113 protein-coding genes, 1 tRNA gene, 1 other RNA gene and 1 pseudogene (2 of these 116 running past the window's edge) are annotated in these 115,343 nt (G+C 41.9%); 24 read left to right on the forward strand and 92 right to left on the reverse strand.

The annotated features are described in order from the left end of the window. A protein-coding gene (locus tag NSQ11_RS15590) for a MarR family transcriptional regulator (protein ID WP_007500254.1) crosses the window boundary here: on the reverse strand, positions 1–66 show its start. It extends 363 nt beyond the left edge of the window; 66 of the gene's 429 nt are visible here — the first part of the coding sequence; it begins with the start codon at positions 64–66; the stop codon falls past the left edge of the window. Positions 67–237: 171 nt separating this feature from the next. On the opposite strand from NSQ11_RS15590, the gene NSQ11_RS15595 reads away from it, so the two are divergent. The 4 genes from NSQ11_RS15595 to modB all read left to right on the forward strand — a co-directional run bounded on the left by NSQ11_RS15595 (position 238) and on the right by modB (position 4,260). Further along, complete coding sequence (locus NSQ11_RS15595; RefSeq protein WP_341042087.1) at positions 238–729, forward strand: metal-dependent hydrolase; 492 nt, start codon at positions 238–240, stop codon at positions 727–729. Between the two features lie 123 nt (positions 730–852). Continuing rightward, the gene (locus tag NSQ11_RS15600; protein ID WP_116306210.1) at positions 853–2,703 is read left to right on the forward strand and encodes an LTA synthase family protein; all 1,851 of its coding nucleotides are present in this window, start codon (positions 853–855) and stop codon (positions 2,701–2,703) included. Between the two features lie 115 nt (positions 2,704–2,818). Further along, positions 2,819–3,595, forward strand: a complete 777-nt coding sequence (gene modA / locus NSQ11_RS15605) for a molybdate ABC transporter substrate-binding protein (RefSeq protein WP_342501152.1) — start codon at positions 2,819–2,821, stop codon at positions 3,593–3,595. Beyond that, positions 3,595–4,260: a molybdate ABC transporter permease subunit gene (modB, locus tag NSQ11_RS15610; RefSeq protein WP_342501153.1), complete on the forward strand. Its 666-nt coding sequence runs from the start codon at positions 3,595–3,597 to the stop codon at positions 4,258–4,260. The genes modA and modB overlap by 1 nt, the downstream gene beginning before the upstream one ends. A gap of 182 nt (positions 4,261–4,442) precedes the next feature. Here modB and NSQ11_RS15615 read toward each other — a convergent pair whose 3' ends face one another. The 7 genes from NSQ11_RS15615 to NSQ11_RS15645 all read right to left on the reverse strand — a co-directional run bounded on the left by NSQ11_RS15615 (position 4,443) and on the right by NSQ11_RS15645 (position 12,928). Next, positions 4,443–5,288, reverse strand: coding sequence for an aldo/keto reductase (locus NSQ11_RS15615; RefSeq protein WP_008347122.1), 846 nt, complete (start codon positions 5,286–5,288; stop codon positions 4,443–4,445). Between the two features lie 68 nt (positions 5,289–5,356). Continuing rightward, positions 5,357–6,226: an ROK family protein gene (locus NSQ11_RS15620; protein WP_335357898.1), complete on the reverse strand. Its 870-nt coding sequence runs from the start codon at positions 6,224–6,226 to the stop codon at positions 5,357–5,359. A gap of 63 nt (positions 6,227–6,289) precedes the next feature. Further along, positions 6,290–8,305 (reverse strand): Na+/H+ antiporter, encoded by a 2,016-nt coding sequence (locus NSQ11_RS15625; RefSeq protein WP_039963778.1) that lies wholly within the window; start codon positions 8,303–8,305, stop codon positions 6,290–6,292. A 324-nt stretch (positions 8,306–8,629) separates the two neighbouring features. After that, positions 8,630–9,241, reverse strand: a complete 612-nt coding sequence (locus NSQ11_RS15630) for a trimeric intracellular cation channel family protein (protein ID WP_007500242.1) — start codon at positions 9,239–9,241, stop codon at positions 8,630–8,632. A 344-nt stretch (positions 9,242–9,585) separates the two neighbouring features. Beyond that, a complete protein-coding gene (locus NSQ11_RS15635) occupies positions 9,586–9,999 on the reverse strand; it encodes a disulfide oxidoreductase (RefSeq protein WP_007500241.1) in 414 nt (137 codons plus the stop codon). Then, a complete protein-coding gene (locus tag NSQ11_RS15640) occupies positions 9,996–10,712 on the reverse strand; it encodes a DsbA family protein (protein WP_007500240.1) in 717 nt (238 codons plus the stop codon). Before NSQ11_RS15640 ends, NSQ11_RS15635 begins: the two co-directional genes overlap by 4 nt. Before the next feature lie 116 nt (positions 10,713–10,828). Further along, positions 10,829–12,928 (reverse strand): heavy metal translocating P-type ATPase, encoded by a 2,100-nt coding sequence (locus NSQ11_RS15645; protein ID WP_182488923.1) that lies wholly within the window; start codon positions 12,926–12,928, stop codon positions 10,829–10,831. A 422-nt stretch (positions 12,929–13,350) separates the two neighbouring features. On the opposite strand from NSQ11_RS15645, the gene NSQ11_RS15650 reads away from it, so the two are divergent. Genes NSQ11_RS15650 through NSQ11_RS15660 form a run of 3 tightly spaced genes read left to right on the forward strand, consistent with a single transcriptional unit; the run spans position 13,351 to position 15,918 of the window. Then, on the forward strand, positions 13,351–14,094 hold the full coding sequence (locus NSQ11_RS15650; protein ID WP_008347622.1) for a metal ABC transporter ATP-binding protein: 744 nt from the start codon (positions 13,351–13,353) through the stop codon (positions 14,092–14,094). After that, positions 14,094–14,966, forward strand: a complete 873-nt coding sequence (locus NSQ11_RS15655) for a metal ABC transporter permease (RefSeq protein WP_007500236.1) — start codon at positions 14,094–14,096, stop codon at positions 14,964–14,966. The genes NSQ11_RS15650 and NSQ11_RS15655 overlap by 1 nt, the downstream gene beginning before the upstream one ends. A gap of 13 nt (positions 14,967–14,979) precedes the next feature. Beyond that, the gene (locus NSQ11_RS15660) at positions 14,980–15,918 is read left to right on the forward strand and encodes a metal ABC transporter substrate-binding protein (RefSeq protein WP_206115752.1); all 939 of its coding nucleotides are present in this window, start codon (positions 14,980–14,982) and stop codon (positions 15,916–15,918) included. Between the two features lie 37 nt (positions 15,919–15,955). On the opposite strand, the gene NSQ11_RS15665 is transcribed toward NSQ11_RS15660, so the two are convergent. Then, positions 15,956–16,504 carry a hypothetical protein gene (locus NSQ11_RS15665; protein ID WP_047945414.1) on the reverse strand — a complete coding sequence of 183 codons (549 nt, stop codon included), beginning with the start codon at positions 16,502–16,504 and terminating at the stop codon, positions 15,956–15,958. A gap of 89 nt (positions 16,505–16,593) precedes the next feature. Here NSQ11_RS15665 and NSQ11_RS15670 point away from each other — a divergent pair, with 89 nt between their 5' ends. Further along, positions 16,594–17,202, forward strand: a complete 609-nt coding sequence (locus NSQ11_RS15670) for a TetR/AcrR family transcriptional regulator (RefSeq protein WP_182488925.1) — start codon at positions 16,594–16,596, stop codon at positions 17,200–17,202. A 13-nt stretch (positions 17,203–17,215) separates the two neighbouring features. Here NSQ11_RS15670 and NSQ11_RS15675 read toward each other — a convergent pair whose 3' ends face one another. From NSQ11_RS15675 to NSQ11_RS15720, 10 genes are all read right to left on the reverse strand, one after another. Then, the gene (locus NSQ11_RS15675; protein WP_039168273.1) at positions 17,216–18,148 is read right to left on the reverse strand and encodes a response regulator; all 933 of its coding nucleotides are present in this window, start codon (positions 18,146–18,148) and stop codon (positions 17,216–17,218) included. Continuing rightward, positions 18,145–19,461: a sensor histidine kinase gene (locus tag NSQ11_RS15680; RefSeq protein WP_017368058.1), complete on the reverse strand. Its 1,317-nt coding sequence runs from the start codon at positions 19,459–19,461 to the stop codon at positions 18,145–18,147. Before NSQ11_RS15680 ends, NSQ11_RS15675 begins: the two co-directional genes overlap by 4 nt. A gap of 117 nt (positions 19,462–19,578) precedes the next feature. Further along, on the reverse strand, positions 19,579–21,024 hold the full coding sequence (gene aspA, locus NSQ11_RS15685) for an aspartate ammonia-lyase (protein WP_035701391.1): 1,446 nt from the start codon (positions 21,022–21,024) through the stop codon (positions 19,579–19,581). 16 nt (positions 21,025–21,040) lie between these two features. Continuing rightward, positions 21,041–22,318, reverse strand: a complete 1,278-nt coding sequence (locus NSQ11_RS15690; protein ID WP_007500222.1) for a cation:dicarboxylase symporter family transporter — start codon at positions 22,316–22,318, stop codon at positions 21,041–21,043. 439 nt (positions 22,319–22,757) lie between these two features. Beyond that, positions 22,758–22,955, reverse strand: coding sequence for a hypothetical protein (locus NSQ11_RS15695; RefSeq protein WP_099496755.1), 198 nt, complete (start codon positions 22,953–22,955; stop codon positions 22,758–22,760). After that, a complete protein-coding gene (locus tag NSQ11_RS15700; protein ID WP_079920187.1) occupies positions 22,952–25,387 on the reverse strand; it encodes a heavy metal translocating P-type ATPase in 2,436 nt (811 codons plus the stop codon). The genes NSQ11_RS15695 and NSQ11_RS15700 overlap by 4 nt, the downstream gene beginning before the upstream one ends. Positions 25,388–25,471: 84 nt before the next feature. Further along, positions 25,472–25,678 carry a copper chaperone CopZ gene (copZ, locus tag NSQ11_RS15705; protein ID WP_017368060.1) on the reverse strand — a complete coding sequence of 69 codons (207 nt, stop codon included), beginning with the start codon at positions 25,676–25,678 and terminating at the stop codon, positions 25,472–25,474. Between the two features lie 83 nt (positions 25,679–25,761). Further along, positions 25,762–26,067: a metal-sensing transcriptional repressor gene (locus NSQ11_RS15710; protein ID WP_008347647.1), complete on the reverse strand. Its 306-nt coding sequence runs from the start codon at positions 26,065–26,067 to the stop codon at positions 25,762–25,764. Between the two features lie 97 nt (positions 26,068–26,164). Continuing rightward, positions 26,165–26,620, reverse strand: coding sequence for a DUF6376 family protein (locus NSQ11_RS15715; protein WP_024719824.1), 456 nt, complete (start codon positions 26,618–26,620; stop codon positions 26,165–26,167). A 279-nt stretch (positions 26,621–26,899) separates the two neighbouring features. Further along, on the reverse strand, positions 26,900–28,474 hold the full coding sequence (locus NSQ11_RS15720) for a histidine kinase N-terminal 7TM domain-containing protein (RefSeq protein WP_342501154.1): 1,575 nt from the start codon (positions 28,472–28,474) through the stop codon (positions 26,900–26,902). A 239-nt stretch (positions 28,475–28,713) separates the two neighbouring features. On the opposite strand from NSQ11_RS15720, the gene NSQ11_RS15725 reads away from it, so the two are divergent. Then, positions 28,714–28,950 (forward strand): hypothetical protein, encoded by a 237-nt coding sequence (locus NSQ11_RS15725; RefSeq protein WP_212338603.1) that lies wholly within the window; start codon positions 28,714–28,716, stop codon positions 28,948–28,950. A 52-nt stretch (positions 28,951–29,002) separates the two neighbouring features. Here NSQ11_RS15725 and NSQ11_RS15730 read toward each other — a convergent pair whose 3' ends face one another. From NSQ11_RS15730 to NSQ11_RS15765, 8 genes are all read right to left on the reverse strand, one after another. Further along, positions 29,003–31,276 (reverse strand): CDP-glycerol:glycerophosphate glycerophosphotransferase, encoded by a 2,274-nt coding sequence (locus tag NSQ11_RS15730; RefSeq protein ID WP_216099150.1) that lies wholly within the window; start codon positions 31,274–31,276, stop codon positions 29,003–29,005. Between the two features lie 431 nt (positions 31,277–31,707). Then, positions 31,708–32,071, reverse strand: a transfer-messenger RNA (tmRNA) gene (gene ssrA, locus NSQ11_RS15735). Between the two features lie 181 nt (positions 32,072–32,252). Continuing rightward, positions 32,253–32,723: an SsrA-binding protein SmpB gene (gene smpB / locus NSQ11_RS15740; RefSeq protein ID WP_008347658.1), complete on the reverse strand. Its 471-nt coding sequence runs from the start codon at positions 32,721–32,723 to the stop codon at positions 32,253–32,255. Between the two features lie 139 nt (positions 32,724–32,862). Next, a complete protein-coding gene (gene rnr, locus NSQ11_RS15745) occupies positions 32,863–35,202 on the reverse strand; it encodes a ribonuclease R (protein ID WP_335357917.1) in 2,340 nt (779 codons plus the stop codon). 19 nt (positions 35,203–35,221) lie between these two features. After that, entirely contained in the window at positions 35,222–35,968 is a 747-nt protein-coding gene (locus NSQ11_RS15750) for a carboxylesterase (RefSeq protein ID WP_008347663.1), read from the reverse strand. Positions 35,969–36,091: 123 nt separating this feature from the next. After that, entirely contained in the window at positions 36,092–36,325 is a 234-nt protein-coding gene (gene secG, locus NSQ11_RS15755; RefSeq protein ID WP_003212746.1) for a preprotein translocase subunit SecG, read from the reverse strand. Positions 36,326–36,512: 187 nt separating this feature from the next. Further along, a complete protein-coding gene (locus NSQ11_RS15760; RefSeq protein WP_008347666.1) occupies positions 36,513–36,803 on the reverse strand; it encodes an AbrB/MazE/SpoVT family DNA-binding domain-containing protein in 291 nt (96 codons plus the stop codon). Positions 36,804–36,840: 37 nt separating this feature from the next. Next, complete coding sequence (locus NSQ11_RS15765; protein ID WP_008347669.1) at positions 36,841–37,074, reverse strand: helix-turn-helix transcriptional regulator; 234 nt, start codon at positions 37,072–37,074, stop codon at positions 36,841–36,843. A gap of 154 nt (positions 37,075–37,228) precedes the next feature. Here NSQ11_RS15765 and NSQ11_RS15770 point away from each other — a divergent pair, with 154 nt between their 5' ends. The 3 genes from NSQ11_RS15770 to NSQ11_RS15780 all read left to right on the forward strand — a co-directional run bounded on the left by NSQ11_RS15770 (position 37,229) and on the right by NSQ11_RS15780 (position 38,568). Then, entirely contained in the window at positions 37,229–37,633 is a 405-nt protein-coding gene (locus NSQ11_RS15770; protein ID WP_007500204.1) for a helix-turn-helix transcriptional regulator, read from the forward strand. Between the two features lie 130 nt (positions 37,634–37,763). Next, positions 37,764–38,165, forward strand: coding sequence for a transcriptional regulator (locus NSQ11_RS15775; RefSeq protein ID WP_008347673.1), 402 nt, complete (start codon positions 37,764–37,766; stop codon positions 38,163–38,165). Between the two features lie 82 nt (positions 38,166–38,247). Next, positions 38,248–38,568, forward strand: a complete 321-nt coding sequence (locus NSQ11_RS15780; protein ID WP_007500199.1) for a helix-turn-helix domain-containing protein — start codon at positions 38,248–38,250, stop codon at positions 38,566–38,568. An 81-nt stretch (positions 38,569–38,649) separates the two neighbouring features. Here NSQ11_RS15780 and NSQ11_RS15785 read toward each other — a convergent pair whose 3' ends face one another. From NSQ11_RS15785 to NSQ11_RS15800, 4 genes are read right to left on the reverse strand one after another with little or no spacing between them, the layout of a single operon-like run. Beyond that, positions 38,650–39,339 (reverse strand): ABC transporter permease, encoded by a 690-nt coding sequence (locus NSQ11_RS15785; RefSeq protein WP_008347676.1) that lies wholly within the window; start codon positions 39,337–39,339, stop codon positions 38,650–38,652. 21 nt (positions 39,340–39,360) lie between these two features. Continuing rightward, a complete protein-coding gene (locus NSQ11_RS15790; RefSeq protein ID WP_008347678.1) occupies positions 39,361–40,278 on the reverse strand; it encodes an osmoprotectant ABC transporter substrate-binding protein in 918 nt (305 codons plus the stop codon). Between the two features lie 13 nt (positions 40,279–40,291). Continuing rightward, positions 40,292–40,945 (reverse strand): ABC transporter permease, encoded by a 654-nt coding sequence (locus NSQ11_RS15795; RefSeq protein ID WP_008347681.1) that lies wholly within the window; start codon positions 40,943–40,945, stop codon positions 40,292–40,294. Between the two features lie 13 nt (positions 40,946–40,958). Then, positions 40,959–42,107 (reverse strand): betaine/proline/choline family ABC transporter ATP-binding protein, encoded by a 1,149-nt coding sequence (locus NSQ11_RS15800; RefSeq protein ID WP_017359222.1) that lies wholly within the window; start codon positions 42,105–42,107, stop codon positions 40,959–40,961. A 269-nt stretch (positions 42,108–42,376) separates the two neighbouring features. On the opposite strand from NSQ11_RS15800, the gene NSQ11_RS15805 reads away from it, so the two are divergent. After that, positions 42,377–42,913 (forward strand): GbsR/MarR family transcriptional regulator, encoded by a 537-nt coding sequence (locus tag NSQ11_RS15805; RefSeq protein ID WP_017359221.1) that lies wholly within the window; start codon positions 42,377–42,379, stop codon positions 42,911–42,913. 54 nt (positions 42,914–42,967) lie between these two features. Here NSQ11_RS15805 and NSQ11_RS15810 read toward each other — a convergent pair whose 3' ends face one another. Continuing rightward, the gene (locus NSQ11_RS15810) at positions 42,968–43,603 is read right to left on the reverse strand and encodes an NAAT family transporter (RefSeq protein ID WP_035389414.1); all 636 of its coding nucleotides are present in this window, start codon (positions 43,601–43,603) and stop codon (positions 42,968–42,970) included. A gap of 118 nt (positions 43,604–43,721) precedes the next feature. Here NSQ11_RS15810 and NSQ11_RS15815 point away from each other — a divergent pair, with 118 nt between their 5' ends. Together NSQ11_RS15815 and NSQ11_RS15820 are read left to right on the forward strand one after the other, a co-directional pair. After that, a complete protein-coding gene (locus NSQ11_RS15815; protein WP_035389416.1) occupies positions 43,722–44,186 on the forward strand; it encodes a hypothetical protein in 465 nt (154 codons plus the stop codon). A 15-nt stretch (positions 44,187–44,201) separates the two neighbouring features. Then, the gene (locus NSQ11_RS15820) at positions 44,202–44,666 is read left to right on the forward strand and encodes a GNAT family N-acetyltransferase (RefSeq protein ID WP_342501155.1); all 465 of its coding nucleotides are present in this window, start codon (positions 44,202–44,204) and stop codon (positions 44,664–44,666) included. Between the two features lie 20 nt (positions 44,667–44,686). Here the strand turns inward: NSQ11_RS15820 and NSQ11_RS15825 are convergent, their stop codons facing one another. From NSQ11_RS15825 to NSQ11_RS15885, 13 genes are all read right to left on the reverse strand, one after another. Next, a complete protein-coding gene (locus NSQ11_RS15825) occupies positions 44,687–44,968 on the reverse strand; it encodes a hypothetical protein (RefSeq protein ID WP_065461090.1) in 282 nt (93 codons plus the stop codon). Next, a complete protein-coding gene (locus NSQ11_RS15830) occupies positions 44,969–45,334 on the reverse strand; it encodes a hypothetical protein (RefSeq protein ID WP_019743631.1) in 366 nt (121 codons plus the stop codon). Then, positions 45,331–46,728 carry a hypothetical protein gene (locus NSQ11_RS15835; RefSeq protein WP_342501156.1) on the reverse strand — a complete coding sequence of 466 codons (1,398 nt, stop codon included), beginning with the start codon at positions 46,726–46,728 and terminating at the stop codon, positions 45,331–45,333. The genes NSQ11_RS15830 and NSQ11_RS15835 overlap by 4 nt, the downstream gene beginning before the upstream one ends. After that, positions 46,700–47,467, reverse strand: coding sequence for an ABC transporter ATP-binding protein (locus NSQ11_RS15840; protein ID WP_008347699.1), 768 nt, complete (start codon positions 47,465–47,467; stop codon positions 46,700–46,702). Before NSQ11_RS15840 ends, NSQ11_RS15835 begins: the two co-directional genes overlap by 29 nt. A gap of 59 nt (positions 47,468–47,526) precedes the next feature. Beyond that, positions 47,527–47,796, reverse strand: coding sequence for a hypothetical protein (locus NSQ11_RS15845; RefSeq protein WP_342501157.1), 270 nt, complete (start codon positions 47,794–47,796; stop codon positions 47,527–47,529). A 280-nt stretch (positions 47,797–48,076) separates the two neighbouring features. After that, on the reverse strand, positions 48,077–49,369 hold the full coding sequence (gene eno, locus NSQ11_RS15850) for a phosphopyruvate hydratase (RefSeq protein WP_003212752.1): 1,293 nt from the start codon (positions 49,367–49,369) through the stop codon (positions 48,077–48,079). Between the two features lie 29 nt (positions 49,370–49,398). After that, on the reverse strand, positions 49,399–50,934 hold the full coding sequence (gene gpmI / locus NSQ11_RS15855) for a 2,3-bisphosphoglycerate-independent phosphoglycerate mutase (protein ID WP_017359214.1): 1,536 nt from the start codon (positions 50,932–50,934) through the stop codon (positions 49,399–49,401). After that, a complete protein-coding gene (gene tpiA / locus NSQ11_RS15860) occupies positions 50,927–51,688 on the reverse strand; it encodes a triose-phosphate isomerase (RefSeq protein ID WP_035389424.1) in 762 nt (253 codons plus the stop codon). Before tpiA ends, gpmI begins: the two co-directional genes overlap by 8 nt. Positions 51,689–51,718: 30 nt before the next feature. Then, entirely contained in the window at positions 51,719–52,903 is a 1,185-nt protein-coding gene (locus NSQ11_RS15865) for a phosphoglycerate kinase (RefSeq protein WP_017359212.1), read from the reverse strand. Between the two features lie 213 nt (positions 52,904–53,116). Continuing rightward, positions 53,117–54,124: a type I glyceraldehyde-3-phosphate dehydrogenase gene (gene gap, locus NSQ11_RS15870; RefSeq protein WP_012011304.1), complete on the reverse strand. Its 1,008-nt coding sequence runs from the start codon at positions 54,122–54,124 to the stop codon at positions 53,117–53,119. Positions 54,125–54,155: 31 nt separating this feature from the next. Beyond that, the gene (locus NSQ11_RS15875) at positions 54,156–55,193 is read right to left on the reverse strand and encodes a sugar-binding transcriptional regulator (RefSeq protein WP_008347711.1); all 1,038 of its coding nucleotides are present in this window, start codon (positions 55,191–55,193) and stop codon (positions 54,156–54,158) included. Between the two features lie 288 nt (positions 55,194–55,481). Then, positions 55,482–56,903, reverse strand: coding sequence for an amino acid permease (locus NSQ11_RS15880; RefSeq protein WP_035389427.1), 1,422 nt, complete (start codon positions 56,901–56,903; stop codon positions 55,482–55,484). 101 nt (positions 56,904–57,004) lie between these two features. Then, a complete protein-coding gene (locus NSQ11_RS15885; protein WP_035389429.1) occupies positions 57,005–58,198 on the reverse strand; it encodes an ornithine--oxo-acid transaminase in 1,194 nt (397 codons plus the stop codon). A 209-nt stretch (positions 58,199–58,407) separates the two neighbouring features. Here NSQ11_RS15885 and NSQ11_RS15890 point away from each other — a divergent pair, with 209 nt between their 5' ends. After that, a complete protein-coding gene (locus NSQ11_RS15890) occupies positions 58,408–59,850 on the forward strand; it encodes a sigma 54-interacting transcriptional regulator (protein ID WP_035389431.1) in 1,443 nt (480 codons plus the stop codon). 27 nt (positions 59,851–59,877) lie between these two features. On the opposite strand, the gene NSQ11_RS15895 is transcribed toward NSQ11_RS15890, so the two are convergent. Then, the gene (locus NSQ11_RS15895) at positions 59,878–60,615 is read right to left on the reverse strand and encodes a FadR/GntR family transcriptional regulator (protein ID WP_035389433.1); all 738 of its coding nucleotides are present in this window, start codon (positions 60,613–60,615) and stop codon (positions 59,878–59,880) included. A 173-nt stretch (positions 60,616–60,788) separates the two neighbouring features. Beyond that, complete coding sequence (rpoN, locus tag NSQ11_RS15900) at positions 60,789–62,087, reverse strand: RNA polymerase factor sigma-54 (RefSeq protein ID WP_335357908.1); 1,299 nt, start codon at positions 62,085–62,087, stop codon at positions 60,789–60,791. Between the two features lie 70 nt (positions 62,088–62,157). On the opposite strand from rpoN, the gene yvfG reads away from it, so the two are divergent. Beyond that, on the forward strand, positions 62,158–62,373 hold the full coding sequence (gene yvfG, locus NSQ11_RS15905; protein WP_017359206.1) for a protein YvfG: 216 nt from the start codon (positions 62,158–62,160) through the stop codon (positions 62,371–62,373). Positions 62,374–62,397: 24 nt separating this feature from the next. Here yvfG and NSQ11_RS15910 read toward each other — a convergent pair whose 3' ends face one another. The 19 genes from NSQ11_RS15910 to NSQ11_RS16000 form a co-directional block, all read right to left on the reverse strand. Then, positions 62,398–63,723 (reverse strand): MATE family efflux transporter, encoded by a 1,326-nt coding sequence (locus tag NSQ11_RS15910; RefSeq protein ID WP_079920536.1) that lies wholly within the window; start codon positions 63,721–63,723, stop codon positions 62,398–62,400. 63 nt (positions 63,724–63,786) lie between these two features. After that, positions 63,787–64,602, reverse strand: a complete 816-nt coding sequence (locus NSQ11_RS15915) for a dipeptide/oligopeptide/nickel ABC transporter ATP-binding protein (protein WP_342501158.1) — start codon at positions 64,600–64,602, stop codon at positions 63,787–63,789. A gap of 13 nt (positions 64,603–64,615) precedes the next feature. Continuing rightward, positions 64,616–65,422 carry a nickel import ATP-binding protein NikD gene (gene nikD, locus NSQ11_RS15920; protein WP_076821132.1) on the reverse strand — a complete coding sequence of 269 codons (807 nt, stop codon included), beginning with the start codon at positions 65,420–65,422 and terminating at the stop codon, positions 64,616–64,618. 13 nt (positions 65,423–65,435) lie between these two features. Then, entirely contained in the window at positions 65,436–66,269 is an 834-nt protein-coding gene (gene nikC, locus NSQ11_RS15925) for a nickel ABC transporter permease subunit NikC (protein WP_212338584.1), read from the reverse strand. Continuing rightward, a complete protein-coding gene (nikB, locus tag NSQ11_RS15930) occupies positions 66,266–67,210 on the reverse strand; it encodes a nickel ABC transporter permease subunit NikB (protein ID WP_025208001.1) in 945 nt (314 codons plus the stop codon). Before nikB ends, nikC begins: the two co-directional genes overlap by 4 nt. An 18-nt stretch (positions 67,211–67,228) precedes the next feature. Next, positions 67,229–68,848 carry a nickel ABC transporter substrate-binding protein gene (gene nikA / locus NSQ11_RS15935; RefSeq protein WP_008347738.1) on the reverse strand — a complete coding sequence of 540 codons (1,620 nt, stop codon included), beginning with the start codon at positions 68,846–68,848 and terminating at the stop codon, positions 67,229–67,231. A gap of 168 nt (positions 68,849–69,016) precedes the next feature. Then, on the reverse strand, positions 69,017–70,180 hold the full coding sequence (locus NSQ11_RS15940) for a DegT/DnrJ/EryC1/StrS family aminotransferase (protein WP_008347739.1): 1,164 nt from the start codon (positions 70,178–70,180) through the stop codon (positions 69,017–69,019). Beyond that, on the reverse strand, positions 70,177–70,866 hold the full coding sequence (locus NSQ11_RS15945) for an acetyltransferase (protein ID WP_046344511.1): 690 nt from the start codon (positions 70,864–70,866) through the stop codon (positions 70,177–70,179). Before NSQ11_RS15945 ends, NSQ11_RS15940 begins: the two co-directional genes overlap by 4 nt. Beyond that, on the reverse strand, positions 70,829–71,422 hold the full coding sequence (locus NSQ11_RS15950) for a sugar transferase (RefSeq protein WP_017359198.1): 594 nt from the start codon (positions 71,420–71,422) through the stop codon (positions 70,829–70,831). Before NSQ11_RS15950 ends, NSQ11_RS15945 begins: the two co-directional genes overlap by 38 nt. 20 nt (positions 71,423–71,442) lie before the next feature. After that, positions 71,443–72,972, reverse strand: coding sequence for an MATE family efflux transporter (locus NSQ11_RS15955; protein ID WP_035389448.1), 1,530 nt, complete (start codon positions 72,970–72,972; stop codon positions 71,443–71,445). 28 nt (positions 72,973–73,000) lie between these two features. Further along, positions 73,001–74,029 (reverse strand): polysaccharide pyruvyl transferase family protein, encoded by a 1,029-nt coding sequence (locus NSQ11_RS15960; protein ID WP_017359196.1) that lies wholly within the window; start codon positions 74,027–74,029, stop codon positions 73,001–73,003. Beyond that, a complete protein-coding gene (locus tag NSQ11_RS15965) occupies positions 74,029–75,057 on the reverse strand; it encodes a glycosyltransferase (RefSeq protein ID WP_342501159.1) in 1,029 nt (342 codons plus the stop codon). Before NSQ11_RS15965 ends, NSQ11_RS15960 begins: the two co-directional genes overlap by 1 nt. 27 nt (positions 75,058–75,084) lie before the next feature. Beyond that, entirely contained in the window at positions 75,085–76,188 is a 1,104-nt protein-coding gene (locus NSQ11_RS15970; protein WP_342501160.1) for an EpsG family protein, read from the reverse strand. A 14-nt stretch (positions 76,189–76,202) separates the two neighbouring features. Further along, complete coding sequence (locus NSQ11_RS15975; RefSeq protein WP_035389450.1) at positions 76,203–77,333, reverse strand: glycosyltransferase family 1 protein; 1,131 nt, start codon at positions 77,331–77,333, stop codon at positions 76,203–76,205. After that, complete coding sequence (locus NSQ11_RS15980; protein WP_058213583.1) at positions 77,326–78,165, reverse strand: glycosyltransferase; 840 nt, start codon at positions 78,163–78,165, stop codon at positions 77,326–77,328. Before NSQ11_RS15980 ends, NSQ11_RS15975 begins: the two co-directional genes overlap by 8 nt. 2 nt (positions 78,166–78,167) lie before the next feature. After that, positions 78,168–79,307, reverse strand: coding sequence for a glycosyltransferase family 4 protein (locus NSQ11_RS15985; RefSeq protein WP_017368089.1), 1,140 nt, complete (start codon positions 79,305–79,307; stop codon positions 78,168–78,170). Next, positions 79,273–81,147, reverse strand: coding sequence for a nucleoside-diphosphate sugar epimerase/dehydratase (locus NSQ11_RS15990; RefSeq protein ID WP_144610035.1), 1,875 nt, complete (start codon positions 81,145–81,147; stop codon positions 79,273–79,275). The genes NSQ11_RS15985 and NSQ11_RS15990 overlap by 35 nt, the downstream gene beginning before the upstream one ends. Before the next feature lie 165 nt (positions 81,148–81,312). Continuing rightward, positions 81,313–81,996: a CpsD/CapB family tyrosine-protein kinase gene (locus NSQ11_RS15995; RefSeq protein WP_008347761.1), complete on the reverse strand. Its 684-nt coding sequence runs from the start codon at positions 81,994–81,996 to the stop codon at positions 81,313–81,315. Beyond that, a complete protein-coding gene (locus tag NSQ11_RS16000; RefSeq protein ID WP_025208009.1) occupies positions 81,986–82,717 on the reverse strand; it encodes a Wzz/FepE/Etk N-terminal domain-containing protein in 732 nt (243 codons plus the stop codon). Before NSQ11_RS16000 ends, NSQ11_RS15995 begins: the two co-directional genes overlap by 11 nt. Positions 82,718–82,974: 257 nt before the next feature. Between NSQ11_RS16000 and NSQ11_RS16005 the strand changes: the two genes are divergently transcribed. Further along, positions 82,975–83,445, forward strand: a complete 471-nt coding sequence (locus NSQ11_RS16005) for a helix-turn-helix domain-containing protein (protein WP_007500131.1) — start codon at positions 82,975–82,977, stop codon at positions 83,443–83,445. A gap of 259 nt (positions 83,446–83,704) precedes the next feature. Here the strand turns inward: NSQ11_RS16005 and NSQ11_RS16010 are convergent, their stop codons facing one another. The 4 genes from NSQ11_RS16010 to NSQ11_RS16025 all read right to left on the reverse strand — a co-directional run bounded on the left by NSQ11_RS16010 (position 83,705) and on the right by NSQ11_RS16025 (position 87,014). Then, positions 83,705–83,929 carry a phage holin gene (locus NSQ11_RS16010; RefSeq protein ID WP_008347764.1) on the reverse strand — a complete coding sequence of 75 codons (225 nt, stop codon included), beginning with the start codon at positions 83,927–83,929 and terminating at the stop codon, positions 83,705–83,707. Between the two features lie 145 nt (positions 83,930–84,074). After that, positions 84,075–84,971 carry an iron-hydroxamate ABC transporter substrate-binding protein gene (locus NSQ11_RS16015; protein WP_007500130.1) on the reverse strand — a complete coding sequence of 299 codons (897 nt, stop codon included), beginning with the start codon at positions 84,969–84,971 and terminating at the stop codon, positions 84,075–84,077. Positions 84,972–84,987: 16 nt separating this feature from the next. After that, positions 84,988–85,989 carry an iron ABC transporter permease gene (locus NSQ11_RS16020; protein ID WP_017368092.1) on the reverse strand — a complete coding sequence of 334 codons (1,002 nt, stop codon included), beginning with the start codon at positions 85,987–85,989 and terminating at the stop codon, positions 84,988–84,990. Next, positions 85,986–87,014, reverse strand: a complete 1,029-nt coding sequence (locus NSQ11_RS16025) for an iron ABC transporter permease (protein WP_017368093.1) — start codon at positions 87,012–87,014, stop codon at positions 85,986–85,988. Before NSQ11_RS16025 ends, NSQ11_RS16020 begins: the two co-directional genes overlap by 4 nt. 333 nt (positions 87,015–87,347) lie before the next feature. Here NSQ11_RS16025 and NSQ11_RS16030 point away from each other — a divergent pair, with 333 nt between their 5' ends. Further along, positions 87,348–88,757, forward strand: a complete 1,410-nt coding sequence (locus NSQ11_RS16030) for a polysaccharide deacetylase family protein (RefSeq protein ID WP_129547831.1) — start codon at positions 87,348–87,350, stop codon at positions 88,755–88,757. A gap of 16 nt (positions 88,758–88,773) precedes the next feature. Here NSQ11_RS16030 and abc-f read toward each other — a convergent pair whose 3' ends face one another. The 8 genes from abc-f to NSQ11_RS16070 all read right to left on the reverse strand — a co-directional run bounded on the left by abc-f (position 88,774) and on the right by NSQ11_RS16070 (position 97,848). Then, positions 88,774–90,333 carry an ABC-F type ribosomal protection protein gene (gene abc-f / locus NSQ11_RS16035; protein WP_203085403.1) on the reverse strand — a complete coding sequence of 520 codons (1,560 nt, stop codon included), beginning with the start codon at positions 90,331–90,333 and terminating at the stop codon, positions 88,774–88,776. 334 nt (positions 90,334–90,667) lie between these two features. Beyond that, positions 90,668–91,438, reverse strand: a complete 771-nt coding sequence (locus tag NSQ11_RS16040; RefSeq protein ID WP_008347777.1) for an ABC transporter ATP-binding protein — start codon at positions 91,436–91,438, stop codon at positions 90,668–90,670. Then, the gene (locus NSQ11_RS16045; RefSeq protein ID WP_046527392.1) at positions 91,432–92,250 is read right to left on the reverse strand and encodes an ABC transporter ATP-binding protein; all 819 of its coding nucleotides are present in this window, start codon (positions 92,248–92,250) and stop codon (positions 91,432–91,434) included. The genes NSQ11_RS16040 and NSQ11_RS16045 overlap by 7 nt, the downstream gene beginning before the upstream one ends. After that, positions 92,213–93,100 carry a nickel/cobalt ABC transporter permease gene (opp1C, locus tag NSQ11_RS16050; RefSeq protein ID WP_046527393.1) on the reverse strand — a complete coding sequence of 296 codons (888 nt, stop codon included), beginning with the start codon at positions 93,098–93,100 and terminating at the stop codon, positions 92,213–92,215. The genes NSQ11_RS16045 and opp1C overlap by 38 nt, the downstream gene beginning before the upstream one ends. A 5-nt stretch (positions 93,101–93,105) precedes the next feature. Next, positions 93,106–94,035 carry a nickel/cobalt ABC transporter permease gene (gene opp1B, locus NSQ11_RS16055; protein WP_048002924.1) on the reverse strand — a complete coding sequence of 310 codons (930 nt, stop codon included), beginning with the start codon at positions 94,033–94,035 and terminating at the stop codon, positions 93,106–93,108. 15 nt (positions 94,036–94,050) lie between these two features. Continuing rightward, the gene (gene nikA / locus NSQ11_RS16060; RefSeq protein WP_113746955.1) at positions 94,051–95,694 is read right to left on the reverse strand and encodes a nickel ABC transporter substrate-binding protein; all 1,644 of its coding nucleotides are present in this window, start codon (positions 95,692–95,694) and stop codon (positions 94,051–94,053) included. A gap of 124 nt (positions 95,695–95,818) precedes the next feature. Continuing rightward, positions 95,819–96,988, reverse strand: a complete 1,170-nt coding sequence (locus tag NSQ11_RS16065) for a macrolide family glycosyltransferase (protein ID WP_129547833.1) — start codon at positions 96,986–96,988, stop codon at positions 95,819–95,821. A 167-nt stretch (positions 96,989–97,155) separates the two neighbouring features. Then, the gene (locus tag NSQ11_RS16070) at positions 97,156–97,848 is read right to left on the reverse strand and encodes an ABC transporter substrate-binding protein (RefSeq protein ID WP_342501161.1); all 693 of its coding nucleotides are present in this window, start codon (positions 97,846–97,848) and stop codon (positions 97,156–97,158) included. Between the two features lie 350 nt (positions 97,849–98,198). On the opposite strand from NSQ11_RS16070, the gene NSQ11_RS16075 reads away from it, so the two are divergent. Then, positions 98,199–99,101 (forward strand): hypothetical protein, encoded by a 903-nt coding sequence (locus NSQ11_RS16075; protein WP_342501162.1) that lies wholly within the window; start codon positions 98,199–98,201, stop codon positions 99,099–99,101. Between the two features lie 74 nt (positions 99,102–99,175). On the opposite strand, the gene NSQ11_RS16080 is transcribed toward NSQ11_RS16075, so the two are convergent. Then, a complete protein-coding gene (locus NSQ11_RS16080; protein WP_125589577.1) occupies positions 99,176–99,757 on the reverse strand; it encodes an MmcB family DNA repair protein in 582 nt (193 codons plus the stop codon). A gap of 150 nt (positions 99,758–99,907) precedes the next feature. Continuing rightward, a tRNA-Arg gene (locus NSQ11_RS16085) sits at positions 99,908–99,983 on the reverse strand. Positions 99,984–100,236: 253 nt separating this feature from the next. Between NSQ11_RS16085 and clpP the strand changes: the two genes are divergently transcribed. Next, entirely contained in the window at positions 100,237–100,833 is a 597-nt protein-coding gene (gene clpP / locus NSQ11_RS16090) for an ATP-dependent Clp endopeptidase proteolytic subunit ClpP (RefSeq protein ID WP_007500118.1), read from the forward strand. A 55-nt stretch (positions 100,834–100,888) separates the two neighbouring features. Here the strand turns inward: clpP and NSQ11_RS16095 are convergent, their stop codons facing one another. After that, positions 100,889–101,467 carry a TIGR00730 family Rossman fold protein gene (locus NSQ11_RS16095; protein ID WP_272755621.1) on the reverse strand — a complete coding sequence of 193 codons (579 nt, stop codon included), beginning with the start codon at positions 101,465–101,467 and terminating at the stop codon, positions 100,889–100,891. A gap of 136 nt (positions 101,468–101,603) precedes the next feature. Here NSQ11_RS16095 and NSQ11_RS16100 point away from each other — a divergent pair, with 136 nt between their 5' ends. Beyond that, a complete protein-coding gene (locus tag NSQ11_RS16100; protein ID WP_008347798.1) occupies positions 101,604–101,945 on the forward strand; it encodes a MazG-like family protein in 342 nt (113 codons plus the stop codon). A gap of 28 nt (positions 101,946–101,973) precedes the next feature. Here NSQ11_RS16100 and NSQ11_RS16105 read toward each other — a convergent pair whose 3' ends face one another. Further along, the gene (locus NSQ11_RS16105; RefSeq protein ID WP_241511502.1) at positions 101,974–103,596 is read right to left on the reverse strand and encodes a SulP family inorganic anion transporter; all 1,623 of its coding nucleotides are present in this window, start codon (positions 103,594–103,596) and stop codon (positions 101,974–101,976) included. A 37-nt stretch (positions 103,597–103,633) separates the two neighbouring features. Further along, on the reverse strand, positions 103,634–104,215 hold the full coding sequence (locus tag NSQ11_RS16110; protein WP_017357909.1) for a carbonic anhydrase: 582 nt from the start codon (positions 104,213–104,215) through the stop codon (positions 103,634–103,636). Positions 104,216–104,778: 563 nt separating this feature from the next. On the opposite strand from NSQ11_RS16110, the gene NSQ11_RS16115 reads away from it, so the two are divergent. Both NSQ11_RS16115 and NSQ11_RS16120 read left to right on the forward strand, forming a co-directional pair. Then, on the forward strand, positions 104,779–105,756 hold the full coding sequence (locus NSQ11_RS16115) for a D-glycerate dehydrogenase (RefSeq protein WP_026050151.1): 978 nt from the start codon (positions 104,779–104,781) through the stop codon (positions 105,754–105,756). Positions 105,757–106,098: 342 nt separating this feature from the next. Beyond that, positions 106,099–106,425, forward strand: a pseudogene (locus tag NSQ11_RS16120) (ribonuclease); the annotation flags it as partial. Positions 106,426–106,477: 52 nt separating this feature from the next. Here the strand turns inward: NSQ11_RS16120 and NSQ11_RS16125 are convergent. The 9 genes from NSQ11_RS16125 to NSQ11_RS16165 form a co-directional block, all read right to left on the reverse strand. Then, complete coding sequence (locus tag NSQ11_RS16125) at positions 106,478–107,221, reverse strand: arylamine N-acetyltransferase (RefSeq protein ID WP_017368107.1); 744 nt, start codon at positions 107,219–107,221, stop codon at positions 106,478–106,480. A 38-nt stretch (positions 107,222–107,259) separates the two neighbouring features. Further along, complete coding sequence (locus NSQ11_RS16130) at positions 107,260–107,517, reverse strand: HPr family phosphocarrier protein (RefSeq protein ID WP_008348124.1); 258 nt, start codon at positions 107,515–107,517, stop codon at positions 107,260–107,262. 26 nt (positions 107,518–107,543) lie between these two features. After that, the gene (gene whiA, locus NSQ11_RS16135) at positions 107,544–108,494 is read right to left on the reverse strand and encodes a DNA-binding protein WhiA (RefSeq protein ID WP_008348125.1); all 951 of its coding nucleotides are present in this window, start codon (positions 108,492–108,494) and stop codon (positions 107,544–107,546) included. A 17-nt stretch (positions 108,495–108,511) separates the two neighbouring features. Next, complete coding sequence (locus NSQ11_RS16140) at positions 108,512–109,471, reverse strand: YvcK family protein (RefSeq protein WP_008348128.1); 960 nt, start codon at positions 109,469–109,471, stop codon at positions 108,512–108,514. Then, the gene (rapZ, locus tag NSQ11_RS16145; protein ID WP_025208027.1) at positions 109,472–110,359 is read right to left on the reverse strand and encodes an RNase adapter RapZ; all 888 of its coding nucleotides are present in this window, start codon (positions 110,357–110,359) and stop codon (positions 109,472–109,474) included. Between the two features lie 39 nt (positions 110,360–110,398). Next, a complete protein-coding gene (locus tag NSQ11_RS16150; protein WP_008348133.1) occupies positions 110,399–110,863 on the reverse strand; it encodes an 8-oxo-dGTP diphosphatase in 465 nt (154 codons plus the stop codon). A gap of 358 nt (positions 110,864–111,221) precedes the next feature. Next, the gene (gene trxB, locus NSQ11_RS16155; RefSeq protein ID WP_029575420.1) at positions 111,222–112,172 is read right to left on the reverse strand and encodes a thioredoxin-disulfide reductase; all 951 of its coding nucleotides are present in this window, start codon (positions 112,170–112,172) and stop codon (positions 111,222–111,224) included. 234 nt (positions 112,173–112,406) lie between these two features. Next, positions 112,407–113,783, reverse strand: coding sequence for a C40 family peptidase (locus NSQ11_RS16160; protein WP_017357905.1), 1,377 nt, complete (start codon positions 113,781–113,783; stop codon positions 112,407–112,409). Positions 113,784–114,147: 364 nt separating this feature from the next. Then, positions 114,148–115,343, reverse strand: partial view of a tetratricopeptide repeat protein gene (locus NSQ11_RS16165; RefSeq protein ID WP_017357904.1) — the 3' portion only. 265 nt of this gene lie beyond the right edge of the window; 1,196 of the gene's 1,461 nt are visible here — the last part of the coding sequence; its start codon lies off the right edge, out of view — the gene reads right to left on this strand; its stop codon occupies positions 114,148–114,150.

Consider the following 115,343-nt stretch of genomic DNA (forward strand, 5'->3'; position numbering starts at 1 on the left):
GTTTAATTTACGGCTGACTTCATAATGTACAAGAACAATTTCTTTTAAAATGTCTGCATTACTCATCCGAATCGCATCCTTATCGTTAGTGTCAACATGACTTCCTTCTTATTATAGAATGTTTTTCCAAACAGCCAACTATTTTATCCCATTTTTCTTTAGAAATAAGCCTTGCTGAATGGATTCACCCTTGATATAGTGAGTACTTGAACAAAAAACAGAACAGGAGTACGCATCATGACAGGAAAAACACATATTATGGGCGGAATTGCCGCCTCCACAGCCGTCGCCTATTATTACGGATTCGAACCAGTGACGATGGCTGCTGCAGGATCAGTAGGTGCCCTCATCCCAGATCTATGTCATACGAAAAGCAAAATCGGCAGGAAATTCCCGCTCCTTTCCACACTGATCAGTAGTGTGTTCGGGCACCGCACCTTTACACATAGTTTATTATTTCTGCTGATCATTTATTTTATTGCGACAACATACATTCCAAATGACAGCCTCAGTACCGGGTTACTAGTTGGGATGGCAAGCCACCTCATCCTTGATGCAGGCACAGTGAACGGTATTAAATTTTTGTTCCCTGCAACCATGAAAGTACGTCTCCCCTTTTATGTCAAAACAGGCAGCACAGGAGAACAAGTCGTACTAGCTGCTCTGACCATTGTCACCTGCTATCACATGGCTGTCATTTGCGGAATATCCATCCCATTGCCGTTTTAGAAAAAGAAAAAAGAGTTTTGCAAAAAAGCAGGATATGAATTGATCATTCCTCATTTTTTTAGTAGTTTTAAGATAAGTGTTTTTGCCTTGCAGCTGAATACAGAATGGTGAGGAGTTACATAAATGAAAGCGTTTTTCAAAAATCACTGGTTTTTAGTGTACTCCATCCTCTTTATGTGGATGAAAACATATATCATTTATCAATTCGGATTTCATATACGAACGGCCAATCTGTTTCACGAATGGCTGCTTTTGATTAATCCACTTAGCTTTTTGCTCCCTTTGTTTGGGATTGCTCTTTTCTTAAATGAAACGAAACAAAAGGTCTTTTTATTGACCACAAATTTTATTTTGACAGCCATTTTGATATCGAATACGATCTTTTACGGTTTTTATATTGATTTCATTACCATTCCTGTCTTATTTCAAGCAAAGAACATGGGAGATATGGGCAGCAGTATGACTGAATTGTTTCATCCGCTATTTATACTCATGCTGATTGATTTTGTGGTGCTGGCATGGCTCTTAAAACGGAAACCGCTATCACCAAAAGCGTCTTTTAAGACGATCAAAACATACTATGTGGTTTGCTGCAGCTTGCTATTGTTCCATGTCAGCTCAGCTTTGATGGACCACCCTCGATTTTTGACAAGCTCGTATGATCGAGAAGTCATTGTACGCAACCTTGGGCTGTTTCAATTCCATTTGTATGACGGTGCCGCTCAAACAGCACGTATTGGTCAAAAAGCCTTTGCTGACGAAGATACACTTTCAACAGTGGCAAACTACACAAAAGCTGATTACAGTGCACCAAATGAAGACTACTTTGGACTTGCTAAAGGCAAAAATGTCGTGTTCATTTCACTTGAATCAACGCAGCAATTTGTCATGAATCAAAAGGTGAATGGACAATACATCACACCATTTTTAAATCAACTTGCCAAAAAAAGCTTCTATTTCGATGAATTTTATCAGCAGACAGAGCAAGGCAAAACGTCGGACTCAGAGTTTATCGTCGCAAACTCCCTCTATCCATCTAGCAGTGGCGCTGTCTTTTTCACAGCGAGTGACAACGAATATGACACACTGTACAAGCAATTGAAAAAAGAGAATTATCAATCCGTCCAATTTCATGCGAATAATAAAACGTTCTGGAATCGTGATGTGATGTATGAATCTCTTGGGATTGACCGCTTTTATGATGTCGATTCATTTGATGTCAATGAACAGAATTCGACTGGCTGGGGCTTAAAGGATATCGACTTTTTTGACCAATCCATCGATTATTTAAAAAAGCTGAAAACGCCTTATTACAGCACGTTTATTACCTTAACCAATCACTTCCCATTTGAAATTGATCCAAAGGATCAGTTCATTGATGAATACGATTCGACTAGCACCATTTTAAACCGCTATGTGACCACCGTTCGCTATCAAGATGAAGCCATCAAAAGGTTCTTTGAACGAATGAAAGAAGAAGGACTATATGAAAATACAATGTTTGTCCTGATGGGAGACCACTATGGCATTTCAGAAGCACATCATGAGGCAATGGCAGAGCTGCTGAAGCAGGATGAAATCACACCGTTTGATGCGGTTAAACTGCAGCGGGTCCCTTTTTTGATTTACATTCCTGGGGTGACAGACGAGGCCCCTCAAACCATTTCTGAAACAGCCGGTCAAATGGATGTCAAACCGACACTTCTTCATTTACTCGGCATTGAATCAAAAGATTCTATTCAATTTGGAAATGACCTTTTCTCCAATGAGCGTACACCGTTCGCTGTGCTGAGAAATGGAAACTTTATTACGGATGATTATCTTTATACAAAGAACACGTGCTATGATCAAAAAACAAAACAACCTGTTGAAGAAGATGAAGTATGCCAGCCCTATATAGAAAAAACCAATAAAGAGCTGTCTCTATCAGATAAAGTGATCAACGGGAACTTACTACGTTTTTATCAGCATTAAAAGCTGCCCTCTGGCGGCTTTTTCTTTTCTCTTTTCCTGAAAGCCTATGAATGGTCAAATAAGTTTGATTATAATAAAGGATACACATGATGTTGAATGATAAAGAGGTGTGATCATGAAATATTTATTCTTAACCTTCGTCGCCATCTGTTTGCTCCTGACTGGGTGTCAAACGGAGTCGACGTCACCAGATCAAAGCAAAAAGACAGAACTTGTGATTTCAGCGGCGGCAAGCCTGCAGGATGCTTTGAAAGAGATTGAATCTGCCTATGAAGATGCTCATCCAAACGTGACACTCACGAATAATTTCGGGTCATCCGGCGCATTGAAGCAGCAAATCGCTCAAGGAGCAAAAGCGGATCTCTTCTTCTCAGCAGCTGTAGAGCCTTTTGATGATCTTGTTCAATCTGGCGACATCGATCAGGACCATACAAAAGATGCCATACAAAATGAGCTTGTCCTCATCGTGCCAAAAGAAGGTTCCTCTTCTATCAAAACCTTTCGCGATGTTGATCACATAAAAGGAAAGATAGCGCTTGGTACACCTGAAACTGTTCCTGCTGGTACATATGCAAAAGAGATTTTCACAAAACTGAATATATGGGACCAGGTGAAACAGAACGCTGTCTATGGCAAGGATGTTCGTCAAGTATTAAACTATGTCGAAACAGGAAATGTGGAAGCTGGTGTCGTGTATAAGACGGACGCGCTCGTTTCTCGCAAAGTAAAGATAGTAGATGAGGCAAATCAAGACATGCATTCCCCCATCATTTATCCAGTTGGCATTGTCAAACAGACCGAACATATGAAGGAAGCGAAAGCATTTTTTCAATATCTCCAATCAGATCCAGCCGCAGCGATTTTTAAAAAGTACGGCTTTCAAGTGAAATAATGCCGATGCTGACCGAAGATTTTCTTTCACCTATCTGGCTGTCCGTACAAGTGGCTGCTTTCAGCGGGTTATTGGCTGTCGTTTTAGGAACGTCCATTGGTTTTTGGATGGCCCGTACATCTTTCAAAGGAAAAATGATCGTGGAAACGCTCCTCATGATGCCGCTTGTCCTTCCGCCAACGGTCGTAGGATTTCTGCTGCTCGTCGTGTTCGGGAAGCACAGTGTGATTGGACAAGCCATTGAATGGATCTTCCATCAGCCTGTCATCTTCACTTATTGGGCAGCGGTCATTGCATCGACGGTTGTCGCATTGCCGCTCATGTATCAATCAGCGAAAGCTGGTTTTTCTACGATTGAGTCAGACATTGAAGGTGCTGCAAAAGTTGATGGTGCGCATTCTTTCCAGGTCTTTGCCTATATTACCGTCCCACTCGCACTGCCATCTCTTCTCTCTGGTGCGGTTCTAAGTTTTGCAAGGGCCTTAGGAGAATTTGGAGCGACTTTAATGTTCGCTGGCAACATTCCTGGGAAAACGCAAACCCTCCCAACAGCCATCTATGTGGCGATTGATTCTGGACGAATGGAACTTGCGTGGGCTTGGACGATTTGTATTGTGATCTTGTCTTTTCTCATGCTGTTGGCTGTGCGCCGAAGCAGGACTTAAAAAATCCCCTTCTCAAAAAGAGAAAGGGGATTCAGATTGTTGACAAAGGGCTAAAATGAACTTGATTTTAGCCCTTTGTCTTCTTTTCAGCGTGATAGAAAACCTTTGCTAGTCTAGGAAGCACCAGTACTCACTGACAAAATATGCGAGGGTTTGTCTACACGCTAAGGGGATAATTTTATTTATTCAAACCCAACCGTCATCGTTTCTGGATTAGACCCGACACGTTCGTTATTATTAAGTGCATTGATTTTTTCCATGTCTTCTTGTGAAAGCTCGAAGTCAAAAATGTCGGCATTTTGTTTAATGCGATCTTCATTGATTGATTTTGGAATAGTGACAACGCCGCTTTGCAAATCCCAACGCAAGATCACTTGAGCCACAGATTTGTTGTATTGTGCTGCAATTTCCTTTAATACGTCATGATCCAAAAGCTTTCCTTGCATCAGCGGAGACCATGCTTCAATTTGAATGCCTTTTTCTTTCGCATATTGTCGTAATTCGACAAGTGTCAGTTTTGGATGAAACTCCACTTGGTTCACCGCTGGAACAACCTCCGCATCTTTTAACAGCTCTTCTAAATGCTGCACGTAGAAGTTGCTGACACCAATCGCTCTTACTTTTCCATCTTTATAAAGCTTCTCAAGCGCACGCCATGTCTCTTTAAATGTATCTGCATTTGGTCCAGGCCAATGAATCAAATAGAGGTCTAAGTAATCAAGACCGAGCCGGTTTAAACTTGCATCGAATGCAGCAAGTGCTTTGTCATATCCTTGATCTGTGTTCCATACTTTTGACGTAATGAACAATTCTTCTCTTTTGACGCCAGATTCTTTAATGGCTTTCCCTACGCCTGTCTCGTTTTTATAAACGGCAGCCGTATCAATGCTGCGATAACCGTTTCGTATGGCTGCTTTGACGGCATCAACCACTTGGTTGCCGTCCTCCACTTTGAATACACCTAAACCAAACCATGGCATTTCTACTCCGTTATTTAGTGTTACGGTATCATTCAAGCTTTTGACCATGTTAACAACCACCTTTTCATAGATTCCATCTTTTTCATTATCTCATGTTGCGTTTGAAAACTCTATTATCAGGCGTTTCTCTTCGCTTCAATCGCTAACAGCAAAGCACCTGTCATACCTGCCTTGTCCTCAAGTCCAGGAGAGACAATGTATGTATCAAGCGGCGGCATGTCGACATAATCATTGACATACGCAACCAGCTTCTCTCGAATGAGCGGAAATAGCTGTTTTTGCTTCATGACGCCTCCACCCATTATGATTCGCTCTGGGCTTAATATCAGCGTGTATTGCATTAATGCCTGTGCTAAATAATCTGCTTCAAGAGACCAAACTTCTTCTTCTTCGGTAAGCTCTTTAGCCGGCTTTCCCCACCTTGCCTCAATAGCTGGTCCTGCCGCCAGTCCTTCTAAGCAAGTACCATGCGCCGGGCAGACACCCTCAAACTGATCTGATTCATGCTGCCTGACCAGGATGTGTCCCATTTCTGGATGTGAGTGACCGTGGAGAAGCTCATGTTTCACAACAGCCCCGGCACCAATCCCCGTACCGACCGTGATATACAGACAGCTGCTTAGCCCTTTGGCGGCACCTTTTGTCAGTTCACCTAATGCTGCGGCATTGACATCTGTCGTAAAGGACACAGGTACGCCTAATTGTTTCTCCAGCTCAGGTATCAACGGGTAATGCTTCCATTCCACTTTCGGCGTATTCATGATGTAACCGTAAGAAGGATCGTCATTCTGGACACAAATCGGTCCAAAGGAACCGACCCCTAATGCTGCAATTTCATGTTGCTGAAAAAATGGAATAAGTGATTGGATCGTTTTTTCCGGGTGCTCTGTTGGAATGGTTAATTCCTCTATGATATCACCATGTTCATTGCCAATGGCACAGCAGAACTTTGTCCCCCCAGCTTCAATCGCTCCGTAATATGTCATCCTGCCTCTCCCCCTGCTCGTCTCTTTTTTTCATCATAAAACATAGGGGAGAAGATGACAACATCATGTATTGGTCAGTAAGACTGCTTCCATGTCATTGATATATTCCCTTAAATGATGGGCAATATCACGATTGATTTCGCCATTTTCATATAAGGTTTGGATTTCATTACGAATCGTCTGTACAGCTTGGAAGTTAAGTTCTTTCTTCTTCCGGTCAAACGTACGATCCTTTTGCTGGAAGAAAGAAGGACCATGTTCACAGCGGAAAATCACTTGATTGTAAAACCCAATGACTTGATGACACGTTTGTTGATTGTCTTCAGTCATATGGTGCTTAATAGAATCCACCGCAGCTTCAGCCGTTTTCTTACGGATTTGTTTATACGATTCCTCGTTTTCTAATATGCCGCTCGAAATACGCTGATGCGGACGCCACAATTGAAGCCATTGTAGTAAGCGCAGAAACTTCACTTTTGAGAAACGAATTTTAAAGGAGTTGGAATAGAGCATTTCCAGCTCATGAAATCTCTCTTGCAGCTCATATGCTTCTTCTTTGTCGATTTTCTCTTCCTCAATCAACTGCTGAAGTTTCATCTGTTCTGCTTTAATGCCGTGCAGTCTGATTTTTCTCTCTTGTTTTCTCATACCAAACTGGTACGGTTCCCGCTGAATATTTCTCAGCTTCATTCGGTAATCATTGATGAGTGCAAGGGAGACTTCTCGATTGTCTTCATTCATTCCTTCTTTTAAGGTTTTAATGGCACTTCTCAGCAGCTTCCGTTTTGCGTGCTGAATCTTTGTATCTAAGTCCACATCCACTTGCTTATCTTTTTTCTCCGATAAAATAGGCAGCAAGACACTCGCTAAAATGAGTGTACATAAAATGACGCCTGCTGCGAGGAAAATAATTAAATGACGCTCAGGAAATGGTGATCCGTCTGCAAGCGTAAAGGGGATGGAGAAAGCACCTGCTAATGTAACAGCACCACGAACACCAGAGAATGTCATCAGCATGGAAGCACGCAGCTTCGGTTTTTTCGCGTTCTTCTTTTTCGATACACTCCAGTTTCCTGCCCAGAATAGCCATACCCATAGGAATCTGAGAATCATTAGACAGAATGTAATGATTAAAATGTAACTGATGACCTGCATATTATTAAAGGCTTCATCTTGGAAAATGACGGTCGATACATCAGGAATTTGTAACCCAAGTAAAACGAAAACAAGGCCATTTAAAATAAATAAAATAATATTCCACGTGTTTGAAGAAGCAATTTGCAGTTTTGCTAAATTCGCTTCCATTCGGTCTTGCTCGATGGCATGTGTCACACCACCGGCAACAACGGCTAAAATGCCGGATACGCCAATTTCTTCCGCTGCTAAATAAATCACAAACGGCGTGAGGATTTGCAGGATGATGTGCATTGTGACATCGTCCATGCCTAAACGGCGGAGAAAATAGCGAAAACGAATGATAAAAAACGACAGAATAAATCCGGTCAATAATCCGCCAGCAGCAATCAGAACAAAGCTAAAGGATGCCTCTGCAATGGAAAATGCCCCTGTAACCGTTGCAGCAATAGCAAATTTAAAAGCAACAAGTCCTGACGCATCGTTCATCAGCCCTTCGCCTTCCAGCAGTCTCATGATCCCCTTCGGCATATTCACACGGCTGGAAAGTGCACTTACAGCCACTACATCTGTCGGTGATAAAATCGCTGCAAGCGCAAATGCAGCTGGAAGTGGTATGCTTGGAATCATCCAATGGATGGTATATCCTGCGACAATGACCGTCGCAAATACGAGCCCTAAAGCTAATAGAAGAATGGGCGCTCTTAATTTCCACAGCTCGTCCCTTGGGGTACGCTTCCCATCATTAAATAACAGCGGTGCAATGAATAAAACGAAGAATAGCTCAGGATTTAAAGAAATATGTAAACCTGAAGGAAAAGCTGCGACCAATATCCCTAAACCCACTTGGATTAATGGAACTGGAATAAAGGGCAGAAAACGATTGATAATATTAGATGATGCAATGAGTGCTAGTAGTACGAGCACTGCCAAAAAAATCTCCACTAGTACATGTCCCTCCCATTTCATTTTTTCCGTCATGTTTTGCTTACATGCAAAGATGTGTTCATTTCTTTCAGATCCATCCGTTCGGTCATGAGCGTTTCTTTAGTATCCCGCAAAAAGCGAAACCAACACATAACAATCCATCTAGGCAAAAAAAGACTGAATCTACATATTCAGTCAAATGACAACATTTTCATCTCGTGTATTGTTCCAATGATGAATAAAGAACCTACTTTTATTTTACACGAAAACAGCTTGACCTGCTGACATCAAGCTCGAATAACACATAAAAAAAAAAGAGCGACACATCGCCCTCTTTTCGTTTTACCCTTTATTTAAAAAATAAGACCTAGCGGGAAGCCGCCATTTGAATAAGTAGGAACAAACCCTGCATATGACGAGGATGACAAACAGCAGATATAAAGCAAGCTCTCCTTGCGCTAAGCCGAGTCCGACGAGTAAACCGCCTAGGGCTGCCCATACTGCGTAAATCTCTGCTTTTAGCACAAGTGGCTTTCGTCCTGCTAATAAATCTCGCACAATGCCGCCGCCGCTTCCAGTCAAAATGGCTGCCACAATGACCGCACTGAGCGGGAGCTCTCTTTGTACAGCAAATAATGCACCTTGAATTGCAAAGGCTGCTAAACCGATCGCATCCGAGAAATTCCCCCACGTGCTCCAGTGCTTGAGCAAAAGCTTTGGAAATAGAAACACGATCGTAATGGATACAAGGGCAATGGTAAACATTTTGCCCTGCGACCATAAAGCAGACACCGGAAGACCAATTAATAGATTCCGAATCGCTCCACCGCCAAATGCTGTGACAATCCCTAAAATGTACACACCAAGAATATCGTACTCTTCCTCCATTGCGACAATCGCACCACTAATGGCGAATGCCACAATGCCTATAATACTTAAGACTTCCCATGCCATTTTCCGCTTATCTCCTTACCATTGTCTGATCATCTAACACTCTCCCCTTAATGTATATCTGACACAAATGAAAAGCAATACAAATTTTCTTTAAATTTTATCTTTTTGCAAAAATAAAAAATAGCCTGCTTAAAAGCAGGCTCAGATTGTTGACAAAGGGCTAAAATGAACTTGATTTTATCCCTTTGTCTTCTTTTCAGCGTGATAGAAAACCTTTGCAGTCTAGGAAGGACGAGTACTGGAGCGGAGCGAATTTGACATTCGTGAGCACCAGCACGCAGGACTGACACCGAATGCGAGGGTTTGTCTACACGCTGCAGCCTGCTTAAAAGCAGGCTATCTCCTCAATCTTCTTTTGCATTTAAAAGTAGCATACTAATGATGATCAGAATAAATGCAATGAGAGCTAAGAGTGGAATGGTGATAAAACCAAACCAGTTCAGATAATCAACGGAACAAGGAATACCGCTTAGACAAGGACGAATCGATGCAAAGCCTGGAATCTTTTGTTCCATATAATGATAGATGGAAAAGCAAGCACCAATCCCGGCCAAAGGGAGAACGTAGTACTTCACTTTGACATCGCCACGGAATGTAGCAATTCCAAGTAAAAGCACAAGCGGATACATGAAAATGCGCTGAAACCAGCACATATCACATGGTATAAACTTCTTTACTTCACTTAAATACAGGCTGCTCATCGTCGCCACAATCGAGACGATCCAAGCGCTGTATAAGTAAATCAGTTTATTCTTCATGATTTTTTCCCTTTCAGCTCTTGATCAATTAATTCTTTGATTTCATCATAGTCATAAAAGTTTTGGACTTGTTTATTGTTAATGAAAATAGTTGGTGTTGCATTTACTTTGTATTGATTCACCAGCTGATCATCTGTGTTCAACTGTGGCTGATATGTTTTCTTTGATAGGTTATCTTTCAGCTTGTCCGTATCAATTTTCGTTGTCTTCTTCGCCAATTCGGTGAGCTTTGCTGGCGTTACCCATTCTGCTTCACTATCTGGTTGTGCGTTGTAGACCGCTTCATGAAATGCCCAGAAGTTTTTCGGATCTTCTTTCCACACTTCTTCAGAAGCCAGTGCTGCTAATACCGCACCGTCCCCATGAACAGGCAGTGGTAAGTTAATAAATGAGAAGGATACATCGCCTTTATCTATGTAGTCTGCTTTCAATTTTGGGAAAATGTCTGTCTCAAATGATTTACATGATGGACATTTGTAGTCCCCAAACTCGACAACTTGCACTTTTGCCTTTTGATCTCCCATGACAGGCTGTCCTTTAATAGACGGCTTACTGTCGACTGTTTGTGCTTCTTGGCTGTTGTTGTTACCGATCACAACGAAAATACCGATGAGAAGAGCTGCAATGATGGTTAATATAACTGCAAACTTGATGGATGAAGATTGATTATTTTTTTTACTCACAAAAGCACCTACCTTATCTTTTTCATTCATTCCTTTACAAAGAAAAAGGATAACAGCTCAGGAAAATGCCATTATCCAACTTCTTCTATTTTAACAAGAGGGGGTCTATTATGAAAGACGCTATTCATGAATTTTTCCTTACAATTTTATTTCATGACCCTCATCGCATTTAAAACAGCCAGAACAGTAACACCAACATCCGAGAAGACGGCTTCCCACATCGTTGCAATACCGAATGCACCAAGTATGAGGAAGACGGCCTTCACCCCAAGAGCAAACGCAATATTCTGCCATACGATGGCTCTCGTTCTTTTAGCGACAGCAATAGCTTCCGCTACCTTCGATGGCTGATCTGTCATAATCACAATATCAGCCGCTTCAACTGCTGCATCTGAACCAAGTCCACCCATGGCAATACCTATATCCGCTCTTGCCAAAACCGGCGTATCGTTTATGCCGTCACCAACAAACAATAATTTGTCTTGAGATGCTTTTTTCTCATACATGTCTTCGATTTTGGCGACTTTATCCTGTGGCAATAATTCAGTGTGAACTTCGTCAATGCCGATCTGTTGTGCGACTGCATTTCCTACTTGCGCAGCATCCCCTGTAAGCATCACGGTTTGAATGCCCGCAGCTTTTAGAGAAGATATCGCTTCAACTGCATCGTCTTTTACTTCATCTGCAATCAAGATCGATCCCGCAAACTCACCGTCTATTGCTAAATACACAACCGTTCCGCTTCGTTTTTCTTTTTCAAAAGCAATGCCCTCTCGTTCCATCAGGCGATGGTTACCTGCCAATACATGAGCTCCGCGAATTGTCGCTTTGATCCCATGACCCGCAATATCCTCGTAAGATTCGATCTGGCTCTCATCAAGAGACGCCCCGTAAGCCGCCTTAATCGATTCCGCAATCGGATGCGAAGAATGCGCTTCTGCCAGTGCCGCAAAAGAAAGCAATTCCTCTTCTGACCATTTCTCATTCGCTGCTTCGATATGAGTGACTGTAAAGTTCCCTTTTGTCAAAGTACCTGTTTTATCAAACACCGCATAGCGCACAGAGTTCAAGGCTTCTAAGTAGTTACTGCCTTTCACTAAAATACCTCGTTTTGATGCGGCACCAATCCCGCCAAAGAAACCTAATGGAATGGATACAACGAGAGCACATGGACACGAAATGACAAGAAAGACAAGTGCCCGGTACACCCAATCAGACAATTGAGCTGATGGGATGAGAAGCGGTGGTACAAAGGCTAGCAATAAAGCTAGCACGACCACAGCAGGTGTATAATATTTAGCGAACTTTGTGATAAAGTTTTCTGTCTGCGCTTTACGGCTGCTTGCATTTTCGACTAAATCCAAAATCTTCGTAACCGCTGACTCACTGAGCTCTTTTTGCACTTCAATTTCAAGAATGCCGTTTTGGTTCACAAATCCAGCAAGCACTTCTTTTCCTGCTTCCACATCTCTTGGAACAGACTCCCCAGTTAGTGCAGAGGTATCCACAAGAGAATAACCGTCTATCACGCGTCCATCTAAAGGAATTTTTTCACCTGGTTTGACGACAATACGGTCACCCGCTTTGACTTCTTCCGGCTTTACCTTTTTTGTTTCTTGCCCCACTTTGAGGTTTGCGTATTCTGGACGGATATTCATTAATTCGCTAATTGATTTTCTAGAGCGGTTCACAGCTGCCCCTTGGAACAGTTCTCCAATTTGGTAAAACAGCATGACTGCCAGTGCCTCAGGATACTGCTGAATCACAAAAGCACCAACTGTAGCTATTGTCATTAAGAAGTTCTCATCAAATAATTGACCGCGCACAATATTTTTCAGCGCTTTCAAGACAACATCTCCACCAACTAGTAAATACGCGGCGAAAAACATGATGAACTTCAGTAAGCCATTATCAGGTATAAAATAAGCCGCCGTTCCAATGACTGCACCACCAATTAATTTCAGTACAATCGTTTTTAAATTCTTTGTTCCATGATCGTGATCGTGGTGATGTCCTTCTTCTTTTGGTGATACACTCACATGAGGTTCAATGGACTGAACGGTTTTTTCAATACGCTTTGACATCGTTTCTTGTGCATCAGCATGTGTCACAGTTAATGTACCCGTCGCAAAATTAATTGAGCAGGCTTCAACCCCTTCGAGTTTGCTGACACCTGTTTCAATTTTACGTGCACAGTTTCCACAATCGAGACCGCTTAATACGTATTCATCCTTCATCTTTTTCATGTTCTCACCTTTTTCTATATAAGTAGCCTTCCCTGATTCAATCAAACCTATCAGCTGCTGTAGATATTATATATGAGCACATATTCATATATTGAATTACCCTTATTATATGAGGAGTTCTTACAAACTGTCAATCATTTATAAGCAAATGTTTGAGATTTTTCGTATTCAAGGATGTCACGTGAATTTTCAATAATCCATGCTCATGTCCCCTCTTCGTTGCATAACATAAAAACGATCGCTTGATGGGAATATTCAGCATTTCTCTTTACAAAAGAAGGACATACGATTAGAATAAGATAAAAGTTTCCTTAAGGAAACAAATTAGCGTTAGAGAATCATTTCATCCTTTAGTCAAAATTATTAAATGTATGCATATATTTTTAGGAAACGCAATTGATGATCGAAAGGGGCCGCAAGAGATGTCAAACGCTTTAACAATCGACCGCCTGTATGTCTCATACCACGGACAGGATGCACTAGAAAACGTCTCTCTTTCCATACAGGAAGGAACGATGACTGGAATCATTGGTCCAAATGGTGCTGGTAAATCGACTTTATTGAAAGCATGTTTAGATTTAATTGAAAAGGATCAAGGGGATATTCGTTTTTTTGAACAACCCTTTAAACAAGTGAGAAAACAGATCGCCTATGTACCGCAAAGAAATGATCTAGACTGGACGTTTCCTATCCATGTGCTGGATACCGTACTGCTTGGCACATACCCAAAGCTCGGATTGATCAAACGACCGAAAAAAGAAGACCGTGCCTATGCGTACCATTGCTTAGAAAAAGTCGGAATGCAGGACTTTGCCAAAAGACAGATTGGGGAATTATCTGGCGGTCAGCAGCAGCGTGTCTTCCTTGCACGAGCACTCGCTCAAAACGCACAGCTCTTTTGTTTAGATGAACCATTTGTCGGAATTGATATGGCAAGTGAAGAAACGATGATCGGCATTTTGAAGGAATTACGAGATGAAGGAAAAACCATTCTGGTCGTCCACCATGACTTAAGTAAAGCTGATGATTACTTCAGCCATCTCGTTCTTCTAAATAAGAAGCTGGTCAAAGCAGGGCCTGTCCATGATATTCTTCGTCCTGAGGTCATGCTCCAAGCATACGAAACACAGCTGCCATTTTTAAAATCAGCAGGAGGAGACGCGTAATGGAATTCTTAACCGGACTTTTTGAATATGCGTTTTTACAAAAAGCGTTATTTACATCCGTTATGGTAGGGATCATCTGCGGCGTCATTGGCTGCTTTATCATATTACGGGGAATGGCTTTGATGGGAGATGCGATTTCACACGCTGTACTTCCAGGTGTCGCCATCTCTTATATGCTCGGCATTAACTTTTTCTTTGGTGCGGTTCTAACCGGTGTACTGACAGCCATCGGCATCGGATATGTCAGTCAAAACAGCCGCATTAAAAATGATTCTGCCATCGGGATCGTATTCACTGCTTTTTTTTCCATTGGGATCATTTTGATTACATTTTTGAAAAGTTCCAGCGATTTATATCATATCTTATTCGGAAACGTACTAGCCGTTCGTTCATCTGATATGTGGATCACGCTTGGCATCGGAATTTTCATTTTGCTGGCTGTCATTGTTTTCTACAAAGAACTGCTCATTAGTTCATTTGATCCAGTGATTTCTTCCGTTTACGGTTTACCGAATCGCATGATCCATTATTTCCTCATGACCTTATTGACCTTAGTGACCGTGGCATCCCTGCAAACTGTAGGTATTATTCTTGTTGTTGCAATGCTTATTACACCAGCTGCCACCGCTTATTTATTGACAGACCGGCTATGGATCATGATTTATTTATCTGCTTTTTTTGGAGCAGTTTCAGCCGTCGTAGGACTTGGGCTCAGCTTTACGTATAACTTGTCGTCTGGTGCTTCCATTGTACTGGTCGCGACCATATTATTCGGCAGTGCCTTTATCTTTTCACCGAAACAAGGGATATTGTGGAGATCCTTAAAATCGAAGCGAAAACGAACACAGTTAAAAAAGGAAGCGTCTATGTAAAAGGAGGACATATATGAAGAAGGTATTAGCAATCCGTTTGACCGCAGTATGTATTGCCCTTTTGGTCATCACAGGCTGTTCTACTCAGCAAAAAAGTTCCGGAAAAGATGACGGTACATTAAAAGTTGTCACGACCTACTCCATTCTTTATGACATTGTGAAGGAAGTAGGAGGACAGCATGTCTCTATTCACAGCATTGTTCCCATTGGTACAGACCCACATGAATTTGACCCACTGCCAAAGGATGTTCAGTATACGACGGATGCAGACCTTGTTCTATCTAATGGCTTGAACCTTGAAACAGGGAATGGCTGGTTTCAAAAACTGCTTGAATCGAGCGGCAAGGACGGGGATGATGCACCTGTAGCCGAACTGAGTAAAGGTGTCAAAGTGAAGCATTTGTCTTCAAAAGGGCTTGAAAGCCAGCAGGACCCACACGCATGGCTGAATGTCGAGAATGGGATTCTTTATGCGCAAAATGCCAGAGATGCGCTCATTCAAGCAGATCCTGAGCATAAAGAGGATTACGAGAAAAATGCTGAAACCTATATCAAAAAGCTTCAAACGCTTCACGATGAAGCAAAAGACAAGTTTGATCAACTACCAAAAGACAAAAAACTCCTTGTCACAAGCGAAGGGGCATTCAAATATTTTGCGGATGCGTATGGACTGAAAGCCGGCTACATTTGGGAGATCAACACAGAAAGTGAAGGAACACCTGGACAAATGAAGCGCATCATTCATTTTGTCAAAGACCATCAAGTTCCTGCCCTTTTTCTTGAAACAAGTGTAGATAAGCGCAGCCTTGAAAGCCTATCTGAGGAAACCGGAGTTCCGATTAAGGGGAAAGTATTTACGGATTCTATTGGCAAAGAAGGTGAAGATGGGGACAGCTACTATAAGATGATGAAATGGAATATTGACACCATTTATAAAGGACTGTCATCATAAGAAAAGACAGGTGGAGTAAATCCGCCTGTCTTTTTTGTCATCCTGCTATATTCTCCGGGTGTTTTTTCGGCCAAATGACGTAGCTGATGCTAATGATGAAATCAATGGTTAAGACCATCCCCCACACACTGACAAGCTGCATCAGAGATTCCGTTCGTTCTGGTGCTTGGATGAGATAGGTCAATCCATATAATAGCCCCGCTCCGATGACATAAGAGATGAAATGACGCGTCCAGCCCACCATTTCATACAAAGACCGCTCCTTCCCGTACTTTGGTTTCCCCTTTGGCTTAGGGCCTCCTGCAAAACGATAAGCAAACTTAGCATCCGCCCATTTCACCATTTGATGTCCAAAGGCCAGACTCACACCAATATAAACAGCCGCAAGCCCGTGAATGACGCTCGCCACAGCCCCTTGCTTTAAATCTATATAAGTAGCCGCAAGAAGGATGAGATCTAAAACCGGCGTACAGACAAGAAAGAAAGCACCCCATTTTTTCTGTTTAAACACATAACGCAGTGTTAAGCCCATAAGAATAAACAGCCAAAAACCAATTTCACATGCCACAATCAATAAACCGACCAATTTCCCCCACATCCTTTTTAACACAATTGTATTAAATAAAAAATAACACAACTGTGTTAAAAAAACAATAGCTGTGCTAAAATCAACGTATGCCAAAAATCGTCGATCACCATAAACAAAAACAAAAGGTCGCTCATGCTGCTATGAGAGTGATTAAACAAGAGGGATTGGAAAGCGCTTCTGTACGAAAAATAGCCGTAGAAGCTGGCATTTCAGCCGGCTCTATGCGTCATTATTTTTCCACACAGCAAGAATTGTTTCTATTCTCCATGAATTTAATTCAGGAAAGAGTGAAGGAGCGAATTGCTAAGCTTCCATTAAACGGTTCAACAGAGGAAAATGTATTCACTTTATTGGAGCAGGTTCTTCCACTAGACGAAGAACGAATATTTGAAATGGAGGTGTGGCAGGCTTTTACAGTCAAGGCACTGACTGAACCAGATTTACAGCCGCTCAATGCAAAGATGTATGACGAGCTTTTTCAAACCGTTCAATTTTGCTTAATGAAATTGAAAGAGGATGAGCTACTGCTAGATCATATTGATCTTTTATTAGAAACTGAGCGGCTTTATGCGGTCATCAATGGGCTTGCATTGAATGGAATCGTACAGCCCCATCGTTTACCGCCTCAGCTTATGCGCTCCGTGCTGCAGATGCATCTTCAATCCATCACAAAAAAAGACATGCCCTCCTTATAGAGAGCATGTCTTTTTAATCTTCCATAAAAATACGTTTCGCCTCGTAATAGAGCACCTGTACAAATTTCTTCACATTGATACGTGTGTGCTCTTCTCTTCCACTTGTCTCTTTTGTGAGTTCACTCATTTTCTTACGCACAATGGTAAAATCGAAAAATTTTGATGCATAGTTTTCAAAGGTTGGGTGAGAAAAATCGGTTAACCCGAGCGAGGCGATGTGTTTCAATGATTGGTTGATCGCACGTCTTACCCGCTGTTCCGCTGCTTTTGCTTCTCTTGCGATGTCTGCTGATGTAAAAGGTTCGTTTAATTTATCCTCTGTGATGCCAGTGAAAATTACTTTTAATGAAGGAAAAGAGTCGTGCTGATCGGCATGTAACGCTAAATACTGATCTGTGAAAAGAATCATATCTAGTAAATCCTTAGACCCCTTTTCACCGACAATCCCAAGCTCCGCGAGCAAAAACTGACCTGCCTCTGCAAGACTTTTCCCGCGCTGCTTCGTTTTTGTCTGTCCGCGCTGCTGGAACTGCATGACCGATTTGAGCGAATGCTGAATATTTTCAATTGAGTGCTCTAAATGTAGTCGTTCAATCATGAGATGGAGCACACTTAAGACCTCTACCCTGTTGATCGGCTTTGTCACATAATACTCGACACCGAGTGTATATGCCTGGCCGATGAGTTCCTTTGTTTCTACTTGTGACAGCATTAAATATTTCCCATGAAATTCATCCTTGATCGCTCGAATCGTCTCAAGACCGTCCCTTTCCGGCATCAGAAGATCAATACACAAGATATCAATATGCAAATCATTTAAGTAGCTCGCTGTTACTTCAGCACCATCCTCTGCTTCCCCTGCCACAATGCCAAGCTCTTCATCTTCAATGAGCTGTGCCAGTGAAGAACGAACGGCTTCATCATCATCAACAATAAAAAATCTCATCTCCCATTCCCCTCTTTTCTGCTGACTTGATCAATTGGTATCGTTAAAGTGAACATCGTTTGTTGATTTGGGATACTCTTCATTTCAACACTTCCGCCAAGCTTCTCGGCTGTGTCTTTCACATAGGAAAGACCGATGCCGCTTGATGGGTTCCCGGCTTGGTCGTATTTTAAAGTGAAGCCCGGTTTAAAGATCACATGATGGTTACGCTCTTTAATGCCTGGACCGTTGTCACTGATTTGAAAAATTACATCATTCTCTTTCCGCGAAATGGATAGTGATACCTCTCCATTTACTGGAATCGCTTCAACGGCATTGGATACAATGTTATTTAATAAAGATAGAATGGTATACACATGATAAGCAGGGTGCTGTCCTTCTTCATCATAATGAAAAACGATGTGTTTTTTAAGAGATTCCGCGTAATTTTCATGGATACGAATCACAAGTCCAGCGATATGAGCAGGACTTGCATACTCCTGAAAGTTTTCCTCATGAATCAGTTTTGATAAGGCAGAAAAAATCCGCTGATTATCCTTTTTGATTTCGTGTACCTCACCTGCAATTTGCAGGGCTGTTTTTCCGAGTTTTTTCAAATCTAATGATTCCGTATCCTTTGCATGATGCAGAGATTGATACAATTGATATGAAGTAGCTGTAATGTGCTCAGCATGTGCAAGGGTTTTATAAAAATATGTAGATTCCGTATAAAGATTCGACAGCAGCATCAACAGGTGTTCCTTTTCCTTCTTCATTTGGCGCTCTCTCGCCTGTTCTTCGTATAATCGAATCATCGTATAACAAGCCAATACGAAAAAGCTTCTGAAAATCGCCAATACAAATAGTTGAAACAGCGTTCTCACTGTTAAAATTTCATCAATGGCTCCCCTGAGTGCAATCATTTCGACTACACTTGCACATAGTTCCATGATAATCCCTGTCGCCCCAATGAGCCAAGGCTTATCACGGAAACGTCTGACCTGTAATACATAAAAAAGCGTACCATAGACGACGTAATACAGCAGGGAAGGAAATCTTAAAGAAACGGCCTCTTCCAGCGCTAAGTGGCCTGACACAGCGGTATCAAGAAGCACCCGGAATGCAAACACGGATCCCCCCGCAATGATGCCGCTTGCCCATGCCGGGAATTTTTTCATTTGAAGCAGAATAAAGAAAAAGACAACGGTTCCAAAGCTGACCCGAAAGCTATCCTCAAATGGATAAAATTTCAGCTCTCCCCCAATCGGAGTCAGAACAATGAGCATGATAATTAAATAAGGCTCTGTATTCAACCATTTTTTCAGTAGATTCAAACGCAGTCACATCCCTAATAATTGACGATAGTATACTATGTGAGCTTCAGAAAAACAAACAGTCCATGAAAAAACGCACACCGGACATTTGTCGGTGTGCGCTTCTCATGATGCTGCTTAATCTTCTAAACGATCCTTTTCTAAAAGTGATGCACCAGCAATACCTGGTTTCGTCATTTCAAAAGGATTTAAGATGACATCAAGCTCTTCCTCTGATAACACATCATTTTGCAGACAAAGCTCACGTACAGATACGCCTGTAAGAATCGCTTCTCTCGCAATTCGTGCAGCAGCTTCATAACCAATATGCGGATTGACCGCCGTCATGACACCAGCACTCTTTTCTACATATTCTTTTAATCTAGATTCATCTGCTTTTAGGTCACGCAAGCAGTTATCGACAAAGGATTCAAATACATTTTTCATCATGCTGAGAGACTGTAGTAAGTTGAATATTAAAACTGGCTCCATGACGTTCAGTTCAAGCTGACCAGCCTCTGATGCAAGGCAGATCGTGTGGTCATTTCCAATGACTTGGAATGCCACTTGGTTCATGACCTCAGGCATCACTGGGTTGACTTTCCCTGGCATGATAGATGAACCTGGCTGTCTCGGCGGCAAGTGCAGCTCACCAAAGCCTGCTCTAGGACCTGAAGCCATCAAACGAATATCGTTTGCCATTTTGGACATATTCATCATACATACTTTCAGTGCAGCTGATACTTCTGTATAAGCATCTGTATTTTGCGTAGCATCGACCAAATCTTCTGCTCCAACTAACGGCAATCCGCTAATGTCAGCTAGATAACCAACTACCTGGCGAATATATTTAGGATCAGCATTCAGTCCTGTTCCAACTGCTGTTGCGCCCATATTGACTTCATATAAATGCTGTCTAGACTGCTTGATTCGTTTAATATCACGAGCAAGAACCTTTGCATATGCACTAAACTCTTGACCAAGTCTGATTGGAACAGCGTCCTGAAGATGCGTACGTCCCATTTTGATGACATGATCGAATTCTTGCGCTTTTTCTGTCATGACTTGATGCATGTTTTCCATCGTATAAAGTAGTTTTTCAATCATATTCAATGTTGAAATATGAATCGCTGTTGGGAAAACGTCGTTTGTTGACTGCGACATGTTCACATGCGTGTTTGGACTTAGCTCAGTATAAGCGCCTTTTTCCTTTCCTAGTAGTTCAAGCGCTCTGTTTGCAATGACTTCATTGGCATTCATATTCATTGAAGTGCCAGCCCCGCCTTGAATTGGATCGACAATAAATTGATTGTTCCATTTTCCTTCAATCACTTCATCTGCGGCTTGAACAATTTTTTCTCCAAGACCAGCATATAGTCGCTTTGTATCCATATTTGCAAGTGCGGCTGCCTTTTTGACAATCCCTAGTGCTTTGATGAGTTCCTCATGAACATGGTAGCCTGTAATTGGAAAGTTCTCTACTGCACGTAATGTCTGAATTCCATAATACGCTTGAGTGTCTACTTCCTTTTCACCTAGAAAGTCTCGTTCGATACGAACTTGCTTGTCCTGTAGCTTCGTCATTTGAAAAGATCTCCTTTTACGCTGCTTTTGTTTGTTGTTTTAATTCCTCAATATACTTCTTCGATTTCTCTTGATCAAACACTTTTTCCCACTTAGACATGACAATGGCTGCAAGTGAGTTACCAAATACGTTAACAGTTGTACGAACCATGTCAAGGATACGGTCGATCCCAACGATGAAGGCAAGTCCTTCAAGCGGAAGTCCCATTGCTCCAAGTGTTGTGATGACAACAACGATCGATGCACCTGGTACACCAGCCATTCCTTTTGATGTGAGCATTAAGATTAATAGTAACGTAATTTGCTCATAGATGGAAAGAGGCATGCCGTACATTTGTGCAACAAATATGGCGGCAATGGATTGATAAATGGCACTTCCATCTAAGTTAAAGGTATAGCCTGTTGGGATAACGAACGACGTGATCGCTTTCGGGCATCCGAACTTCTCCATTTTGTCCATTAATCTAGGCAATACAGCTTCTGAACTTGCTGTTGAGAAGGCAAGAATGATTTCTTCTTTTAACACTCTAAATAGTGTAAAGACGCTTGTTCCAGCTAATTTTGCGATAATGCCAAGTACGACAATCACGAAGAATGCCATTGTGCCGTAAACGACAAGTACCAGTTTACCTAGCGGGAGAAGCGCTCCGACCCCGAATTTGATCACCGTCACACTGATGAGCGCGAATACACCAAATGGTGCAAACTTCATCACTTTATTGGTCACCCAGAACATCGCTTCGAGGATGCCCTCAAAAAATCCTAACACTGGTTTTCCTTTGTCTCCAACTGCTGCAATTCCTAATCCGAATAACACTGTAAAGAAGATTGTTGGTAATAGATCACCTTCTGCAATGGATTGGAACACGTTTGTTGGCACAAGATGCACAATCGTTTCAGAGAAACTAGCTTTTTCGGCAGAAGACTTAGATGTCTCTTCATATTTAGAGATATCGCCTTTCTCCATGTTACTCATATCAATTCCTGTACCAGGATGGAAAACGTTTGCTGCAAGCAGTCCAACTGCTAATGCAATCGTTGTCACAATTTCGAAGTAAAGAATCGTTTTCCCACCGAGTCTTCCGATGGTTTTCATATCGCCTACACCTGCAACGGCTACAATCAATGCAGCAATAACAATTGGAAGAACGATCATTTTAATTAAGTGGATGAATATATCGCCAATCGGCGTTAACACATTAATAACGGTTTCATTTTGATAAAATAGTGCTCCTACGACAACACCCAAAACAAGTGCGATGAGTATTTGAGAAGCTAACCCTAACTTTTTCATACGTGGACCCCCTTTTTTTGATAACGCTTTCTTTGTTGCCTAATCGCATCTTAACGATGAACCTACAAAAAACGACAAAAAGGAACAAAAAGAAGTGAATTTTTTATGAAAAATCTTTTAAAAGGTGGGTTTTTCCACAAAATTGTTAAAAAAAGACTTCGCTTTTAGCGAAGTCTCAGATTATTGACAAAGGGCTAAAATGAACTTGATTTTAGCCCTTTGTCTTCTTTTCAGCGTGATAGAAAACCTTTGCAGTCTAGGAAGGACGAGCACCGGAGCAGAGCGAATTTGACATTCGTGAGCACCGGAGCGCAGGACTGACAAAGAATGCGAGGGTTTGTCTACACGCTGAGACTTCGCTTTTGGCGAAGTCTCAGGTTGTTGAGAAGAGCTAAAATGAACTTTATTTTAGCTCTTTGTGATAGAAATCCATTGAAGTCTAGAAAGGACGAGCACCGACGTGCAGGACTGACACCGAATGCGAGGACTTCGCTTCTGATGAAGTCTCATGTTGCATATGATCAGCTGGCGGCTCTTGAAGAGGAGAAAGTTCGACATAAACCGCATAGCCTATCAGTACAATGGCTACATAAATCACAGCACTAAACGTCCACACCCATTTGACATTCAGCTTCATTTTGCTACACCCTCTCTGACAGGTTTCAATCGCTGTAATCTTAGTGCGTTCAGCACAACCGATACAGAACTAAAGGCCATTGCCGCTCCTGCAAGCCATGGTGCCAGGAACCCAAATGCGGCGACTGGTATACCAATACAATTGTAAGCAAGCGCCCAAAATAGATTCTGTTTAATGTTTCTCATCGTTTTTCTGCTAAATTCAAGTGCATCTGCAATGGCATGGAGATCTCCTGTCATGAGCGTAATATCTGCCGCTTCCATGGCAACATCTGTACCTGTTCCGACGGCCATCCCGATATTTGCTGTTGCAAGGGCAGGGGCATCATTGATGCCGTCTCCAACCATCGCCACTTTTTTTCCTTGTTTCTGAAGCGCTACAATATGAGCCGCTTTTTCCTCTGGAAGAACTTCAGCGATGACATGATCTATGCCTGCCTCACTCGCAATCGCTTCTGCTGTGCGTTTGTTATCTCCTGTCATCATCACGACGTGAATCCCTTGCTCTTTGAGACGAGCGACCGCTTGAGAAGAAGACGATTTGATTGTATCAGCAACGGCGACAATACCTGCAGGCTCGCCGTCAATGGCAATGAGCATCGCCGTTTTCCCTTGTTCTTCAAGCTCAGTCACAACTGTTTCTAGTGCTTCGCAGCTGATATGATGTTTCTTTAGGAGTTTCCGTGTGCCAATCAAAAGCTCATGTCCTGCAGCCCTTGCTTCAATTCCATGACCAGGATCTGCTTGAAAAGCTTCTACCTCGACCGATTGGAGACCCCGATTCTTCATGCCTTCTGTAATCGCTCTGGCAAGTGGATGCTCTGACTGCTGTTCTGCCGATCCTGCTAACTGAAGCAGCTTATCTTCTGTCCAATTGGCAGATCCAATCACATCTGTAAGACTCGGCTCCCCTTTTGTCACAGTCCCTGTTTTATCTAGCACTACTGTATCTAGTGATTGGGTTACCTCTAAGTGTTCTCCGCCTTTAAACAGAATCCCTGATTCAGCTGCCCGGCCGCTGCCTGCCATAATAGAGGTCGGTGTAGCAAGGCCAAGAGCACAAGGACATGCAATCACGATCACAGCAATAAACGTCTCAAGTGCCGATGTCACATTTCCTGGATCAACAAAGATATACCAAGTCAGAAAAGTGAGCACAGCCAATCCTACAACAATGGGGACAAATATCCCTGAAATTTGATCTGCCATTCTTTGAATTGGTGCTTTTGAGCCTTGCGCTTGTTCGACGACTCGAATGATTTGTGAAAGAGCCGTTTCTTTTCCTACTTTTGTTGCTTTCACTTTCACAAATCCATTTTTATTGATGGTTGCCCCGATGACTGTATCTCCTGTGGTTTTATCAACTGGCAGACTTTCTCCTGTAATCATCGATTCGTCGATCGCTGTTGTTCCTTCGATGATGTCTCCGTCTACCGGGACTTTTTCACCCGGCTTGACGAACACAAGATCATTCACTTTCACTTCAGAAATAGAAACGGTCATTTCTTTCCCATCTCGCTCTATCACAGCTTCTTTCGCTTGTAAGCCCATCAGTTTTTGAATCGCTTCTGATGATCTCCCTTTCGCTCTTGCTTCCATTAACTTTCCGAGCACAATCAACGTAATCAGCACAGCACTCGTTTCATAATAGAGGGACGCTTCATGTGTGCCTTGAACCGCTGATTGAATACTTTCATATAAACTATAGAAAAAAGCAGCCGATGTCCCTAGTGCCACAAGGACATCCATATTGGCACTTTTATTTTTCAACGCTTTATAAGCACCTACATAAAAAGGCCAGCCGACAATGAACTGGACGGGCGCTGCTAATGCGAGCTGAACCCATGGATTCATAAACGCTTCTGGCAACCAAATAAACGATGTGAAAGAAAAATGACTGACCATTGCCCAAAGAAGAGGCAATGACAAGATCATTGAGAACAAAAAGCGTGCCGTTTGTTTCTCAATCGCTGCTTGACGATGGTCTTTTTTCCCTTCCTCCGCATGCTCTTCGGCTGGTTCGGTTAGTGAATATCCAATGGATTTCACAGCCTCTTTTATGTCACTTGGAGATATTTTCCCTGGATGATATGTCACCTGAAGTGACTCAAGCGCAAAGTTCACTGATCCTTGATCAATACCATCCATCCGGTTGACTTTTTTCTCAATTCGGTTTGCACAAGCCGCACATGTCATTCCCTCTATATCAAATTCAGCTTGCTCCATCACCACATCATAGCCAAGAGATTGAATTTTTTGTTTTAGATCCTCTGCTGTGAGTTGTTCTGTTTCATACACAATGTGGGATGTTTCAAGCGCAAAGTTCACACTGGCGTCGTCCACACCTTCCAACCTGTTCAAGCCCTTTTCAATGCGGCCTGCACAGGCGGCGCAAGTCATTCCCGTAATTTGAAAATCAATTTCTTTTTTCATTTATCTCACCTCTCCACATACTCCATGGGGGTATTGTTATTTTTAAAAAAATACGTGCTGTCTGATGCAGCACGTATGCTCATTTTATACGACATCATATCCCTGTTCTTCAATGACATCAGAGATCTGGTGTAACGTGATTTGATCTGGGTGAAAGGAAACCTCCACCTGACCCTTATCTAAATGGACTTTTACAGATTCAACACCTGCTAATTCTCCTACATTTCCTTCGACTGCTTTCACACAATGTCCGCAAGACATGCCTTGCACTTGTAGTGTTGCTTGTTCCACTTCTCATCGCCTCCATCAATCATTTTCTATTTTTACTATACCCTAGTAGGGTATCATTGTAAACATAAATGATCCTCTGTTTGCTACGATTTTGTCAGCTTCGTGAAGACATTCATTAACTCCTCAATGGCTTCATCCCCATTACCGCTCTTAATGGCATCCGCTACGCAGTGGTGTGTATGCTTTTCCATTAATTGAAGACTCACTTTTTTTAAAGCTGCATTGACAGCAGAAATTTGATTCACGACATCTATGCAGTAACGATCGTTTTCAATCATTTGCTGAATCCCTCGCACTTGACCTTCCACTCGTTTTAAGCGATTGATTAATTGCTCTTTTTCCTTCTCAGCTCTAGGCGAAGCGATATGTCTTTCTTCTTGTTCTGTCATCTGATCACCTTTTTTCTATCATACTTGTGTTACATTCAATTAAAGCATATCTTCACCTGAAAAGGCAAAGATATGCTGTGATCACCATTTGCTTATCCTAGTTTGTTAGTTGTTCAATATCTTGCAAAAGGCTGACCGATTGCTGAAGCTGCTTCATGAGCCCTTGTTGATCCTCTAAAATAGCTGCAGCATCGAAGTTGTCCATTTTCAATTGCTGTAAATAGGTTTGAATCTCCTCTGACAGCACTTTATTTTTCTCTATGATTTGTGCATGCAGGTCTTCTGCTATTGATGGGGCTGTGAGTTCATTAAATTCTTGAATGTCTGCTTTCAATGATTCAAGTTGCTGCGTCAAATCTGCTCTTTTGGCAGCATCTTGTACAGCTTCTTCCGCAAGCTGTGGAAAATCCTCTGTGAATTGCTGAATATCCGTCACATACTCATTCGCCTCTGTGACATATGTCGTTGTATCGTTTACTTGGTCTAACAGTCCTGAACATCCACTTAACAAAAACGTACCGGTAAATAGAAACGCCATCACATATTGTTTCAAGATCCATCATCCTTTCATCTGCTATGTTGAAACCCCTCATTTGTCCAGCTCCCAACCACACAGATGCAAAAAGATCTTAAAAAAAGCCAGACCTTTGCCTCATGTGTGATAGGCAAAGGTCTGGCTAACATGTTCATGCCGGAATGGCCGAGAAACAACGGATGTTTCTGTAATGACGACCAAACCGTAAAAGCTACTCCCCTTTAGGATACCGTTCAAATGTTATGTTTATCATATCTAAATGAAGGACAACAGTCAATGAGAAGCAGGCGGAAGATCCTACTTTTGGTATAGCATATAGTCGGAACCAGTTGATGCATAAATCCGATTACGTCCTTGGCGTTTTGACATATACAAGGCTTGATCTGCCTCAAATAGAAGCGTTTCTAATATAGAGGGATCATTCGCTGTATGGGCGACGCCAAAGCTTGCTGTCACTCTTACTTTTTTCTCATCTGTCTGAAAGAAACTCACTTCAAATGAATGTCTCATCTGTTCCGCAATATGACATGCCTCTTCAAATGAATGATGCGGGAGACAAATGGCGAACTCTTCTCCACCATATCGGCCGAATAAATCATCCATCTTCAAATGCTGCTGACAAATGGACACAACATGACGCAACGCCTCGTCTCCAATATGATGTCCGTGCGTATCATTGATTTGTTTAAAGAAATCAATATCAAATAGCAATATCGCAGTATCCTGCGCATCCTCTTCCAATAACATCTGCGTTCGTTCAATAAAGGAAGACCGATTGAAGATATTCGTCAAACCATCAATATATGCTCGGCGCTCCAGCTCTTCCTGCAATAGTCGCTGCTCCGTAACATCGCTGATCACAATTTGCCTGCCCTCGACTTCGCCTCTTCTATTAAAAAGAGAAGAAGCAGTGAGATGATAATAGAAGGGCTGCTCTTTTTCCCACATTAAATCATACTGTGAATGATCCTGCGGAGAACGCAGCCACTGTATAAACGCTGGTTCTTTGATGATTCCTGAGAATATATCATCGATTTTATAGCCGATTCCCTTTTTAGCGAGCACAGGAATGATCAATGCAGCCGCAGGGTTATAATCAATCAGTGTTCGGTATCGATCCAATAGAAGAACACCTTCTGACATATGTTCAAACACACGCTCCATGGCAATGGGAGAGAGCTTAAAGAGATGAAAAGACATAATCGCCCATAAGTAGAGTGCGTTGGTTAAAAACATCACCACTGGTACTGGGTCAATGTGAAAAGGCGTGACACCTAATAAATAGATAAAAGAGGTCGTGATCGGCAATAATATTCCAACGAGCAAGATCAGAACCTGTTTCAAATATTCTCTCTTCACACGTAAAAACCAAAGCAGCATAAAAATAGCGAGCATAGAACAGCCAAATGTATAGACCCCATGAATGATATACCAATAACCAATGGTAAAATCAACTAATAAAAACCCGTCTACTGTATTCATCGTGATGCTTCGGTAAAAGAGTGAATGAAAAGAGTTGGTGAACACCAGAATGGTGGTTAAAATTGGAATCAACAAGAAGAGAAGCACGCGGCGCTTTGTTACATATTGATGGAAACCAGTAAACTGCAGCACAATCATTAGGCTGAACGGTGCAATGAACGGAAGACCTATGTATTGAAAACTAACCCAGAATGTAATTTCTTGAGGGGTGCGCGCCAATAATTCAAATGTATGTCCAAAAATATAAATCGCAGTTGCTCCAGACATATACATAAACAATTGACAGCCAATATACCGATGGCGATTTGCATGAGCAATGATTGATAATATTACGGACAGAATGCCAGAAACACTCATGATCACAATAAAATGTAAAACAATCGAATCCATGTAAACGCCCCAATTTCAGTTATTTAGAACTAGTCTAATCTTACTATATATGAGGACGTCTCAAATGGGAAGATGTGATTTTGAATTGGTTGGCGGTTTTTTGGAAAGCGTTCGTCATTTTACTAGTCGTGGCGCCCCATCTATTCATTACTTCTTACTTAATTTAAGGATAAAGCATATTGTAGCAAGTGAAATATCTGTACAATGTGGAGATGAATGAAAAGGAGGCTTGATAGGAGATGACTTTTTTGATCATCATGGCAGGTTTGTTTATGCTGATTCTTTTAGAAAAGCCATTTCAGAAGAAACGATCTGGGCTGTTATTTTTAATGGGTTATTTGCTGCTGATTGCGGTTTATGTGATTCAGACAACATTTGTGGAGATTATGCCTGATGGGCTTTTGTTGATGATGGCGGTGATTGTGGTTTGTCCTTTGTTTGTTCGAATGATGCAGTCTTTTCAGAGGAACGCTTGACTTAGTAACAGAAAAAACCTCTACTTGTACCATCGCAAGTAGAGGTTTAACTTTAATGATTACGAGTAAATACTTCCTTCACCACTCGTTCACTTGCTTTTCCATCTTCTAGTGAACAGAATCTATCATGGAATACATCGTATTTTTCCTTGTAAGCATCTTTTACGCTTTCAATGTTCTGAATGCTATGAAGCACTTCTTCAGACGTATACAATAACGGACCTGGCAGATCTTTTTCGACATCAATATAAAAACCTCTCAGCACATCTTTGTATTTATCAATATCATACGTAAAGAAAAGAATCGGCTGCCTTAGGTTTGCAAAATCAAAGAATACAGACGAGTAATCCGTGATAAGGATGTCACTTGAAATATATAAGTCATTGATATCATTATATTTAGAATAGTCAAAGGCAAACCCTTCAAACCCTGTTAAATCAATATTATCTGAAATGAAATAATGCATTCGTAAAATGATGACATATTCTTCGCCTAACTTTTCTTTTAACAAATTTAAATCTAAAGTGAGATTAAATTTGTATTGCCCCGCTTTATGAAATTCATCATCTCTCCATGTTGGAGCATATAAAATGACTTTTTTATCAGCAGGTATACCAAGCTTCGATTTAATCTTCACTTTATCTGCATCTGTAAAGTTTTTCAGAATATCATTTCTTGGATAGCCATATGTTAATATTTTTTCTTTCGGATACATAAATGCACTTTCGAAGATTTTTTCAGAATATGGGTTTGCTGCAATTAGGTAATCCCATTTTCGAGATTGTAAATAAAATTCTTTTTTGTAATCTGGATTTGCAGATACTACATTATCCATATCAAATACTAATTTCTTAAGTGGTGTACCATGCCATGTAGATAAGATAATTTGTTCATCTTTTTTATAAAGTGACTTGGGCTGTCTCATGTTTAAAACAAAATATTTTGCCACTGTGACATAGTAAAAATAGCTCCAGCTAAATCGCTTAATTACTTTAACGTTCTTGTGCTGAAATTCTTCTTCATTTGCCACCATTTCTTTATCATTCAGAATCCAAACATGCTTCCATTGATTTGGCTCATGCTCAAGAAGATATTTAAATATAGCCTTAGGGCTATCCGAATAGTTTCTTCCTAAAAAGCTTTCATAGACAATGGTGTTAGGTTTAATAGGCAATCTTGAGAAGAACAATTGTTGAACGATTCTTTGTCTTGCTCTCTTCTTTTTCGGTTTTATGCCCTGATACAGATTATAATAGAGAACTCTCTTTTTACTTAGACGATATGCCTTACGATAATTCCCGACCTTAATTGCATTAATTTCTTTTAAATGTCTTTTCTTCAATTTGATTGGATTTGACTCTGCATTCAAAATGGTTTGACAGGACTGATAAATAGGCGTTAAACGTTGAATGCCCTCTTTAAACACTGGGCTTTTTACAACCTTATATAAATATTGGCTGATCGCTTCAAGCTTCACTTGTTTCACTAAAGCCAAATCGTCACATTGTTCGATTGATTTGCTTAATGTTCGGAACATTTCTTCAAATCGATGATCCTGTTCTTCCTGGGAAAGTGAAGGGAAATTGATAGGATCGTTATGGATCAGCTTATAGTATAGACAAATTGATGTTTCCAAAATAGAGAATGCATCTTGATAAATTTTCATTAAGAACGGAATATCACTATACAATGGTGCGCTTTCATCAAACTGTATTTGATTGTTCAACAAATATTTCTTTTGAACAACGAACCCATGTGATTTTAATTGATAAGAAATCTTCTTAAAGAACTTTTCCTTTGCAATTTCATGATAATGAGCTGATACAACGTTCTCCTCAAAAAGCATCTGCATGACTTCGTTTTCATTTGCATCAACATTTAATTTTTTCAAAACATGACTTAAGTTATCCAACGTATCATGCTGATACAAAGCCTGCTTCTTTTCCTTTAATGTTGTGTTTCTGTCTACAATTGTCTTTTTCACTTTCAGCTTAAACACATTCAATTGTTCTTGATCAATGATCTGCTTCGCATATATCAGCGCATTTGGATGTAAGAAATCATCAGCATCTAAAAATAAGATGTACTCTCCTCGAGCTTCTTCTATGCCTTTATTTCTACTAATGCCTGCATTTGTATGAGGTCCCATATTGATTGTTCTATAATTAAAAGTATAAGGCGCTAAAATTTCTTCTAGGTGTTGACTATCTTGATGGACCAAAAGGACTTCGAAATCTTTAAAAATTTGATCATCTAAACTTTTCATGCAGTTATCAGTATACTTTTTATTGGTATCCTTATAAGGAATAACAATAGTAAATAACATAAGATCCCTCTTCCAAATTTTATATAAACAACAATGTTTGATCTTTTCATCACTTAATATGATTTAAAAAACAATAAATATTATAACAAAAACGTGTTTTTATTCAAAAAAAAGATTCGTCTAAAAAGACGACTCACTAGAAATTCGTTTATCCAAAATGTTTTCCATCTATACTTCTATGATACAACAATTTATCATACTTAACATAAAAAAACCACTGTTCTAGCCGACTTGAAATAAAAATAATAAGAACGTATTTTGTCTGTATGATAACATCCAGTTTTGTTTAAAATTCAGATTGTTTAAGTTTCTAATAGCAAAGAAAAATGACGCTGTGATAGCGTCATTTCATATAACCATTCATTTTTTAAAGATGCCAGCCCCGCATCAAGGGCTTTCAAACCCTTGATACGACTGCGTTCTAAAAGTTTTGATGGAGACGGTGGGAGTCGAACCCACGTCCAGAGACATCGATTACTTAAGCGTCTACGAGCGTAGTCAACATATTTACGTGTTCGCTCATCCTCATGCCTGCTGACGGGCGCTTGGAGAGCTAGTCTGATGGATCTCTTCTTACGTCCTCAGACAAAAACGTAAGCGTAGCCTACTTCATTGGGCTCCTCACAGACACATAGGCGATGTCAGGAAGAGCTCGCTGCGCTTATTAGGCAGCTAGTGCTAAGTTTTGGTTAAAACTTTTAGTTTTGCCAGTTACATTTAGGTGCGTGTTAACGAGATCGCCTCTCGGCTCGCAGCCTAAGCTCGAACCATCCCTGTCGAATCCGTAACGTCCCCTTGTAAAAGGGATATACGGGATGGAAACGTTCTTTAGCTTAACTGCTTCCGTATATGACTATTATAACAATCTCATCGCTCGAAACAACTGGTGGTTTCTGTAAAAAAACGACGATGATTGTTTACTGCATAACATATTGTAGCATAATGCTTCCGCTCTCAGCAAGCCATCTGCATGCGTCTAGAATTGCTTTTGCCGGTCACGGAAAGCTCGCTCGATTTCACGTTTCGCATCTTTTTTCTTCAGATCTTCACGTTTATCATATTTCTTCTTCCCTTTACCGACTCCAATTAGCACTTTGGCAAAGCCATTTTTCAAATAGAGTTTAATGGGAACAAGTGAGTAGCCCTCTTCCTTTGTCGCACCAATCAACTTACTGATTTGTTTGCGGTGAAGCAGCAGCTTTCTCGTTCTGAGCGGATCATGGTTATAACGGTTCCCCTGCTCGTATGGGCTCACGTGCATATTGTGAAGAAACACTTCTCCTCGTTCGATTTTGGCAAAGGAATCTTTTAAATTCACTTTTCCTGCTCGAATGGATTTGATTTCAGTTCCTTGTAATACAAGGCCGGCTTCGTATGTTTCTTCTATAAAATAATCATGGTTGGCTTTTTTGTTTTGGGAAACAACCTTTCCCTCTCCCTTTGGCATTGGCGTACACCCTCCTTTTGACACAGACACGGTCCAAATCGTACGGATTATTTTATCAAACAATCCAGCTTTCGACAATGCTGCTGCCACTTGGTCAAAAAGCAAATAGAGCGTGATGCCCTATTTGCTTTTTGTCACGTTACTTTTTCTTTTTGCGCTTTTGTTTCGGTGCGTTATCAAATACGCGTTTTTTCTTTTTCTTCTTTTTACGACCTGTAAACCAGTCGCCGCCTTTATCCTCTTTGCCTTTTTCCCCAGAGGCCTTTTGACCTCCGCGTCCTTTTTTGGCTGGTGGATCTGTCCGTTTTTTGAACTTGAAGTCTTTTGGTGATTTACGGCGAGTGCCTTTCATCCCGACGATTTCAAAATCAATGGAATGCTCATCTTTATTTACACTCACCACTTTGACAGTAATTTCGTCACCTATGCGATATACATTCCCTGTCCGCTCACCGATCATGGCAAAGTGCTGTTCATCAAAACGATAGTAATCGTCTGTCATGTAGCTCACATGGACAAGGCCTTCTATCGTATTCGGCAGTTCAACGAATAGTCCGAAATTCGTGACGGAACTAATCATACCATCAAACTCTTCACCGATTTTATCCAGCATAAACTCTGCCTTTTTCAGGTCATCTGTTTCGCGCTCAGCATCAACAGAGCGGCGCTCCATTGTAGATGCATGATCTGCGATTTCTGGCAGCAGTTGACCCCACTTTTCAAGGGTCGCTTCGTCTGTCTTTTTCTCTATTAAATAGGTTCTGATCAGCCTATGCACGATTAAATCCGGGTAACGGCGGATCGGCGATGTGAAGTGTGTATAAAATTCGGTAGATAATCCAAAATGTCCAATGCTTTCTGGATCATACTTCGCCTGTTTCATTGAGCGAAGCATCACAGTTTGAATGACGACTTCTTCCGGCTGATCACGGACGGCATCAAGTACACTTTGAAGAGCACGCGGGTGAATATTCGTTGACGTCCCTTTCACAATGTAACCAAATGTCGTCACGAACTCTAAAAAGCGCTGAAGTTTCTCAGGATTTGGTTCTTCGTGAATTCGGTAAATGAACGGAACATTCATCCAGTGGAAATGCTCGGCAACTGTTTCGTTTGCCACCAGCATGAATTCTTCAATTAATTTTTCGGCAACAGAACGCTCACGAATAACTACGTCTTTCGCTGCGCCTTCATCATCTACAAGCACTTTTGCTTCCTTGAAGTCAAAGTCGACTGCTCCACGCTCCATTCGCTTGTCACGCAGAATTTCTGCAAGCTTCTCCATCTCTTGGAACATTGGTACTAACGGCTCGTATTTGTCTAAAAGCTCTTCATCTTGGTCAACTAAAATCTTATTCACATCGGAATAGGTCATTCTTTCCGTCGTTTTGATCACACTTTGGAAAATTTCGTGTTTGACGACTTTCCCACTTCGATCAATGATCATTTCACAAGAGAGTGTGAGACGATCTACCTTCGAATTCAACGAGCAAATGCCATTTGACAGGCGATGAGGAATCATTGGAATGACGCGGTCGACAAGATACACACTCGTTCCACGCTCATAGGCTTCCTGATCAATCGGAGAGTTTTCCGTTACATAATGAGAGACATCCGCAATATGCACACCCAGTTTGTATTTACCATCATCCAACTTTTGCACAGTAACCGCATCGTCCAAGTCCTTTGCATCTGCACCGTCAATCGTCACGATCGTTTCATTGCGCAGATCACGTCTACCTTCAAGGTCCTTTTCATCGATCGTTTCAGGTGTGTCTGCTGCCTGCTGGAGCGCTTCTTCCGGAAACTCACCTGGTAGACCGTGTTTATGAATAATCGACAAAATATCGATGCCAGGGTCATTTTTGTGACCAAGGATTTCAGTCACTTCACCCTCTGCACTCATTCTTCCTTCAGGGTAGCTTGTCAGCGTGACAACGACTTTATGACCTTCAACCGCTCCGTTTTTAGCGGATTTTGGAATGAAGATATCGTTTGTGATTTTTTTATCATCAGGAATGACAAAACCAAAACTTTTCGTTTCTGTATAGGTACCGACAACCGTCTGAGTATTACGCTCCAGAATACGGATGACCGTTCCTTCTTTTTTGGTGCCATTTGATTTGTGGCTGACACGAACCATGACGGTGTCGCCATTCATTGCTGTGCCTAGCTCATTTGGCGGAATGAAAATATCATCCTGTCCAAACTCTTCTGGTGTCACAAATGCAAATCCTTTTGCATGCGCAGACAGCTTCCCTTTTACCAAGTTCATTTTTTCCGGTACACCATAGCGGTCGCTGCGGGTACGGACGATAAGTCCCTGATCCTCTAATATCACAAGTGCTTTGACGAGCTCTTTATAATCATCTGGATTGGTAATTTCCATCATGACTTCTAATTCCTGCACCGTTAATGGTTTGTACGCCTCTTCTTGCATAAACGCAAGTAATTCATCCATAAATTCTTCTTTTTGCACACTCTAACCCCCTATATATTTAAATTGACCAATCGAGTGATTCTAAGAATGCATATACATCCTGATGAACCTTCTCTCGCTCTTTATCAAGCGTGATAACATGGCCCGATTCTTCATACCACTTTAAATGTTTTTCATCTGTCTCTACTTCGTTATAAATAATGTTTGCACTGTCTGTATTAATCATATGATCATGACGTGCCTGAACAACAAAAGTAGGTGAATAAATCATGTCAACATTGTTTCTGACATCTGCAATGAGTTCTTGAAGAGCCTTGAGTGTACCCATTGGTGTTTTCTTGAACTCTTCCATCTCTTGCTCAATTTGATCCTCTGACTTACCCTCGAATTTTTTATAGTTACGGGCATAATCTAGTACACCCTGGTACATGACTTCTTCACTTTTTATGTACATAGGTGCACACATAGGTACAATTCCCTTTACAGGTACAGTGTAACCTAATTTTAATGAAAAAACTCCTCCGAGGGATAGTCCGCAGACCGCAATTTCCTCATAACCTTCGTCTTTTAAAAATTGATAGCCTTCTTCTACATCTTTCCACCAATCTGTAGGACCTGTATGAACAAGCTCCTCTGGCGGTACACCGTGTCCTTTGTATTGAGGTGCATGGCATGTATAGCCTCTTTCATTCAAATAACGCCCAAGCATACGAACATCGGCTGTATTCCCAGTAAAACCGTGAAGAAGAAGCACCGCCTTTTCTCCACCTTTAAACGTAAATGGTTTTGGTGTAACAACTTTCATGATGTGACTTCCTTTCCTTCTGATATGGTTTATATTTTCCACTTGTATGTATGAAACAAACACAAAAGAGTGCTGATAATAAAAAAAGGTCTGAAAAAAGATCAGACCTTCTGTTACTCGCGCCTACACGCCTAAATATGCCAATGCAAGTGTTAAGATGAAGAAAAGCACTGACAAAATGACAGTTAATCGGTGAAGAATCAAGTCAAGACCTCTCGCTTTTTGCTTACCGAAAAGCTGCTCGGCTCCACCTGAAATAGCGCCTGACAGTCCTGCACTTTTACTTGATTGTAATAATACAACGATGATAAGTGCGATACTGACAATTACGAGTAATGTGATAACAAATGCGTGCATGAAAACACCTCCAGACAAACTGGTACACATAACTTTATTTTACATGAAAACAAGGTGCATGTCACGAAACATCAAAATAAAGATTTCCTATATATTGTCGACTTTATTTGTCATTTTGATTCAATTTCGCTCCAATGGATTGTATGCAGCATTTTTTATATGCAATTTTTGAGGTTAAAAAACGTTTTTAGCGAGTTGCTTCTTCTTTTAAGAGCTGTTTTAATTCTACTAACAACCGTTCAGCTCCTTCAGGACTCAGCACGACGTTACCGTTTCCATAGCTTTTGTTGTATTTCGTTATTTGGCCAGTTAATAAGCAGCTCTTATCTGCATCATATTTTTTCAGCATAATGGTTTGATCTTCGATGAAAATTTCTAACAGCTGCTCTTCTTTTATATTGAGTACCTTTCGCATTTCTGAAGGCAGAACAATTCTGCCAAGCGAATCAATGTGTCTTACCATTCCAGTTCTTTTCAATGAAGCCGCCTCCTTAATGATCATACGATGATTTCATTTATTGACTTTTGTCAACATCTTCATAGTAAAATAAATCTTCAAATTTTTTATCAAAGTAATGAATCATTTTGCCAATGACAAGCTGTCCTGGCTTCCGGTGACCATTCAATACCCTGCTGAGTGTGGCAGGAGAGATACCAATTTCATCTGCGAGCTGATTTAAAGACATATCGTTTTCGATCATATACTGCATCACAAATGCCCGCCTGATCTGAATCTTTTCGACCATCATTACAACCTCCTATAGGATCAATATGTACAACATGTAGGACTCTCATATCTCCCGGATTCATTAACTTATGTCAACACTTTTACGCCCTTTCTATTTCCTTTGGTCAATGATCATACTAAAATAAGTCATATACTGAAATGTGAGGTTCGATGACATGAATCACTTTGGTGAACAATTACGCATTTTAAGAGAGAATAGAAAGATGTCTGTCAATCAACTCGCCATGTATTCAGGCGTAAGCGCTGCCGGTATTTCTCGGATTGAGAATGGAAAGCGTGGTGTGCCAAAGCCTTTAACCATAAAAAAATTAGCACGCGCTTTGAAGGTGCCTTATGAGGATTTAATGCTGCTTGCCGGTTATATTGAACAGGAAAAAGTGCATGAAATGAAACCGAAATATGAATCCATATTAAAAATCTATCAAACGGCGCTTCAAAAGGATGTAGAACATCTCCCTATTTTCGATGGAGACCAATGGGAAACACTCACCGCACAAGACATCAGCCAGCTGAATCAATACTTTCTCACGCTCATTAACCAAAAAAAGGCGAACAAATAGCGGGGCATAAACATAAGATACATCCACTATTAACTAATGTCAATATTTTCATGGTGCACTTATTGCCAATAGTCAACAAATCGAGTACACTAGAGATAACTAATCTTTAACCATGTGAGGTTTTGAGTTGATGAACTTCGGTGCATATTTAAGAGCATTACGTGAGAAAAGGAAACTATCGGTGAACCAATTAGCGATGTATTCAGAGGTCAGCGCTGCTGGTATTTCTCGGATTGAAAACGGGAAACGCGGCATTCCGAAACCTCCTACAATTAAAAAACTAGCAGGTGCATTAAAAGTACCTTATGAGGACATGATGCAGGCTGCAGGGTATATTGAAGAAGCGTCTTCTGCCTATGTCATAAAGGAAGAAGAAACGGCTTTTACCCAAATAAAAGAAGCGGCAGAGCAATATGAACTTGATGATCTTGAAATATTTAATGGGGACATATGGTCCACTCTTTCTAAACATGAGATAGAGGATTTAAACCGCTATTTGTTATTTCTACTAAACAGCCGTTCGTCATCGTAAAATGTTTTGATCATTGACAAGCTTTTTGCGCCGATTTTTGACAGAATTACGGTATAATGGGTTCAGATTGGAGTGAAGAAAGATGAATCAATCTGATATGTGCCCGCGGTTTGAAAAAGCAGTTGAGTTATTAAGTAAACGCTGGGTGGCACTGATTGTTTTTCAGCTTCTCTCAGGTTCACAGCGCTTTAGTGAAATCGAAGCAGCTCTGACCAATTTAAGCGGAAGGGTTTTATCTGAGAGATTAAAAGAGCTGGAAGCAGCAGGCATTGTAAAACGGGAGGTTTTTGCTGAAACACCCGTGCGTATTGAGTATTCATTAACTGATATGGGGCGCTCACTTGCACCCGTTTTTGAGGAAATTGCGAAGTGGTCCTCTGAATGGATCACACTTGAATCATAAATGTCTCCTGATGTGAGCCGCCTAATCATGATAAAAAAACCTCCCCTACAGATGTAGAGGAGGTTTTGTCTTTTCAAGCATTTATGCGGATGTCATGTTTTTTTCAGCTAACGCCTTGCTTTCTTTTTTCTTGTTGGTTGGGCTTAAATAGCGTTCAAGCCAGCCCATGACAAGGTCGGCAATAATGGCCATGAGCGCAGTTGGAATAGCACCTGCTAAAATAATGGCTGTTCCGTTTGTCGCGTTTGATCCTCTGATGATGATATCACCAAGTCCTCCAGCACCAACAAATGTCCCAATCGCTGTAATACCGATTGCGATCACAAGTGCGGTTCTTAAACCAGCCATAATGACAGATAAAGCAAGCGGTAATTCAACCATTCTCAGCACTTGCCATTTCGTCATGCCCATCGCTTTCCCCGATTCTAAATAGGCATGCTCAATGCTGACAATACCTGTGTACGTGTTACGGATAATCGGCAGAAGCGAATACAAAAAGAGTGATAAGATGACTGTATTTGCGCCAAGTCCTAATACAAGCATCAACACAGAAAGCATCGCTAACGCTGGAATGGTTTGAATGACATTGGTTATTGCGAACACCCAATTGCTCAGTTTGCGGTAATGCGCCACAAAGATGCCGACTGGTATTCCGACAATTGCCGCAAATAATACCCCATACGCTGACATGAGGAAATGCCGGTAAAATTCTTCTAACACATATGAACCGTTCTGTTGATAATACGCCCATAATTGCTGCAGTGTGTCCATCAGCTCTGACACCTCCCAATCTTACTCAAAGTAATTGTGTTTCTTTAGAAAATCTCTCGCAACAGTCGCTGGTTCTTTTAGTTCTCCATCGACTTGATAATTGAGCTCTTGCATTTGTTCGGTATCGATTTTTCCAATCAACCTGTTGATCACCTTGTCCAGTCCTGGATTTTCTTTTAATACCTTCTCAGGGACAACTGGTGATGCATCGTATGGTGGGAAGAATCGTTTATCATCTTTTAAGATTTTGAGATTATACGCTTTGATCCGGCCATCTGTTGAATAGGCAAGCACAATATCCATTTTTTCATTTTTCAATGCGTCATAGACTAGACCGATCTGCATCGGAAAGGTGCTTCCAAATTCAATTCCGTATGTTTTCACAAATCCTTCGTAACCGTCACCTTTCTTTTTCAGCCAAATATTATCCACACCGAAGCGATAATTTTTGGCATTCTTTTTTAAATCAGAGACTGTTTCTAGGTTGTTTTCCTTCGCCATCTTCTGCGTCACAGCAAAGGCATACGTATTATCAAACCCATAGGAATCAAACCATTTGTAATCATAGCGTTTTTTGAATTCTTTCTGGACGATTTCCATTGCACGCTTTGGATCTTTTTCTGCATCCATTCCTAGCGTACTTGTTAAATCCGTGCCTGTATATCGTGTTGCCGAAATGTCGACATCACCGTTTTCCATTGCTTTCTGCTGCACCGTATTTGAGCCTAAATTCTTCACAATGGTTGTCTTTTTATCTGTGTAATGCTCAATGATGTCTCCCACCATATAGGCCATAATTTCTGATTCTGTAAAGTTTTGTGCACCGATTCGCAGCGTGCTCCCTGAAGAGCCGGCTAGTCCAGGAAGTGAACAGCCACTTATGAATAGCAAGCATCCGGCAAGCAGTGCACTGATCCATTTTGTTTTTCGATTCTTCACATGAGCCAACTCCTTATGAAACTTCCTTCAATCCTTTTAAGCCTTCTGGTGTTACTTTTTTCTCAAGCTTCATCAATGTAAGGTCAATGATGACGGCTAAAATAGTGACAGGGATCGCACCCGCAATAATGTATTCCGGCTGGTAAAGCTGAAGCCCAATTAAAATGTAGTCACCAAGACCGCCTCCACCGATAAAAGCAGCAAGTGTTGTCCACCCAATTAAATAAATCGTTGAGGTTCTGACCCCTGCCATAATGACCGGAACAGCAAGCGGCAGTTCCACAAGACGAATTTGTTCCCATGTCGTCATGCCAATCCCTTTACCAGATTCAAGCAAGTTTTTGTTCACACCTTGAACACCGGCATACGTATTTCTTAAAATAGGCAAAACGGAATAGAAAAATAGCGCAACGATCGCAGGTATTTTTCCAACTCCCAAAATAGGAATAAAAAATGCAAGAATCGCTAAACTAGGGAGTGTTTGAAAGATATTCACGACGCCGATGACAAAACCGGCGCCTCTTTTCATTCGTGTAAGAATGACGCCTAAAGGAACGGCCACGATAATGCCTAACACAACGGCAATTAAAGAAATGTATAAATGCTCCCACATTTTTGTGAGGAGTTCCCCACCATTTTTCTCAAGAAAATCGATGATTTGATCCATGTGTACACCTCCCTTAGTTCATTTCAGTGACAGCCTCCGGGGTATCTTCTCCCCAAATAGAGTCATATACGACATCTACAAGACTTGCACGTGTGACGATGCCTTTTAAGTGCCCTTTTGCATCGACAACCGGTACATATTTAATGCCGCGTATTAAGATCTTTCGGACAGTATCTCTAAGAAGCGCACCTTCTTGTACTGTATAAAATTCTGTATTTAAAATATCGCCAACGAAGGCTGCTTTTCTGCGGTTTGCATCGATGGTTTCAATATCGATATAGCCTTTCAGCACATGATTTTCATCAACGACAAGCAGGGAATCAACCCGCTTTTCTCTCATAATAAAGATGGCATCTGTCAATGTTTTTTCGACGGTAATTGTGACTGGAGACGTGTTCATCATTTGTTCCACACGTTCCATATTCGGGTTTGATTGAAGCAGACGTTCTTTCCCGATGAATTCTTCTACGAATTCGTTCACAGGGTTACGTAAAATATCATCTGGCGTGCCCACTTGGACAATCTCTCCATCTTTTAAAATGACAATGCGGTCTGCAAGTTTAATCGCTTCATCCATGTCATGTGTGACGAATACGATTGTTTTATTTAACGTTTTTTGCAGTTTCTTAAATTCTTCCTGCAATGAATCTCTTGTGATCGGGTCAAGTGCTCCAAATGGTTCATCCATCAGGATTAAAGGGGGTTCTGCTGCGAGTGCGCGAAGAACGCCGATACGCTGCTGCTGTCCTCCACTGAGTTCATGCGGGTAACGCTCTAAGTATTCCGGCCCCATATCGACGAGTTTGAGCAATTCACGCGCTCGTTCTTTTCGTTTTTCTTCCGGCCATTTCAGCAGCTTCGGCACAAGGGAAATGTTTTGTGCGATGGTCATATGAGGGAAAAGTCCAATTTGCTGAATCACATAACCAATTTCTCTTCTTAATTGGACTGGATCTTTTTTCATAATGTTTTCTCCCTCGATCAATATGTTTCCTGAGGAAGGTTCAATCAGTCGGTTAATCATCTTCATGGTTGTTGTTTTTCCACAGCCACTCGGTCCAATAAAACAAATAAATTCTCCTTTTGCTATTTCTAAATCAATATTTTTGACAGCTTTTTTTCCGCCTTTATACGTCTTAGATACATTCTCTAGTTTCAGCAAATGAGACACCTCCAATTAGTCGGATATATATTTTCAGAAAATTTACACCTTATTTATTATAGTGCAAACTTTATAAAATAAAAAGTTTACGATGTGTTTGTATTGCATAAGATTTATTTAAAATTTTCAGTTAACGGCCTGATATGTACCGATCCCTCCTTTTTCCTCCAACTTACGAGCAAATACTCAATATTTATTGTTTTCATGAACAAACAGGTATATGATATATTGTGTTACAAATTGTCAGTCGTGAAGGGATGAAGCGGGGAATGGACAAGCAAGCGTTAGGCGCCATTCAAAAAGCACAGGATCATTATATTGAAAAAGCTGCCGAGAACATGAATGCCTTTGGTCTTTCTGCCACAGTGGGTAGAGTGCTTGGTATCATTCATATGAACCGTAAACCAATGACGCTCGGTGAGCTCTCAGAGGCGACCGGCATGAGCAAAACAAGAATGAGTCAAGTCGTTCGAGAAATGCTTGATCTGAATATTGCTGAAAAGGTTTATGAAAAAGGAATACGCAAAGATTTATATGACGTTGAGCAAGATCAATATCAAACCTTTATTTCATTGTTTGCAGCCAATTGGTCACGTGTTGTCAGCAAAAATCGCAAGGCACATAAAAAGACATGCAAAGAATTGCTGGAGCTGCTTGAACAAGATGACCTGCCAGAAGAAACAGTAGATAAAATCAATCTTCTTCTTTCAGAAATCAAGGAAAGTCTCGATTATTATGACTGGATTAGCCGTTTAATTGAGTTCTTTGAAAGTGAAGAAGTATTTCAACATGTGCCAAAACCTTAAAAAAGCTGTTTTATTTTACAATTTTGTAGAAAAAAACAGCTTTTTTATATACACTTATGACATCAGCATTGGGAACATCCCTTTGATCCCTGCGCCAATCATCTCTACTGCCACAACAGCTAGAATCAATCCCATTAATCGTGTCACGACATTCATCTCTGTTTTCCCCATTTTTCGCATAATGAAACTTGAATAATGAAATGCATAATAGGTCATGGCAAGTACAACCACAATGCCAATAAGAATCGCAAGCAGATGAAGCGTTACTTGGTGGCTTCCTGGCGTTAAGCTCATGACAGTCGCAATTGTACCAGGTCCGGCAATGATCGGAATGGCGAGCGGGGTCACCGAAACATCGGCCTTCTCTTTGCTCTCTGCCTTTTCATCCGAATGAGGGTTTTGAACATGTGATTCTTTTGCATTCAGCAAATTGTAAGCGATACCAAAAATAAAAATACCTCCGGCGATACGGAGTGCATGGATATCAATGCCAAACAATTTGAAAATGAGCCTGCCTGCCAAAAGAAAGGCAATCAAAATCATAAAAGACACAACAATCGCTTTTTTGGCCGTCTGGGCGCGTTCTTTTTCTGAGTAGCCTTCTGTTAAAGTGATGAAAAGAGGCACGTTTCCAATGGGATTTGAGACAGCAAATAATGACACAATGACATGAATCATAAAGGAAATCAACAGACACCCTCCTTTTTTCATAGTGTCTGCTAATCTGATGCGAATATTCCCTTGTTCTGTTAAAACCTGGTTTGTTTTAACCGATGATAATAGAGGTTTAACGAAAGGGGAATAGAACATGAAAAAAAACATCACGATCATTGTCTTGTCTGTGATCATCCTAGGTGCAACTGGCTGGATTGTGTGGCAGCAGCAGTCGCTCACCGCGGCAGAGAAAAAACACCAGCAAGAAATGAGAAAGAATGATGAGCAGCTGACACAATTAAAGTCAGAAGGAACGGATATGAAAGATGAAATGGATGGTCAAAAAAAGGAATTGTCCACCGTCACAAACAAGCTGAAGAAAGAAAAGAAGGCGCATCAAAAAGAAACCAAACAGCGTAAAGCGCTTGAGTTAAAAATAGATCAGCTTCAAAAAGAACTGGCATCAGCGAAAGCAACGGCTCAAGCGAATAAGCAGGCAGCACAAACGACTAGGAAAACAACTGTTAAGAAAGACCCAAATGTCACCCATCATCCTCCTTCTCAATGGGTGCAGGATCAATATGATTGGGGTGTTAAACAAGGGTATATCAAAGAATAGAGAGGATGAAATGATTTGATACAGATTCGGCCATTGTCTCATGATCAATCTGTTCCTATGGATCTTTTACTATTAGCTGACCCTTCAACTGAAAAAGTCATTGCCTATGTACAATCTGGTTCTTGTTATGTTGCTTTTCATAAACAGGACATGATTGGTGTGTATGTTCTGACGCCTCTGTCTCAGCAGACAGTGGAAATCATGAATGTCGCCGTGAAAGAGTCATGGCAAGGTAGAGGAATTGGGAAGCAGCTGATCCGCCATGCTATTTCAGAAGCCCAGGCAGCTGGCTTTCATACAATTGAAATTGGCACAGGCAACTCTAGTATTCAGCAGCTCGCCCTTTATCAAAAATGCGGTTTTCGCATGGCGTCTATCGATCACGATTTCTTTCTGAAGCACTATCATGAACCGATTTATGAGAACGGTATTCAGTGTATGGATATGGTGCGGTTGTCACTCGTTCTTCAAGCAGACTGACTTCATTCAGCCTGCTTTTTTTATGTTCTGCTCTTTTTCACTGCATGAATCATATATTGAATCAAGAAGTAGAGAGCGGCACCCGCTAAAAAACAGACCACGCACCCAAAGAGCGTTGCCTCTGAGCTGAATTGATACTGTTCAATTTTCATGATATAAAATGGCATACCAAATAGAGTTGGACTTGATTCAACATGATGAACCTCTAGCAGCATTAAAAATACTGGCGTCATAAACACAGCAAACACATAAAGCATCGCAAGCGTTAAACCGCTAGAAAACGAATGAAATACTTTAACCATTTAGTTCTCTCCTTTCATCTCTTTTAAACTGGCGATGATATTTTTCCCGTCTGGGCAAGCTGGATGCAGCATCACTGTATTTAATAAAGAAAATAGCAGCAATGGATGCGTCAATGGATGCCTCCACATGAAGAAAAGCACACCCGAGCAGATCACTGGAAACACAGGACCTGCAAGTGCCACCATCACATTAAAACCCGGCCGTGAAAATTTCTCATGGACAATCGACACGTGCTTCCAATCGATCATCACCACATAATCAAAGATGGGTCTTTTTTCGATTTTGTTGCACACCATCACCATCAGGATATGTCCGAGTTCATGAATGAGCACAACGGCTATTAAGCAAAATAAAAGCGTCATCATCGCACAATCGGCCTCTTTAGCATGGCAGCATATATGAAGATGAAGAATGCGGCTGAACAAGCCATATAGGCAGTTGAGAGCAGCTGAGTATTTGCTGAAAGCCACTGGACTAAAAGCATATCCAACATACTGAACACAGCAATCATCATCACGATCACAAACAGTTTATTAAAATCACTAATCTTCACGACAAACCCGACACATGCTGCCATGACAGTAATCAATAAAATGGACAAGCTTGCCAAACCGTGCCCTTCACTTTCAACCCCAATCATGAAATAAGCAAGCCCGATATAGACAAAATAAATCAATATATTCATTGTGTAATAAAATAAAATTCTTGATAATAAATAGGCACCCTTTGATGTATTTAACATAAAAATGGCTCGCTGATGGAGATGATATTCCCTGCCAATCATGAGCGGTAGCATAATAAGGATCTCCTTTAAGGCAAACTGCACAATAAAAGTAAACAGCCAGCCAGTCTCTGCCGGAGTAAAGATGAATGGGAGACCTATCGTGAAACAGACAAGAAACAGGAACAAAATACCTTGTTCTTTAAACACAGCTGATCGGCTAAAATAAACAAGCTCCTGCCGCAGATGTGTGAAAAATGAAGAATCCGATCTGACTTTTTGGTAAGAAAACGACTTCACCTCTACCTTTAGCTGCAAAAACATCCGATTGACATAACAAGCCGCCAAGCCTTTCAGCCAAAACCACCCTGCACTTAGAAAGATCATCAGAAATACAAGATAGATAGACGGCCATACGTAAATCATCTCAACCGCTTTTTGAAAAAGGAGAAATACGAAAGCACCGAGCGTCACAAATCCAATCGTTTGCAGCAGTAAATGCTCTTTTGTTTTTGATATAAAATGGCTCACACCAATGCGTATCAGCATCCAAGAAGCAAGCGTATACAGCGCCAATCCACAGCAAGTGATCCCTACCACAATGATCCAATACAAAGATAGTGTAACGCCGCTAATGATCAGTCCTAATAGGATGGGTAAAAAAAGAAGACCAAGCATGATGAAACAAAACAGCACTGGAAAGAAATACACACAAAGGACAAATGAGACACTTTGCATCGCACTATTCAAAAAGAAGAACTGATACTCTTGACGCTTCATTTTATGACGGGAAAAGACAATACCTGCTCCCAAAAGCAGCAGGGTCATTTTCACAAATTGAAGGTATAAAGCAACTGGTTCGCTCTCCCCTACTTGCATAAAAAAACGCAGGCTCATGACAACGTATATGGCGTAGATCAGCAATAAAAAAACGGCTGCGGCGAGAAGCTGCAAAGGATATTTTTTGCCGAGCTGCTTGATTTTCGTTGTGAGCATGCCCCATTCTATTTTATGAAGAACGTGTCGTGTCCAAGTCATTGAGCAACCTCTCCACCTGCATATAGTAATCTTGATTCACTTCTTTATAAATATCCTCAAGTGCTTGATGAGGAAATGTTTTGTTTGTTTCTTGACGTGACATATCCAGCTTGATATCACCGTTTCTTAAGATCATAAGGTGGTCATACAATGTCTCACCAAAGCCCAAATGATGGGTAGAAATGAGAATGCCTGCACCTTGATTTCTCAGCTTCATGAGCACCTTTTTTAAGATGATCATCATATCTGGATCAAGTCCATTTGTAGGCTCGTCGAATACATAATAATCACAAGACCTAAGGAGCTGTGAAATGATTTGGGTTTTCTTTTGATTGCCATGAGACAGCTGGGCAATTGGCTGATCCATATAAGGTCTCAGCTCAAACAGATCGACGAAGGCCTCTTCTCGAGGTCCATTTCGTTTGTCTGGAAGCTGGAGTAAATGAAAATATTCTCTCGGCGTTAAATAATCAAACAAAGCATGATCATCAGGAATATAGGAAACATGTTCTTTCAAAAAGGAGATATGTGCTGAGGATTGAAAATTCAGCTGTTTACCATCTAAAGAGACAACACCCGTAAATGGTGTCAGGCCAAACATAGACTGAATCATCGTGGTTTTTCCTGCCCCATTATGCCCCAAAAGCAGAAGCATACGTCCTTTCTCTACATTTAACTGAATATCGCGGAGAGAAAAGGTGCGGCTATACGTTTTTTCTGTTAAGTGTAATGTCAGCATCATGTCCCTCCATTTATTTCAGATAGAACAGATGACCTCGCATCTGTTCTCACCATTTGTTAGAAGCCGCATTTGATTTTAATATACAGGCCTAAAAACTTGAACTCTCCTAAAAATTTCGAGCCTTTTCCAAATGATTTGCATGCCCAAATCAAAGCTGCAGCTGTCACAATGCCTAAGATAGCGGCAAGGACATAAATCCAAAATGCATTTTTCTGTACGTTCTTAGAAGTTAGAATTCGTTGCTTCCTTTCATCATATGCCGCCAGTAGGTGAAGGACATACATGTACACGCCTACTGGAAAACGAAGGCTAAAAGGATTCAGCATCTCATCACCCCCTAATATATGTAAAATGATACCACCCCCATGCAAATAGCATAAGTTCAATTCAGATCATATTTTTAGAAGAGTTTTCATGATTTATTGCTTATAAATCGTCAAGCTCATCGTTTCACCTCTGACTGAAGGATGATTTTTTACAAAAATAGGATATGACAAAGGAAGCAGAGCCTATTCGCTTGAGCCAGCTTTGCGTCTTTATTTCAACATAAAAAAAGCGCTGCGATACGCTCTTTTCAAAAGAGCGCACGCAGCGCGTTGCTTTACATTACTTATTCAAGTTGTAGAATGTAGCAATGCCGTGGTATTGAGCTGTTTCAGCCAATTGATCTTCGATGCGAAGTAATTGGTTGTATTTCGCCACACGGTCCGTACGAGATGGAGCACCTGTTTTGATTTGTCCAGCGTTAGTTGCAACTGCAATGTCTGCAATTGTGCTGTCTTCTGTTTCACCAGAACGGTGAGAGATAACAGCTGTATAGCCTGCACGTTTCGCCATTTCGATTGCATCAAATGTTTCAGTTAATGTACCGATTTGGTTTACTTTGATGAGGATTGAGTTACCAACGCCGTTTTTGATTCCTTCAGAAAGCTTCTTCGTATTTGTTACGAACAAGTCGTCTCCTACTAGCTGAACCTTGCTGCCAAGACGCTCAGTTAATAGTTTGTGACCTTCCCAGTCGTTTTCATCAAGGCCGTCTTCGATTGAGATGATTGGGTATTTCGATACCATATCTTCATACCAGTCAACCATTTCAGCAGATGTTTTCACAACACCTTCGCCTGATAAATGATATTTACCGTCTTCTTTGTTATAGAACTCAGAAGATGCAGCATCCATCGCAAGTTTCACTTCTTCACCTGGTTTGAAACCAGCTTTTTCAATCGCTTCTACGATTGTTTGAAGTGCTTCTTCGTTAGAACCAAGGTTTGGAGCGAATCCACCTTCGTCACCTACAGCTGTGTTTAAGCCTTTTGCGCTTAATACAGATTTCAGGCTATGGAAGATTTGAGCGCCCATGCGAAGTGCTTCACGGAAGTTTGGAGCACCTACAGGCATAATCATGAATTCTTGAATGTCTACGTTGTTATCCGCATGCTCTCCACCGTTGACGATGTTCATCATCGGCACTGGAAGCGTTTTGGAGTTGAATCCACCAAGGTATTGATAAAGTGGAATTTGTAAGAAATCAGCAGCCGCACGTGCTACAGCGATAGATACGCCAAGGATTGCGTTTGCACCTAATTTCCCTTTGTTTTCTGTTCCGTCAAGTTCGATTAACATTTTGTCAATTGCTACTTGTTCAGTGACATCAAAGCCTAAAAGCTCTGGTGCAATGATTTCGTTTACGTTGTTTACAGCTGTCAAAACACCTTTTCCAAGGTAACGGTCTTTGTCTCCGTCACGTAGTTCTACTGCTTCATATTCACCAGTAGAAGCACCACTTGGTACTAGTGCACGGCCAAAGCCGCCAGATTCTGTGTAAACTTCTACTTCAACTGTTGGGTTACCGCGAGAGTCTAATACTTCGCGTGCATATACGTCAACAATGTATGGCATCGTTATTTCTCTCCTTTTGAATCAATTTGTTATTTCTGAATCAATGATGTTCCTGTCATCTCTTTTGGTTTTTCAAGTCCAAGTAAGTCTAAAAGCGTTGGAGATAGATCAGCTAAAATGCCGCCTTCTCTAAGCGTCGCACCTTTTTTCGTTACGATGACTGGCACAGGATTCGTTGTATGTGCAGTATGCGGCTTTCCTTCTTCGGTAATGAGCACGTCTGCGTTACCGTGGTCTGCCGTGATGATGGCGTGTCCGCCTTTTGCAAGGATTGCGTCGACTACAGCTCCTAAGCACTCATCTACTGCTTCAATGGCTTTGATTGTTGGCTCAAGCATACCTGAATGCCCCACCATATCTGGGTTAGCAAAGTTCAGAATGATCGCATCATGCTTATCAGCATTGATGTCTGCAACAAGTGCATCCTTTACCTCATAAGCGCTCATTTCTGGCTTGAGGTCATAGGTTGCGACATCTGGTGAATTGATTAAGATGCGGTCTTCTCCAGGAAATTCTTCTTCACGTCCACCGCTCATAAAGAACGTCACGTGAGGATATTTCTCTGTTTCAGCAATCCGCAGCTGCTTCAATCCATTTTGAGAAAGTACTTCTCCTACTGTGTTATCCAAATTCACTGGTTTGAAAGCCACATAGCCATCTACCGTTTCACTGAAGTGTGTGAAGCAGACGAAGTGTAAATCCTTCGGATGTGCTTCCCCGCGGTCAAACGAGCGGAAATCTTCATTTGTGAATGTGTTTGAAATTTGAATCGCACGGTCTGGACGGAAGTTATAGAAAATCACAGAGTCGCCGTCGTTTACTTTTGCAACCGGCTCACCATTTTCTCTCGTAATGACAGATGGAATAACGAACTCATCGTAGATTCCATTTTCATAGGAGTCATCAACGACATCATAGATGTTTTGATAACTTGGGCCTTCACCATACGCCATCGCGCGATATGCTTTCTCCACACGATCCCAGCGCTTGTCACGGTCCATTGAGTAATAGCGTCCAGAAAGTGTTGCGACTTCTCCGACACCGATTTCTTTGATTTGTTCTTCAAGCTGTTTTAAGTACACTTTCGCTGTCTTCTGACCAACATCGCGTCCGTCTAAGAAGCCGTGAATGTATACTTTTGTTAAGCCTTCTTTTTTCGCTAGTTTCAGCAAGGCAAAAAGATGCTGGATGTGGCTATGCACACCGCCGTCTGACAAGAGACCGAATAAATGAAGCGCCTTGTCATTTTCTTTTGCATAAGTCATTGCATCTAGGAACGTTTCGTTTTTCTCAAATTCCCCATCACGAATGGCAACATTCACTCTTGTTAAGCTTTGGTACACGATGCGTCCTGCACCGATGTTCAAATGCCCAACTTCAGAGTTCCCCATTTGACCTTCTGGGAGGCCCACTGCCTCACCTGAAGCCGTTAAGGTTTGATGCGGGAATTCGTTCCAGTAGCGGTCGAAGTTCGGTTTCTTTGCTTGGGCAACAGCGTTACCGACTGTTTCGCCTCTTAAACCGAATCCATCTAAGATGATTAATGCAGCTGGTTTCTTACTCATATTGACCTTCCTCCAATAATTGAACGAAAGACTGAGGTTCTAAGCTTGCGCCGCCTACCAAAGCACCGTCAATATCGGATTCTGCCATATATTCTTTAATATTCGCAGGTTTCACGCTTCCGCCATATTGAATGCGAAGGCTGTCTGCCGCTTCTTGACCAAATTCACTTGCAACCGTTTGGCGAATGTGCGTACAAACATCGTTTGCATCTTTCGCTGTAGAAGATTTACCTGTACCGATCGCCCAGATTGGCTCATAGGCAATCACAGATTCAGCGACTTGCTGCTTCGTTAAACCAGCTAGTGCTTTCTTCACTTGATCAGCGACAAGTTCGTTTGTTTTGCCTGCTTCACGCTCTTCAAGCGTTTCACCTACACAGATGATTGGAACGATGCCATACTTGAATGCAGCATGTGCTTTTTTGTTCACTGTTTCATCTGTTTCAGCGAAGAATTCGCGGCGCTCTGAATGACCGATCACTGAGTAGCCGATGCCAAGATCTTTAAGCGCAGCAGGGCTGATTTCACCAGTGAATGCACCATTTTCTTCAAAGTGCATGTTTTGCGCACCAATTTTAAGGTCTGTTCCGTTAGAAAGGCTGTTCAGCTTTTCAAGGAAAAGGGCTGGTGCACAGACAATAGATTCCACTTTGTCAGGAGATGGAATAGATGACTTGACTTCTTCAACGAAGCTTACAGCTTCACCAAGTGTTTTGTTCATCTTCCAGTTCCCAGCTATAATTGGTTTTCTCATGATTGACACTTCCTTATAGCAGTTTTGGTCTTATTTATCGTTTAATGCAGTCACACCTGGAAGTTCTTTGCCTTCCATAAATTCAAGTGAAGCGCCGCCACCTGTAGAAATATGGCTCATCTGATCGGCAAGACCAAATTTCTCAACAGCTGCTGCTGAATCTCCACCACCAATGACAGAATATGTATCTTTTGCTTCTGCCAGTGCTTCTGCGATTGCTTTTGTTCCTTTAGCGAATGCATCGATTTCAAATACACCCATTGGTCCGTTCCAGACAACAAGTTTGCTGTTTTTAATGACATCAGCATACTTCTCTCTTGTCTCTGTTCCAATATCAAGTGCTTCTAGATCACTTGGAATTTCAGAGATTGGCACAATGCTTGTATTCGCATCATTTGAAAAGTCGTCGGCTACCAGAACATCTGTTGGAATCAGGAAGTTCACGCCTTTTTCTTTTGCACGGTCCATAAAGGATTTCGCTAAATCTACTTTGTCTTCTTCTAATAGAGATTTTCCTACTTCGTGGCCAAGTGCTTTGACAAATGTATAAGCAAGTCCGCCGCCGATGATCAGGTTGTCCACTTTATCAAGAAGACTTTCAATTACACCGATTTTATCCTTTACTTTTGCGCCACCGATAATCGCTGTAAATGGGCGATCAGGGTTTGAAATGGCTTTCCCTAGAACCTCAAGCTCTTTTTGCATGAGGAAGCCTGAAACAGCCGGAAGATACGCTGCAATACCAGCTGTGGATGCATGTGCACGGTGTGCAGCACCGAACGCATCATTGACATACACATCGGCTAAATCAGCAAACGCTTTTGATAATTCAGGATCGTTCTTTTCTTCACCAGGATAGAAACGAACGTTTTCAAGCACTAGCACATCTCCTTCTTTTAAGTCAGAGATTTGCTTTTTCACGTTGTCGCCGTAAGCTTCATCTGCTTTTTTCACTTCTTGTCCAAGAAGCTCTTGCAGACGTTTTGCTACAGGTGTCAGACGCAGTTCTTCAGTAACTTGACCTTTCGGACGACCCAAATGACTAGCTAGTAGTACCTTTGCGCCTTGTCCTGTTAAATACTCAATCGTTGGTAATGCTGCGCGAATACGAGTATCATCCGTCACTTTTCCGTCCTTCATTGGAACGTTAAAATCTACGCGGCAGAACACAACTTTACCTTTTACGTCAATGTCTTTTACTGATTTCTTATTCATGCTCGTCAGGAGATCCTCCTTTATTCTGGTTTCCTTACGCATTGGACAAGTCTCTCTTTATCCTTTTCCCATTTTGCCCTCATCAAAACGAGAAATCGTGCAGAACGGATAAATACAGAGAAAAAGGGAAAGGGATGCTTCCCCTTCCCTTGTCCGTCTTCATTATATCGTGTCTCTAGGAAAGAACCAAGTGAGTTCCTTCAGTGTGAGAAATTAAAGACCCTGTTTTGCAATGTAAGCTGCAAGGTCAACAACGCGGTGAGAATATCCACTCTCGTTATCGTACCAAGAAATGACTTTCACCATGCTGCCTTCCATTACCATTGTAGAAAGAGCATCGATTGTTGAAGAGTTTGCATTACCATTGTAGTCACCAGATACTAATGGCTCTTCGCTGTAGCCAAGGATTCCATTAAGTTCTCCTTCAGCTGCTTCTTTAAGTGCTGCATTTACATCTTCAGCCGTTACATCTTGATTTAATTCAGCAACAAGATCAACTAAAGAAACGTTAGGTGTTGGAACACGCATAGCGCCACCGTTTAATTTACCTTTAAGTTCAGGCAATACAAGTGAAACAGCTTTCGCAGCACCTGTAGAAGTTGGGATGATGTTTTCCGCAGCTGCACGAGCACGACGGTAGTCTTTGTGCGGAAGATCAAGAATTTGTTGGTCATTTGTGTATGAGTGAACAGTTGTCATCATACCGCGTTTGATACCAAATTTATCGTTAAGTACTTTTGCAAATGGAGCTAAGCAGTTTGTTGTACAAGATGCATTAGAGATGACATCGTGGCTAGCTGCATCGTATTTGTCTTCGTTTACACCCATAACGATTGTGATATCTTCTTCGTTAGCAGGAGCAGAGATGATGACTTTTTTAGCGCCAGCTTCTAAGTGTTTAGCAGCGTCTGCACGTTTTGTGAAGAATCCAGTAGATTCAACAACGATTTCTACGCCTTGTTTACCCCAGCTTAATTTCGCAGGGTCACGCTCAGCTGATACTTCGATTGTTTTACCGTTCACTACTAAGTTCGTACCGTCTACAGAAACCTCTGCATCTAGTTTTCCGTGAACAGAGTCATATTGTAAAAGATGTGCAAGCATGTTAGCGTCTGTTAGATCGTTAACCGCTACTACCTCAACTTCAGGATTGTTTAATGCTGCACGAAATACGTTACGTCCAATACGTCCAAATCCGTTAATACCGACTTTTACTGCCATGATGTTTCCTCCTTTTATAGGTCACAATGTTTTATATTGAGGGATCTATTGACTCCCTTAATAACTCTTTTGCGGCTCCTTCGTCTGTGACGAGAACCGTTCGGCGGGGTTTTTTGAAATAAGCTTCAATGGCCCCAGCCTTTGATGATCCACCTGCAACAGCAATGATGTGTGGAATGCTTTCTAAATCATCTAGCTGCATGCCGACGGAGTGCACTTTGTGGACGACCTCACCATCACGATTAAAGTAATAGCCAAAGGCCTCTGTCACTGCGTCATGCTCATCAATCTTTTTTAAATCTTCAGCGGGTGTGTTTCGTCTCATCGCCATTGTTTTTGCTTCACCGATTCCATGAATAAGCATCGTGGATGATTTAATTGTTTGAAGCACTTCTTTGACAGACGGCTCTTCAATAATGGAAGAGTAAGCACCTTCTGACAGCTGTCCTGGAACAAACAGCAGTTTGTAAGTACCGGAAGCTTTTTCAGCCATGTGGGCACAAATGGTGTTTGCCTGATTTTTTACATTCTCCCCAAGACCGCCTCTCGCAGGGACAAACATCATGTCGCGATTTTTGGCATCAGGGGTCATCATTTCGGCAACAGCTTCCATCGTCGTTCCGCCAGTGACGGCGACGATATTATTTCCAGTAAACCTTTTTTTCATACATTGGACAGCAGCTCTTCCCATTTCTTGCTTCACCCACGGGGATTCATCGCTGTCACCAGAAACAATGATGACTTCTTCCAGGCCTAATTTCCTCTTTAATGTATTTTCCAAAAAGGTTAAACCTAAAACGTCCTTCATCATTCCTTCAAGCATTTCAAGCAAAGCATGACCTTCAGTCGTCAGCATCATACCGCTCGTTTTGACATCCAGCAGATTTTGTTCCTTTAAGAACTGAACTTCAGCTCTTAAAATACGTTCACTCAGACCAAGACTTGTCGCAAGACTTCTGCGACCAATTGGTTCAGCTAATCTGATGTACTGCAAAATGTCGTAGCGTTTTTGCATAACTGTGAGAAGATCTGGTAATAATTTTTTTTGAGCTTCCAATAAACGATTCATGGCTAACGACCCTTTCTTTTCACGTTGGACTAAAAACGTCCCACTGTGACAAAAAACGTCCCGCCACAGCCAAAAAAAATCAATCCCTGCTTTCTTTAATTATTTTAACAGGATAATCTTGCATTTTCAACTCTTACAAACACATTTAGACAAAAAATAGACACATTTTGACCGATAACCTGCTTGTCATCTAGCTTTCCGCCATTTTATTTTTTTAAAACTATTTATTTTCTTCTATATTGAATGCATTTGTCTTTGAAAAGGTGCAGGCGGTCAAAAGCCGCCTGCTTATGTTTTCGGTATCGTTTCTTTCTCTTCATTAAATCGTTTCGCATCTTCCTTCGGTTTAATCTTGAGGTAGTAAATGATGTAGCAGGCGGCCATAAATGGAACTCCGCAATAAAGACCAATCCGCTGATCCTCAATAAAGAATAAACTGATAAGAACAATGCCAAATGCGATAAAGCCTGCTAATGGCACAAATGGATAAAAAGGCGTTCGGAAGACAAGATTCTTTACATCTCCGCCCTCTTTTATGAATTGCCTCCTAAAGAAGTATTGGGATAAACAAATCGACATCCAAACCACGACAAGCACCATACCCGAAATGGATATGAGCCAGACATATACCGTTTTTGGTGCTACAACACTCGTGAGCAGTGATAGAGCGGATACACCCATTGTCACCAATAAGGCATTGATCGGGATTTTACGCTTGGATAATTTTTTCGTGAAAACAGGTCCTTTCCCGTCTTTTGAAAGCGCCCAAAGCATACGTGATGATGCATATAATCCAGAGTTCGCTACAGATAAAACGGCTGTAATGATAATAAAATTCATGATATCTGCAGCGTATGGTATGCCGACCTTGTCCAACACCACAACAAACGGACTATCCACTGCGCCGGCGGTCTGCCATGGAAGAAGTGCTGCAAGAACCGCAATCGATAAAACAAAAAAGACCATCGTCCGCCAAATAATATTCCGAATAGAGCGCGGGAGTGTTTTTTCTGGACTTTCACTCTCCCCTGCTGCAATCCCTACAAGCTCTGTTCCTTGAAAGGAGAAATTGACTGTGACCATGGTTAATAAAATCGCAAAAACACCATTAGGAAAAAGTCCACCATGATCCGTCAAATGACGAAATAGAGGGGCTGGTTCCCCACCTTTCAAGTGAATCATTCCGAAAATTGCGCCAATTCCAATGATAATAAACAATAAGATCGCAGCAACCTTGATGGCTGAAAACCAAAACTCTGTTTCAGCGAAACTGCGTGCCGAGATGGCATTGATGGAAAATAAGATGACGCTAAAGGCAAGACACCAAAGCCAAACAGGGATATCTGGGAACCACCTTTGGAGTAGAATACCTGCTGATGTAAACTCAAGTCCAATTGTACATGCCCAGCTAAACCAATAAAGCCAGCCGATCATAAAGCCTGTGGACGGACCTATATATTTGGTTGCATACTCCTGAAAGGAACCAGCTGTCGGCATCGCCACTGCTAATTCACCAAGACAGAGCATCACCAAATACATGAGCAATCCGCCAATGATAAACGAAAGAATGGCTCCCCCTGGGCCTGCCTGATGAATAATGAGTCCTGACCCAAGGAAAAGGCCTGTTCCGATGACCCCACCTAAGGCAATCATAAAGAGATGTCTGCTTTTCATGGAACGCTCTAATTCATTATGCTGTTCTGGCTTCAAATCCGCTTCCCCACTTTCACTCTTCTATTCATCAACCTTTGACAAAATTCGCCGTTCATTGAAAGAGAAAGGGAGAATTTGAAGTCTTCTCCCTTGATCATTTATGCTTGAAATAACGCTTCGATATGAGCGATTGCCCAATCCAAGTCTTCTTTTGAAATGGTGAGCGGCGGTGCAAATCGAATTACTGTCTCATGGGTTTCTTTGCATAACAGCCCGGCTTGCTTGAGCTTCTCGCAATAGGGTCTAGCTGCCTCAGTCAGTTCCATTCCAATAAATAGTCCACGCCCGCGCACTTCCTTAATGACAGGACTTTGAATGCGTGACAGTTTGTCTTTGAAATATTCCCCAAGCTCCAATGAGCGCTCGGCAAGCTTCTCGTCGATTAAAACATCTAGTGCAGCTAGCGATACTGCGCACGCAAGAGGATTCCCGCCAAAGGTAGACCCGTGAGATCCTGGGTTAAACACACCTAAAATATCACGATTTGCTACAACACATGAGATCGGGAATACCCCACCGCCAAGTGCTTTACCAAGAATCAGCATATCCGGCTCAATATCTTCCCAGTCGCATGCAAACATCTTGCCGGTCCGAGCTAATCCCACTTGAATTTCATCTGCGATCAATAACACATGTTCCTTCTCACAGATCGCTTTTGCCTCTTTTATAAAGCCCTCAGGCGGCATGACAATGCCCGCTTCTCCTTGAATCGGTTCAAAGAGAAAAGCTGCTGTTTGCGGAGTGATTGCTTCGCGTAACGCCTCAATATCTCCATAAGGGATGAGCTTTATGCCTGGGAGCATCGGACCGAAACCTCTTTGATATTCTGCTTCCGAAGAAAGTGACACAGCCGTCATTGTACGACCATGAAAATTCCCGGTACATGCAATGATTTCTGCTCGATTCTCTTCGATTCCCTTGACATCATAGCCCCATCGTCTCGCTGCCTTTATCGCCGTTTCCACAGCCTCGGCACCCGTATTCATCGGCAATGCCATCTCTTTATTCGTTAATTTGCAGATCTTCTCATACCATGGGCCAAGCTGATCATTATGGAAGGCCCTTGATGTGAGTGTCACGCGGTCAGCTTGTGTTTTAAGCGCTTCAATAATGCGGGGATGGCGATGTCCTTGGTTCACTGCAGAATATGCACTGAGCATATCCATGTAGCGGTTGCCTTCAGGATCAGTCACCCACACTCCCTCAGCCTCTGAAATCACAATTGGCAACGGATGATAATTCGCCGCACCGTATTGTTCTGTTTGATGAATCAATGCTTTTGTCTGTGTCATCGTGTATTCCTCCTTCTATAAGCTTGCCTCTTTTGATTGGGTTCATCTTCACTCTTATGTTATGCAAGGATCATGCCAACTTAGTGATCGCTCTGTGTCTAGGATTGTGCTCATCTTTACCGCAAAAATATTTTGCATATGCAAATTTTTTTAGAGGAAACCGCAAAATTTTTCATGTAAAATAGAGGTAATGTCTGGAGGTGGCGCAAGTGAAAAAAGATCAGCATACCGCAAAGCTCGAAAATGAGATTGATCTATATAAACAAATGCTCGATTTAATTGATGTTGGGGTTCACGCCATTGACGAAAATGGCAATACCATTGTTTATAACAAAAAAATGATGGAGATCGAATCTTTAAAACGTTCTGATGTCCTTTATAAAAATGTCTTAGACCTCTTTGTGTTTCAGGATGAGATGCACAGTACACTTGTCCAAGCGCTGCGAACCGGGAAACAGACGGTTCATGCAAAGCAGACGTATCACAACTACAATGGAAAAGAAATCACAACGATTAACCATACATACCCGCTCGTTCGAGACGGTTTGATTCAAGGGGCAGTTGAAATTTCGAATGATGTCACGAAACTGGAACGGCTCATTCATCACAATATGAAGAAAAAAGGAAACACACGCTTTACATTTGATTCAATCATTGGGGAGAGTCCTGCCTTTTTAGAAGTGATTGAACATGCGAAACGAGCCACACGTACCTCTTCTTATGTGCTGATTGTTGGTGAGACAGGGACGGGGAAAGAACTATTTGCACAAAGCATTCATAATGGCAGCAGCCGTTCATCTGGACCATTTATTACGCAGAATTGTGCAGCACTGCCTGATAACCTGATTGAAAGTCTGCTTTTTGGAACACAAAAAGGGGCTTTTACAGGGGCAACAGATCAGCCGGGTCTATTCGAACAAGCACAAGGAGGTACACTGCTTTTAGATGAGATCAACTCATTACACCCAGCTCTTCAAGCAAAACTATTGCGCGTCTTGCAAGAGAAACGTGTAAGAAGGTTAGGCAGTACAAAGGAAATCGCCATTGATGTGAGAGTGATTGCTAATATGAATGAGGACCCTGTAGATGCGATCGCAGGTGGACGGATGCGAAAGGATTTATTTTACCGGCTTGGCATTGTCACCTTGTTTATCCCGCCACTCTCTGAGCGAAAAGAAGACATCCCCACATTTGTCATGCATTTTATTCAAAAATATAATGAACTGTTTCAAATGAATGTGAAGGCGGCTGATGAAGAGGTACTTGCCCTGTTCCAAACGTATCATTGGCCGGGCAATGTAAGAGAACTGGAGCATGTGATTGAAGCTGGGATGAATATGATGATGGACGAAACATACTTAAGCATGCATCACCTTCCTTACCATTTCCGTTTCAAGCAAGGAGAAGGACGTCCTAGTGAACACATGCAGATGAGTCCGCTTAATCTAGCAGCTGCAGCTGATACGTTTGTCTACACGAGCTCAGATCATACAACTGATTTCCAAACCCAAATGGAACGATTTGAAAAACAATACATCGTCCATTACTTAAATAAAATGGACGACAATATTTCACAGACTGCAAAGATATTGGGCATGAGCAGGCAAAGTCTGCAATATCGAATGAAAAAGCTGCATATTTCTCTTCAATAATAGAGCTGTGCCCTTATGTGGCACAGCTTATTGAATATCTGGCTTTCCTTCCTGTTCTTGCAGCACATCACCAAGAAGTTGTTCTACTGTTTCCAAATGTGTAAGCATCGCCCTCTCCGCTTCTTCTGGCTGCTTGTCCATGACAGCTTGATAAATACGTTCATGGTCTTTGTAAAGCTGACGTATGGACGCTTTTCTTGAGAATAACACGATTTTTCTTGTTTCTCGCATCGTTTCCATTAACAAGGTTGAGACCTGATTCATTAACGCCGCTAGTAAATGATTCTTTGAGGCTTTAGCGATGGCAAGATGAAATGTGAGGTCTGCCTCCTCACCAATTTCTTTATGCGCCTCTGCACGCTTCATTTGTTCTAGTGCCTCATGCAGTCGATGGAGGTCATCGTCTGTCCGCAGCAATGCTGCCTTTTTGACAGCACCTGATTCAATGATTGATCTCACTTCAAGAAGCTGCACGATATCCTGCTGCTTCATCAAAAAAGCAGGAGATAAACAAAATGTGAGCTGCTCAGGATCGAACTGCTTCACATATGTGCCTTCTCCTTGCTTCATCTCTATTAATCCGATCGCTTTCAGAGCGGACAGCGCCTCTCTCACAGCGGAACGGCTGACTTGAAAGTTTTCAGAAAGTGCTTGAACCGAGTCTAATTTTTCGCCCGGAAGAAGCTCCCCCGTTCGAATGGATTCGATTAATGCATCCGCAATTTCTTCATATATTTTTTTCGTTTTGATTTGTTTATATTTCAATTGGTCTCACCTCATCACTGTTGTCTACCCTATCGGCTCATGCCCTATCTTATACTTTACCCCAAAATTCAGATCACACCTCTCCCCTTTTCTCAATTCTCAAGAAATCTTCAATCGCTCTTCCACTCATCAAAAAAGAAGCACGTGCCATTGTTTCTGGCATGTGCTTCTTTTTAATCATAGCGTTTCCGCAGCGTGGAAGACGGAAGGTTCATTTGCTCACGATATTTGGCAATAGTCCTGCGAGAGACACGGATACCAAAGGTTTGCTGAAGTTGCGTCATGATTTGCTGATCCGAATACGGTTTTTTCTTATTTTCTGATTGAATCAGCTCTGAAATGTGCGTCTTCACTGTGTAGCTGGATGCTTCTTCTAGCGAATGCCCTTCTAGTTTCGCTTGAAAAAACTGTTTCATTTCCATTAACCCATAAGGGGTCTGCACCATTTTTCCTTTGACTGTTCGGCTCACTGTCGACTCATGCACTTGTAATATATCTGCAATCCGCTTCATCGTAAGCGGTTTCATTTTATGCTTCCCTGTCAGGAAAAAATCAGTCTGTTGTAAGATAATCTCACGAATGACATTTGTCATCGTTTGTTTTCTCTGCTTCAGCGCTTGAACAAGCCAATTGTACTGCTGCTGCTTTTCCTTTAAATACGTGTATGCTTCATGCCGCTTTTGATCTTGAATCATGGCGAAATACCCTTCATTCATTTCAATGTCCGGAAAAGCACGCTGGTTCAGCTCGAATGTGATGTGACCTCCCGTAGCTGTAATCAACACATCTGGTTCTATATACACATCCTGGTCTTCATAAGAGAAATGAAGGCCTGGTCTTGGTTCGAGAAGCGACACCTCATCTTGTATGGCCTGCAAGGTTTTCAAAGGTATACCTGTTTTTGCCGCGATTTCCTTCCAAGCCTTCCTTGCGAAAAGAAAGAAATGCCCTTCGATGATCAGCTCTGCTTCATACCAGCGATCCTTTTTTCGTCTAAGCTGGAGCAGGATACATTCTTGCAATGATCTAGCGCCAATACCAGCAGGCTCTAATGATTGAAGCTGATGAAGAACAGCTTCTACTTCTTCTGCCGAAGCCCCTAGAGCAGCGGCCATTTGGTCAATCGGTTCATTTAAATAGCCATTGGAATCAATGGACTCAATCATAAATTGAAAAATCCTTTGATTCTTTTCACTTAAATTCAAATCAATGGCCTGTCTCTTTAAATACATTTGCAGGCTTTCTTTTTGATGCGTACGATACGGCTCTGTCATTCGATCTTGCGTTCTTTTATGATAAACTGGTTGATAGCTGTCCGTGTCTTTCCGCTCAATCAGAGGGTTCTCAAGCGCTAACTGATCCAGATACTCACCCAGCTCTGCACAATTCAATTGTAGCAGCGTAATCGCCTGCCTGAGTTCTTGCGTGAGTACCTGCTTTAATACTAGTTCTTGTTGCAGTTTAAGGCTCATTGTCTCCCCTCCCTCTCATCATTTTACATGAAGATTGACGGACCGTATATACGAAATAGGAGTGATTTCCATGTCTGAACTTTTTTCCGTTCCATACTTTATCGACAATTTAAAACAGCACATTGCCATGAATCAACATGAAGACAAGATTCATGCCATGAACGCTTATTATCGTTCGGTGGTTTCTACACTTGTGCAGGACCAATTGACGAAAAATGCTGTTGTCTTGAAGCGAATTCAGCATCTCGATGAAGCGTACCAAAAGGTGAAAAAAGAAAGCGAATAAATGGACGACAAACAACACCCTTTCTCATGATTGCAAAGGGTGTTTTTCATGCAGGAAAAGCTTTTGATCCAGCTTTGATTTGTACATCATCAAAAAGCCTGACCGTCCTAAAGTATAAATGATAAAGGCAAACCATAGTCCGTGATTGTGCCATATCGGAATGACTGCCGCCTGAACAGCCACAAACAAAATCATCGCAAACAGCATTGAATTCCTAACAGGAGCAATTTCTGTCGCACCTGTGAATACACCATAAATCACCAAACCAAAACAAGCAGCAAACGGATAAAGAACGAGCCAATCGGCATATTGCAGTGTCACATCAAGAAGCTGAGGCAAATTTGTAAACAGGCTCAAAATCGGTACTTTAAAGAAAAAGTAACCTGTCGCAATGACACATGCCATCACAACTGCCCATTGTCTCGAAAGGGTTAATGTTTTATCATAAAGCGCTCGGTCGTTCGCACCTACTGATCTACCGACAAGGATGCTGGATGCATTGGCAAATCCATCGAACAAATAGGCCATGATGTAGTGAATTTGAAATAAAATGGCATTCGCCGCCAATTGCTCCGTTCCGAAAGACGCTCCCTTCGCTGTAAACATGTTGATCACAACAAGCAGACAGATCGTTCGGATAAACAAGTCTTTATTCACATGAAACATTTTCTTTACTGCACGTGTGTCCATCATCTGCTGGATAGACGGCATCCGATAACCGTTTGACGTATGCTTCAAGATAATCCAGACCCCTAACACAAAAGCAGTGAGTTCAGAGATCAATGTCGCCGCTGCCACACCTTTGACGGCAAAAGAAAACGCATGAACTAAGATCAATGCCAAGATCATATTCATGACATTGATCAAAATTTGTAAAGAAAGGGCTTCTTTCATTTTTGCCATCCCCATCAGCCAGCCGAGTATGACGTAATTCATTAAGGTAAATGGCGCTCCCCAGATCCGAATGTGAAAATAGGCCGCTGCATGTTGGCGCACATCAGCAGCAGGAGAGATGATCCATAATGCGGATTGAATAATGGGCCATTGAAGAGCAATAAAACAAAGCCCGACGATTATAGCCAGCAAAAAAGGCCTTAGAAAAGCAAGAACACCCTGCTCCTCGTTCTGCGCTCCGTTTGCTTGGGCGGCAAAAGCAGATGTACTTACCCGTAAAAAGCCAAACAGCCAGTACAATGTACTAAAAATGAGACTGCCGACTGCGACGCCTCCTATATAAGCGGGGTTGGCAAGCTGGCCAACAACTGCTGTATCGACAGCTCCAAGTAATGGCGTGGTCATCGTTGAAATGGTTAAAGGGATCGCCAAAGCTAAATATGCTCGATGGTTCACGATGCCACCTGCCTTTCATGAAAAATAGCCTCTCCTAAAAGAGGCATTGAAGGGATGAAAAAGTTAACGAACCGGCCTGCCAATCGTTCGAGACAAAGGGTGACTGGCGAGCGTTGCCTCCTTCATTTTCAGCACAGCTTCGTGCTCTGATATAAAGAAATCATCCTTCGATTGAAACTGAGCCACAAGTTCACCTTGATCAAGAATCGCTAATTGATCACTTAAATGATAGGCCGCTGTCAAATCATGTGTAATAAATAAGTATGCAAGCTTCAGCTCTTTCTTTAATTCGACTAACAAATCTAAAATGACAGCCTGCGTAACCATATCTAAGCTACTGACTGATTCATCCAGCACAATGAGCTTTGGCTGAAGCACCAGTGCTCTGGCGATGTTGATCCGCTGTAGCTGGCCGCCGCTAAATTGGTATGGGTACTTGGACAAATCCTGCTCACTGAGCCCTACTCTTTCTAACCAGTGAATGAGTATATGCTGACGATTTTTACGGGTCATTGGTTCATAATTTTCAAGTGGCTCAGATAGAATTTGTTCCACTGTCCACCTTGGATTCACCGCCGAATATGAATCTTGAAATACCGCTTGTACATGTCGGCGGAAATGCTGATGTGTCCGCTGATCTGCACGAATGATATCCTGACCTTCAAACAGAACTTGTCCGCTACTCGGCTTCTCTAGTCCAAGGATGATGCGGCCGAGTGTACTTTTCCCTGCACCACTTTGACCTAATAGCCCAAGACAAGTGCCTTCTTCAATGGTCAAATGGACGTTTTTCAGGACAGGGGCTCTCCCTTTTGTCCTCATCAGAAACGATCGGTTGCCATATGAATGACTCACTGCTTTCACTTCTATTAAATGCAACGGTCTTCTCACCTCAAATCGTGCAAACAGCTGGCATGGATGGACGAGCTGCTAAAAGTTTCTTTGTATAATCATGCTTCGGGTGTTCAAAAAGCTCAAGAACTTCAGCCTTTTCAACGATTTTTCCTTGTTTCATCACCACAACCTCGTCTGCCATTTCCGCAATCACACTAAGATCGTGGGTAATGAGCAAAATCGCCGTTCCGTATTCATGACGAATTTGATTCAAGTGCTCAAGCACCAGCTTCTGATTGTGTACATCTAATGCGGTTGTCGGTTCATCTGCGATGATCAGAGGCGGATGCATACAGGCAGCCATAGCAATCATGACACGCTGGAGCATCCCCCCGCTTAATTCAAAAGGGTACTTACTCAGTAATTGATCTGGATGCGGCAGGTTCATTTTCTCTAAGGCTTTCATTGCCTGGACCCGTGCCTGCCTTTTACTGACAGCTGTATGCCGGCGGATTGTTTCAATCAATTGATGTCCAATTGTCCATACAGGCGTAAAGCTATTCATTGGATTTTGCATGATATATGAGAGATCTTTGCCACGAATAGACCGCATATGCTGTTCACTCAAACCGATCAATTCTCGACCTTGTAGAGTGATACTGCCAGTCACTTCCGTTGTTTTTCGATCAAGCATGTTTAAGATCGACATACTTGTCACCGTTTTTCCGCATCCGCTCTCACCAATTAATCCAACAATTTGACCGTGCTTTACCTCAAATGCTATTTCCTGAACGAGAGAAATGGTTCCTTGCGGCGTTTTCGTATGCACATGCAGGTTCTCTATGTTTAAAATAGACTCTTCCATCTGACTCATTCCTTTACACACGACGTTTGATGCCATATTTCTCTGAAAGGGCTTCTCCCAGTAAGTTGAATAGAATGACCACAGCCATAATCACAAGACCCGGATAAAGCATCAGCTGAGGATTTGTTTGAATATAAGATTTTCCTTCATGGATCATCGCTCCCCATTCAGGCGTAGGGGGCTGAACCCCTAAGCCTAGAAAAGACATGGCGGAAATGTCCATAATCGCCCAGCCCATTTCAAGTGTGCCCACAACTGCGAGTGGCGGCAGTACATTCGGAATCATATGCTTTCTCATGATATTCCAATGGGAAGTACCACTAATCTTCGCAGCTGCAATAAAGTTTTGTTCCTTTAAACTAAGCACCATCCCTCGAAAGACGCGGGCGTAATACACCCACTGCACAAGCATCAAAGCCAGCACCACTTGAGAAAGCCCTGGTCCAAAAATACCGACTAATCCGAGGATCAGCACCAAATTTGGAAATGCCATGACCCCGTCGCACAATCTCATCAATACGTGATCGATCCAGCCACCTTTATATCCAGAAATCAGCCCTACGATTAAACCGATAGATAGAGAGGAAACAAAGATTAACAACGCACAGCCTAGTGAAATACGAGCACCATATAGAATACGAGATAAATTGCATCTTCCCAATTGGTCGGTGCCTAGAGGATACTCCCATGAAGAACCCTTTAGCTTCATTGCAAGATTGACAGCCGCTGGGTCATGCGGAGCGATCCATGGTGCACATATCGTCACAATGAGCAGGAGACTGAGCAGCAGCACACAGATCGAGATCATCTTTTGATGATAGAAAAGATGTTTTACTTTTGTCATCATGGCTGGCGGCCTTCCTTTCTAGAAATACGGGGGTCAATGAGCAGCTGAAGGAGATCAACTATCAAGCTGCTTAAGATAAAGATACACGCCGCCATCAACACATAAAATTGAATGACCGGCAGATCCCGGTTAAAGATCGCTTCAATAAAAAATCGTCCAAATCCAGGCCATGAAAAAACAGCCTCTACAATAATAGTCCCTGTGAGCAGCTTGCCAAGATTCACGCCAAGTCCTGTCAGCATCGGTGATATCGCCATTCTGAAGACATGTTTGAACATAATCGATTGTTCCTTTAACCCTCTCATTCTCGCATATTGAACAAAAGGCTCGTGAAGCGTCTCACTCACACTCGCTCGCAATAATCTCGTATACATCGCAATTAACGGCACAGCCAGTGTAATGGATGGCAGTACAAGATGTTCCCATGTACCAACACCTTCAACAGGTAAAAGATCGAGTTTCACTGAAAAAAAGAAGATGAGCAAATATCCCAAAACAAAGGTCGGGATAGATGCTCCTAGGAAGGAAATCATCCGGCTCACATGATCTACAACGCCATTTTTTCTCAACCCGCTGAAAAAGCCCAGTGGAATACTGACACAAATTGCGATCAGCAGACTAGTGAACGCCAATTGAATCGTCGCAGGTATTCGATAGATCACCTCATCAAGCACAGGCTGATTGGTCATATACGACCGCCCAAAATCAAGACGGACGACTTTTCCAATCGTATGAAGGTACTGCATGTAAAAAGGTTCATCTAAACCAAATTCACTTCGTTTTTGGGCTAATACCTCATCAGTAGGCTGAATATGAGCCGCTGCTAAATATGCCTCCGCTGGATCAACTGGTGACAGATGAATCATGCCAGTTGTGAACAGTGTCGCTAGTAGAAAAACAGGAATGATGGATAACATTCGTTTGATGATATAGCGGCTCATTTGCTTACCTTCCTTCTGTTACTTCAGCTTGATGCCTGTGAAAGGATGTTCATCTCGATTCGCAGGGAAATCAAAGTCCTTCACATCTTTTTGATAAACAGCTGTCTTTTTAAAATAAGAGATTGGCACAATCGCCCCTTGATCTTGCAAGGATGATAAGACGGACGAATAAAGTGCTTTACGTTTGTTTTCATTAGTTGTTGATGGAATCTCCGTCATTTCTTTGATCAGCTTATCTTTATTCGGATACGCTGAGATCGCCTCTTTGAATCCAAAACCATCTGATGAGACAACGTTCATAAATGTATGCGGATCATACGGCGCTCCATAATTGCTAAAGAAGTTCATATCAAATTTGTTCGCTTTAAATCGCTGAACCTGCGTCGCCAGCTCGACACCTTCAAGTTTGACGCCGACCCCAATGGCTGCCCATTCTGCCTGCAGTGTTTCAGCCATTGTTTTTTGAATCGATTCTGCTGAGTCATACATCATACTAAACTCAAGCGTTTTTCCGTCTTTTTCCCGTATGGTTTTTCCTTTTGGAAGCGTCCAGCCCGCTTCATCCAGTAAAGCCTTCGCTTTGTCCACATCATACTGGAAAGATTTCACCCGGATGCCTGACGTATATGGCATGTTTGTCGGCAAGATGTGATCTGCTACATCCTCTAAGCCAGAGGTCACACCTTCCACCAATGATGTTTTATTGATCGCATACTGAAGGGCGTGACGCACTTTCTGATCTGACAGCTGATCGACTTTTGTGTTCATGACAAGCTGTCTTGTGGCTACAGGCTCTGACATCTTCGTTTCATACTTGCCGCTCGCCTCTAGTTGTTTAAAAGCATCAAGGCTAATCGTTCCTTCTCCATAAAGTAAATCTACATCGCCTTTTTCAAATGCCATCACTCTTGTTTCAGCATCTGGAATGACCTTCACTTTGATTTCTTTGACCTTTGGTTTCTCTCCCCAGTAGTGGTCATTTCGTTCAAAAATCGCGTAATCATCTTTTTTGTACGTCTTTAATACCCAAGGACCTGTCCCCACTGGTTTTTCGATTCCTTTTGATGTATCTCCGTTTTTCGGAAAACCTGCTTCTCCTAGGAAACGAACAGGGCGCACAACAGCTAACTCCTGAACAGTTGGATAATAAGGCTCAGTTAATGTGAGTTTAAACGTTTGCTTGTCCACTGCTTCTGTCTTTTTGATTTTCTTTATGACACCTAACCAGCTATGTACTTCTTTGTTTTTTAAAATCGTATCAAAATTCTTTTTCACAATATTCGCATTAAATTTAGATCCATCTGAGAACGTGACATTGTCTCTAAGATGGAACGTATACACCTTGCCATCCTTGGAAACATCCCATGATTTTGCTAATTCAGGTTTAAGCTTTCCATTTTTTTGATAGCTCACCAATGGTTCGTAAATCATGGATTGGGCAAACAATTGTGATGGATTGTATATGTGCGGATTCATTTCGCCAATATCTCTTGGCCATGCCATGGTGATCATATCGGGATGATCCTTGTCTCCACCTGCTCCATTATTTGCTTGAGAACAGCCTACTAGTAAGAAGATCAGTAGGATAGGTAATATTGTATTTATTTTAATTTTCGGAAAATTACTCCAAATCGACATAAGTTGGTTGCTCCTCCTAATTGATGCTGATAATCATTTTCATTTTAAGGAGGAAGGACTCTGTTGTCAATATCATATTTGAAACGAAATGACAATATATATTCCTTATTATTCCACAAATTAAGGGATTTGTTAAAAAGAGAGGCAGGCTGCTGATGAACGAGCAGCCTATGAGGAGGGTAATGCTTTCTTTTGCAGGGCGTTGTACAGTGTATCAATGACAAGCTCCTGTTCCGCGTCTGTCATGCTTGTACCAGATGGCAGGCAAAGACCTGTCTCAAATAACAACTCAGATGCAGGGACTTCATCGGCTGTTGTATAAAAAGGATAACCATGAAAGAGCGGCTGCTGGTGCAGCGGCTTCCATACACGCCTTGCTTCGATCTGCTTTTGTTCTAAAGCATCTATCATCTCTACTGGAGACATCTGTGCATGATGATCAATGGTGAATGTGGTCAGCCAGCGGTTTGATGTGGTGTCTTGATATTCTGGCATAAATTGAAGGCCTTCAATATCGGCTAAAGCATCTTGATAACGCTCGAAAATGCGGCGTTTTTGCTGAACACGCTCCTCTAACACTTCCATTTGTGCAATTCCTACACCTGCGAGCAGGTTGCTCATTCGATAGTTATATCCCTCCTCTTGATGCTCATAGTGTAGGGCATGTTCTCTCGCCTGTGACGCGAGAAATCGGCAGCGGTCGATCGCTGCTTCATCATCACTGACAAGCATTCCGCCTCCTGATGTTGTAATGATTTTATTTCCGTTAAAAGAGTAAACACCGAACCTGCCCATTGAACCGCTTTTTCTTCCTTTATATATACTGCCTAACGATTCAGCCGCATCTTCAATGATTGGCACATCATATGCCTCACACACTGCTATGATTTCATCCATTTTCGCACTTTGTCCGTATAAATGAACGACAATGACCGCTCGGGGTCTTTTCCCAAGTCGTTTTGTTTCAGCAAAGGCTTTCTCTAACGCCAGCGGACACATATTCCAAGTCTCTTTTTCTGAATCAATAAAAACAGGCGTCGCTTGTTCATATAAAATAGGATTTGCACTGGCAACAAATGTGAGAGTGGAACAAAAGACCATATCTCCCTTTTGAACGCCAAGGAGTTTTAAGGCAAGGTGAATGGCTGCTGTTCCTGAAGATAATGCTGCTCCTCTCTTCACCCCTGCATAATCCGCGACCACTTGCTCAAATTCATTTACAAGCGGTCCTAATGGTGCAATCCAATTGCTTTTAAATGCCTCCTCTATTTTCATCTGTTCTTTTCCACTCATATGAGGAGGAGATAAGTAGATTCGTTTCCTGTCTCTCATGATTTCCCACCTTCTCTTCGATCTTTGATCTCAATTGCAGGAACGCCTACAGCGACTTTCTGATCATGTATATCTCGGGTCACTGCCGCTCCTGCGCCGATTACTGCCCAGCTTCCAATGGTTCTGCCAGGTATGACAGCAGCCCCAGCTCCAATATGAGCACCCTCTCGCACAGAGACACAGCCGGTGAGCACAGCTCCCGGGGATAGGTGCGTAAAGGATTCGAGAAAGCAGTCATGCTCCACGATAGAACCGGTGTTGATAATGGCATGCTCACCGATCACTGCATCTGCTTGCACAACAGCCCTTGCCATCACAACCGTTCCCCCGCCAACCTTCGTTGACGAGCTCACAACTGCCTCTGGATGAATCAGTGTGGCAAATGCCCTCTCTTCAAATTCGAGACGTTCTTTGATCCTCTGTCTGATTTCGTTTTGCCCAATGGCAATAAGCCATTGCATATCAGGTATTTCATCTCTTACCTTTTGACTCATAGAAATCGGACCATACAGAATGCCGGTTTGAGGGTCAGCTTCCTCAAATCGATCGTCTAATACAGCACACAATGAGTACTCAGGATGCAAAAAAATCAACTCCTGAATGACCTTACTGTGTCCGCCAGCCCCTATTAAGCCAATGGGCTGCTCTTTACGTATCAGTTCCTTTGAATTTTTCAGCTGTTGCATGATTTGGCTGCTGCACCCCTTCTGTTTTGATGACTTTCAGTAAGGTCATCCATAAGATTTTCATATCGAGCCAAAACGATTGGTGCTCTACATACCAGAGGTCATAGGTGAATTTCTCCTCCCAAGAGAGAGTATTTCTTCCATTCACCTGGGCCCATCCAGTGATACCAGGCTTTACAAGATGACGCTTCGCTTGCTCCTCTGTGTACATTTGTAAATACTCCATTAAAAGCGGTCTTGGTCCAACGAGACTGATTTCCCCTTTGAGTACATTGACAAGCTGCGGCAATTCATCAAGACTGAGCTTACGAATAAAGGCGCCGGTTTTTGTTAATCGAAGATGGTCTGGAAGCAGTACGCCATGTTCATCGCGTTCCTCGGTCATCGTCCGAAATTTATAAAGCATAAACGGCTGTCCGTACAGACCAGGCCGTTCTTGTCGAAACACCACAGGCGCTCCGATTTTCCACCGAATGAGTCCATAGATGAGAAGGAAAAGAGGACTCCCTGCGATGAGCAGTGTCAGTGCCACGACCACATCTATTATTCTTTTCATCATTGCTTCTCCTTTCCACACTAGCGGGAGACAGCTCGTTCAATAGCAGCTTGTTTCACCTTACGCATGAGCTGTATCCGCTCTTGTTTTGTTCCTGCAAATTGATACAAATAGCCTAAGTAGAGAACGAAACATATTCCGCCAATACAAAATAGCTCCCACCATCTCGTCACATCATACACAGCCTGAATGCCGGCACAGATCCCCCATATGAACAGAGCCCCAAACAGCGGAACGACTGTATGTTTATAAAAGATGGTACTTTTCTGTTTCGTGATCTTGGCTGTATACAATGGGAGAAAGACGATATTTTTCATCAATAAAACAACGGCTCCTGCTGATGCAATGCCATATAACCCGAGCTGAAGTAGGTGAGTCAGTCCATAGGCGAACAGGACATTGGAACCGCCTAATATGAGTGTCACAACCGCCGGCACTTTAAATCGGTTAAAGGCAGTCGGTACATAGGTCAGCGGTAAAAACATCAACGTGAAACACAAATAAGCCGCATGAATCATCAGCAGCCATTTCAGCTCCTCAAAGGCTGGTCCAAGCCATAACAGCATGAGCGGACCGGCAAGACCTCCTAACAGAGCCGCGGGGAATGCCACAAATAAACCACTCCATTTCATGGCTTTGGCAGCGTATTGAATGAGCCCCTGCTCGTCTTGATTTGAATATAATTTTGTGATCGTTGGCGCAAACACAACCGCAAGTGTCCCTGCAAGGGTGCGCAATAATAATGGAAATTGTAAAATGGCGGCATACTGTCCAGTCGCTTCTGCCCCAATCAGTAAGTTGGTCATCAATAAATCGATTTGTAAAAACAACAAAATGCCCATTTGTTCAAATGAATGCCACACCCCTGATCGAACCAGCGTGAGACTTGAAGATAAAGAAACGTACCGCCACTTAAACGAAAACCAAGGAATGAGTTTCTTAAAATAATAGAGACCCATTCCCAAAGCGGCGAGACTCCCTATAACGGCTGCAAGCGGAATATGCCAAATGGCTGGTGTTGTCACGGTAAATAACAGAACAATCACAAGCGCCCTGCCAAACATCTGAATGGCCTGTCCAACACTCGATACATATAATTTGTTCGCATAAAATGGTGCCGCCCCAATACCAGACATGACGAAATTGAGCATAAATAAAAGACCCCCTAACACAAAGGCGATCTGTGTATCTTTTGCAAGATGAGCAGGCACATGGAGCCAGTCAACCAGCTGCTGAGACATGAATAGACAAAGTAAAAAAAGACAGATGGATAAAAAAAGAGAACTGACAAAATAGGAAGCGAGATAGCGCTGCGCTTGTTCCATCTCTCCTTTATGAGCGGCAACAGAAAAAAAACGCACCACCACAGCACTTAATGAAGCCGTAATGACCGATAAATAATTGATCATATTTTGCGTCAGATGAATCAGACCAAACGCTTCCACTCCAAGTGTATGAACAATGTAAGGCGTTAAACAAACAGACATCAGCATCATCAAGATAAACGTCATCACATTTGCACTGACATTGTAAAGAAACGCACGGTTCATGGTGATTTCACGCAGTGTTTAAGGGCCTTCATCCAGCTTCCTCTCCCTTTTGTCCGCTTGTTTTCATATGCTGATGAATGGCCTTTTTCACCGCTTCCTCCGTTGGTTCCTTCAAAAGGGTCATAAATGGCAAGTGCGCTACCCATTCATATCCTTCCATGACTTTATGATCAAACGACCTGATGACAACACACGGTGTATGTGTGATCGCACAAAAGATCATGCCATGCAGTCGATCTGTCACGACGACTTGTGCCTGTCTTAACTGCGTCCATAACGTGGATAATTCCTCTAAACGAGTCGTTCGATTCACTCGCTTCCCAATGGTTGTTGTGATAAAACCAACTTGATCATACGTTTCTTTGATATGCTCCTGCAGTTGTTCTCGTTTCTCTTTCGTGAGATATGCCTCCTTATCCTCACGCAGACAAAGCAGCACTCCTTTACGGGTTTGACTCTTTGATGTTTCGTCTAATGTCAGGACCATATCAGGCTGTTTCCACACCTCTTTATTAGGAAAATGCTGCTTCATCCATTGATAGGTGGTTTGATCTCTTGCCATCAAAAGAAGCCTCGGGTGTTGCTGATATGCTTGAATGGCGCGGCGTTCTTCTCTTTTCCCTCTCTTTGTTTCTGTAAAATGAGCAGTAGCGGGCAGCTGAATGACGGGATAGGACTTAAAGGCGTTCATGATAAATTGTCTTGTCCATTCTTCATATCGGTATAAATCGCCCATGTTGCCCCCGCCGATGATACAGACAATGTCCTCTGGGTGCCGCGCGTGCTTCAGCGGACGTGCTAGACGATACATCTCCTGCATGTCTACTTCTATGATTTGATAGTCTGGAAAATGCTTTTGTAAAAAACAGCAGCTCGCATAGGCAATCGCATGATCACCTAAGTTGTCATGTGCCGGTAGCAGCGTGAGAATGATCTTCTTCTGATGACGCAGCTCTGGCAGTCTTTGGCGGCTCAACCTATATTGAAGTGGATACTTGACCTTTAAGAGCAGCCACTCTGCGGCATGTGCTTTTAATTGCTGGAATGTCACACTCATCACCCCGATTTTCTCGTTTGATATTCAATCCATTTTTGATAGCTTGAAGCTGCGGCAGAGAGCGGATACACCCACTGCAGCCTAGCAAGGAATAAGATCATTCGCTTTCGCACAGTCAGCTTCGATGGTTCCACTTGTTTCACAGCCTTCTGAAAAGCTTCATGTGTCACCATTTCACGCATATGACCAAGCTTTTTTTGAAAGGACAGGGAATTTTGGCTCTTCCATTCATTGAGCATACAATGCAGCGTATGATTCACGATAAAAAAACAAAAAGCCTTCTCATATGGTGTCAGCTCATCATGCTCTTTTAAAAACAAACGCTGCGCGTCATAAAACGCCAGTCCATGCTGAAAATACTGCTTTTGATATCGCTGGACAATGGATGACAAATGAACCCGGTAATAATAAAGCGGCTCATGAACAAAGGCAATGACACGTGATAAAGAAAAACAGCGCAGCGTGACATATTGATCTTCAATATTCTCAAGCTCACCTCTCAACGGAAAACGGATATGATGCTTTTCGATAAATGCCCGCCGATACAGCTTATTCCATGAGAATCCCGTGATCTCACCATGTAATAACGATTCTATTAAACTTGTCTTATCGGCTTTCTGCTGAGCTAACAGCGTCGTCGGTATGATCCGTTTTGACTGTTCAAACTGAATCCAATATTCACTAACAACAAGATCGGCACCAGTGTTTTCGGCTTCTTGATATAAAGCCTCACAGTATTGAGGAGCGAGAACATCGTCTGAATCAACAAAGGCAAGATACGTTCCTGTTGCTTCTTCTATGCCCCTGTTCCTCACCGCTCCCAGCCCTTGATTGGTTTGGTGAATCACCCGAAATCGCTCATCACGCGCAGCAAACGCTTCAAGGATGTCTCCACTGTGATCGGTAGATCCATCGTTAATGAGGATGACCTCTATATCTGAAAAGCTTTGGTCTGCAATCGATTGAAGACACTGCTCCACATATTGACTAGTGTTATAGATTGCGACCAATAGACTGATAGCTGGCATGACAGCAAGCCCCACCTTTCTTCAAATCTACTTTGTAAAAATCGTTCGGTACGGTAAAACAGAAGAATCAAACGGCATCAGCATGATGCTGTACAAAATATAGCAAACCCCAATTCCGATATACATAAAAAAATTGGTTCGCTGATCAAAAATCCGTGTGAAATAAGGCAGTAAAATGAGCTGATACAGACCAAAGTAAATATGAAATCTTGCATAAATGACATCCTTCGTTGCAAGGATGCCAAACAAAAATCCAAGCAAGCAAAAATTCACAATATAATCACTCTCTGGCGTCAGCTCACGAAGTCGTTTTCGACAAAAGAACGCAAGCAATAACGGCAAAATCAAGACACCAATTTTCGTCACATTCATTCCATTCGTATTCGTTGTCAGCCACTCCTCGTAATGACCATAAGAACTCCCTTGCAGCATCACCACAAACACGGAGACAAAGCGGTCATACAGAGCGGTTAAGCCTAGAAAAATCATACATAACACAAGCATCATCCAAGACCATGCCTTTGTTCTGACGATGAAATAGACTGGAATCATAATGAGTGCCGAGGAATGAAACAGCGCGCATACAAGCACGAGCGGAAAATACCATTTCCACTGACCTTTGATGACAAATCGGATGGCATAAAAAAGAATCGCCGCCACCATATACTGCCGCATGCCATTAAACGAAGCGTAATAATGAAATGTGCCGAGAAATAGCAGCATACTAAGCTCAAATGGCCGTCCATATCGCACAAGTGTTTTGATAATAAAAAAATAGGTGATGATCCCAACTGTGATATACATGATTTGCGGCTCATGTGACAGTTGATTGAGCATCCACAAGATCAATGTAAAGCCCGGATCAGTGGCGGCCTTGTCTACACCGAATCCGAAAATATGCCAAGGCTTGTCATAGTTGACGGAGAACTCATACATTTGTCCATAGGTGACGAAATCAGTTCCTACTTTGTAGCGTATGCCCGCCACAATACAAAGAAATAAAAATGGAAAAAACACCAGAAGCTTGTTCGGCCGCCAGCCGCTTTGTATGGTATCATCACGTCTGCCATAAAATGCAGCAAAGCTCGACCATAAATAGACCATGATCATGTTCACCAAATAAACCGCCATCTGCCAATCCTTCCTTATAATCCATACACATTCATCACACGGGTGATGTTCTGTTTCACATCAAATCCTCTAATGCCAAGCTGAGAAATAATCGTCTCCTGAAGAGGAGGGTCTGCATGGTAGGCTTCTAGTATGGCTTTCATCCACTCATGTGCTGAATCTTGCAAGGACTTCCGTTTCACAAGCCCACAACCTAAATCGACTTCCTTTGTGATATGATCTGAAATCACACATGGGAGTCCAGATGCCTGCGCTTCCACTAATACGAGCGGAAGACCTTCAAACAAAGACGGCATCACAAACACATCAAATGCTTTCATATACTGCGGAACCTCTGAGACAACGCCCGTAAACACAATGTCTTCCATTAATCCTGCTTTCACTGCATACGATTCAACCACTGGCCGGAGCGGCCCATCTCCTATGAGAACTAGCTGAAAGGAGACCCCTTGTTTTTTCAGTGTCTGCGCTAATTCGATGAAAAAAACATGGTTTTTCTGCTCATGAAATCGGCCAATATGTCCAATGATCAGTTTTCTCTCGTGAAGATGGAGGTCTTTTTTCATCTTCACCTTCGCTTCTGGCTCCAACTGAAAAAAAAGGTTCAAATCAATCCCATTTGGCAAAATGTCCACTCGTCCATCGTGCATTCTTTTTTGTCCAAATAAAAAGACACCGGCATCTTCACCGCATGCAACAAGCTTCGTAGAAAAGGCAAAGATCAGCTGACGAAATCCTTTGAGCATCAAATGATCCACCCGGCTAGGAGACTGTTTCCAAGCCGTATTATGTGAATGGCAAATGCGTATCTTCACACCTGCCAGTTTCGCAGCAAGGGCAGAAAAGCCCGTTTGAAAATCTGTATGTGCATGCACCGCCTGATAAGGTCCCGTTTGCTTAATCGTCTTCGTCAACGTTTTGACAAACGTCCATGGAGAGGACGCTCCAATACTTGGGACATAAAAAATCCGCCCGCCAAGCTGACGAATTTCCTCATCGTAATCACAGACATCCTCTCGGTGGGTAATGAAATCAAATTGAAGAACATTTCGGTCGATTGCACGATAGATGTTCATGATCATCGTTTCTGCACCGCCTCTGTTCATTCCGCCCACAACATGAAGTACACGCTTTGGCTCACTCATCCCGAATCGTCCTCCTTTTCACCATAGATCCTCCAAGTTTCCGCTGATGATAAAACCTCATGATCTTTGGTGACATACAGGCACGGATGACCGGCTTAAGCGCAAAGAGATAATCAAACGGCGACAATTTTAATTGCTTGCATGCTTTTAACACAAGCCAGGCATTGTCCATTGAGTATCGGAATTTCCGGCGCTGAAAGGCCGCTTCATCCTCCCTTACAAGGTATAAGGGCTCTTGCAGATTAAAGCCTTTTCTCCCCGCAGCAAAAAAACGAATCCAAAGATCGATATCTTCCATCCGTCTGGTTGTTTTGACAGAACGATAGCCATTTAAAGCCTTGTAGGCAGACGCTCTCATCATAATCGTCCCATGACAAAAAGGCGTTCCTCTTGCTAGCACCCTTCGATCAGGCTCTGAGACAAGTGCTCGAACGCCCTTCGTCCCTGACTCATCAAACACCGTCATCGCCGTACCAACTACATCATATTCCGGATGTGCATCAAGGAAACGAACCTGTTTTTCTAATCGTGTAGACACCGATATATCGTCGCCATCCTGTCTTGCAATCAGTTCTCCATTCGTTTCAGTGAGACAACGATTTAAACTGGCGGCAAGTCTTTGATTGTGTTCATTTCGGATGAGGCGAATTCTATCGGGTTCACGCATGGTATAGTGCAGCACTTTTTCATAGGTGCCATCTGTTGATGCATCATCACATATGATGAGCTCCCAGTTTTCATAGGTTTGATGGAGAATCGATTCAATGCTTTCTTCTACTGTCTCTTGGCAATTGTAAACACCCATGATAATCGATACTTTCGGCTGACGCATGCTCACATCACCTTCTCTGTTTGATCCATATACGTTGTGTAAATTTCCTCCATTGCACTCACCGTTTGCTCCTGTGCAAATGCGTGAGCCATAGACCGTCCCGCTTTCCCCATCAGATGGAGCTGGTCCTTTTTATGATAGAGCTGCTGTAAATAAACGGCTAAACCATTCACATCATGCGGTTTGACTAAAAAGCCGTTCACTCCATGTTTGACGAGCTCACAATGCCCTCTATTTTCTGTTGCAATCACCGGCTTTTCAGCAGACATCGCTTCAAGAAGATTCATCCCAAGTCCTTCTCTCAAGCTGGTTGATACACATACATCGCTCATATGCATCCAATCTTCGATGTGTTTGCAAAATCCCGCAAACTGTACATGTTCCTCAAGATTCAGCTGACAGACCAGCTTTTCATAGGACGACCGACTTGTCCCTTCTCCAGCAAATACAATTTTCACTTGTGGTATATTCCGATACACCTGCGCGCAAGCTTTGATGAGCATTCCTTGATTTTTATTGTCATTTAATTCACCAGCACACAGCACGATAAAATCTTGCGTGGTAAAACCATATGCTTTGCGAAGGCGGTCTTTTTCTGTGTCATCAACTGGTGCAAACCGCTTCATATCGACACCCATACCGGGAACATAATGCACAGCTGCCTTCTCTTTTGACAGACGATCGGCTCTTTCATAGTCTTCTCCATTAATGGTGATGAGTGCATCTGTATATTGAACGAGCCATCTCTCAACTGGATAATAAAGCAGCCAATTTTGAAGCGGTGCCCCCTTCCAAAAGTGAAAGCCATGCGCTGTGTAAAGAACTTTCGTCCCTTTTTTGCGTGTTGTTTTCGCCGCTAGCCTGCCAATGACACTCCCCATCGGTGTGTGACAATGGATGAACTGATAATGCTCTTTTTCTAACAGCTTTTTCAGCTCCACATAAGCAAGCCGGTTGTGCAAATGAAAAGGGGAACGCTGAATCGGAATGGAATGCGCTTGATCCACATACGGCAGCTCCAGCTGGCCATTTGCCGCTGTATGCACTTCCCATCCTTGTTCCTGAAACCACCTGAAATACGGGAGATGGAACGCCTTAAAATGATAATCAACCGTTGCGCAAAACAAGACTTTTTTCTTCATTAGCAAGTGGCTCCTCCTCTCGTTGCATCGGTTCAGGCAATACATCATGCGACTCAATGGCGGCAAACAAGGCCTGTCTTAATTGATCGTCACTCATCATGTTAAATTCGTGAATAAAGCGGTTCAGCACATACGGATCACCATCCAAGGCATGGCCGATATGGATTTTCGGGAAAATTTGCTCCTGTGCTTTTTCATGCTGGTTGAGTAACTCCTCGTACATTTTCTCTCCGGGACGAATACCCGTAAATGTGATTGGAATCTGGTCTGTGGTGTAGCCTGAGAGGTGAATGAGGTTTTCTGCGAGGTCGACAATTTTGACTGGCTCCCCCATATCTAAAACAAAAATCTGCCTTCCTTCTGCTAGTGCACCAGCTTGAATAACAAGCCTTGATGCTTCTGGTATCGTCATAAAATATCTTGTCATGGCTGGGTGCGTGACGGTCACTGGCCCGCCTTTTTCAATTTGTTTTTTAAAGATTGGAATGACACTCCCCCTGCTCCCGAGTACATTCCCAAACCGAACGGCGACAAATTTCGTTTCACTGCTTGCCCCCATTTGCATAATCACCATTTCAGCAAACCGCTTTGTGGCTCCCATCACATTGGCAGGGTTGACCGCTTTGTCAGATGAGATGAGGACAAATGTTTCAACTCCGTGCTCATGTGCAGCTTCTGCCACATTTTTTGTCCCGATAATATTGTTTTTCACCGCTTCTTTCGGGCTAATTTCCATGAGCGGGACATGTTTATGAGCGGCGGCATGATAAATCATATCCGGCTGAAAATGACCAACGATTTCACTCATTTTTTGTTTATCTTGAATATCCGCAATTTGTGGATATAGGCTAATGCTATCTCCATACAATTCTTTCAGCTCTAGTAAAATAGAATGAATGCTAAATTCTCCATGTCCCACAAGCACGATCGCCCGAGGGGCAAATACACAAATTTGACGACAGATTTCTGACCCGATAGACCCGCCAGCTCCTGTCACCATAATCGTTTTTCCTTTTAGGTGAACGGATAGACGGCTTGTATCTAATTGAATCGGCTCTCTTCCAAGCAAATCCTCTGGCTGTACATCCCGCAATTGATTCAGCGCATGGGTTCCTTTTAAAATCTGTTCCATTTCCGGCATAATCTGTGTTTTGATTCCAGTCGCTACACATTCCTTATACAGTCCTTTTAATGTGTGACTGCTTTTGGATGGAATGGCGATAATGATTTTTTGAATATCCATCATCACAACAGCCGTTTGAATATGTTCTTTTCCCCCAAGAACAGGCAGCCCCATAATTTCAAGCTTATGCTTTGTTTTGTCATCATCAATGAAAGCGACCGGCTCAATATGTACATCACTCGACTGCTGAAGCTGACGAACGATAATGGTCCCGGCTGATCCAGCGCCAATGATTAGTGCCCGCTCCTTTTCAACTTGATACCGCTTCGCACCATCATGAAACAGCCTGGATGCCATACGAGATGCACCGATGAATAACACATGGAAAAGCCAGACAATAAATAAAAAGCGAAATGGCCATGTCTGCACAAAAATGTACAGCATCGTCATGGAAAATAAAAATGAACACGCAAAGGTCTTCATTAAAGAAAATAGCTCTCTAACCCCTGTATAGGCCCATACTTGCTTGTACACGTGAAAAATATACGAAAACAAATGGTGCCCGATCAGTAGACTGAGCGAAGAAATGACGAGCATTTCAAATGTATATACGGTTAACGCTGCCTCTTGAACAAATTGAAAGCCAAAAAAGACGGCTAATAAAATGAGATATGAATCTAGTGCCACGATGATTGATAATCTTTGGGCGTAAGTCAACGCTCCTCCCCCTTTTTAATGCATCACTATTCTTACATAAAATGGGCATCAAACCCGTCCTCACATCCCACTACCGATGACGAGCATCTAAGGCATATGTCATGCCCACAGCAGGATCGAGTGCCTCCGTTGTTAAAGATTAGGAGACATCACCTATCAATCTCTTTAATACATATAGTGCCTTCCCTTTTTCACTTTCTTGCCATTTAGCATCGCCCCAAGCAGTTTCCCTGTCGTCCCCTCTAATACTTCTTTTGATTTCTTCACAGCGGCAATCTTCGTTTTACCGCTTAAAACCACAAGAATGCTTCCATCCGTCCGGTTCGCTAATATTTTTGCATCGGCTACAGGCAGAAGCGGTGTGGAATCAACAATCACCATGTCATACTGCTGTTCAATCTCGTAAAATAGCTGCTTCATCACAGAGGAGGAAAGCAGCTCAGCGGGATTTGGCGGAATGGTCCCACTCGGAAGCAGCTCTAAATGCTCAATCGGAGTAGGCAAAATAGCTTCCTCCAAACTGCAATTATTTAATAGCACATTGGTCAAACCGGTGTGCGGACTCAGATCAAAATATTCATGAATGGCTGGTTTACGTAAATCAGCATCCATGAGCAAAACCCGTTTTTTCTGCTGTGCAAAAACAGCTGCCAAGTTTGCAGCCGTAAATGATTTTCCTTCCTTCGGCAAGGAGGATGTGACCAATATCGACTTCAGCCTCGTTTGAATCGACGTGAATTCGATGTTCGTTCGGATCGTTCGGAATTGTTCCGCAATGACAGAGTGAGGATTTAATACAGAAATACAGGATAAATCTCTTTTTTCTCGTTTTTTCCTCTTAAAAATCAATGTTCTGTCCTCCCGTTATGACGGACTGCTTGTCTTTTTTTGCCCTCCTGTCTGCATGCATCTGATAGACACTACCGAGCGACGGCAATCCGATCTCTTCTCTTATTTGATGTGTTCGTTTCACCGTATCATCGAGTAAATTCATTAAGAAAATGAGTGTCATTCCCCCTAATACAGAGGCGCCTAGTGCCAGAACGATGTGAACGAATTTACGTGAGTTCATTAGTATCGTGTTGGACAGCTTGGCTTCAGACAAAACATTAATGCGATCCATATTCATGGTTTTTTTGATTTCTTCTTGCAGCACCTCTGTGGCTGTATTCGCAATGGCTACTGCCTTCGCTCGGTCCTCATCTTGTACAGAAATATTTATGACCTCTGACTCATTTTCTGTACTTGTGGCAATTTTGTGTTTTAATCCTTCCGCCGATTCTGTAAGATTGAGTGTTTCTTTTACTTTTTCAATAACGATTGGACTTTTTAATAGGACTTGAAAGGTACGTGTATATTGAAGGTTCATCTGAATATCGTTTAAATTCGCTTGTGCATCATTGCTTCGTTTATGAACAAGAATTTGAGTGGTTGCCTGATATACAGGAGTCGAGACATAGAACTGATAGTAGGCTGAAATGCCCGTTACGATCAGGACAATCAGGATCAGAAGGGCCATTTTCTCTTTTATGACAGAAAACAGCTGCTTAAAACCTATATTCTCATTCATAGATACCTCCCGATTTCATCATAAAAAGGTTATATATGGTTTCTTTTTGTTAATGATTGGATTATAAAAGATAATACCCGCAAAGAAAAATGTCATAATAGGTCTTATAGTTCTTTTTAAAGAACGAAATCGTTCGTTTTCTTTTGTTTACTTCCTGTTTCTTACGTTTTTGAATTTTATAAAGAACAATTTATTTCTTATAATGAACGAAAAGGTCGCAGAACGATTCGCCGGGGAGAAGGGAGATCATATATCGAATGATAGGAAAGGTGATACGCATTTACCGAAAGAGGAAAGGATACTCAATCCAGCAGCTGGCTGAAGATGCCCATGTCTCTAAATCGTATTTGAGTAAAATTGAGCGTGGTGTCCATCGTAATCCATCTGTCCAGTTTTTAAAAAAGGTATCCTCATCACTAGACATTGATTTACAAGAGCTGTTTGATGCAGAAACGATGATGTTTCATTACGCTGAGGGCGGTGAACAGGAGTGGCGGGATCATATCGTTCATGCCGTCCAATCTGGCATGCCTAAAGAAGAACTGTATCAGCTGCTCCAAACCTACAGAAAGGAGCAGGAAGGAAAGACGTTACATGTCCATCATAGAAAGCTGACCGACTCAAATATGTCAGAATGGAAGCGTCTCATGAGTGAAGCAAAGGCCATTGGCTTAACCATCGAGGAAGTGAAAGCGTTTCTTACCAATATGGGAGAACACCGGGCGTAAGCCACTGAGATCAAACCAATTTGCGGGGAGAGGCGCTTGTCGCTTCGATGAAATAGAGCCTTTTTATATGAAAAGGCTCTTTTCAGTTTATGGACAAAGGGCTAAAATGAACTTATTTTAGCCCTTTGTCTTCTTTTCAGCGTGATAGAAAACCTTTGCAGTCTAGTAAGGACGAGCACCAGCGCGCAGGACTGACACCGAATGCGAGGGTTTGTCTACATGCTGAGAGCCTTTTTGCATGAAAAGGCTCTGTTTTCTGTTATTCTTCTTTTTTGGTTCGTGCTTTTTTCGTAATATCATTGTTCTTCCAATAGGCCCATAGTGATGTGATGCCAAGAAAGGCTAACGTAATGAATTGCTGCACACCTTCTTCATCAATTGGAATTGGGCTTTTTCCTGCAGCAGTGAGAGCGCTGTTCACAAGTGCCAATAAAAGCAGCACAAGCCTCGCAATAGTGCCTGCACTAATTTTTTGAACCTTCAACTGTAACCCCTCCCCTTATCCTTTCATACGGGCGATACTGCTCGTTCCCTCTCATATGTATGCAAAAAGCGAATGAATAGAAGAACGAATCAAAAAAAGAGACATCATTCCTAGATGCGGAATGATGCCTTGATTTATCTGCTGTTTATTTAGAGAACATCTTTTTTGCTTCATCCATTGCCATTTTGTTTCCTAGAGCTGAATAATCTAACCATGGCTGATCTGCAATCGGATACACTTGGTTTTTCTTCACGGCTTTTAGGCCTTTCCAAATCGGCGTCTGCTCTAACTGTTTGAATGCCTGTTGCGCCTTATCATCACGGTTCACGACGACAAAAATAGCATCTGCATCAAAGTCAGGAAGCACTTCTTGAGAAATGACTTCAAATGGACGTTTGCTGTCCAGTTTTTTCACACCATCTACAGGTGTCAGTCCTAAATCATCGTATAAAATTGGACCCATCGGACGTTTCATACTAAATACTCGAAGCTCTTTTGCTGTTACACGAATCGCCATCACTTTTCCATTTCCAATCTTTTTCTGGATGAGTGATTTGACTTCTTTTGCTTCTTGATTGTAGTCCTTAATATATTGATCGGCTTCTTTTTCTTTATTGACGAGCTTGCCGATTTTTTTCAAATGATCACGCCATGTGCCATCATTTAAATTAAACACTTCGGTTTTGGCGATTTTCTTGTATTTTGATAAGTCTTGTCCAGCCAGTTCTTCATCGACGTAAATGACATCTGGTTTTAAAGCAAGCAATGACTCCATATCAGGATCTGCTGCGATGCCCAGCTTTTTCGTTTGGCTAAGCTGCTTTTTCGCATGTGGAAGGAAATCTTTTAAGTCTCCCCCTACAACAGAGCCAGCAGGTTTTATCCCGAGTGCTAATAAGTCATTTGTTAAATGAATCGACAAGGACGCAATCTTAGGTGTTCCGTTTTCATCTTGATTTGTTGTCTTCTTTGTTTCCTGTTGACCACAAGCGGCCAGAATCAAGAAACAGAGCGTTAAACCAAACACAAGTACTTTTTTCATGATGAGTTCCTCTTTCTTATTTTGTTTTTGTTAATAAATAGAGAAAATAAGGTGCTCCGATAAAAGCCACAACCACACCCGCTGGGATGGCATTTGGGGCAAATATGGAACGTCCGAGTGTATCAGCACTGACCAAAATCAACAATCCAAGCAAGGCGCTCACTGGTAAAAAATATTGGTGCAGTGAGCCGACAAGACGCCTCGCCAAATGAGGTGCAACAAGGCCAATAAAACCAATTCCGCCTGTCATCGATACACTTGCACTCGCTAGACCAACAGCTAAGGTGAGTAGCAACAGACGTTTACGCTGTACACGTACGCCAACACTTGAGGCGACGGCATCACCTAACGTTAACGCATTGAGTGTGCTGGACTGCATGAGCGTAAGCGGGACAAGACATACGATCCAAGGCAGGAGCGCAAGTACATGAATCCAGTCTCTTCCCCATACATTTCCCACAAGCCACCTTGAAGCGAAGGTATATGTATCTTCATCCAGTTTCAATGACAAATATAACGTCAATGCACTAAACCCCGCAGCTACGGCAATTCCAACAAGGATCAGCCGGATAGGCACAAGCCCTTCATGCCTGTCGTACGCAAGAAGAACGATGACTGCCGCCGCAAGTAGGCCTCCACCAAACGTAAAGAGCGGAATGAGTAAAGATGGATTTCCTTCTAGTACGTGAAAATACGTCACAAAGATGATTAAGCCGAATGCGGCTCCTGCATTCAGACCGATAATCCCAGGATCGGCAAGTGGATTGCGGGATAAACTCTGCAAAATGCCACCTGCGATACCTAGACCTATTCCAGCTAGTATCGTCACGACGATTCGAGGCAGACGATAATCAAACAGCACCGTCTCACTTTGGAAATCTCCAAAGCCAAATAACGTTTTGACAACAACGAGAGGACTGAGTTTCAGCGTGCCGGTATTTAAACTATACAGCACGACAGCCGCACTCAGACAAAGCAAAACGGCTGTCACGACAAGAGCACGCCGTTTCTCTTTCATGACAGGTTCCTCCCTTCTTTTCTGGCAATATATAAGAAGAAAGGAACACCAACAAGTGCCACCATGACGCCAATGGCAAGCTCTCTTGGCGGATTTACTGTCCGGCTGGCAAGATCAGCGAAGACGAGAAGTATTGCGCCTAAAATCGCTGACATCGGAATGACGAAACGATAATTGACCCCAACCAGCTTTCGTGCAATATGCGGAATGACAAGCCCGACAAACCCAATAGACCCAACCGCCGATACAGACACGCCTGCCAGCAGAACCGCAGCAGCCATACCTAGTATTCGCACTTGCCTGGTTTTCACCCCTAAATTCGCAGCTACATCTTCACCAAGTGATAATAACGAGAGGGATCGTCCTAATAACATCGCCCAAACGATGACAATGAGAATGACTGGAGCAAGGATCATCAGCTGCGGCCATTTGACACCTGCCACACCCCCTGCATACCAAAAAGCCAGATCCTGACTGAGATCAAAGTAAATGGCGATACCCGAGCTTAGCGCATGCAGCAATGCGGCAACAACAGCTCCAGCTACAGTGAGCCGAAGTGGGGTCAGCACGCCGCCAGCCGCCCCAATGGCAAAGATCAGCAGCGTACTGAGAACGGCCCCAAAAAAAGAAAATAACATCAATGCGGAATAAGGCATTCCTGGAAAAAAAGCAAAACAGAGAGCGACTACAAACATCGCACCGCCGTTAATGCCTAATATCCCGGCATCTGCCAGCGGATTTCTTGTAATGCCTTGCATAAGCGCACCTGCCACAGCAAAGGCCGCTCCAACAAGTGCAGCTCCTAGCACACGCGGAAGCCTTATTTCATGAATGATCTGCTGCTCTGTCACATGAGACTGATAGTCAAATACAGCTGTCCAGACCGTTTGCAAAGACAATGACTTTGCACCGTATGAAACAGCCAAAAACATAGCCGCCAATAAACCAATGACAGCGAGAAAAAACAATAAAAAGAACAAAATAGGTGATGATCGTTTTTGTTGAGATGTTCGCTTATCCGGCAAAATCGGTGTCATCCTTTTCTTCATTAAAAGTCAGTTTGAAAATGAGAATCATAATCATCAAAATTATAGCCGTCAGCCTCTGAAAAATCAATGTGCGGCTCATTTTTTAATTATTGAAGGTATGTGTAGACGGCAAATAAGAGAATTCTTTCCTTCTGCTTTTTCTCGTTCTGAAAGACCTATCAATTTTTACAGTATTTTAATAGGAAAATAGTTGACATTCCGCATGAAAATCCCCTAAAATTACAAAAGTAAGTCAATTGTTATAAAAATATTACAAACAGATGTCAAAGGAATAAAGAATGACCCGTCATGAGAGGAGAATTGAAAGTTGTGTCAGTAAAGGGAAAATGGAGTATCATCCTATTTGCGCTTGCCATCGTCATTGGAGCAGTTGCATTCTTTCAAAATCAGCAAGCAAGCGGTACAGAGAAGAAAAATGTGAAGCAGGATACGAATTATAAAAATGTTGAAATTGTCACTCTTGTAAATGACGGGAAGTTTATGAGATATGCGGTGAACTATCCACTTTTTCATCAAAAAAAGCTAGATGACAAGATTCAAAGCTATGCGAATTCAGCATTAGAGCATTTCAAAAAGACATTTAGTGAAGCAAAGGACATTGATGAAAACAAACGGTTTGAACTGAATATTGACTATGACATGGTGCACTATGCAAAACAATCTGCGGCCATTTATTTTACGACCTACACATATACAGGTCAGCAAAATGGAACCACTCATCACGTCACAATCAATTTCGATTTTCAGAAAAAAGACTTTCTTGACACAAAAGATTTATTTCAACCCAAAAAGGACTATTTGAAAAAATTATCCTATATTACATACACGGAGCTTAAAAAAGATAAAACCTTGTCTAAGGATCTATCACTCCTTCAAAAAGGAACAGCCCCTACTGATCAAAACTTCAGTCAATTCGCCTTAAAAGAGAAATATATAGAGTTGTATTTCCCAGCTTCTCAATTAGCCGCAAAGGACTTAGGTCCGCAAACGCTGGCGATCAAAAAGACGCTGCTAAAAGATATCTTGAAGCCGGAATACATGAATAAGACCAAAAATCAGAATGAAATCAAAGAACCGAATCCAAAAAGAAAAGCCGTCAAGCTGCCGCAAAAGCCAAAGCTTGATCCGAATAAAAAAGCCATCGCACTCACATTTGATGATGGTCCAAACCCAGCCACAACTTCAACCATTTTAGCAGCGCTGAAGGAAAATAAAGGACACGCCACCTTTTTCGTATTAGGAAGCAGGGTTCAGTATTATCCTGGAATGCTTGCCGACATTTTAAAGGGCGGAAATGAGATCGGAAACCATTCATATAACCATCCTTTATTAACGAGACTCCCTCTAAAAGAAGCGGTCAAACAAGTAAAAGACACGCAGAAGCTGATTGAAAAGGCCAGCGGTTATACTCCTACGCACTTTAGACCGCCATATGGAGGAACAAATCCAGACATCAATCAAGCGGTGGGCATGAACGTTTCATTGTGGGATGTCGATCCTGAAGACTGGAAAATTCGCAACAGCCAGCAGATCACAAACCATGTTCTCTCACATGCAGCAGATGGCAAAACCGTACTCATGCACGATATTTATGACAGCTCTGCTCGAGCAGCGGTGAAGATCATACATGAACTCACCAAACAAGGCTACCAGCTTGTCACAGTCAGCGAACTTGAACAATTGAAAAAAGAACGAAACGAACAGACCCCTGTGCAGTAAACACAGGGGCTTTTTTTTATGACTCTAACAACTTCTTTCTTTTTAACAGCGCTTGAAACGTCTCTTCAAGCTCATGAGAAGGCTCGATGCTTAAACGACTGAGCACTTCAGACAGCTGCATATCAATCAGCAGGAGCTCTTCTTCTTTCTTTGTAGCAGCTGGCTTTTCTTCCTTTTGTTTATATTCTTCATAGGTGCCATCAAAGCGTTCAATGGTACCCTCGTGCACATGAAGAATACGAGTAGCCACCTGCTCAATGAGCCTCCTGTCGTGGGAGACAAACACGACTGTGCCCGGGTAATCTTTTAAAAGTTCTTCAAGCGCTTCTACTGCCGCAAGGTCTAAAAAGTTCGTCGGTTCATCAAGCATCAGAACATTGGCATCACTGACGAGCAGCTTGGCAAGCATCGTCTTCACCCGTTCCCCGCCGCTTAATACGTTCGTCAGCTTGTACACATCGTCTCCCCGAAACCCAAGTCTCGCTAAAACGGTGCGAACGACAGTCTCATCTTGAATCGCCTGTTCCAGTGCATTTTGTAAGATCGATTCATCTAGATTCAGTTCTGAAAGATCTTGGCTGAAATAACCGATCTTCACGGCTTCTGAACGAAAAATCCCGGGATGTCCGTTTACAAGCATTCGGAGAAATGTCGTTTTACCGCTCCCATTCTTCCCAATGATCGCGACTTTGTCTCCGCCTCTCACTTCTACATTCGCCTTTTTCCAAAGGACTTTATCTCCTGCCATGCCATCTACATGTTCGACACGAAAAATGGTGCGGCTCGCCACTTCCTTCATGGTGTGCTGCGTCATTTGAAGAGGCTGGGCTTCCTTTACCTTCTCCACCTTTTCTAATTTCTCCATTCTTGTTTCGATGGATTTGGCTGTTTTTTGAAGCTTTTTTTGCTTGTTTGCATAATAAGGCTTTGCAATTTTAGGCCCCGAGGATTTCAGCTTTGGAGATGGCTTTGTCGCTTTGTCAGCTTTTTTCATTTTCTTTTGCAGTGCATGTTCTAACTGTTTTTTCTTTTGGGTATACGCCTCGTACGCCTCCACGTGCTGGCGATGTTCGAGTTCTTTTTGCCGGGCGAAATCGCTGTAGTTGCCTTTGTATAGTTTGAGCTCCCCATCTTCCAATTCCCAAATGTCTGTACATAACGCATCTAAAAAAGCACGGTCATGCGAGACGACAATCAGAGCACCTTGATGATAACGAAGCTTTTCTTCTAGCCACTCAATATGCTCCGTATCTAAATGAGTCGTCGGTTCATCGGCTAATAAAAGGGCAGAAGGCCGGCTTAAAGCTCTCTCAATATAAGCTTGAGTCATCTCTCCGCCACTTTGTCTGCCATCTCCTGTCTTTAGTTGAGGAAGCAGCGTACAAGTTGTAGTGTGTGCAAATGTGCCGCTGTCTGGTTTTTCCCTACCCGCCAGTACATGGAGCAATGTCGTTTTCCCACTGCCATTCGTCCCTACAAGGCCGATTCGGTCCCCTTGATGAATGGCCAGCTCCTCTATATCAAATAACAAGCGATCCTTTCGAAATACTTTTAATTGGTGGGCTCTCAGTAACATCCAACCCTCTCCTTTCGTATCAGGAGACATGAAAAAGCCTCCCATTCTCAGAATAGGAGGCAAAATGGTGTACAAAAATAAGCGTATCGATACAGAATGACATGAGGTTCATCAAATGAGCACACATCTCCCCCGTATCCATCACTTCAATCTTTGATTCCCAAGCTGTACCATCCTATTCCGAAGCTAAAAAATGAAAACGCAGCAAACATAGCAACACATATCGTTTGCTCACTGCCTTCGTTCTTTCATTTTGCTTACAGGTCATAGGATTAGTACTTCATTGCATTGGGTCACCCTTCCGTCGTTTGTTACGTATACGATAAAAGATTGGTTATTTTTTGTCAAGTTGAAAAGGCATGAGTGAGTCTATTAGCTTGAGCGTAAATGGATGAGTCGCTTCAAACAGCTGGTCACTTTTACATTCTTCCACAAGTTTTCCCTCATGTAAAAAAAGAAGTCGATCACATAAAAAAACGGCTGCCTCTAGATCATGGGTAATCATGAGAATGGTCATATCTAACTCTTGCTTTAATGTCTCAAGAAGCTCCAATATTTGAACTTGGACAGAAACGTCAAGTGAGCTAAGGACTTCATCTAAGATGAGAATGGCTGGATTCGTCGATATGGCTCTTGCTATGCATACACGCTGGAGCTGACCGCCGCTTAGCTGATGAGCATATTGATTTAGCAAAGACGATGGAAGTCTTACTTGCTTGAGCAGGGACAACACTTTTTGGTTCACATCCATGTTTCGCTTTATTATTTGCATGGGTTCTGCTATGATCTCTTTCACTGTAAAGGAAGGATGGACAGAAGATAGATAATCCTGAAAAACAACACTCATTCCCCCCCGGTTCATCTTACGCCATGTATGAGCTGGCCATCCACCTATCTTTATCTCTCCGCCGTCTAATGTTTCTAAACCAAGCAGCGTACGTGCTATTGTACTTTTACCACTGCCGCTCTCACCGACTAACCCGACACATTCACCCTCTCCAATCTGAAATGAAACCTGAGCTATGCGTGCTATGGATTCCTCTTTATGAAAAAAGCGTCCTTTATCTTCTCCATGTTTAAGTAGTTGATTTGCTGTGATCAGCATGGGAATGCCCTCACTCTCTTCTGCTGCCTCAGTGCTTCAAGGGGTGCCGATAAGCGAAGCCTCGTTTCTAGTAAATGCCTCGTTTGAGGATGCTCAGGTGATGTAAATATCTCTTTTGCATGACGATGCTCAAGCATCTTCCCTTGGTGCATCACCAACAATTCATCAGCGATTGCCTGAACGACGCCTAAATCATGCGAAATGATGATCAAGGCAGCTCCTGTTTCTTCTTTCAGCCTCTGTAATTGTGTGATGACTTCACGCCGGTTATATGCATCTAATGATGCTGTAGGCTCATCGGCAATGATCACGTCAGGAGAAAGCATGATCGTAATGGCAATCATGACACGTTGAAGCATCCCTCCCGACAGCTCATGAGGATATTTTTTCATTAACATATGCGAATTGTTTAAATGGACACGTTCTAGCCCAGTAATCGCATGTGCTGTTCCTTCTTTGCCACGTAAGCCCAAATGCCGCTGGAACGTTTCAAGTATTTGATGACCAATTGTTTCAATTGGATTGAACGCATTCATAGCATCTTGTGGAATGTAGCCAATTCGCTTTCCTCTCCACTGCTGTGAAGTCTGACTTGTCAATTTTTCACCGTCAAACAAAATGGTCCCAATCATCTCTAGCGAAGGAGGGATAAGGCCAATTAATGCTTTTGCAACGGTTGATTTTCCGCTTCCACTTTCTCCAATAACGCCTAAACAACGTTGTCTATGTAATGTAAACGTGATATTTGCCGCCAAATCCTTTTGTTGAATCGGATCATGTACGGACAGGTTTTTTATCTCGATGAAAGGCAAATCGTCTCCCCCTTTTTTTGTTGCTAAGATGCATGGCAGGGTTCATGACCTGCTGAAGACTGTCTCCTAAAAAATTCAGTGCCATGACCACAAATAAGATCGCAAGTCCAGGCGGGAGCATATGAGCCGGGTGCGTCACCATGACATTCTTCGCCTCGTTGAGCATCATGCCCCATTCCGGTGTAGGTGCACTCACACCTAATCCAAGAAAAGACAGAGCAGAAATATTTAAAATGACCCAGCCTGCGTCAAGTGTAGCAAAGACAGCAATCTCTCCTGAGATGCGAGGAAATAGATGTTTTCGAAGGATATAAAAAGGTGAACCCCCAGATACTTTCGCAAACTGAACAGATGGTTCATTCGTATATTGCAGGACTGACGAACGAATCATCCTTGTATACCAAGCCCATTTTGCAAGGACATTGGCCAAAATAATATTGAAAAGCCCAGGTCCCATAATGCCCACAACGGCCAAAATCATCACCTCTGCTGGAAATGACAGCATGACATCACATATTCTCATTAGAGCTCCATCAACTTTCCCTCTAAAAAAGCCAGCTACAAGTCCAAGTATCGTGCCAATGAACATCGTGATACACATTGTCAGCACGGCAGCAAGCATCGTTGTCCGAATACCATATAAGAGCCGGGACAATACGCATCTCCCCAGCTGATCGGTTCCGAGGGGATATGTTAGACTCACACCAGCATATTTTTGAAGAATGTTCGTGTCAGTTGGGTCATGCGGCGCTAGAAACGGTGCAAACAGCCCAGCTAATGTGACAAGTACCAAAAGCCAGATAGACAGAATAGCCATTCGATCTTTTCTTAATTGATTCCATACGATCAAATTTTTTAGACCTCCTTTCTTAACTGCGGGTTCATGATCATTTGTATGACATCAGCAACGAGGTTGCACACAACGAACAGGCATCCCATCACAAACAAATAGGCTTGAATCATAGGGAAATCGGCGTGAAAAATAGCTGTTACACACAAACGGCCAACCCCTGGCCAAGCAAAGAGATTTTCAATAATGACGGTTCCTGCAATGAGCTTTGGTACTGACATACCGAGTGCTGTTACTGCTAGTTGAAGGGCATGTCTCATCACCTTCAATTGAATGGTTCGTTCCTTTAAACCACGAGCTCTTGCATAAAAAACAAAGGGCTCGTGCTGAAACTTTAGGATTTGATTTCGAATGAGTCTCACATAGGTCGATAAGTAGCCAAGTGATAAAGTCATCGCTGGCAAAAGAATCGATTTAAACCCTTCCATTCCACTCGTGTTGACCCAGTTAAATTTGACTGAAAAAAGCCAGATAAACAAAATGCCCAACCAAAAACTAGGCATGGAAGCTGCAATAAACACAAATGCTCTCACGATTCGATCCAACCATGTATGTGCCGCATATGCACACACCATTCCGAATAACAAACTCAGCACAATAATAAACAAAAGGGACATCCCTGCAAGCTGTAAAGTCGCAGGAAGTGCCTCCATCATCAGGTCAAGTACAGGCTCATGTGTGACATAACTACTGCCAAAATCACCTGTTAATCCGTCTTTAAGCCATGTGACATAGCGTATGAAAAACGGTTGATCTAAGCCTAGCTCTTGACGCATAGATTCAATCATCTCTTCCGTTGGGGTTACTTGGTTCACACGTAAAGCGACCTCAGCTGGATCACTCGCACGCATCGCAAGTAGCACAAACGCAAAAAACGTAATGAATACAATGAGCGGCAAAAGAAGCAATAATCGTTTTATGATATAGCGTGTCATGTCTCAGCCTCCGATTTATGACGAAAAATACATTCGATCAAAGGGAATTTCATACTGAGATACATGAAAATCTACACCTTTGAGGCGCTTATTATAAACGGCCTTTGTCACAGAATAGGAAATAGGGATATACACATTTTCATCATGAATATACGTCAAAATATCTCGGTACATTTGTGCCCTCTTTTGCTCATCCGGCTCCACCAATACTTTCGTAATGGTCTCATCCAGCCACTTTTTCTTTTTCAATCCTAACTGAGCTTGATAATCAGCATGGGATGCAACACGAAATGAAGAGACGTATGTTTGAGGGTCATAAGGAAGTCCCCAAGATAGAGAGTACATAAGATCAAACTTTCCTGTTTTTTGACGATCTAAAAATGCCTGTTTTTCTTCACCTCTAATATCAAGCTTGATTCCAACCTGCTTGAAGTCCTGCTGAATCGATTCACTAATCGTTCTTTCACCTGCATTATCCGAATTATAATAAATGGTCACGCTGAGCGGCTTGTCTTCTTGATAGCGATAGCCGTCTTCTTTTAGCTTCCAGCCTGCCTCATCTAATAATGCCTCTGCTTTCTTTTTTTGATAGGTTTTCTTTTTAAGCGGAATATTTGCGTAAGGGACTGATGGGGCGAGCAGTGTATGTGCCACCTGTTCAGTTCCATTTAAAATCCCTTCTGTAATCATCTCTTTTTGAATGGCATATTGAAATGCTTCTCTTACTTTTGGATCTTGTGTTATTGGTTGATTGGAGTTGATTACAATAGATCTTGAACCAACAGGAGGACTCACAGTCACACCATATTGACCAGCTTCTTTTAAAGCCTGAAATGAATCTCCATCAATCATGTCACCATCTGCTCCAAATAAGAGATCAACCTCCCCTTTTTGAAGAGCGAGTAAAATGGTTTGATGATCTGGCATGACCTTCCATTTCACCGTTGAAATCTTTGGATTCTTTCCCCAATAGTGATGATTCACTTCAAAAATGGCATATTGATTTTTCTTATGTTCCTTTAACACATAAGGACCTGTACCTGCATAACCTTTTACGCCTTTTGATGTGGTGCCATCAATAAAGCTTTTGGGAGAAATAAAACGGAATGGACGTGTTAAACCAAGTTCTTCTAATGTTGGATAATAGGGCTCCTTCAATGTGAGAACAAAAGTATGTTCATCTACAGCCTTTGTGGATTTAATTTCTGACACGAGATTGAGCCAAGCATTTTTTTCAATATTTTTGACAACTGCATCAATATTCATTTTGACAGCCTTCGCATTAAATGGCTCACCATCTGAAAAAGTCACGTTTTCTCGAAGATGAAATGTGTAGGTTTTTCCATCTTTAGAAATATCCCAGCTTTGGGCCAGGGCAGGTTGAATGCCTTTTTCCGTATTCACAACAAGCGATTCAAACACCATATTTTGAGCGGCCATCTCCCCGCCATATAGATGGGGATTAATGTCTCTTATATCTTTTGTACTTGCATACACCAGTTCATCATCTTCTCTTCCACTTAAACTGGAAGAGGTCTTATTTTCAGAACAAGATGCCAATAGAAAACAAGCCATGACTGAAAACAGCATCAAGGTATATGTCACAAAGGACTGCTTTTTCTCGTCCTTTTTCTTTATGTAATCAGGTTGATGATTCATATGTACTTCCCCCAAATGTTCATTTTATCGTAATCATTACGATTATTAATCGAAATGATTACGAATTGAATATTAGCATACAGATCTGGGAAATACAATGGCTTTTTTCACCGAAAAAACAGACTCATGATTGAGTCTGTTTCGCTTGCATAAACTGATCAATGACACGTAATGCTTTTTCTGTTCCACCTGCTGTTTGGAAACTTTCTTCAATCTTTTCAATCCCAGCACGATATGTGTCACTTCCGAGTACACTCTCTACAGTATCTCTCAGCTGTTTTGCTGTCAGCTGGTCTTTATCGAGTGCACGAGCAGCAGAGAGATCAGTCAGTCTTTTTGCCACCATCGGCTGATCTTTGTCAACCGGGATGACAACCATTGGAACATGATAATGAATACCTTCATTGACACTGTTCATCCCGCCGTGGGTCACAAACACATCTGTCAGTTCAAGGACTTCAAGCTGCGGCACATAAGGCTCGATAAGAAAATGAGATGGCGCTTCTTTTAGGAGAGACATGTCGATTTTTTCACCAGTTGCGAGAATCACTTTTCCATCAAAGTCGGCAAAAGCATCAATACACATATTAAAGAATGCTTCAGTATCTCCAAGAACCGTTCCCATTGAAATAAAGACGACCTTCTCTCGCTCAAGCGCTTCTAACGGGAAATCATGCTGGTCAGCACGTTTTAGAAAGCTCGGTCCAATGAAGACAAACGAATCATCCAATGCATCAACAGACGGCTGAAAATATTCACTTGTATACACCATATTCAGTTCTCCGCGGTTTTTCATGAATTGCATCAAATGTGTTGGCTGAACGCCAAAACGTTCATGTATTTCTTCTAACAGATGAGCCGCCTTCTCATCTTTTCTGTATAAAGGTGTATCAAAATGCGCCTCCTGCAGCACAAAAGAAGGATTCGAACCAATGCCTGGAATTTGTAAGTAATCCCGCACAAGCTCACCTGCTCCAAACATATCAAAATAGACCAAATCAAATGAATGCTGTTGAGAAAGAGTTTCCACCACTTCTAAAATGTCTAATGACGTTTGCAGCATGGCATGGAAAAATGGCTGCATGGACTCTAAATCGCTTTCTTCGACACTTAATGTGCGAATATAATCTGGATGTATATGTACGTGAGCGCCTAAGCGTTTGATCCGCTTTTGATAATGTTCAGTTGTGACCACATGCACTTCATCACCTCGATCAACAAATGCTCTTATCATTCCTAACATTGGGTTCACATGTCCTTCAGCTGGAAACGTAATCATTAAAACCTTCGCCACAAGAATCCTCTCCTTATTGTCAATTCTCTACCATGTTAATCTTATACAGTGATCGGGCTCAACAAATACGCCTGAAAAGGGGATAAATGAGACTTATGGCTAGTATTTTAAGAGGATAGCAGAAAAAAAGACAAAGCCTCCTGTTTAAGTGCTTTGTCTTCTTTTTATTAATTTTTAAGTAGCATTTGTTTAAACGCAGCAGACTGTTTTTCAATTGAGATTGGATCAGCATAGATAAATTCATTGATTGAATAGGATAAAACATGTCCTTGTTTCACTGCTTTATTCTTCTTCCATACACCGCTGCCTGTGATATCAGGATTCGGTGCTTTTCCATCCTTTGTTGGTACAAGTAAATAGTCACCTGTATACTCATTCATCTCTTCTAATGAAATACCGAGATACCCTTCTTTCGGAAGAGCCTTATCCGCTTTTTCAGGCAGGCTAAATCCATACCCTTGATAGATGACCTCCTCACCGCGGCCAAAGTCTGTACCAAATAAATACACTTGCTTAGGCTGCACATCCATGATGGAGAACGTCTTGTCTTCACCAATTTTTGCTTTGACCTCTTTGCCGTCTTTTTTCAGCTGCTCGTCCATTTCTTGTATTTGTTTTTTCGATAACGATTCTTTTCCAAGAATCTTTCCGATTTCAATATGCATCTCTTTAAAGCTATGTTCACTTGTTGTGAAAGTGATTGTTTTTGCGATCTTTTTATATTTTTCAACTTGATCATTTTGTGAATAAGCAATGATGAGATCAGGCTTCAGTTTGGCGATTGCCTCCACATTTTCTATCGGCACCCTCTTCACACCTGTTTCATCTAAAAAGGATGATTTAGGATAAACATCTGTCATGCCAACAGGTGTCACACCTAACTTTTTAAAATTTCCAAGCTGTGCTGTTAACACAACAATTCGTTTAGGCTTGTCAGGAATGGTGATCTCCCACCCGATTCCGTTGTATATGTACGTGTAATTGCTGATTGCTCTCTATCTTCTTTCTGCCCGAATGCCACTAACAAAAGTTCAAGTAAGCTGATCAACCAGATCATTTTTTCAAATATGAAACCACCTTAAATTGAGAATGGTAATCAATTATAGAAATGCTTAAAAATATTCTTTTTGTAAAAAATTACACATTAGTGTAATATTATGTATATGGATAGTTCTATAAGACTATCTAAATAATAATTGAGGTGAGATTAATGTATTATGCTACGCTTCGGCAAAAACAAGGGGAGAGGAGGGCTTTAAAGCAGCTTGTGGAATTCGGTAATGACGTAACAAATTTCGTACCTAATATTATAATTAAAGATGCTGATCAAAATAGTCTAAACGAAATACGTACTAGTTATAATAACTTTGTTTTACTAGATGTGAGAGAACTTGATTCAGATGACATTGACTCATTGGAGGAACTGTTAGAACTTGATCAAAATGATAATTTCGACATCATGTATCCCGTTGAATATATTTTGAATAATAATAGTAAGAGAGAAAAAAATTATGTAAGAATTGATAAAAATGTAGTTAATTCTTTTTTCATTCAATGGTTAAAAGAACAACATAATAGTTTACCTAAAGGGGTTATGTTAGATTTTGAATATATTGATAGTGTTAATACTGAAATAGTCTCAAAATTTAAACCGATACTCGAAATATTAGATAATCATAAAATTATTATTATGAGTGGTGCCGTTCCACAAGTACTACCTGTTTCCTCTGAAGAAAATTATAGAATAAGTCGAATTGAAAAAGAATTATTTCATGAAATTAAAAATCATGCTAATAAAACATCTGATTTGTTCTTCGGTGATTATGCTTCAGTTAGCCCAAAATTAACAACTGGAGGTAGAGCTATAGTTCAAATAAAATATACTTTGGAGACAGAGTATTGGTTTGTAAGAAATGGGCTACGCCGAGGGAATTATGATTTTGTTAAAGTTTGTAGAGAGATATCAAGTGCAACAAATTTTGACCAACATAGTTGTTGGGCTGATTCATTCATACAATCAGTTATTAATAATAATGAAAATAAGGGTAATCCTTCTGTATGGAGCTCTATTGGGATCAATAAGCATATAGTAGTTTGCTTAGATGAATTATAATACAGAAGAGTATAATAAAACCCGCACTTCAATGAGTGCGGGTTTTATTATACTCGTGTTTAAAGGAAACATACTTAAAATTCAACATTCTTAAGTGAGTATCTCACTTGATTTTTAAGCTTTTTTCTTAGAGAGGTAGGCACAGTCTCATCTAGCTTTTTGATAACCTCTTGTTTAAAAAGTAACCTTATTGTACTCTTTGGCAATCGTTTTCCTAAATATTCGTCAGATTGTGCGATTCTTTTTATGTCTTTTGAAGTTAATAGTGATAAGAAATATTGCATTGAAAGGTTGGGATTCAATTTTGCTTTTCTTAAAAAAGATAAACGCACAGTATTGATTCTTGTTTTCTCAGCAACTATAATTCCCCAGTGTTCTGGAAGTATTTTATGAATAGTTCTTGAAAATTTTAGACCAACAACGATATAAATCATTTCAAAATTTTTATCGTATTCGGGAATTTGATTTGAGAGACGCTTAATTGAATCAAAATCACTTTTTATTTCATAAGCAACCACATGTCCATTTATAGCGACTATATCTGCTCGAGCTTTTCCTGACGGCAATGTCATTTCTTCTAAAACCCTACAGTTTTTATATTTAGATAGCCTAGAAATAAGAGATGAACGAATCTCTTTATCATCAAGTTTCTTCATAATACAATCACCTACTAAATATTCTATTTCATTGGCTCAAATTTATCAATTCCTTAACCTAAAGAACACACAAAAATAGTACGATTAAATTTTAACTAGAATGTACAAAAAACATCAAGGCTACTGTATGTATCCTTGATGTTTTTTGTACGCGCTCGGAGGGATTCGAACCCCCGGCAGACGTGGTACCGGAAACCACCGCTCTATCCAACTGAGCTACGAGCGCACGATATGTTTTTTAAACGTCAGCATATCAAATTATAAGGGAAATGCTGCAAGAAAGCAATGATTAATCGCCAGCCCTGTCGATGTATTTTCTTCATTCCCATACATATAATCATATGATGGTTTGAAGTGAAAGGATTTTGGGGAAAATGGATAGGGGTATTTGATTTTAGGTCAGCATTTTGTTTGACCTTTATTGACCAAAAATGTATCATTGAATTACATACTTACCTAAAAGGTGAAGGAGGAACATTATGAATTTAATACCTACAGTCATTGAGCAAACAAATCGTGGGGAAAGAGCTTACGACATTTATTCTCGTCTTTTAAAAGACCGTATTATCATGCTTGGTTCTGCGATCGATGACAATGTTGCCAACTCCATCGTATCACAGCTTCTCTTCTTAGAAGCCGAGGATCCAGAAAAAGATATCTCTATCTACATTAACAGCCCTGGCGGTTCGATCACAGCTGGTATGGCCATTTATGATACGATGCAATTTATTAAACCAAAGGTATCAACTATTTGTATTGGTATGGCTGCATCTATGGGTGCGTTCCTGCTTGCTGCTGGTGAAAAAGGTAAGCGTTATGCCCTTCCAAATAGTGAAGTGATGATTCACCAACCACTAGGTGGTGCGCAAGGTCAAGCAACAGAAATTGAAATTGCGGCAAAACGAATCCTTTCTTTACGCGATAAACTGAACCAAGTACTTGCTGAACGTACTGGTCAGCCAATTGAAGTCATTGAGCGCGATACAGATCGTGACAACTTCAAAACAGCGGAAGAAGCACTTCAATACGGACTCATTGACAAAGTCTTGACCCGTAATACAGAAGAACAAAAATAATCACAAAACAAACCGTCTGCTCTTTGAACAGACGGTTTTTTGTTATGCATCTATTTTAAGACAGCTCCGTCCATTTCTGTTGAAGAGTTGGTGTTTGATAAGAAGCCATCTGTGAAATCAATTCTTTCGGTTCTCCAGAGGCATGTAGTAATTGAAGGTGTGATTCATTCGAAAAACCTTCCTGTACACTAAACTTCACCATGTCTATGAGCGGATTGAAATAGTCATTCACTTGATACAATCCGATTGGCTTTTTATGGATGCCAATTTGCGCCCAACATAGCACCTCAAATAATTCTTCATATGTACCAAAACCACCTGGCATGGCAATAAACCCATCGGCCAGCTCGCTCATTTTCGCTTTTCGTTCATGCATCCCTTTGACTTCAATCAATTCGGTTAGCTCTTGATGCACAACCTCTCCTCTAAAAAGCCCTTTTGGCATGACTCCGATCACTTGCCCGCCGTTTTTCAATACCTCATCCGCTATAGCTCCCATTAAGCCAATTCGTGAGCCACCGTATACAAGGCGGATTCCTTGCTCTGCCATATAAGCCCCTAGCTCGACAGCTTTTTGTTTGTAGATGTCATTCACACCTGGATTCGAACCAGCAAACACACAAATCGTTTTCATCAAAACAGCTCCATCTCTCTCTATGATTTCTTCACCCACTCATTCTACTATAATTCATTGTAAAGAAACAGCCGCTCTATCTATATATAGTGTAAAATCAGAAGGTGAACACCATATAAGGAGCTGTATAAAGAGAATGCAAACAACTGAAATGGAAAAATGGATCAAAGATTTCTACAAAATGAGAAATTGGACAGAATACGGGCCGTTTATCAGGTTAGGTTTCCTGATGGAAGAAACAGGAGAACTCGCTCGTGCAGTCAGGGCGGTCGAAATTGGACGCGATCGACCTGATGAGAAAACACAGGAGGACGCCGCGTTAAGAAAGGACCTTATTGAAGAAATGGGAGATGTCTTAGGAAATCTACTTGTTCTAGCTGATCTCTATGATGTAACAGTAGAAGAGGTCTTCTCTTCCCATCAACAGAAACTCACACAACGGTTTTCTAGTGAAAAAGAGCAGGTAAAAAGCCCGTGACCGACATGTCACGTGCTTTTTTAGCCTTTTATAGCTGCTGTGGTGAAATATCATCCGTTCGTTCAAAGAAATGCTGTTTTCCAATGTGATGGAAAAGACCGGTACGATGCAAAAGCTCTTTTGGCTGTGATTGAAGCCCTACAATCATCAATTTTCCATTGTGATGCTTTAAACGATTAGAAATGTTCATCAGAACCGCTTCTGCTGAGGTGTCCATATAATTCACTTTGTTCATAAGCAAAATGAGTGTTTTCGGCTTTGTCTGAACATGATCCAAAATCGAATTTTCCAATGAATCGGTTGTACCGAAAAAGAGTGGCCCTTCAATCGAATACATACTAACCCCTTTCTGATCGGTCTCCCTTTCTAAGGCAGCCGCCGTTTCGATTTGAGGAACAGCGACATTTGTGTGGATATTCGTTGTCTGGCTCATTTTTTTGATAAAGGCGATAAACGCTAAAATGAGACCTGCAGTCACGCCAATAATCAAATCACCGATGACCGTCAGCAGGAAGGTCACGACAAGCACAAGGGAATCCGCATTTTTGACTTTGACAATATTGATAAACTCTTTTTTCTCACTCATATTCCACGCCACAAACATCAAAATCGGTGCCATGGCAGCAAGTGGAATCATCGATGCATATGGTGCAAATAACATTAAGATGAGCAAAACAACGACACCATGCACGACTCCTGAAATGGGGCTTGCTCCACCATTTTTAATGTTTGTTGCCGTACGAGCAATCGCTCCAGTCGCTGGGATCCCTCCAAAAAGCGGTGCCGCCATATTGGCAATTCCTTGTCCGACGAGTTCTTTATTGCTGTCATGTTTAGAACCTTTCATATTATCAGCTACCATCGCGGACAAGATCGACTCCACGCCGCCCAAAAGCGCAATGACAATAGCCGGCGGCAGCAAATAAATCATTTTTTCAATCGTCAATTCAGGAAAAGCGAAAGTTGGTAGCTGACGAGGGATTTCGCCATATGCAGAGCCGATGGTTTCAACTTGTCCTTGAAAAAAGAGAACAGCTATAAATGTTGAAACGAGTAGACCTAATAGAGCACCAGGTATTTTGGGAATGTATTTTTGTGCCGCCAAAATCACGATGAGCCCAACAATCGCTGTGAGAATGGCGAGACTGTTTGCGGTACCGAGATGGACCACGATTTCTCTCATATTGAGGAAAAAGCTTTCATGTTTTTCAACACCCTTTAATCCGAGGAAGTTGGCAATCTGTCCTGAAAAAATAATGACAGCAATGCCGGCAGTAAAGCCGATGATAACCGGACGAGGAATAAATTTCATGAGCTTTCCTAGTTTGAATATTCCGAATAAGACAAGCATACAGCCTGCCATAAAACCAGCAATGAGTAAGTTTTCAATACCGTACTGGCTGACGATCCCGAATAAAATTGGAACAAATGCCCCGGTCGGTCCGCCAATCTGATACTTTGAACCACCAAACAATGAAATCAAAATGCCGGCAACGATGACTGTGTATAGTCCGTATTCTGGTCCGACACCAGATGCAATGGCAAAAGCCATGCCTAAAGGAATTGCCACAACGCCCACGACAAGCCCAGCGATTAAATCGCGTCTAAACTTTGATGAATCATAACCTTCAAATCTTCCATAAAAACGCATGGTATGTGTTGGCCTCCTTCAAGTATGTGTAGATGATTTAGGTATATTGCGGGTCGATCTGTTTATCTTTTATAACGACATCCAGCTTTCCTGTTGCCGGATGAATCACTAGTCCATGAACAGCTACATCACTTGGCATGAGCGGGTGCTCTTTGACTAATTTCACACTTTGGGATACGCTCTCTTCCACTGAATCAAAGCCTGTCAGCCAGCCCTTTAAATCAACACCTGCGCTTTTCACAATGCTCAAACACTTTTCCTCAATTCCCCGTGCTTTTGCCTTTTCAAGTAAAGGGTCTGCCGCAAGGCCTGCCATTCCGCATTCATGGTGTCCGACAATGCATACTTCCTCTGCTTTCAGCTCATAAATGGCTAGTAAAATACTCCGCATGACACTGCCAAATGGATGTGTGACGATGGCTCCTGCATTTTTAATGATCTTCGCATCACCATTACGAAGCCCCATGGATTGCGGTAATAATTCCAACAGGCGTGTATCCATACAAGTTAATATAACCAATTTCTTCTCAGGAAATTTTCCCGCCTTGAAAGGCTCATACTGTCTCTCTTTCACAAAATCTGCATTGTGCTGAAGAATCTGTTCTAATGTTGATTCCATCCTGTCATCTCCTATCTTTTTCAAGTGATTGTAACGCCTTACCTGGCCTCCTTTTCCCTTGTGTGTTCTCAAGCATAGAGAAGAAAAATGATAGAAAAAAAAGAAAAAAATGAGAAAACGATGAGAGAATATGTAAGCATTTTCTCTATTTTGCTCTTTGTTCCGCTTCAGCACAGGGGATATGCGGCTTTTGCTTACAAACGATGGCTCACATTTCACCAAAAGACGATGAAAAGGTTTAGTAGAAAATGACCGTCCCGTTTAATACACTGCAAATATAATAAATTTTCTATCAAAAAGTCTCGATCTATTTTCCAGTTTGTCAGATTATCTCCCGAAACATCTAGCATTTTTCTATGACTCATCTACTAATCACTCGTTTTTCTACATCATAAAAAGACATCAGATGGCCATGTCATTTACTCTTTCACTATAAAAATCTCTTCTTTTCCGTTATTTCAGTATATTAAATATTGAGCAGCTCATATTCAAACGTGTACTGCCAAAATGGTTGCTTTATAATAAAAAGAGAAAGATGACCATGTGAAAGGAGCGAGTTGATGATGAAACCACATATTTTTGTCGCCAAACCCTTACCTGCCACTTTTGAAGACATGTTAAAAGAACATTGTACATACGAGGTATGGCAGTCAAAGGACCCGATCCCAAGAGATCTATTATTTGAGAAGCTGCAGAAGGCTGATGGCCTTTTAACATCAGGTACGAAAATTGATCAAGATTTATTAGATCATGCACCTCAACTCAAGGTGGTAAGCAATAATTCAGTCGGCTATGACAATTTTGATCTAGAAGCCATGAGACAAAGAGGCGTGATTGGTACGCACACGCCTTATACACTCGATCATACCGTTGCTGATCTTGCCTTTTCGCTCATTCTCTCTTCTGCGAGGAGAATTGCCGAGCTTGATCGTTTTATCCGCAAGGGAAAATGGACAAAATTTGTTCAAGAGGAAGATATATTCGGCATTGATGTCCATCATCAAACGCTTGGGATCATTGGGATGGGACGAATCGGTGAGCAAGTAGCCAAACGAGCCGCTCATGGTTTTGATATGAACGTCCTCTATCACAACCGGAGCCGAAACGAGAAAGCCGAATCGGCCTATGGCGCTGTATATTGTGCACTGGATGACTTGCTAAAGCAAGCTGATATCATTGTGTTAATCACACCGCTGACGGATGAGACGTACCATATGATAGGAGAGCGGGAATTGAAATTAATGAAGCCGACAGCTTTATTCGTGAACATCTCCCGCGGAAAAACCGTCGATGAGAAAAGCCTCATTCAAGCACTGCAGGAAGGGTGGATCAAAGGAGCTGGTCTGGATGTGTACGAGCAAGAACCGCTTCAGGAAGATCATCCTTTCAAGGAGATGGACAATGTCACGCTTGCCCCGCATATCGGTTCCGCTACTGAAACGACAAGAGACCTTATGCTGAAACGAGCCATTCATAATGTGATTCATGGAATTGACGGCAAAGCCCCTGTTGATATTGTGAAGGAGCTTGCCTCATCTTAATTGAAAAAAGGCGCAGGGAACTGCGTCTTTTTGTTTACGTCATCTAGAGACAGTAGGTCAAAAAGCCTCATTTTCACCAATCTCCTGATTCTTTACATTCTCTTCATATGCCGGTGCTATAATATGAGATAGACAAGCATCAAGAGGACGGCATCCCATTTCCTTTTGAGGAGGATCAAGATGAAAAAAATAAGTTCGATTTTTACTCTGTTCGCTCTGATTGCTGCCATTCTGTTTTCTGGATTTATCCCGCAGCAAGCCCATGCAGAAACACCACTTACACCAACAGCCACAAATGAAACTGCTTCCGTACAGCTTGCACCAGACCTTCGTACCCTTGCCGTCATTAATACCTTTGATGGTGTAGCAGATTACTTAATCCGCTATAAACGACTACCTGATAATTACATCACCAAATCACAAGCGAGCGCCCTCGGATGGGTTGCATCAAAAGGAAATTTAGCTGAAGTCGCGCCGGGCAAAAGCATCGGTGGAGACGTATTCTCTAATCGGGAAGGACGCCTTCCATCAGCTAGTGGCCGTACATGGCGTGAAGCCGACATCAACTACGTCTCCGGTTTCCGTAATGCTGACCGCCTAGTATACTCAAGTGACTGGCTCATTTATAAAACAACCGATCACTATGCGACATTTACGAGGATTCGTTAATCATTGTAAAAAGACAGCCCTAAGTCAAAAGGGCTGTCTTTTTTCATATTGTTTACGGAAGCAGTTTTTGTACGTACTCCTCAAACGGTTGTGAGAGTGGTTTCTTCGATACTTCGTCCTGTTCATGTATCGTGACATGATCCTCTGTCACGATCACACGACCTGTTGGTGTCAGTTTGGATGCAAGCGGTCTTTTGTTAAAAGGAGAGGCTTCATTTTCATAAATCTCATGCCTCAATTGCACAAGTGTATCTTCACCGACTTCTTTCAATGTGAAAGCATAACCTGTTTCAGCACCCGCTCCCCTATCCAATTGGAGTAGATGGGTTCCTTTTTCTGTTTCCTCTTCGTTCACTCGAAAACGAAGGGACGGTGCTTCCACCCATTCACCTGTAAAAGGGACGGGCTGAAGGGGTAAATTCACACCAAATCCTGCATCAATGAGGTAGCGCTCATGGTGATGTTGAAGGACGATGGCTACATGCGTCCCATCCAGTGCCCACTTCTCTGCTTCTTTGTTATATACGGTCCCTTGAACGAGCTGTACAGCGAGACCTGCCTCTTTTAAGACATAATATAAGAGCGGATTGAGGTCATAGCAAAGCCCACCTCTGCTGCCTTCCAGAAGATGATGCTTCAAACCTTCTGGATCCAAAGCATAGGCGTGTTTACCCACCACAGATCTATTTTCAAAAGGAAAGGTATAAGCCATCTTCCTTAGTAAATCCGGCAATTGATCAAACGTAATGGACACGGCTTCGTATCCAATTTTCTGTAAAAAGGCTGATTGAATCACAACTTTCCCTCCTAAAAAAACTGAGCCCTTGAAGAGACTCAGTTTTCTTGATTGATAAAATCCGTTAACGCATCGATGGCTTCTTGTTCATCTGCTCCATCAGCTATTAGTTTGACGGTGACCCCAGAGCTGATCGCAAGGCTCATCAGTCCCATAATACTCTTCGCATTGACCTTTTTCCCATCTTTCTCTAGAAAAATATCAGCACCAAAACGATTGGCTTCTTGAACGAACAAAGCAGCCGGACGTGCCTGCAAACCCGTTTTCAGCTGAATTGTGACCGTTTTTTCCACCATATGATCTGCCTCCCTTTTTTATTTCCCTATTTGAGTGTAACAGCTTGTCCGTTTCTTAATTGTTCTGCAATCTGATCTAGCTTTCTTAAACGGTGATTAATGCCTGATTTGCTGATCTTGCCGCTTTCCACCATTTCGCCAAGTTCCTTTAGTGTGACTTCTTGGTAGTCAATACGCAGTTGCGCAATTTCACGCAGCTTATCTGGCAGAGCGTCTAATCCAATCTTTTCGTCAATGAATTGAATATTTTCAACCTGGCGCAGTGAGGCACCGATCGTTTTATTCAAGTTTGCTGTTTCACAATTGACGAGCCGGTTCACAGAATTCCTCATATCTCGGACGATGCGCACGTCTTCAAAACGAAGCAATGAGTTATGAGCACCCACAACACTTAAGAATTCCGTAATTTTCTCCGCTTCCTTCATGTATGTGATAAAGCCTTTTTTGCGTTCAAGTGTTTTACTATTAAGATGGAATTGATTCATGAGCTCACAAAGGGCATCATTATGTTCTTTGTATAGTGAAAAAATCTCAAGGTGATACGAAGAGGTTTCTGGATTATTCACAGAACCTCCTGCTAAAAAAGCACCTCTCATATAGGAACGCTTGCAGCATCTTTTCTTCACAAGTTCTTCTGAAATGTTGCGTTCAAATACAAATTGTTCACCTAATATCTTTAGGTCCTCTAAAATGGTTTTCGCTCGTTCTACCAGTCTGACAATATACACATTATTCTTTTTTAATCTCATTTTTTTACGAACGAGCAGCTCCACAGTCACATCGTATTTCTTTTTCAAAAGGGTATAAATACGTCTTGCAATGGCTGCGTTCTCTGTCTGTATATCTAAAATCAATTTTCGATTAGAAAAAGATAATGAACCGTTCATACGGATGAGGGCAGAAAGCTCTGCTTTTGTGCAGCAGTCCTTCACTTCCAGATTAGTCAGCTCTTTTTTTGTTTCGGATGCAAATGACATCCTTGCCACCCCCATTCCTATTTTTTCTGATGCAGCAAATCGACAAGCAGCGCAGCTACTTTCAGCGTGTCATGACGAATCACATGCTGGTCATATGTAATGATTTCCCCAGGGATGACTTCTAGTCCCATGGCTTTGAGTACATCTGTGTCGAATTGTACAGGCTGCGCCTGCTCTTCTGCATATTTTGCTTTGATTTCTTCTGGAATTTCTTTATTGTTCACAAATATCGTATCGATAAATGGTCGGTCCATATGATCGTTTAGTGCCTGCACATGATCAGCTGCACTGTAGGAAAGCGTTTCCCCCGGCTGTGTCATGACATTACAAATATAGACTTTTTTCGCCTTAGAACGAATCACTTCTTCGCCAATATGCGGTACAAGCAAGTTTGGCAAGATACTTGTATACAAGCTGCCAGGTCCGAGGACGATCAAGTCGGCTTCACGAATGACTTGAATCGATTCTGGGAGCGGTTCAATCGTATCGGGTGTGAGGAACACTCGTTTAATTCGCTCACCATAGGTTGGGATTTTTGATTCTCCTGTTACCACTTGCCCATTTTCTAATTCAGCATGAAGAACAACACTTGAATTCGCTGCTGGCAATACTTTTCCTCTCACATTTAAGACCTTGCTCATTTCTGTGACGGCATGAAAAAAATCACCGGTTATATTCGTCATAGCCGCAAGAATGAGATTGCCGAGAGAGTGGCCTGTTAAGTCATTCCCTTTATTAAAACGGTGCTGAAATAAATCTTCTACAAGCGGTTCGACATCAGAAAGTGCCGCAAGGACATTCCGAATATCGCCTGGAGGCGGAATATTCAAATCATGTCGCAGTCTGCCTGAGCTGCCTCCATCATCAGCAACCGTTACAATAGCGGTAATATCCACTGGCTTTGTTTTTAGCCCTCTGAGCAAAACAGATAAGCCAGTGCCTCCGCCAAGAATGACCACCTTTGGAAGTGTCGTCATCTATTTTCTGCTTCTCTTTTCAATGTCCCGGTGAGTGACATGAGTATAGTAGTCATTTTTAAAATACTCCGATAAGTAGTTCGCTAGCGTCACTGATCGGTGCTGTCCACCTGTACAGCCAATAGCGATCACCAGCTGACTTTTCCCTTCTCGTTTATAGGACGGAAGCATAAAGCTGAGAAGGTCGATTAATTTCTCTGTGAACTTTTGCGTTTCACTCCACTTCATGACATAGGAGCGTACTTCTTCATCATTTCCAGTCTGTGGACGCATGCTCTCAATATAGTAAGGATTCGGCAGAAATCTCACATCAAATACAAGATCAGCATCAATTGGCAAGCCGTACTTAAAGCCAAATGACATCACATTCACTGTAAACACTTGCCCCTGATTCGTAGCAAAGTGTGTGACAATCTTTTCTCGAAGCTGTTTCGGTTTCAAATCCGATGTATCAAAAATCATTTGAGCTCGGCCTTTTAACTCTTCTAACAGATCGCGTTCCATCGCGATTCCTTCGAGCGGCAAACCTGTTGTCGCAAGAGGATGCGAACGTCTCGTTTCTTTGTATCTTGAGACAAGTACCTTATCGTTTGCATCTAAGAATAATATTCTTGGTGTGATCCAACCAAGATCACTCATTTCATCTAAGGCTGCAATTAAGCTATCAAAGAATTCGCGTCCGCGCAAATCCATCACAAGGGCCACCTTGCTCATCTTTGAATTGGATTCCTTCATAAGCTCTAGAAACTTCGGTAAAAGTGATGGCGGTAAGTTATCCACACAAAAGTAACCTAAGTCTTCAAAGCTTTGGATGGCAACGGTTTTCCCCGCACCTGACATCCCTGTAATAATCACAAGCTGAATATCATCTTGTTTGTGCGTATTCATGCCTGCTCCCTCTCCTTCTTTATGAAAACGGTTCATTTATTAGTCTCCTTGAGGATCTAATCGATAAGCAATCAGCTCAAAGTCTGGTGTATACGTAAAAGTGCCGTGGAGAAGTCCTTTCCCTTTCAACATGAAGTCAAGAATATGGGAATCTCCTGGAGCCATCGGCAAGCTGGGTACATCTTTTACATCATGCCATTTTAAAATGCCTTCCTCCGACTCTGATACGTTTTTTCCTGTAAAGGAATCTGCCATAAAGGTGAACATCATCCACTCTTGAACGATTTGATCGCCTTCTTTTATGATAAAGGTAAACACGCCTTTTAGCTGCGGATTTAAAATATAAATGCCTGTTTCTTCTCTAAATTCTCGAACGACTGAATCCTTGACCGATTCTCCGCTCTCCATTTTGCCGCCAGGTGCTACCCACCAGCCTCGTCTTGGCTTTTGCAGCAAGAGAACTTGATCTTCGTGATGCAGCACACAATTGGTTACTCGTTGCATCAGCTGTCACCTACTCTTTTATGTCTTTTTCTTATTATACAGGTTCATCATGACTCCCACAATGAACATGCCCGTTCTTCACTGAAAACAGACAGGTTTTCGTATGAATATGGCGACGGGCACTTTCTCTATTCTTTATTTTACAACATGTAACGGTTCTCCATGCGTCATTTGTGAACATCTCGTGAATTTCTGATTTTAAGCAAAAAAAAAGGACACGGATTCACATCCGTGCCAAACATGTATTCCTTATAAAAGGGGGTCAATTACTAGTTTCATCATAACGGATAATTATTTCACCCGTGTTACATTCCAGTTAAAAGCCCGTGACGCAATATTAAGGATTTACGACAGCTGTTTATTTCATTGCTTTTAGCTTTTCAGCAAGCTCTTCTACATAATGCTGTGCACTCTGTGCTGCAATACTTCCATCACCTGTTGCTGTGACGATTTGACGAAGGGTTTTTTCACGAATGTCGCCAGCTGCGAAGATTCCTTCAACTTTTGTTTCCATTCTTTCGTTTGTCTCGATGTAGCCCTCTGCATTTGTAATCCCTAGATTTTCAAATGGTTTAGACAGCGGCAGCATACCGATGTAGATAAAGACGCCGTCTGTTTTGAAGTCTTCTTCCTCACCTGTCACGGTATCAATTAATGTCACACTGCCGACTTTCCCGTTCTCTTCATTGATTTCTTTGACGGTTTTGTTCCACATAAAGTCGATTTTTTCATTATCAAATGCACGTGCTTGTAAGATGCTTTGGGCACGAAGTTTGTCGCGTCTATGGACAATTGTGACTTTAGACGCAAAGCGAGTGAGGTAAACACCCTCTTCTACTGCTGAGTCTCCTCCGCCAATCACGACAAGCTCTTTGTTTTTAAAGAAGGCACCGTCACATACAGCGCAGTATGATACGCCGCGGCCGCCAAGTTCTTTTTCGCCTGGTGCACCGATTTTTTTGTATTCAGCACCTGCCGCAATAATGACAGAGCGTCCTTTGTATTCTTTTGAACCAGCTTTGACGGTTTTGTACTCTTCACCATCTACAATTTCTTTAATATCGCCATACGCATACTCGGCACCGAATTTCTTTGCATGCTCAAACATTTTATTTGAAAGTTCCGGCCCTAAGATGCTTTCAAAGCCCGGATAGTTCTCGACATCTTCCGTATTCGCCATTTGGCCGCCTGGAATTCCTCTTTCAATCATCAGTGTTGAAAGATTTCCCCGTGATGTATAAACAGCGGCTGTCATTCCGGCAGGACCCGCTCCAATGATGATCGTATCGTAGATTTTTTCTTCTGACACAACTGTCACTCCCTCTTCAATTGCTGCTAGCATTTCTTATTAGAATGCCCTTGGGTGATGCTTCCATTCATGACAGAGAGCATCATTTCCACTCTTAGCTTTTATTCCTTACCCATATCCTATTAAATCTGCGGATAATAAGCGAATCATTTGCTCATATCTTCAAAAAAAGAAAAAGCTTCCTTAAACTGCTGTTTAAGGAAGCCTGTTTACGGTTATATAGTAAGTAATGATTTATTCAACGACTCTTCTTACAACGCCTTTGAATGCTTTTTTCCAGTAAACGTTGCTCATTGAGTCAACTGAAACACCGCGAGAGCTGTTATCGTTCAAGAATGTACCGTTTCCTAAGTAAATACCAACGTGGCCATTTACTTTGTACGTATCAAAGAACACAAGGTCTCCGCGTTTCATGTCAGATGCACTTACAGCTCTTCCTTTACCTACAAGCGTATCTGTTGTTGTACCGCCAACTGGTCCAAGGTTGATGCCTGCTGATGCAAATGCCCAGCGAACGAATGAAGAACAGTCAAAACGACGTGCGTCAATATCGGCTTGTGATCTGCCGCCGCCCCATTTATATGGAGATTGTCCTACAATCGTAGAACCTGTGCTGATTGCACCTTCGATTCCGCCTACGTTATTGCTAACAGGTGATCCACCGCCAGAAGATGGCTTTTTGCTTGGTGAACTGCTGTTGTTGTTATTATTTGAAGATCCACTGTTATTTGAAGAAGAACCGCTGTCATTATTAGAGCTGTTGTCTTCTGCTTGAACACTAGCTTGACGTTGCTGTTGTCTTTGTGCTTTTTCTTCTTTTGCTTGTTGAGCAGCTTCTCTTGCTTCTTTTTCAGCTTGTTTTTGAGCAGCGATTGTTGCGTCTTTTTCAGATGCAATGCTGTTTGCCTCAGTGTTTAACTCGCTGATTTGAGAAGAGGCACTTCCTTTTTGCTTTTTCACTTGCTTGAATAGCTTGTCTTTCTCATCAAGCTGTTTATTTAAGTCTGTTTGAAGTGTTTCAAGCTTTGCAAGCGTCTTTTGAACATCTTCAAGCTTTGTGTTTAATTCGTTTTCAGACTTTTGTAATTCCGCTTTGTCTCTTTCTTGTTCTTTAATGATTTCGCTGTCTGCGTTGATTAATGTAGATACAGCACCTGCACGGCTGATGAAATCGCTAAAGCTTTTTGCTCCTAGTAATACATCTATGTATTTCGTAGAACCACCGCTTTCTTGAAGCGCACGTACACGCTTTTTCAAGAATTCGTTTCTTTCTTCGATACGTTTTTCTGTATCAGCAATTTCTTTTTTCAGTGCTTTGATTTCTTTTTTTGTTTTTTCGTTTTCTTTTTGTTTTTCTTCGATTTGATCACTTGTTTTTAAAGCTTTTTCGTCAATTTCTTTTAGCTTTAGCGCAAGTGCCTCTTGTTTTGCCTCAAGCTTTGAAAGCTCTTCTTTTTTCTTTTGAAGATTCTTGTTTACCTCTGACTGCTTGCTGTCTAGTTCTTGTTTCTTTTGTTCAAAGTTCTGTGCATTTGCTTCATGAGTAAATGGAATAAATAAACCGCTCGCTCCAATCACCGAAGCTAAACCGAAAGTAATAAACTTTTTCACGTATAGTTCCTCCTTTGACAATTTCCCAAGCGACATGAGAAAGCAGCAAATTCTCTGCGACCAATCTGTGCTTCCTGTGTCTTTCTTCCTGATGATTCAGTCAGATGTTGACCAGATTGTTTCTATCACTAGGTGTTGCATTATGTATAGTAAAATATTTAAATATATATCTTTGTTTTAATCCACGAGTTTCATTATACATGACACATCGACAAAATGAGCTAATATTTTTATTACATTTATGTTTCAAATAGATGTCGAGATTGTCATACTTCGCCAAATCCTAGCAAATCCCACCTTTTTATCCAAGAAAAAAGCATGACCTTTTCGGCCATGCTGCTGTTATCTGATTCTATTTACCTATTCAAACCATGAACGCACAAATAACATTCTCATATTTTGACAGCGTTTGAACGCTGATCTGAAAAGAAGCTGCGATCTCTTTTTTGCTGACAGCTGATTCTTCTTGTTCATTCATCCATAGATAATAAGAAGCTGCTGCCCATGCAATGGCATTTTTCTTCTCTACGCCTGAAGCGCGTGCTTGCTGAATAATATGGAATAACCAAAAATATGGCATGTGGCTATCAGGCTGCACCGCTTCTTCCAAAGCAGATGCCGCCTGTTTTGCGAAGACCGCATCTTCTGAAAACGATCGTTCTTCCATTTGATCTTCATATAAAAGTAACTCAATAAACTGCTGTTCAAAGGCCGTTTTCGCAGCGCGGGAATCAAGAACAGATTGCAAGACGTCACGTTCACCTTTTTGTTTGCTGACATAGTAGGCAGTGAGTCGTTCCTCAATTGAAACCATTGGCTCAGACTCCTCTGGTTTGTCTTGCCACGGCTTGATTTCATCTGCATCAATATCTTCTTCCACCATCTTATCCCAGACGGTTTGCGCCAGCGTTTTGTGGCCCGTATAATAGGCTGCACTTGCCAGCCAGTATAAAAACGTACTATCACCTTGGAAACCTGTTTTATACAAAGAATAAAGCCATTTAAATGCCCATTCAAATTCTCCAACAAGGGCAAATGTTGCGCCAAGCTTATAACGCTGTTCACTTAATATTGGATACACGTGCGTTAATTGCTTCGCTAACAGATTGACCTTTTCTTCTTCTTTTTCATAATGATAGAAAACAAGCTGATTACAAAGGGCATGCAGATTACCGGGATTTTCATGAAGGACCCGGTTCAACATTTCTTTTGCCTGATCGATTTGGCCAGAATAAAAATAGGCCAAAGCGAGATTATTATACGCTGACCAAAACTCTGGATACTCAACAATCATCTGTTCCAGCATCTCGATTGCTTCATCTAGCCTGCCGCTTTCTAGCAAATGGTTGGCTTGATCCTGCTTTACAATCAGATCATCCTGATCATAAGGAAAATCTTCATCAACATCGTCACTCATATCAAGCAGATCGAGGAGATCGTCATTTTCATCTGCAAATTCCCCGTCTTCTTCCAGCGCAGCATAAGCAGTGGCGCATCTATATGCCTCTTGAAACAAACCGAGATTCGCATAATTATTGGCTTTAAAGTAGTGACACTCTG

The organism is Bacillus sp. FSL W7-1582, assembly GCF_038593325.1.
Classification (GTDB): domain Bacteria; phylum Bacillota; class Bacilli; order Bacillales; family Bacillaceae; genus Bacillus; species Bacillus altitudinis.

Coding starts and splice junctions, on each gene's coding strand:
- NSQ11_RS16005 (WP_007500131.1), top strand. CDS start 82,975: ATGATAGGAAAGGTGATACGCATTTACCGAAAGAGGAAAGGATACTCA.
- NSQ11_RS16105 (WP_241511502.1), bottom strand. CDS start 103,596: ATGCGTTTTTATGGAAGATTTGAAGGTTATGATTCATCAAAGTTTAGA.
- NSQ11_RS16040 (WP_008347777.1), bottom strand. CDS start 91,438: ATGCTGATCACAGCAAATCAACTACTTAAACATGGAGAAGATAAAGGA.
- NSQ11_RS15595 (WP_341042087.1), top strand. CDS start 238: ATGACAGGAAAAACACATATTATGGGCGGAATTGCCGCCTCCACAGCC.
- NSQ11_RS15725 (WP_212338603.1), top strand. CDS start 28,714: ATGACTTTTTTGATCATCATGGCAGGTTTGTTTATGCTGATTCTTTTA.
- NSQ11_RS15795 (WP_008347681.1), bottom strand. CDS start 40,945: ATGGATCAAATCATCGATTTTCTTGAGAAAAATGGTGGGGAACTCCTC.
- NSQ11_RS15845 (WP_342501157.1), bottom strand. CDS start 47,796: ATGCTGAATCCTTTTAGCCTTCGTTTTCCAGTAGGCGTGTACATGTAT.
- NSQ11_RS15615 (WP_008347122.1), bottom strand. CDS start 5,288: ATGGTCAAAAGCTTGAATGATACCGTAACACTAAATAACGGAGTAGAA.
- NSQ11_RS15765 (WP_008347669.1), bottom strand. CDS start 37,074: ATGATGGTCGAAAAGATTCAGATCAGGCGGGCATTTGTGATGCAGTAT.
- NSQ11_RS16095 (WP_272755621.1), bottom strand. CDS start 101,467: ATGAAAACGATTTGTGTGTTTGCTGGTTCGAATCCAGGTGTGAATGAC.
- tpiA (WP_035389424.1), bottom strand. CDS start 51,688: ATGAGAAAACCAATTATAGCTGGGAACTGGAAGATGAACAAAACACTT.
- rapZ (WP_025208027.1), bottom strand. CDS start 110,359: ATGAATACGCACAAACAAGATGATATTCAGCTTGTGATTATTACAGGG.
- NSQ11_RS15805 (WP_017359221.1), top strand. CDS start 42,377: ATGGACAAGCAAGCGTTAGGCGCCATTCAAAAAGCACAGGATCATTAT.
- NSQ11_RS15720 (WP_342501154.1), bottom strand. CDS start 28,474: ATGGATTCGATTGTTTTACATTTTATTGTGATCATGAGTGTTTCTGGC.
- NSQ11_RS15650 (WP_008347622.1), top strand. CDS start 13,351: ATGTCAAACGCTTTAACAATCGACCGCCTGTATGTCTCATACCACGGA.
- NSQ11_RS16080 (WP_125589577.1), bottom strand. CDS start 99,757: ATGAAGAAACTTGATGATAAAGAGATTCGTTCATCTCTTATTTCTAGG.
- NSQ11_RS15700 (WP_079920187.1), bottom strand. CDS start 25,387: ATGAAAAAAGAAATTGATTTTCAAATTACGGGAATGACTTGCGCCGCC.
- NSQ11_RS16115 (WP_026050151.1), top strand. CDS start 104,779: ATGAAACCACATATTTTTGTCGCCAAACCCTTACCTGCCACTTTTGAA.
- eno (WP_003212752.1), bottom strand. CDS start 49,369: ATGCCATACATTGTTGACGTATATGCACGCGAAGTATTAGACTCTCGC.
- NSQ11_RS15970 (WP_342501160.1), bottom strand. CDS start 76,188: ATGGCGGTTTATTTGGTGAACATGATCATGGTCTATTTATGGTCGAGC.
- NSQ11_RS15885 (WP_035389429.1), bottom strand. CDS start 58,198: ATGACACAGACAAAAGCATTGATTCATCAAACAGAACAATACGGTGCG.
- NSQ11_RS15875 (WP_008347711.1), bottom strand. CDS start 55,193: ATGAATCGTTTATTGGAAGCTCAAAAAAAATTATTACCAGATCTTCTC.
- NSQ11_RS15980 (WP_058213583.1), bottom strand. CDS start 78,165: ATGCGTCAGCCGAAAGTATCGATTATCATGGGTGTTTACAATTGCCAA.
- NSQ11_RS16140 (WP_008348128.1), bottom strand. CDS start 109,471: ATGACGACACTTCCAAAGGTGGTCATTCTTGGCGGAGGCACTGGCTTA.
- NSQ11_RS15975 (WP_035389450.1), bottom strand. CDS start 77,333: ATGAGTGAGCCAAAGCGTGTACTTCATGTTGTGGGCGGAATGAACAGA.
- NSQ11_RS16110 (WP_017357909.1), bottom strand. CDS start 104,215: ATGGAATCAACATTAGAACAGATTCTTCAGCACAATGCAGATTTTGTG.
- NSQ11_RS15840 (WP_008347699.1), bottom strand. CDS start 47,467: ATGCTGACATTACACTTAACAGAAAAAACGTATAGCCGCACCTTTTCT.
- yvfG (WP_017359206.1), top strand. CDS start 62,158: ATGTCTGAACTTTTTTCCGTTCCATACTTTATCGACAATTTAAAACAG.
- secG (WP_003212746.1), bottom strand. CDS start 36,325: ATGCACGCATTTGTTATCACATTACTCGTAATTGTCAGTATCGCACTT.
- NSQ11_RS15825 (WP_065461090.1), bottom strand. CDS start 44,968: ATGGTTAAAGTATTTCATTCGTTTTCTAGCGGTTTAACGCTTGCGATG.
- NSQ11_RS15600 (WP_116306210.1), top strand. CDS start 853: ATGAAAGCGTTTTTCAAAAATCACTGGTTTTTAGTGTACTCCATCCTC.
- modA (WP_342501152.1), top strand. CDS start 2,819: ATGAAATATTTATTCTTAACCTTCGTCGCCATCTGTTTGCTCCTGACT.
- nikD (WP_076821132.1), bottom strand. CDS start 65,422: ATGGAAGAGTCTATTTTAAACATAGAGAACCTGCATGTGCATACGAAA.
- NSQ11_RS16070 (WP_342501161.1), bottom strand. CDS start 97,848: ATGACAGATGTTTATCCTAAATCATCCTTTTTAGATGAAACAGGTGTG.
- NSQ11_RS16075 (WP_342501162.1), top strand. CDS start 98,199: ATGTATTATGCTACGCTTCGGCAAAAACAAGGGGAGAGGAGGGCTTTA.
- whiA (WP_008348125.1), bottom strand. CDS start 108,494: ATGTCATTTGCATCCGAAACAAAAAAAGAGCTGACTAATCTGGAAGTG.
- NSQ11_RS15865 (WP_017359212.1), bottom strand. CDS start 52,903: ATGAATAAGAAATCAGTAAAAGACATTGACGTAAAAGGTAAAGTTGTG.
- NSQ11_RS15985 (WP_017368089.1), bottom strand. CDS start 79,307: ATGAAGAAAAAAGTCTTGTTTTGCGCAACGGTTGATTATCATTTTAAG.
- NSQ11_RS15785 (WP_008347676.1), bottom strand. CDS start 39,339: ATGGACACACTGCAGCAATTATGGGCGTATTATCAACAGAACGGTTCA.
- NSQ11_RS15660 (WP_206115752.1), top strand. CDS start 14,980: ATGAAGAAGGTATTAGCAATCCGTTTGACCGCAGTATGTATTGCCCTT.
- modB (WP_342501153.1), top strand. CDS start 3,595: ATGCCGATGCTGACCGAAGATTTTCTTTCACCTATCTGGCTGTCCGTA.
- NSQ11_RS15645 (WP_182488923.1), bottom strand. CDS start 12,928: ATGAAAAAGATGAAGGATGAATACGTATTAAGCGGTCTCGATTGTGGA.
- aspA (WP_035701391.1), bottom strand. CDS start 21,024: ATGACGAAGCTACAGGACAAGCAAGTTCGTATCGAACGAGACTTTCTA.
- NSQ11_RS15955 (WP_035389448.1), bottom strand. CDS start 72,972: ATGAACCGTGCGTTTCTTTACAATGTCAGTGCAAATGTGATGACGTTT.
- NSQ11_RS15675 (WP_039168273.1), bottom strand. CDS start 18,148: ATGAGATTTTTTATTGTTGATGATGATGAAGCCGTTCGTTCTTCACTG.
- NSQ11_RS15775 (WP_008347673.1), top strand. CDS start 37,764: ATGAACTTCGGTGCATATTTAAGAGCATTACGTGAGAAAAGGAAACTA.
- NSQ11_RS15730 (WP_216099150.1), bottom strand. CDS start 31,276: ATGTTATTTACTATTGTTATTCCTTATAAGGATACCAATAAAAAGTAT.
- NSQ11_RS15780 (WP_007500199.1), top strand. CDS start 38,248: ATGAATCAATCTGATATGTGCCCGCGGTTTGAAAAAGCAGTTGAGTTA.
- NSQ11_RS15695 (WP_099496755.1), bottom strand. CDS start 22,955: ATGAAGCTGAATGTCAAATGGGTGTGGACGTTTAGTGCTGTGATTTAT.
- nikA (WP_008347738.1), bottom strand. CDS start 68,848: ATGTCGATTTGGAGTAATTTTCCGAAAATTAAAATAAATACAATATTA.
- NSQ11_RS15710 (WP_008347647.1), bottom strand. CDS start 26,067: ATGACAGAACAAGAAGAAAGACATATCGCTTCGCCTAGAGCTGAGAAG.
- NSQ11_RS15630 (WP_007500242.1), bottom strand. CDS start 9,241: ATGGCATGGGAAGTCTTAAGTATTATAGGCATTGTGGCATTCGCCATT.
- gap (WP_012011304.1), bottom strand. CDS start 54,124: ATGGCAGTAAAAGTCGGTATTAACGGATTTGGACGTATTGGACGTAAC.
- NSQ11_RS15655 (WP_007500236.1), top strand. CDS start 14,094: ATGGAATTCTTAACCGGACTTTTTGAATATGCGTTTTTACAAAAAGCG.
- NSQ11_RS15830 (WP_019743631.1), bottom strand. CDS start 45,334: ATGATGACGCTTTTATTTTGCTTAATAGCCGTTGTGCTCATTCATGAA.
- NSQ11_RS15835 (WP_342501156.1), bottom strand. CDS start 46,728: ATGACTTGGACACGACACGTTCTTCATAAAATAGAATGGGGCATGCTC.
- NSQ11_RS15690 (WP_007500222.1), bottom strand. CDS start 22,318: ATGAAAAAGTTAGGGTTAGCTTCTCAAATACTCATCGCACTTGTTTTG.
- NSQ11_RS15670 (WP_182488925.1), top strand. CDS start 16,594: ATGCCAAAAATCGTCGATCACCATAAACAAAAACAAAAGGTCGCTCAT.
- NSQ11_RS15950 (WP_017359198.1), bottom strand. CDS start 71,422: ATGAAAAGAATAATAGATGTGGTCGTGGCACTGACACTGCTCATCGCA.
- rpoN (WP_335357908.1), bottom strand. CDS start 62,087: ATGAGCCTTAAACTGCAACAAGAACTAGTATTAAAGCAGGTACTCACG.
- nikA (WP_113746955.1), bottom strand. CDS start 95,694: ATGAATCATCAACCTGATTACATAAAGAAAAAGGACGAGAAAAAGCAG.
- NSQ11_RS15940 (WP_008347739.1), bottom strand. CDS start 70,180: ATGAGAGACAGGAAACGAATCTACTTATCTCCTCCTCATATGAGTGGA.
- NSQ11_RS15770 (WP_007500204.1), top strand. CDS start 37,229: ATGAATCACTTTGGTGAACAATTACGCATTTTAAGAGAGAATAGAAAG.
- NSQ11_RS15815 (WP_035389416.1), top strand. CDS start 43,722: ATGAAAAAAAACATCACGATCATTGTCTTGTCTGTGATCATCCTAGGT.
- opp1B (WP_048002924.1), bottom strand. CDS start 94,035: ATGACACGCTATATCATAAAACGATTATTGCTTCTTTTGCCGCTCATT.
- NSQ11_RS15945 (WP_046344511.1), bottom strand. CDS start 70,866: ATGCAACAGCTGAAAAATTCAAAGGAACTGATACGTAAAGAGCAGCCC.
- smpB (WP_008347658.1), bottom strand. CDS start 32,723: ATGCCAAAGGGAGAGGGAAAGGTTGTTTCCCAAAACAAAAAAGCCAAC.
- clpP (WP_007500118.1), top strand. CDS start 100,237: ATGAATTTAATACCTACAGTCATTGAGCAAACAAATCGTGGGGAAAGA.
- NSQ11_RS16130 (WP_008348124.1), bottom strand. CDS start 107,517: ATGGTGGAAAAAACGGTCACAATTCAGCTGAAAACGGGTTTGCAGGCA.
- NSQ11_RS15620 (WP_335357898.1), bottom strand. CDS start 6,226: ATGACATATTACGGAGCGATTGAAGCTGGGGGGACAAAGTTCTGCTGT.
- NSQ11_RS15635 (WP_007500241.1), bottom strand. CDS start 9,999: ATGAAGAATAAACTGATTTACTTATACAGCGCTTGGATCGTCTCGATT.
- NSQ11_RS15750 (WP_008347663.1), bottom strand. CDS start 35,968: ATGAAAGTTGTTACACCAAAACCATTTACGTTTAAAGGTGGAGAAAAG.
- nikC (WP_212338584.1), bottom strand. CDS start 66,269: ATGATGACAAAAGTAAAACATCTTTTCTATCATCAAAAGATGATCTCG.
- NSQ11_RS16015 (WP_007500130.1), bottom strand. CDS start 84,971: ATGAAAAAAGTACTTGTGTTTGGTTTAACGCTCTGTTTCTTGATTCTG.
- abc-f (WP_203085403.1), bottom strand. CDS start 90,333: ATGTTACTGAGAGCCCACCAATTAAAAGTATTTCGAAAGGATCGCTTG.
- gpmI (WP_017359214.1), bottom strand. CDS start 50,934: ATGAGTAAGAAACCAGCTGCATTAATCATCTTAGATGGATTCGGTTTA.
- NSQ11_RS16100 (WP_008347798.1), top strand. CDS start 101,604: ATGCAAACAACTGAAATGGAAAAATGGATCAAAGATTTCTACAAAATG.
- NSQ11_RS16020 (WP_017368092.1), bottom strand. CDS start 85,989: ATGAAAGAGAAACGGCGTGCTCTTGTCGTGACAGCCGTTTTGCTTTGT.
- NSQ11_RS16000 (WP_025208009.1), bottom strand. CDS start 82,717: ATGAATGAGAATATAGGTTTTAAGCAGCTGTTTTCTGTCATAAAAGAG.
- NSQ11_RS15965 (WP_342501159.1), bottom strand. CDS start 75,057: ATGCCAGCTATCAGTCTATTGGTCGCAATCTATAACACTAGTCAATAT.
- NSQ11_RS16150 (WP_008348133.1), bottom strand. CDS start 110,863: ATGCAACGAGTAACCAATTGTGTGCTGCATCACGAAGATCAAGTTCTC.
- NSQ11_RS15960 (WP_017359196.1), bottom strand. CDS start 74,029: ATGAGTGTGACATTCCAGCAATTAAAAGCACATGCCGCAGAGTGGCTG.
- NSQ11_RS15640 (WP_007500240.1), bottom strand. CDS start 10,712: ATGAATGAAAAAGATAAGGTAGGTGCTTTTGTGAGTAAAAAAAATAAT.
- nikB (WP_025208001.1), bottom strand. CDS start 67,210: ATGAGCCGCTATATCATCAAACGAATGTTATCCATCATTCCTGTTTTT.